The organism is Sorangium sp. So ce394, from assembly GCF_051474665.1.
Taxonomy (GTDB): domain Bacteria; phylum Myxococcota_A; class Polyangia; order Polyangiales; family Polyangiaceae; genus Sorangium; species Sorangium cellulosum_D.
The window spans coordinates 2133848-2249190 of sequence record NZ_CP150339.1 but is presented as its reverse complement, the minus strand read 5'-3'; the positions used below and the strand labels follow the sequence as shown (position 1 = coordinate 2249190).

Annotated in this window: 87 protein-coding genes, 1 tRNA gene and 2 pseudogenes (2 of these 90 running past the window's edge); 40 read left to right on the top strand and 50 right to left on the bottom strand. The window is 71.4% G+C overall.

Annotation, left to right across the window (positions count from 1 at the left end; translation table 11 throughout):
• The 3 genes from WMF33_RS08260 to WMF33_RS08250 form a co-directional block, all read right to left on the bottom strand.
• A protein-coding gene (locus WMF33_RS08260; protein WP_437336628.1) for a DUF1552 domain-containing protein crosses the window boundary here: on the bottom strand, window positions 1-530 show its 5' portion. Its footprint begins 1048 nt before the window's first position; 530 of the gene's 1578 nt are visible here — the first part of the coding sequence; its start codon is at window positions 528-530; its stop codon lies beyond the left edge, outside the window.
• Between the two features lie 52 nt (window positions 531-582).
• Complete coding sequence (locus WMF33_RS08255) at window positions 583-2205, bottom strand: DUF1592 domain-containing protein (protein ID WP_437336627.1); 1623 nt, start codon at window positions 2203-2205, stop codon at window positions 583-585.
• Between the two features lie 117 nt (window positions 2206-2322).
• A complete protein-coding gene (locus WMF33_RS08250; protein WP_437336626.1) occupies window positions 2323-3078 on the bottom strand; it encodes an RNA polymerase sigma factor in 756 nt (251 codons plus the stop codon).
• Window positions 3079-3730: 652 nt separating this feature from the next.
• On the opposite strand from WMF33_RS08250, the gene WMF33_RS08245 reads away from it, so the two are divergent.
• The 5 genes and pseudogenes from WMF33_RS08245 (at window position 3731) to WMF33_RS08225 (ending at window position 8570) form a co-directional block, all read left to right on the top strand.
• Window positions 3731-4795: an aldose epimerase family protein gene (locus WMF33_RS08245; protein ID WP_437336625.1), complete on the top strand. Its 1065-nt coding sequence runs from the start codon at window positions 3731-3733 to the stop codon at window positions 4793-4795.
• Between the two features lie 96 nt (window positions 4796-4891).
• Window positions 4892-6109 (top strand): alpha/beta hydrolase, encoded by a 1218-nt coding sequence (locus WMF33_RS08240; protein ID WP_437336624.1) that lies wholly within the window; start codon window positions 4892-4894, stop codon window positions 6107-6109.
• A 184-nt stretch (window positions 6110-6293) separates the two neighbouring features.
• A pseudogene (locus WMF33_RS08235) lies at window positions 6294-6785 on the top strand (SDR family oxidoreductase); the annotation flags it as partial.
• Between the two features lie 120 nt (window positions 6786-6905).
• On the top strand, window positions 6906-7751 hold the full coding sequence (locus WMF33_RS08230; protein ID WP_437336623.1) for a helix-turn-helix domain-containing protein: 846 nt from the start codon (window positions 6906-6908) through the stop codon (window positions 7749-7751).
• A 177-nt stretch (window positions 7752-7928) separates the two neighbouring features.
• A complete protein-coding gene (locus WMF33_RS08225; protein WP_437336622.1) occupies window positions 7929-8570 on the top strand; it encodes a glutathione S-transferase family protein in 642 nt (213 codons plus the stop codon).
• A gap of 36 nt (window positions 8571-8606) precedes the next feature.
• Here WMF33_RS08225 and WMF33_RS08220 read toward each other — a convergent pair whose 3' ends face one another.
• Window positions 8607-10085, bottom strand: a complete 1479-nt coding sequence (locus WMF33_RS08220) for an RCC1 domain-containing protein (protein ID WP_437336621.1) — start codon at window positions 10083-10085, stop codon at window positions 8607-8609.
• Window positions 10086-10339: 254 nt separating this feature from the next.
• Here WMF33_RS08220 and WMF33_RS08215 point away from each other — a divergent pair, with 254 nt between their 5' ends.
• The gene (locus tag WMF33_RS08215; RefSeq protein ID WP_437336620.1) at window positions 10340-11644 is read left to right on the top strand and encodes an RICIN domain-containing protein; all 1305 of its coding nucleotides are present in this window, start codon (window positions 10340-10342) and stop codon (window positions 11642-11644) included.
• Window positions 11645-11745: 101 nt separating this feature from the next.
• Here WMF33_RS08215 and WMF33_RS08210 read toward each other — a convergent pair whose 3' ends face one another.
• Genes WMF33_RS08210 through WMF33_RS08200 form a run of 3 tightly spaced genes read right to left on the bottom strand, consistent with a single transcriptional unit; the run spans window position 11746 to window position 14739 of the window.
• On the bottom strand, window positions 11746-12804 hold the full coding sequence (locus tag WMF33_RS08210; protein WP_437336619.1) for a hypothetical protein: 1059 nt from the start codon (window positions 12802-12804) through the stop codon (window positions 11746-11748).
• Window positions 12801-14120, bottom strand: a complete 1320-nt coding sequence (locus tag WMF33_RS08205; protein WP_437336618.1) for a FecR domain-containing protein — start codon at window positions 14118-14120, stop codon at window positions 12801-12803. Before WMF33_RS08205 ends, WMF33_RS08210 begins: the two co-directional genes overlap by 4 nt.
• A complete protein-coding gene (locus tag WMF33_RS08200) occupies window positions 14110-14739 on the bottom strand; it encodes an RNA polymerase sigma factor (RefSeq protein ID WP_437336617.1) in 630 nt (209 codons plus the stop codon). Before WMF33_RS08200 ends, WMF33_RS08205 begins: the two co-directional genes overlap by 11 nt.
• A 721-nt stretch (window positions 14740-15460) precedes the next feature.
• Between WMF33_RS08200 and WMF33_RS08195 the strand changes: the two genes are divergently transcribed.
• From WMF33_RS08195 to WMF33_RS08170, 6 genes are all read left to right on the top strand, one after another.
• The gene (locus WMF33_RS08195) at window positions 15461-17185 is read left to right on the top strand and encodes a DUF1592 domain-containing protein (protein ID WP_437336616.1); all 1725 of its coding nucleotides are present in this window, start codon (window positions 15461-15463) and stop codon (window positions 17183-17185) included.
• A 35-nt stretch (window positions 17186-17220) separates the two neighbouring features.
• The gene (locus WMF33_RS08190) at window positions 17221-18567 is read left to right on the top strand and encodes a DUF1552 domain-containing protein (protein WP_437339455.1); all 1347 of its coding nucleotides are present in this window, start codon (window positions 17221-17223) and stop codon (window positions 18565-18567) included.
• A 42-nt stretch (window positions 18568-18609) separates the two neighbouring features.
• Window positions 18610-19404, top strand: coding sequence for a hypothetical protein (locus WMF33_RS08185; protein ID WP_437336615.1), 795 nt, complete (start codon window positions 18610-18612; stop codon window positions 19402-19404).
• Window positions 19405-19615: 211 nt separating this feature from the next.
• Window positions 19616-20827 (top strand): IS701 family transposase, encoded by a 1212-nt coding sequence (locus WMF33_RS08180; protein WP_437332797.1) that lies wholly within the window; start codon window positions 19616-19618, stop codon window positions 20825-20827.
• A gap of 537 nt (window positions 20828-21364) precedes the next feature.
• A complete protein-coding gene (locus tag WMF33_RS08175; RefSeq protein ID WP_437336614.1) occupies window positions 21365-22015 on the top strand; it encodes a glutathione S-transferase family protein in 651 nt (216 codons plus the stop codon).
• 212 nt (window positions 22016-22227) lie between these two features.
• Window positions 22228-23145 carry a LysR family transcriptional regulator gene (locus WMF33_RS08170; protein ID WP_437336613.1) on the top strand — a complete coding sequence of 306 codons (918 nt, stop codon included), beginning with the start codon at window positions 22228-22230 and terminating at the stop codon, window positions 23143-23145.
• Between the two features lie 12 nt (window positions 23146-23157).
• Here the strand turns inward: WMF33_RS08170 and WMF33_RS08165 are convergent, their stop codons facing one another.
• The 17 genes from WMF33_RS08165 to WMF33_RS08085 form a co-directional block, all read right to left on the bottom strand.
• Window positions 23158-24225 carry an alcohol dehydrogenase catalytic domain-containing protein gene (locus WMF33_RS08165; RefSeq protein ID WP_437336612.1) on the bottom strand — a complete coding sequence of 356 codons (1068 nt, stop codon included), beginning with the start codon at window positions 24223-24225 and terminating at the stop codon, window positions 23158-23160.
• Window positions 24226-24566: 341 nt separating this feature from the next.
• Window positions 24567-25472, bottom strand: coding sequence for a hypothetical protein (locus WMF33_RS08160; protein WP_437336611.1), 906 nt, complete (start codon window positions 25470-25472; stop codon window positions 24567-24569).
• Window positions 25473-25541: 69 nt separating this feature from the next.
• Window positions 25542-26021: an SRPBCC family protein gene (locus WMF33_RS08155; protein ID WP_437336610.1), complete on the bottom strand. Its 480-nt coding sequence runs from the start codon at window positions 26019-26021 to the stop codon at window positions 25542-25544.
• Between the two features lie 140 nt (window positions 26022-26161).
• Window positions 26162-26695, bottom strand: a complete 534-nt coding sequence (locus tag WMF33_RS08150) for a GNAT family N-acetyltransferase (protein WP_437336609.1) — start codon at window positions 26693-26695, stop codon at window positions 26162-26164.
• Window positions 26696-26698: 3 nt separating this feature from the next.
• Window positions 26699-27070 carry a hypothetical protein gene (locus WMF33_RS08145; protein WP_437336608.1) on the bottom strand — a complete coding sequence of 124 codons (372 nt, stop codon included), beginning with the start codon at window positions 27068-27070 and terminating at the stop codon, window positions 26699-26701.
• Between the two features lie 104 nt (window positions 27071-27174).
• Window positions 27175-28026 (bottom strand): hypothetical protein, encoded by an 852-nt coding sequence (locus WMF33_RS08140; RefSeq protein WP_437336607.1) that lies wholly within the window; start codon window positions 28024-28026, stop codon window positions 27175-27177.
• A 366-nt stretch (window positions 28027-28392) separates the two neighbouring features.
• A complete protein-coding gene (locus tag WMF33_RS08135; RefSeq protein WP_437336606.1) occupies window positions 28393-29400 on the bottom strand; it encodes a virulence RhuM family protein in 1008 nt (335 codons plus the stop codon).
• A gap of 80 nt (window positions 29401-29480) precedes the next feature.
• Complete coding sequence (locus WMF33_RS08130) at window positions 29481-33590, bottom strand: NACHT domain-containing protein (protein ID WP_437336605.1); 4110 nt, start codon at window positions 33588-33590, stop codon at window positions 29481-29483.
• Window positions 33591-33606: 16 nt separating this feature from the next.
• Entirely contained in the window at window positions 33607-34017 is a 411-nt protein-coding gene (locus WMF33_RS08125; RefSeq protein WP_437336604.1) for a DUF6375 family protein, read from the bottom strand.
• The gene (locus tag WMF33_RS08120) at window positions 34014-35009 is read right to left on the bottom strand and encodes a radical SAM protein (protein ID WP_437336603.1); all 996 of its coding nucleotides are present in this window, start codon (window positions 35007-35009) and stop codon (window positions 34014-34016) included. The genes WMF33_RS08125 and WMF33_RS08120 overlap by 4 nt, the downstream gene beginning before the upstream one ends.
• Complete coding sequence (locus tag WMF33_RS08115) at window positions 35006-35956, bottom strand: hypothetical protein (protein ID WP_437336602.1); 951 nt, start codon at window positions 35954-35956, stop codon at window positions 35006-35008. Before WMF33_RS08115 ends, WMF33_RS08120 begins: the two co-directional genes overlap by 4 nt.
• Window positions 35953-37527: an AAA family ATPase gene (locus WMF33_RS08110; protein ID WP_437336601.1), complete on the bottom strand. Its 1575-nt coding sequence runs from the start codon at window positions 37525-37527 to the stop codon at window positions 35953-35955. The genes WMF33_RS08115 and WMF33_RS08110 overlap by 4 nt, the downstream gene beginning before the upstream one ends.
• Window positions 37527-38423, bottom strand: coding sequence for a hypothetical protein (locus WMF33_RS08105; RefSeq protein ID WP_437336600.1), 897 nt, complete (start codon window positions 38421-38423; stop codon window positions 37527-37529). Before WMF33_RS08105 ends, WMF33_RS08110 begins: the two co-directional genes overlap by 1 nt.
• Entirely contained in the window at window positions 38420-39643 is a 1224-nt protein-coding gene (locus WMF33_RS08100) for a restriction endonuclease subunit S (RefSeq protein WP_437336599.1), read from the bottom strand. Before WMF33_RS08100 ends, WMF33_RS08105 begins: the two co-directional genes overlap by 4 nt.
• A complete protein-coding gene (locus WMF33_RS08095; RefSeq protein WP_437336598.1) occupies window positions 39640-41148 on the bottom strand; it encodes a type I restriction-modification system subunit M in 1509 nt (502 codons plus the stop codon). Before WMF33_RS08095 ends, WMF33_RS08100 begins: the two co-directional genes overlap by 4 nt.
• A complete protein-coding gene (locus tag WMF33_RS08090; protein WP_437336597.1) occupies window positions 41145-44594 on the bottom strand; it encodes a DEAD/DEAH box helicase family protein in 3450 nt (1149 codons plus the stop codon). Before WMF33_RS08090 ends, WMF33_RS08095 begins: the two co-directional genes overlap by 4 nt.
• A gap of 40 nt (window positions 44595-44634) precedes the next feature.
• Window positions 44635-46290 (bottom strand): sigma-54 interaction domain-containing protein, encoded by a 1656-nt coding sequence (locus WMF33_RS08085; RefSeq protein ID WP_437336596.1) that lies wholly within the window; start codon window positions 46288-46290, stop codon window positions 44635-44637.
• Here WMF33_RS08085 and WMF33_RS08080 point away from each other — a divergent pair.
• On the top strand, window positions 46280-47968 hold the full coding sequence (locus WMF33_RS08080) for a hypothetical protein (protein ID WP_437336595.1): 1689 nt from the start codon (window positions 46280-46282) through the stop codon (window positions 47966-47968). The two genes, WMF33_RS08085 and WMF33_RS08080, sit on opposite strands and share 11 nt — an antisense overlap.
• A gap of 435 nt (window positions 47969-48403) precedes the next feature.
• On the opposite strand, the gene WMF33_RS08075 is transcribed toward WMF33_RS08080, so the two are convergent.
• Complete coding sequence (locus WMF33_RS08075) at window positions 48404-48838, bottom strand: YciI family protein (protein ID WP_437336594.1); 435 nt, start codon at window positions 48836-48838, stop codon at window positions 48404-48406.
• Window positions 48839-49213: 375 nt separating this feature from the next.
• On the opposite strand from WMF33_RS08075, the pseudogene WMF33_RS08070 reads away from it, so the two are divergent.
• Window positions 49214-49408: pseudogene (locus WMF33_RS08070) on the top strand (hypothetical protein); the annotation flags it as partial.
• 43 nt (window positions 49409-49451) lie between these two features.
• On the opposite strand, the gene WMF33_RS08065 reads toward WMF33_RS08070, so the two are convergent.
• The 4 genes from WMF33_RS08065 to WMF33_RS08050 form a co-directional block, all read right to left on the bottom strand.
• Entirely contained in the window at window positions 49452-50138 is a 687-nt protein-coding gene (locus tag WMF33_RS08065; RefSeq protein ID WP_437336593.1) for an ABC transporter ATP-binding protein, read from the bottom strand.
• Entirely contained in the window at window positions 50131-51351 is a 1221-nt protein-coding gene (locus WMF33_RS08060; RefSeq protein ID WP_437336592.1) for an ABC transporter permease, read from the bottom strand. Before WMF33_RS08060 ends, WMF33_RS08065 begins: the two co-directional genes overlap by 8 nt.
• Window position 51352: 1 nt before the next feature.
• Complete coding sequence (locus WMF33_RS08055; RefSeq protein WP_437336591.1) at window positions 51353-52561, bottom strand: efflux RND transporter periplasmic adaptor subunit; 1209 nt, start codon at window positions 52559-52561, stop codon at window positions 51353-51355.
• Window positions 52562-52711: 150 nt separating this feature from the next.
• Window positions 52712-52787 (bottom strand) — tRNA-Asn (locus WMF33_RS08050).
• Window positions 52788-52979: 192 nt separating this feature from the next.
• Here WMF33_RS08050 and WMF33_RS08045 point away from each other — a divergent pair.
• From WMF33_RS08045 to WMF33_RS08030, 4 genes are all read left to right on the top strand, one after another.
• On the top strand, window positions 52980-54611 hold the full coding sequence (locus WMF33_RS08045) for a lipopolysaccharide biosynthesis protein (protein WP_437336590.1): 1632 nt from the start codon (window positions 52980-52982) through the stop codon (window positions 54609-54611).
• Window positions 54612-54814: 203 nt separating this feature from the next.
• Complete coding sequence (ettA, locus tag WMF33_RS08040; protein WP_437336589.1) at window positions 54815-56488, top strand: energy-dependent translational throttle protein EttA; 1674 nt, start codon at window positions 54815-54817, stop codon at window positions 56486-56488.
• Window positions 56489-56582: 94 nt separating this feature from the next.
• Window positions 56583-57767 carry an endonuclease/exonuclease/phosphatase family protein gene (locus WMF33_RS08035; RefSeq protein WP_437336588.1) on the top strand — a complete coding sequence of 395 codons (1185 nt, stop codon included), beginning with the start codon at window positions 56583-56585 and terminating at the stop codon, window positions 57765-57767.
• Window positions 57768-57801: 34 nt separating this feature from the next.
• Window positions 57802-62295 carry a translocation/assembly module TamB domain-containing protein gene (locus WMF33_RS08030; RefSeq protein WP_437336587.1) on the top strand — a complete coding sequence of 1498 codons (4494 nt, stop codon included), beginning with the start codon at window positions 57802-57804 and terminating at the stop codon, window positions 62293-62295.
• Between the two features lie 17 nt (window positions 62296-62312).
• Here WMF33_RS08030 and WMF33_RS08025 read toward each other — a convergent pair whose 3' ends face one another.
• Window positions 62313-63125 carry a phosphate/phosphite/phosphonate ABC transporter substrate-binding protein gene (locus WMF33_RS08025; protein ID WP_437336586.1) on the bottom strand — a complete coding sequence of 271 codons (813 nt, stop codon included), beginning with the start codon at window positions 63123-63125 and terminating at the stop codon, window positions 62313-62315.
• Window positions 63126-63454: 329 nt separating this feature from the next.
• Here WMF33_RS08025 and WMF33_RS08020 point away from each other — a divergent pair, with 329 nt between their 5' ends.
• Window positions 63455-67066 carry a POTRA domain-containing protein gene (locus WMF33_RS08020; RefSeq protein ID WP_437336585.1) on the top strand — a complete coding sequence of 1204 codons (3612 nt, stop codon included), beginning with the start codon at window positions 63455-63457 and terminating at the stop codon, window positions 67064-67066.
• Window positions 67067-67115: 49 nt separating this feature from the next.
• Here WMF33_RS08020 and WMF33_RS08015 read toward each other — a convergent pair whose 3' ends face one another.
• The 6 genes from WMF33_RS08015 to WMF33_RS07990 form a co-directional block, all read right to left on the bottom strand.
• Window positions 67116-67523 carry a hypothetical protein gene (locus WMF33_RS08015; protein ID WP_437336584.1) on the bottom strand — a complete coding sequence of 136 codons (408 nt, stop codon included), beginning with the start codon at window positions 67521-67523 and terminating at the stop codon, window positions 67116-67118.
• A 158-nt stretch (window positions 67524-67681) separates the two neighbouring features.
• Complete coding sequence (gene trpA / locus WMF33_RS08010) at window positions 67682-68506, bottom strand: tryptophan synthase subunit alpha (RefSeq protein WP_437336583.1); 825 nt, start codon at window positions 68504-68506, stop codon at window positions 67682-67684.
• Window positions 68503-69696, bottom strand: coding sequence for a tryptophan synthase subunit beta (gene trpB / locus WMF33_RS08005; RefSeq protein WP_437336582.1), 1194 nt, complete (start codon window positions 69694-69696; stop codon window positions 68503-68505). The genes trpA and trpB overlap by 4 nt, the downstream gene beginning before the upstream one ends.
• Before the next feature lie 51 nt (window positions 69697-69747).
• A complete protein-coding gene (trpCF, locus tag WMF33_RS08000; protein WP_437336581.1) occupies window positions 69748-71253 on the bottom strand; it encodes a bifunctional indole-3-glycerol-phosphate synthase TrpC/phosphoribosylanthranilate isomerase TrpF in 1506 nt (501 codons plus the stop codon).
• Window positions 71246-72289, bottom strand: coding sequence for an anthranilate phosphoribosyltransferase (gene trpD, locus WMF33_RS07995; protein ID WP_437339454.1), 1044 nt, complete (start codon window positions 72287-72289; stop codon window positions 71246-71248). The genes trpCF and trpD overlap by 8 nt, the downstream gene beginning before the upstream one ends.
• A gap of 167 nt (window positions 72290-72456) precedes the next feature.
• Window positions 72457-72612, bottom strand: a complete 156-nt coding sequence (locus WMF33_RS07990) for a hypothetical protein (protein ID WP_437336580.1) — start codon at window positions 72610-72612, stop codon at window positions 72457-72459.
• 606 nt (window positions 72613-73218) lie between these two features.
• Between WMF33_RS07990 and tsaA the strand changes: the two genes are divergently transcribed.
• Both tsaA and WMF33_RS07980 read left to right on the top strand, forming a co-directional pair.
• The gene (gene tsaA / locus WMF33_RS07985) at window positions 73219-73641 is read left to right on the top strand and encodes a tRNA (N6-threonylcarbamoyladenosine(37)-N6)-methyltransferase TrmO (protein ID WP_437336579.1); all 423 of its coding nucleotides are present in this window, start codon (window positions 73219-73221) and stop codon (window positions 73639-73641) included.
• Between the two features lie 287 nt (window positions 73642-73928).
• Window positions 73929-74402 (top strand): response regulator, encoded by a 474-nt coding sequence (locus tag WMF33_RS07980; RefSeq protein ID WP_437336578.1) that lies wholly within the window; start codon window positions 73929-73931, stop codon window positions 74400-74402.
• A 285-nt stretch (window positions 74403-74687) separates the two neighbouring features.
• Here WMF33_RS07980 and WMF33_RS07975 read toward each other — a convergent pair whose 3' ends face one another.
• Entirely contained in the window at window positions 74688-75275 is a 588-nt protein-coding gene (locus tag WMF33_RS07975) for a Uma2 family endonuclease (RefSeq protein WP_437336577.1), read from the bottom strand.
• A 218-nt stretch (window positions 75276-75493) separates the two neighbouring features.
• Between WMF33_RS07975 and WMF33_RS07970 the strand changes: the two genes are divergently transcribed.
• From WMF33_RS07970 to WMF33_RS07955, 4 genes are all read left to right on the top strand, one after another.
• The gene (locus WMF33_RS07970; RefSeq protein WP_437336576.1) at window positions 75494-77920 is read left to right on the top strand and encodes a sulfatase; all 2427 of its coding nucleotides are present in this window, start codon (window positions 75494-75496) and stop codon (window positions 77918-77920) included.
• Window positions 77921-77935: 15 nt separating this feature from the next.
• The gene (locus WMF33_RS07965) at window positions 77936-79027 is read left to right on the top strand and encodes a formylglycine-generating enzyme family protein (protein WP_437336575.1); all 1092 of its coding nucleotides are present in this window, start codon (window positions 77936-77938) and stop codon (window positions 79025-79027) included.
• A gap of 90 nt (window positions 79028-79117) precedes the next feature.
• Window positions 79118-79729: an SH3 domain-containing protein gene (locus WMF33_RS07960; protein WP_437336574.1), complete on the top strand. Its 612-nt coding sequence runs from the start codon at window positions 79118-79120 to the stop codon at window positions 79727-79729.
• Complete coding sequence (locus WMF33_RS07955; RefSeq protein ID WP_437336573.1) at window positions 79726-81030, top strand: guanine deaminase; 1305 nt, start codon at window positions 79726-79728, stop codon at window positions 81028-81030. The genes WMF33_RS07960 and WMF33_RS07955 overlap by 4 nt, the downstream gene beginning before the upstream one ends.
• Here the strand turns inward: WMF33_RS07955 and WMF33_RS07950 are convergent.
• The 4 genes from WMF33_RS07950 to WMF33_RS07935 form a co-directional block, all read right to left on the bottom strand.
• Window positions 81018-81257, bottom strand: coding sequence for a hypothetical protein (locus WMF33_RS07950; protein ID WP_437336572.1), 240 nt, complete (start codon window positions 81255-81257; stop codon window positions 81018-81020). The two genes, WMF33_RS07955 and WMF33_RS07950, sit on opposite strands and share 13 nt — an antisense overlap.
• Window positions 81258-81409: 152 nt before the next feature.
• Complete coding sequence (locus WMF33_RS07945; RefSeq protein WP_437336571.1) at window positions 81410-82729, bottom strand: hypothetical protein; 1320 nt, start codon at window positions 82727-82729, stop codon at window positions 81410-81412.
• 379 nt (window positions 82730-83108) lie between these two features.
• Entirely contained in the window at window positions 83109-84494 is a 1386-nt protein-coding gene (locus WMF33_RS07940; RefSeq protein WP_061629587.1) for a CCA tRNA nucleotidyltransferase, read from the bottom strand.
• A gap of 52 nt (window positions 84495-84546) precedes the next feature.
• Complete coding sequence (locus WMF33_RS07935; RefSeq protein ID WP_437336570.1) at window positions 84547-86457, bottom strand: protein kinase domain-containing protein; 1911 nt, start codon at window positions 86455-86457, stop codon at window positions 84547-84549.
• Window positions 86458-86687: 230 nt separating this feature from the next.
• Between WMF33_RS07935 and WMF33_RS07930 the strand changes: the two genes are divergently transcribed.
• Window positions 86688-88421 (top strand): ABC transporter permease, encoded by a 1734-nt coding sequence (locus WMF33_RS07930; protein ID WP_437336569.1) that lies wholly within the window; start codon window positions 86688-86690, stop codon window positions 88419-88421.
• Window positions 88422-88486: 65 nt separating this feature from the next.
• On the opposite strand, the gene WMF33_RS07925 is transcribed toward WMF33_RS07930, so the two are convergent.
• The 5 genes from WMF33_RS07925 to WMF33_RS07905 all read right to left on the bottom strand — a co-directional run bounded on the left by WMF33_RS07925 (window position 88487) and on the right by WMF33_RS07905 (window position 95591).
• Window positions 88487-89638, bottom strand: coding sequence for a hypothetical protein (locus tag WMF33_RS07925; RefSeq protein WP_437336568.1), 1152 nt, complete (start codon window positions 89636-89638; stop codon window positions 88487-88489).
• 52 nt (window positions 89639-89690) lie between these two features.
• Window positions 89691-91598 carry a 4Fe-4S binding protein gene (locus tag WMF33_RS07920; protein ID WP_437336567.1) on the bottom strand — a complete coding sequence of 636 codons (1908 nt, stop codon included), beginning with the start codon at window positions 91596-91598 and terminating at the stop codon, window positions 89691-89693.
• A 4-nt stretch (window positions 91599-91602) separates the two neighbouring features.
• Window positions 91603-92595 (bottom strand): DUF362 domain-containing protein, encoded by a 993-nt coding sequence (locus tag WMF33_RS07915; protein WP_437336566.1) that lies wholly within the window; start codon window positions 92593-92595, stop codon window positions 91603-91605.
• Between the two features lie 102 nt (window positions 92596-92697).
• Window positions 92698-94500, bottom strand: a complete 1803-nt coding sequence (locus tag WMF33_RS07910; RefSeq protein ID WP_437336565.1) for a protein kinase domain-containing protein — start codon at window positions 94498-94500, stop codon at window positions 92698-92700.
• 212 nt (window positions 94501-94712) lie between these two features.
• Window positions 94713-95591: a hypothetical protein gene (locus tag WMF33_RS07905; RefSeq protein WP_437336564.1), complete on the bottom strand. Its 879-nt coding sequence runs from the start codon at window positions 95589-95591 to the stop codon at window positions 94713-94715.
• Between the two features lie 815 nt (window positions 95592-96406).
• Between WMF33_RS07905 and WMF33_RS07900 the strand changes: the two genes are divergently transcribed.
• The 10 genes from WMF33_RS07900 (at window position 96407) to WMF33_RS07855 (ending at window position 103862) form a co-directional block, all read left to right on the top strand.
• Window positions 96407-96763, top strand: coding sequence for a DUF4398 domain-containing protein (locus WMF33_RS07900; RefSeq protein WP_437336563.1), 357 nt, complete (start codon window positions 96407-96409; stop codon window positions 96761-96763).
• Window positions 96764-96771: 8 nt separating this feature from the next.
• Window positions 96772-97248: a hypothetical protein gene (locus tag WMF33_RS07895; RefSeq protein WP_437336562.1), complete on the top strand. Its 477-nt coding sequence runs from the start codon at window positions 96772-96774 to the stop codon at window positions 97246-97248.
• Window positions 97249-97461: 213 nt separating this feature from the next.
• Entirely contained in the window at window positions 97462-97896 is a 435-nt protein-coding gene (locus WMF33_RS07890) for a universal stress protein (RefSeq protein WP_437336561.1), read from the top strand.
• A gap of 135 nt (window positions 97897-98031) precedes the next feature.
• Window positions 98032-98607, top strand: a complete 576-nt coding sequence (locus WMF33_RS07885) for a CDP-alcohol phosphatidyltransferase family protein (protein WP_437336560.1) — start codon at window positions 98032-98034, stop codon at window positions 98605-98607.
• 153 nt (window positions 98608-98760) lie between these two features.
• The gene (locus WMF33_RS07880; RefSeq protein ID WP_437336559.1) at window positions 98761-99717 is read left to right on the top strand and encodes a DUF4349 domain-containing protein; all 957 of its coding nucleotides are present in this window, start codon (window positions 98761-98763) and stop codon (window positions 99715-99717) included.
• Between the two features lie 14 nt (window positions 99718-99731).
• Complete coding sequence (locus WMF33_RS07875; protein ID WP_437336558.1) at window positions 99732-100214, top strand: serine/threonine protein kinase; 483 nt, start codon at window positions 99732-99734, stop codon at window positions 100212-100214.
• An 89-nt stretch (window positions 100215-100303) separates the two neighbouring features.
• Entirely contained in the window at window positions 100304-101089 is a 786-nt protein-coding gene (locus tag WMF33_RS07870) for a hypothetical protein (protein WP_437336557.1), read from the top strand.
• The gene (locus WMF33_RS07865; RefSeq protein WP_437336556.1) at window positions 101086-102459 is read left to right on the top strand and encodes a hypothetical protein; all 1374 of its coding nucleotides are present in this window, start codon (window positions 101086-101088) and stop codon (window positions 102457-102459) included. Before WMF33_RS07870 ends, WMF33_RS07865 begins: the two co-directional genes overlap by 4 nt.
• 98 nt (window positions 102460-102557) lie before the next feature.
• Window positions 102558-103394, top strand: coding sequence for a hypothetical protein (locus tag WMF33_RS07860; RefSeq protein WP_437336555.1), 837 nt, complete (start codon window positions 102558-102560; stop codon window positions 103392-103394).
• Between the two features lie 201 nt (window positions 103395-103595).
• Window positions 103596-103862 (top strand): NifU family protein, encoded by a 267-nt coding sequence (locus tag WMF33_RS07855; protein WP_020733528.1) that lies wholly within the window; start codon window positions 103596-103598, stop codon window positions 103860-103862.
• 239 nt (window positions 103863-104101) lie between these two features.
• On the opposite strand, the gene WMF33_RS07850 is transcribed toward WMF33_RS07855, so the two are convergent.
• Window positions 104102-104953, bottom strand: coding sequence for a hypothetical protein (locus WMF33_RS07850; RefSeq protein WP_437336554.1), 852 nt, complete (start codon window positions 104951-104953; stop codon window positions 104102-104104).
• A gap of 376 nt (window positions 104954-105329) precedes the next feature.
• Here WMF33_RS07850 and WMF33_RS07845 point away from each other — a divergent pair, with 376 nt between their 5' ends.
• From WMF33_RS07845 to WMF33_RS07835, 3 genes are all read left to right on the top strand, one after another.
• Window positions 105330-105923 carry a hypothetical protein gene (locus WMF33_RS07845; protein ID WP_061624555.1) on the top strand — a complete coding sequence of 198 codons (594 nt, stop codon included), beginning with the start codon at window positions 105330-105332 and terminating at the stop codon, window positions 105921-105923.
• Window positions 105920-106738: a type I methionyl aminopeptidase gene (gene map, locus WMF33_RS07840; RefSeq protein WP_061624554.1), complete on the top strand. Its 819-nt coding sequence runs from the start codon at window positions 105920-105922 to the stop codon at window positions 106736-106738. Before WMF33_RS07845 ends, map begins: the two co-directional genes overlap by 4 nt.
• Before the next feature lie 206 nt (window positions 106739-106944).
• Entirely contained in the window at window positions 106945-108435 is a 1491-nt protein-coding gene (locus WMF33_RS07835; protein WP_437336553.1) for an FAD-dependent thymidylate synthase, read from the top strand.
• Between the two features lie 160 nt (window positions 108436-108595).
• Here the strand turns inward: WMF33_RS07835 and recN are convergent, their stop codons facing one another.
• From recN to WMF33_RS07820, 3 genes are all read right to left on the bottom strand, one after another.
• Window positions 108596-110293, bottom strand: coding sequence for a DNA repair protein RecN (gene recN / locus WMF33_RS07830; protein WP_437336552.1), 1698 nt, complete (start codon window positions 110291-110293; stop codon window positions 108596-108598).
• A 34-nt stretch (window positions 110294-110327) separates the two neighbouring features.
• Window positions 110328-112970: a hypothetical protein gene (locus WMF33_RS07825; protein WP_437336551.1), complete on the bottom strand. Its 2643-nt coding sequence runs from the start codon at window positions 112968-112970 to the stop codon at window positions 110328-110330.
• 230 nt (window positions 112971-113200) lie between these two features.
• Window positions 113201-114013 (bottom strand): hypothetical protein, encoded by an 813-nt coding sequence (locus tag WMF33_RS07820; RefSeq protein WP_437336550.1) that lies wholly within the window; start codon window positions 114011-114013, stop codon window positions 113201-113203.
• A 195-nt stretch (window positions 114014-114208) separates the two neighbouring features.
• Here WMF33_RS07820 and WMF33_RS07815 point away from each other — a divergent pair, with 195 nt between their 5' ends.
• On the top strand, window positions 114209-115343 hold the 5' portion of the coding sequence (locus WMF33_RS07815) for a DUF3829 domain-containing protein (RefSeq protein ID WP_437336549.1). It continues 80 nt past the right edge of the window; 1135 of the gene's 1215 nt are visible here — the first part of the coding sequence; its start codon is at window positions 114209-114211; its stop codon lies off the right edge, out of view.

The following is a 115343-nucleotide window of genomic DNA, read 5'->3' as shown; positions in this document are numbered from 1 at the left end:
CGCTGGTCGAAGAAGCCGGGCTTGACCCCGAGCCCCGTCTGCAGCGACGGGATGCGGGTCGCCTGCTCCGGGCCTGCCTTCTGGACGATGAGCTGGTCGACCGAGACGCCGTTGCCCACCCACTCGCCGAGGTCCTGGCGCGCCTCCCTCCCCAGCTGATCGGCGTCCACGCAGGTCGAGAGCGCCGCGCCGAGGCGCGAGTGGGAAGGCTCGATGTAGGGGTGCTGCTCCGTGCTCCACGTGTAGTTGCCGAGGCGGCTTATCATGAGCATCTTCGACTTCACCGGCGCGAAGTGCTCGAGCACCCTCGGCAGCTTGAAGTCGGCGCCCTTCAACGTCTTTCCGAACGCCGGGGCCGTCTCCCACCAGTGATGGGGCGCCCCGTTCGGGAACGTGCAGAGCAGGAAGCGCTTCGGGGTGCCGGGCTCCCCCGCGCGCGCCCCGCGCGGCGCGAGGCTCTCGAGCCACGGCAGCGCCAGACAGACGCCCGCGCCGCGCAACAGGTTCCTGCGTGTCATCAAGCGTTTCATGTGCGCATCGCTCCTTCGTGCCTCGCCTCGTGCAGAAACAACGCGCGCGGCCTCACCGCGCCTTGCCCTTCCCTCGAAGGCGGAACGCATCGCTGGTCACCACCTGCTTCACCAGATCCGCGACCGTCCCCCCGCCCCAGCGCTCCGCGATCTCCTTGAGCCTGGTCCTGTCGTCGCCGCTCGGGCGCCGGCGCAGGGCATAGCTGAAGAGCTGCTCCGAGGGGCACGCCCCCGACCGGGCGCCCTCGACGAGCGCCGGCACGAGGCCGGCGATGTCCTCGAACGCCACGCCCTCGTACACCCCCGTCGCGTCGACCGGGTCGCCGTTCGGGTACGCGGTCCGGTAGGCGCCGATCGGATCGAAGTTCTCCAGGCTCAGCCCGATCGGGTCGAGCACGTCGTGGCAGCTCGCGCAGTCGGGCGACGCGCGGTGCTTCTCGAGCGCCTGGCGTACATTTTCGACGGGGCCCTCGTCCCCGCCCGCGTCGCCGAGCTCCGGGATGTCCACGTTGGCGGGCGGCACCAGGGGCACGCAGAAGAACTGCTCCAGGATCGTCTTCGCGCGGGACGTGGGAGAGGTCCTGTCGGCGCGGGACGACAGCGTCAGGAACGCCGGGAGCGTGAGGAACCCCCGGCGCACGCCCTCGGGGTCGTTCGCGGTGAGCGGCTCGACGAGCCGGCTCTCCGGGTGGGGCGCCGTGAGGAACTCGGACCAGGGCCGCCCGCCGGTCGTGAATTCGGCGAAGTAGGCGTTGGCCTGGTCGAGCATCGCGCCCTTCACCTCGTCGTTCCAGAGCGGGAACCGGGTCGCGTCGGCGTTGTGGCTGGGGAGCGTGCGCGTGCCGAGCCACTGCCCGAAGAAGTTCTGGAAGAAGGCGGCGCTCTTCGGGTCGGCCAGCATGCGGTCCACCTGCTCTTGGAGCTCGTCCTCGGTGGCCAGCCGATCGGCCTCCGCCGCGTCGAAGAGCTCATCGTCCGGGAGCGAGCTCCAGAGCAGGTACGAGAGGCGCGACGCGACCTCGTAGCCGTTGAGGGCGCCCGCCGATCTCGCCGAGTCGGGGCCCAGCTCGATCCGGAGGAGGAAATTCGGCGACGTCAGCAAGGTCCGGACGACGTGCTGCACCGCCTGGACGGGGGACATCTCGAGGGCGGTCCGCGCGTGGGCGTACTGCGCCGCGTACCGCTCGACCTCCGCCGCCTCGAGCGGGCGCCGGAACGCGCGCAGCCCGAAGCGCTCGATGATCTCGCGCGCGCACCCGTCGCCCGCGCCTTGCGCCGGGTCGCACACGAGGATCTTGGCGCGCTGCGCCTCGTTCGAGAACGCGTCCTCGGCGAGGGTCCTGGCGGCGTCGTAATACCCCTGGACCAGGACCTGCGAGAGGTTCGAGAGCGCGCTCACGTTCGCGTCGTAGCCCTTCGCGCCGAAGGCCGGGAAGCCGTCCGCCGGCCTCAGGCGCGTTCCCAGGAGGTGGGCGACCGTCGAATTGTACTCCGAGGCTGTCATATGGTGCAGAGGCATCCCGTCGACAGCGAGGGCGACGTCCTGCTCCGGATCGCCGTCGCCCTGCCCCGGAGCGCCATCGCTCCCGAGGCTGCCAGTGCACGAGATGCTCAGGAGGCATCCCCCGGCGGCGAGCCAGGGACGCGCGAACACTCGCTCCAATCTGAACGTCATCATTGGCTCCCGCGTATGGAATCGGCTATTCCCCCTAGTGACCGGTGCGCGCGGATTTCGTGATCAAATCGACGTCGCGGCCGCGCGAAGATCAGGCCGTGCCCTGTGCACAGAAGTCTACGGTGATGGTGTTGCTCCTCGGGCTGCCCGGGTGTGGGGCGGACGTGGAGGGCCTCCTCGGAGCCTGGCGTGGTGGCGGTGCACCGCGTCGGAGAACGCCTGTCGAGCGGCCCTCAGCCGCGCATACACGGTGTTGATGTTCACCCCGATCTCCTGCGCGATCTCCGCCGCCGGCATCTCTTCCAGATCGGCGAGGAGGAGCACCACGCGCTTCTCCTCGTCGAGGGACGCCAGGAGGTCGTGCGCCACGCGCGCGGTCTCCGCCCTCGTCATGGCCTCGTCGGGGCTGAGGTCGCTCGGCCCTGCGAGCTGCTCGGGATCCACGATCTCCCCTGTCCCGCGGTGGGCCGGGCTCTGGCGGCGCAGCGACCGCCGGTGCGCCTGCACGACGTTGGCCACGATCCCGAAGACCCACGTCTTCAGCGAGGAGCGGCCCCGGAACTCGGGGAGCCGTCGGTGCACGACGACGAACACCTCCTGGCACACGTCCTCGTGCGACGAGGCGTCCACGCCGAGGCGGCGCACGGTCCGACCGACGAGGGGAAAGAGCTTGCGGTACACCTTGACGAAGTCGAGCGGCGCGGCGTCGTCGGGGACGGCGGAGACCGCGTCGGCGGGCGGAGCCGTCGACGGAGCGACCGCCGCGCGGGCGGTCACGGGCTGGGCAGCCTTCGCACGCACCATCGGTACGAACACAACCCTCTCGGGGTAGGAGCCGAGCTCGATCCCGATGGCGAAGGTGCCGGTATGCATCACGACCCCCTCAGGGCAAAGTCGAAGCAGGAATCCCAGTATTGTGAACGCTCACATTTTTTATGTCAACGAGGATCTGTCCATCCGCGGCCACGCTCGACGTCGCGTCGCTGGCGCTGGCGAGACTCCCCCGGAGCGGCGCGTCAACACGACGGGCGCAGGGCCACGGTATTGTTCGATGTGGATTCCAATTTCGGGATCGAGGCTCCCTCGCGCCGATTCATTTGAGTTGACATGGTCTATGTGAACGCTCACAATTCTGCCTCGGGGCGTCCTTCCGCTTTGTCCCGGGTAGCCGTCGTGCGCACCGGACTCTTGGTCCTTGGTACCGGGCTCAAGATCTGCGCTGACCCCGCTCGGGTGTCGTAGACGCAAGCCATGGCGAGCTCGCGGGGGCTCGCCCGCGCTGGGCTCGCTGAGGCGGAGCCGATCCAAGTGAGCCCATCCTGACGGAGGGAGCAGAATGGCGATAGGTCGGACGAGATCGTGGTTCGGATTGACGATGACGGCGTGCATCGCCGGCGCGTGCGGCGGCGCGCAGACCGCCGACACGCCCCCTGCGGCAGCGCCGCCCGCGCCGGCGGCGGCCCACGCGACGGGCGCCCCTCCAGCGGCCCCGGCCGCCACATCCGCGACATCTGGGGGTGAAGCCGTGAACGCAAAGCCCGCTTCCGTCTCCAAGGCGCCCTTCGGCAACGCCGATGGCAAAGAGGTGCTCCTCTACACGCTCACGAACGCGAACGGCCTGGTCGCGAAGGTGATGACCTACGGCGCGACGGTGACCGAGCTCCACGTCCCCGACAGGACAGGGAAGATGGGCGACGTCGTCCTCGGCCACGACAACCTCGACGGGTACCTGAAGAGCAGCCCGTACTTCGGGGCGACGGTCGGCCGCGTGGCCAATCGCATCAAGAACGCGCAGTTCCAGCTCGATGGCAAGACCTACAAGCTCTCCGCGAACAACGGCGCCCACACGCTGCACGGCGGCAAGAAAGGCTGGGACAAGGTCGTCTGGGACGCGGAAGCGACCGAGACGCCGCGCGGCCCGTCCATCAAGCTCACGTACGTATCGAAGGAGGGGGAAGAAGGATACCCCGGCACGGTCAGCGCAACCGCGACCTACACGCTCACCAACGAGAACGAGCTCACGGTCGAGATGTCGGCCACGACCGACAAGACCACGATCGTCAACATGGCCCACCACAGCTACTGGAACCTGGGAGGGCACGCCTCGGGCTCCGTCGCCGACCAGGAGCTGACGCTGCACGCCGACAGCTACACCCCGCCGGACGCCACCGACATCCCCTCGGGCCAGATCAAGCCGGTGAAGGGGACGCCGCTCGATTTCACCGCCGCGAAGCCGATCGGCAGGGACCTGAAAGCCGTGGGCGGCAAGCCGGTCGGATACGACCACAACTTCGTCGTCAACGGCGACCCGCACAAGCTCCGCCAGGCGGCGCGGGTCAAGGATCCGAAGACCGGTCGGGTGCTGACGGTCGAGGCCGACCAGCCGGGGATCCAGTTCTATACCGGCAACTACCTCGACGGGTCGATCAAGGGCAAGGGCGGCGCGGTCTACGACCAGTACAGCGGCTTCTGCCTCGAGCCGCAGAAGTTCCCGAACTCGATCAACGTCCCGGCCTGGAAGAACGAGGTCATCCTCAAGCCCGGCCAGCGCTACGCGCAGACGGTCGTCTTCCGGTTCACCACCGAGTAGCTCGTCGATGGTCGCCCGCGCTGCCCGGCGGCGCCTGCGCGCTCACGCGAACGTCGCGATCGGCGTCACGTCCGCCGACCGGCCCAAGGAGAATTCATGCCCCGCTCGAGCTCATGCAGTATCTCGCTCCTCGTCGCGCTTTCAATCGCTGCCTGCGGGTCCGACGACGGCGCCGCCGGCGGCGGCGGCTCGGGCGGCAGCGGAGGAAAAGGAAGCAGCAGCTCTTCGAGCAGCAGCAGCAGCAGCTCTTCGAGCACCAGCACCAGCAGCAGCAGCTCTTCGAGCACCAGCGGCAGCACCTCGGGCGCGGGCGGCACGGACGACCCGAACCCGAACGGCGGGGGAGGACAGGGCGGGACGGTCGATCCGGTCGGCACCGAAGGCGACGGCGATTTCGAGATCGGGCCGCGCTACCAGGACGCCCCGGAGATCAAGAGGATCGACGGCGTTCCCCAGGGGCGGACGTTCACGTTTACCCTGTCCTCCCGGGAGAGCGAGATCTTCACCGGCCACGACCCGACCTTGAACGACAATGCCAAGGGGGATTTCAACCGCCGCGTGGAGGTCGCGATCCCCGCGACGTACGTCGACGGCGCGGAGGCGCCGTTCATGGTCGTGCAGGACGCGCGCGACAGGAACGAGATCATCAACACGATCAACAACCTCGTCGCGGACCCGGACGACCATTTCCCGAGCGTCATCGCCATCTTCGCCGCGAGCGGAGGGGGCGACTCGTACGGCAGCGAGCGGGGGCTCGAATACGATACCATGTCGGACGCCTATCAGAGGTTCGTCGATACGGAGCTCCTCGAGGCGGTCAAGAACGATCGAGCCGTCCGCGCCGCGTACCCCAACCTGAAGTTCACGAGCAACCCGGATGGCCGCGCCACGTATGGATGCAGCTCGGGCGGGGCGGCGGCGCTGACCATGGGCTGGTTCGGGCACGACACCTACCGCAAGATCGTCACCTACTCCGGCACGTTCGTCGACCAGCAGAACCCCCGCGCGCCCACCGAGGCCGAGTATCCCGACGGCGCCTGGGAGTACACGGAGGGGCTCATCCGGGAGAGCCCGCGCAAGCCGCTGCGCATCTTCCTGCAGGTCGGCGAGAACGACCTCGGCAGCACCAGGGATGAGGCCAGCCACCACAACTGGGTGATGGCGAACCAGCGCGTGGCGGCGATCCTCAAGGAGAAAGGGTATCATTACCGCTTCGTCTACGCGAAGGGCGCCGGCCACTGCGAAGGGAGCGTGATCAGGCAGACGCTCCCCGACACGCTGCGCTGGATGTGGCGGGGCTATCCGGTCGATTGAAGGACGGTGGTCCAGCACTGCTGGGCCCCGCAGGGGCGGACAGCCTTTGGCGCGGACGCAGGCATGCCGCGAGGATAGCAAATCCCTCCGGGCGGCGCCTGGTGCGACATGGTGCCCGCCCTGCCCGCGGCCGGAGGGCGGTCGCCGGCACGCGCGGCGCACGCCGGGCGCCTCACCCGCCGGCATCATCAACAAGCTCGTGATCGACATGTCGCTGGACGACTGGAACTCGATCATGAACGTGAACGTCACCGGGGTGTTCCTGCATTCGCGCGAGGCGCTGCGGGCGATGATCCCGAACCGGCGCGGGGCGATCGTCAACATCGGCTCCTACGCCTGCTTCTTCGGGTTCCCGCAGATCGCCGCCTATGCGGCGTCGAAGGGCGCGCTGGCGCAGCTGACGCGGGTCCTGGCCCTGGAGGCCATCGACCATGGCGTCCGCGTCAACGCCGTCGGGTCGGGCGACGTGGTCACGAACCTGCTCAACGACATCCGGCCCGACGGCCGCGAGTTCTTGCGCGATCACGGCAAAGGCGCCCCCATCCGTCGCGCGGCCGCGCCCGAGGAGATCGCCGAGGTGGTCGCGTTCCTGGCGTCCGACAAGGCGAGCTTCATGGTCGGCTCCATCGTGATGGCCGACGGCGGATACTCCGTCGCCATCCAGCCGGGGGAGTGAGCGCCGGGCCCCGGCGGGCCAGCGAGCACGCCCCCTGCCCGGCGCGATGCCGGGGAGCGACACGCGCTCACGACGCGGTCGAGGCGCGCGACGGGAGGCATGTGCTACCGTCCAGCGCCGATGACGCGGTCACGGGCGCGATCGACGGACGCGAACGCCAAAGGACGGCTCGCACGGCCGCGCGTGGCCGAGGCGAGGGTCGCCCACGGGTTGCCGCTGCGGGTGAGGCAGACGGAGACCGATCTGCTCTTCGCGGACGTCGAGTGGGGCTCTCCGGCGCTCGTGCGCGTCCTGCAGGGCCAGAAGCAGCTCCGCCGCGCGGACGAGTCCCTCGCGGCGCGGCCGGGCGAGCTGCTCTATTTGCCCGCGGGCACCCGGGTCGACGTGCGCAATGTGCCGGCGCAGGGGGCCTACGAGGCGGAGGGCGTCATTCTGTCGTTCGAGCTCGCGCGCTACCTGCCGCCTGGCGCGGAGGCGCGCGAGCGCCAGCAGGTCTGCAAGCTCCGCGTGGCCGAGCACGAGGAGCTCGACGCGGCGCTCAGCCGTTGCCTGGAGGCGTTCGAGCGAGGCCTCCCCGCGGCCGTCCAGCGCTCGCGCCTCCTCGAGCTCGTCGCGTGGCTCGGCGAGGCAGGCATCGACCCCTTCGTCGCGGCGTCCGACCTTCGTGTCCGGCTGAAGCGAATGCTCGGCGAGCGCCCTGCCCACCCGTGGCGATTGCCGGAGGTCGCCCGGCAACTGGGGATGAGCGACGACACGCTGCAGCGTCACTTGCGCCGCGAGGGCACGGGGTTCCAGCAGCTGCTGCTCGAGATCCGGATGGATCACGCCCTCATGCTCCTGTGGACGACCGAGCGACCGCTCGCCGTCGTCGCCGAGCAATCCGGCTACGACTCGCCATCTCGGTTCGCGGAGCGCTTTCGGGATCGATTTGGCGTGCTGCCCTCGGAGCTGCGCCGCCGCCGCTAGCGCCCCTTCGCCCAGGGGCGTCGCGCGGCGGATTGCGGCGTCCGAGCGCGCGGTTGCGGTTCCGAGGCGACCCGGGGGCGCTACTGTTCTGGGGCATGAACGTGGTTCATGCGATCACCTGCTGCGCCGTCGTCGCGACCGCGACGGCGCCGGGGTGCAGCACGCAAGGAGGGATCCATGCTGAAGATCCATCACCTCGGTCACTCCCAATCGGAGCGCATCCTCTGGCTTTGTGAAGAGCTCGGCGTTCCCTACGATCTCGAGAAATACACGCGCGATCCCGTCACGCGCCTGTCGCCGCCGGAGCTGAAGGCGCTGCATCCGCTCGGCGCGGCCCCGCTCATCGAGGTCGACGGGATGCTGCTGGCCGAGTCGGCCGCGATCGTCGAATTCATCCTCGTCCGGTACGGTCGCGGCCGTCTGCGCCATGGGCCGGACCACCCCGATTTCGCTGCCTATCTCTACTGGTTCCATTTCTCCAACGGCAACCTGCAGCCGGCGATGCTCCGCTCGATGATCGTGGGACGGTGCGGGCTGGCGCCGGATCATCCGGTTCAGGCGTCGGTGCAGGGGAGGCTCGACCAAGTGCTCGCGCTGATCGAAGCGCGACTGGGGCAGACCGACTATCTCGCGGGGAGCGAGCTCACCGCAGCCGACGTCATGAGCGTCTTCTCGCTCACCACGATGCGGCTGTTCCATCCGGTGGATCTCGCGCCCTACCCCAGCATACGCGCCTATCTCCAGCGCATCGGCGCGCGGCCCGCCTACCGGCGGGCGATGGCCAAAGGCGACCCGGACCTGACTCCCGTGCTCACCTGAGCCCAGGTCGACGCCCGCTCACCACGGATCCTCGCCTCAGGGCGCCTTCACCTCGACGGGGACCGCGGAGCTCGTCCCGGCGCCGTCGCCGAGCTGACCCAGGGTGCCCTTGCCCCAGCACAGGACCTGGCCGGGGCCCGTGGGGCCGCACGCCCCCTCGACGATCGCGCACGCGTGGAAGAAGCCGGCGCTCACCGCGACGACCTTGGCGAGCGCGGTGCCGTCGCCGAGCACGACGGGCTCCAGTCGCGCATTGTCGCCCATCATCGGCGTGCTGCGACCGAGCTGCCCTTGGTCGTTGCTGCCACGGCAGCGGAGCTGCCTTTGGTCGTCGACCGCGCAAACGAAGACGTAGCCGGTGGACATCGGCCCCCAGACCCCCGGGATCGCAGCCGCCGTCCCGGGCGGGGGAGCCTCGGCGCCATGCTGACCCGAGCTGTTGTTCGCCCCCCAGCAGAACAGGCCTCCCACGTCGTCGCGCGCGCAGCCGAAGTTCGTGCCGTAGGAGATCTCGGAGAGGGGCAGCGTCGCTCCCGCCTCCATGAGCGGCATGTGCGCGCTGTAGTTCACGCCGCCCTCGGAGCTGGAGGGGGTGTTCGTGAGGATATAACCGCCGCCCATGGCGCCCCAGCAACGAAGCCCGTCCTCCGCGACCCCCGTCGAGAGGCAGCTGCCTATCGAGCCGATGCCCCGCGCGAGGACGGCCTTCGGACCGGCCGTCGCGGTGAAGTTGAACGCCTTCACCGGGACGAGGCTCTCCTCGCCGCGCGCGTCCGGCCCGAGGCTCGAGAACAGGTTGGCCCCCCAGCAGTAAATGTTGCTGGTCGAGGTGAGCGCGCACGCCGAGTACCACGCTGGCGCGATCTTGCGCACGAGCAACGGGGCCGCACCCTCCTCGACGATCGCCGGGGTGTCATGGGCCATCGCGTCCTTGGAGCCGTTGGCGAGGAGCCCGGTCTCGTTGTTTCCCCAGGCCCAGAGTCGGAGCTGGCTGTCGATCGCGAAGGTCGTCCGCTCGGTCAACGCGATCTGCGTGATCGTCGCCGCGCCGAGCGACGCGGGGAAGAGCACCCTCACCGGCGTGCTCGAGGAGACGGCCATCGCCTGCGGGACACCCAGCTGGCCGAACGAGTTGTCCCCCCAGCAGTAGAGAGAGCCGTCATGCCGGATCGCGCACGTATGGCTGTCGCCCGCGGCCACCATGATGGCGTCGGCGAGCGTGGGGCTGTCTGGCGGGATCTGGCATCCAGGATCCCCACCGCCCCCACCGCCGGACGCGCCCTCGCCGCCTCCGCCGTCGCCCCCGCCGCCTCCGCCCGACGCGCCGTCGCCTCCGCCGGACGCGCCGTCGCCTCCGCCGCCCTGCGCATCCATCGGACCGCCGCCGGTTCCGCCACCCGCGCCGCTGTCCGTGAAATGCCGGTCGGGAGCGGAGCATCCCGCCCCCGCAGCGAGGGTGGCGGCGATGACGAGAACGGAGCAGAAGTTCGGTCGCGTCTGGGTGTTCCTCTTCATCTCGAGCATCCGGCTACACCCCCAACGTCCCTTACGCAGCCTTACCGGACGGAGCACAAGAAGTCCAGTCGGGCTCGATCGCCGATGTCCCCGCGTTTCCGGAGGGCCTCAGGGGCGCTGCGGCGCACGCCTACCGAGCGTATGCCGTCCCCGTTGCCGACGGCGCCACGCGGCGCCTCCGCGCTCCCCCTGTCGAGCCCGACAGGCGGGCTTTACGCTCTGTCCTGTCGCCTGCTATGCGTGACGATCTGATGATGACGCGCTCGAACACGCGGTACCCGCGCCGGGGTCCGGCCGCGACGCCGGGCTCCGCGGCGGCGCCTCATATCCGCGCGGCGCGCCGCTGGGTGGCCGCGGTCGCGTCGCTCGGGCTCGCGGCCTGCGAGAAGGCGCCGCTCGACGCCGTGGCGCCGGCGACGACGACGACGTTGACGCAGGACCTCGTGGCGTACTGGCCGTTCGACGAGGGCGAAGGGACGGTCGTGGCCGACCGGTCCGGCAACCGGCGCCACGGCGAGCTCACCGGCGGCACGTGGGTGAAGGACGGCCGGTTCGGGCACGCGCTGCACTTCGACGAGGGCGAGTTCATGACGGTGGGCGATTTCCCGAACGCCACCTCGAGCTGGACCGTCTCGGCGTGGGTCCGCGTGCTGACCGACCAGCCCCCCGCCGGCGACACGCTGAGGGCCGTGATCAGCGCGGAGGACACCGGCGGATGGGAGCTCAGCATCGACTACGACGGCGAGGCGCCAGGCATGCGCTTCGGGTTCTGGAAGGGGCCCGAGATCACCGACGACCAAGCCATCGTATGTTCCTGCCTGGAGCTCCAGCGGTGGACGCACGCCGTCGGGGTCGTCGACGGCGAGGCGCTCACCATGAGCCTCTACGTCGACGGGCGGCTCCACAGCACCGTGCCCATCGAGGAGACGATCTCGCCCGGCCCCACCAGCCTCTACGTCGGCCGATGGCCGCAGGAGGGCCGGCTCCTCGTCGGGGACGTCGACGACATCGCGATTTACAGCCGAGCGCTCGCCCCGGCGGAGGTTGCCGAGCTCTTCGAGCACGCCGTCCCGGCGGAGGTCGAGGCGGACATCTCGACGGGCACCACCTACACCCTGATCGGCGTCCAGAGCGGGCTCTGCGTGGACGTCGACGCCGCCGTCCTCACGGCCGACGATGTCGTCCTGCAGCTCTGGGATTGCAACGGCGGCATGAACCAGCAGTTCCGCTTCGAGGCGATGGACGGCGGGTATTACCGCATCCGCAACGTCCAAAGCGACAAGTGCCTCGACGTCCGCAGCGCGTCGACCGCCGACGGCGCCGCCATCGTCCAGTACACCTGCCACGAGAACCCCAACCAGCAATGGTCCGTCACCGAGGCCGGCGGCGGCGCCGTCCGCATCACGTCGCGCCTCAGCGGCAAGGTCATCGACGCTTACGGCTCCCCGCCCGCCAACGGCACCGCCCTCGTCCAGAGGGCCTCCAACGGCGGCGCCAGCCAGCAGTTCAAGCTGACCCCGCTCGAAGGTGGCACCGGCACCGGCGGCGCGGGCCCGTGACGCCCGGCGCCTCTCCGCGGGCGAGCGGCCGGCTCAGCGACATCGACCGCCGATGAACGTCGACCGCCAGGCGCGCGGGGCGGCGCCGCTCGTCCTCCGGATCACAGCCACCCCACGAGGCTGAGGCTGCCGAGCAGCGCCGGGCGCGCGACGCGCGCCGCCTCGGTCTCGACGAAGCGGACCACCGGGTACGGGTGCGCGACCAGCGCGTGCGCCTCGACGACGACGTCGAGCCGCGGCACGATCCCGAGCTCGACGCCGGCGCCGGCGTCCGCGGCGAACGCCCATCGCGCGCTGTGCACCCCCCGGTACGGCCACGACGCCTCGCCGTCCACGGCCACGTGGAGCGCCCCGAGGCCGGCCGAGAACCTCGGGCGCAAGCGGAGCTCGGGCCAGGGGAGCGCCGCGAGCTCGACGAGCCCGAACCGCTGCTGCACGGTCGCGCTGCCCTGCGGCCCGGCGACGCGCGGCGCCGTTCCGAGCCCGGCGAGCGAGAGGCGCGCCTCGATCGGCGCGAGCGGCGCGACGCGCAGGCGCGCCACCCCGAGCAGCGCCGGGCCGATGCCGCCCGGGCTCGCGAGCAGCCCGCCCCCCAGCTCGACGCCCCACATCGTCCGGCGCGGCGGGTCGAGCGGCGGCTCTGCCCGTCGAGGCGCCTGCCGGCTCGCCTCGCTCGGGGGCGGCGCGGCGGCGGGCGCCGCGGAGCGCCGCGAGGACATCCGGAGCTCGAGCAGGCTCGCGCGGAGCAGCTCGACGGCGCGCACCGCGAGCACCTCGGCGATGTGCTCCGGCGCCTCGCCGCGCGTGTCGATCCGGCGCACGAGCGTCTTGTCCGTCCGCGGGTCGACCACCCAGAGCTCGGCGGCCTGACCGTCCGGCGCCAGGAACAGCCCGATCAGGGCCGCGGAGCCGGCCAGCTGCTCGGCGTCGTCCATCGCCGGCCGCGGGGCGGAGGCCGACTGCGAGCCGAGGAGCTCCACGTCGAAGCCATCGGCGACGAGCTCCCCGTGGATGCGGATCAGCGCCTCGGAGATCGACGGGTCGGCGGCGCTGGGCCGCACGAGGACCACGCGCGCAGGCTCCGCCGACGCCGCGGGGCTCGCGGCGCAGAGGAGGAGCGCGAGGGCCCCGGAGAGCGCCTTCGCCCGCGCGAACCTCACGGCGTCCGAGCGAGGGTCCGCGCTGCCTGGGCGTAGGTTCCGCCGGGGAACCGGCGCAGGTACTCCCGGGCGACGATCTCGGCTTGCGCATCCCCGTGGAGCCGTCGCACGATCTCCATCTTGCGCCCGAGCGCCTCGGAGGCATAGGCCCCTTGCGGCGCTTCCTTGAGGTACGTCTCGAACCACGGGAGCGCCGCGGCGCCGCCCTCCTGGGTCTCGGCGAGGCGGCCGAGCAGGAAGGCCGCCTCCCGGGCGCGCTGGGTCGCGGGGAAGCGCCGGCGCTGCGCGAGCAGCGCCCGCCGCGCGACGTCGCCCCGCCGCGTGTAGCGCGCCGCGTCCGCGAGCGCCGAGAGCTCCGCGCTGCTGGACTCCGCGAGGGTCTGGTCGAGCCCGCGGCGCTGCGCCTCGCCGACGATGGCGTCGAGCTGCCCGGCCGCGAGCTGCCCGGCCCAGTCGCGCTTCGGCGCGGCCGCCGCCTCCGCGCGCGGGGCCGCGGGCGGCTCGGCCTCCGGCGGCGCGCCGGGGAGCGCGGCGCCGGCCGAGGGCGGCTCGGCCTCCGGCGGCGCGCCGGGGAGCTCGGCGCCGGCCGAGGGCGGCGGGGCGGAGCCCGGCGCCGCCTCCGCGCCCTTCTGCGCGCCGAGGTCGCGCAGGAGCACCTCGCCGGTGCGCAGCCGCACGGTGAGCCACTGCCCGGCGCGCATGGCGATCGGCTCGCCGGACGGCGGCCCGCTGACGGTGACGGCGCCGTTCTCGAGCCGCAGATCGAGGCGCTCGTCCTCCGGCGCCCAGGCGAGCGCGAAGGCCGTCCCGGTCACGGTCACCACGAACGGCCCCGCGTCGAACAGCCACTGCGCCTCCGAGCGGTGGACCACGTGCGCGCGGACCTCGCCCCGGTCGAGCGCGACCCGGGCGCCCTGCCCGGTCACCGACGCGACATGCGCGCGCGCGCCCTCGGCGAGCTCCACCTCGGTGCCGTCGGAGAACCGGAGCTTCGGCCGGCTCGCCGCGTCGGCCTGGAGCGAGCCGTCCTGCGAGGCGGCGCCCCCCTCCACCTCGTAGGACAGGAGCTCGGCGGGCGCCCCGCGCTGCCACCGCTCGAAGGCGACGAAGCCCGCGGCCGCCACGGCGATCGAGAGCGCGACCGCCGGGAAGGGCGAGCGCCGGAGCGTCCGGCGCGACGCCGTCCGCTCCGCGACGCGGAGCAGCCCTCGCGTCCGCTGCTGGTGGGACATCTCGCCGAGCGACCGGCGCGCGAGCCCGACGAGGAGCGCCGCGTTCGCGCTCAGCTCCGGCTCTCTCCCCTCGTCACGGTTCATCTCGCGCCGTCCCTTTCTTGCAGTAGCCGGCGAGGGACGCGTCGTGCTCCACGCGCGACGACACGAGCTCCGTGGCCCGGCTGAGCCGTCGCTTCACCGTGGCCAGCGACACGCCGGCCGCCTCCGCGATCTCCGGCAGGCTCATGCCCTCCATGTGCCGGAGCACGAACACGGTCCGGTCGTCCGCGTTCAGCGTGTCGAGGATCGCGTAGAGGCGCCCGAGCGCCTCGCGCGCCTCGCTGTCCACCGGCTCCACCGCCTGCTCCGGGAGCTCCGCGCCCTCCGAGAGGTGGAGGATCCGCCGCACGCGCCGTCGCCGGAGCTCCCACTTGAGCAACCGGAGGGTGACCGACACGATGAAGCTCCCGAGCGCGTCCGGATCCCTCAGCTCGGGCACCTTGGAGAAGACGCTCGCGAACACGTCCTGGGTGAGGTCCTCGGCGTCGGCGCCCGGCCCGAGCACCCGCGCCACGATCCGGAACACCTTCGGCGCGTGCCGGTTCCACACCGCCGCCGCCGCCCACGGCTCCCCCGCCACGAGCGCGCGCACCAGCGCGCCGTCGTCGAGGCCGCCGCGCTCGGCTTCCGGAGGAGCGATGGCAACGCTGGCTCTGCGCACGACGGCATCGCTCCGGGGGCTCATGATCCCCGCACGGCGGCCGCGCGGGGGAGCCACGGTATCGAGCCCATGTCTCCGTTGCAAGGAGCTCGTCGCACACGGCCAGAGGCCATCGCAGCGGTGTTCCCCGGTGAGGATTGCATGGCTGCCAGCCGCGGCGAAACCACCCCACGCCGGCAAGACCCCACGGGGTACGGTCGGCTCCCCGGCCGGGGTGGCGAAGCGCATGTCAGGCAGTAGCGCGGCGACGCCGAAACGGCTCACCGCGCGCGGGCAGGTGGATGAGCCGGCGGATTACGGTGAGCTCGCCCACGGGCGCGACGCGCAGGCGCACGCTTCGACAGGAAAACTTCACCTTGGCGATATTCGCTCACGTGGTGAGCCGGTCCGAGGGCGTTCCGCTACTGCATGGCGGGCGCTTCACTTACGCTTCCTGATCGCTTCGTCCTCCCGGTCGGTCCGCCGCCACGGGCGGGACGCCCGAGCCCGGCGGCGGCAGGTCGGCGAGGGTGCGCCCGCCGGCTGGCGGCACGTCCCGAGATTCGATTCCTCATTTCCATCGATGGAACGCGGATCCGCCAGAGCGATCCCGGTCGTCCCTGCTTCGCCGTAAGCCCCGCTGGTGGGGCCTGCGCGATGATCCTCTGATCCTCTTGTGAAGAAAGCCTGTTGTTCGATGAGAGAACTTCAGCATGCCCGGAGCGGGCGAGGAGCGACAACGATGTCCAGGTCCTCACATCACGAGCAGGCGCGCCCTTTCCGAGGCTCTCGGTCGGCGATCCTGGCCGCGCTGCTCCTGGCGAGCGGCTGCATCGGAAACGTGGGTGGTGCTGGTTCCGGCGACGAGCCCGGCACCGATCCTGACGACGTCAAGGATCCCACCACCGGGGCCCCGCTCGCGTGCAAGGACGGCGTGGTGTACCCCGGGCGAGCGCCGCTGCGGCGGCTCACGCGCGTCGAGTACAACAACACCGTCCGCGATCTCCTGGGCGACACGACCAACCCCGCCTTTTCGCTGCCCAGCGAGGACGTCGGGAACGGCTTCGGCAACGACGCGGACACGCTGTCGGTCTCGAGCCTGCTGGCCGAGCAGCTGAGCACCGTCGCGGAGGGCGTCGCCCAGCGCGCGACCGCCACCCCGGAGGCGCTCGCGAAGCTCGCCCCTTGCGCGCGCAACGTGGCGGCGGCGGACGAGGAGGCGTGCGCGAGCACGATCATCGAGCGGTTCGCCCCGGTCGCGTACCGCAGGCCCCTCGCCGACGGCGAGGCGAACGAGCTACTCGCGCTGTACCGAGTCGGCAGGACCGACGCGACGTTCGCCACCGGCGTCGCGACGGTGATCGAGGCGCTGCTGCAATCGCCGGACTTCCTCTACCGCATCGAGCGCGGCATGCCCGACCCGGAGCGCCCGGAGCTCCGCCGGCCCACGGGCGACGAGATGGCGACGCGGCTCTCGTACATGCTCTGGGGCACGACGCCCGACGAGCAGCTGCGCACGGCCGCGCAGGCGGGTGAGCTCTCGACGAAGGAAGGCGTGCGCAAGCACGCCGAGCGCATGCTCGAAGACCCTCGGTCCCGGCCCACCATCCGGTTCTTCTTCGACAACCTGCTCCCCATCAGCAGCCTCGCGGATCTCGAGCGGAACGCGGAGGCGTTCCCGACCTTCTCGCGCACCATCGGCTCGCTGATGCGCGAGGAGACACAGCGGCTCATCGAGCACGAGGTCTTCGAGGGGGGCGGGACATGGCCGTCCATCTTGACGGCCCCGTACTCGTTCATGAACGAGCAGCTCGCGGCGTTCTACGGCGTCTCCGGCGTGACGGGCGACGAGTTCCAGAAGGTGGAGCTCGACACGACCCAGCGCCTCGGGATCCTCACCCAGGCGGGCATGATGGCCGGGACGACGCACTCGAACAACACGAACCCCGTGACCCGCGGCTCGTTCGTGCTGCAGAAGCTCATGTGCATCATCATCCCGCTCCCCACCGGCGACATCCTGGAGCAGGTGAAGCCGCCGGATCCGTACTCCGGCAAGACGGCGCGGGAGCGCTTCAGCCAGCACAGCCAGGACAAGGCGTGCGCGGGGTGCCACCAGTTCATGGATCCGGTCGGCTTCGCGTTCGAGAACTACGACGCGGTCGGGCTGTACCGCACCACCGAGAACGACGTCGTGATCGACCCGAGCGGCACGGTCCCGGGGACGCTGGGGGACGTGAGCGGGCCGATCGAGCTGGTGCAGAAGCTCGCCGCGTCGGAAGAGGTGCAGGACTGCTTCGCCAAGCGCTGGAGCGAGTTCGCCTACGGCCTCACCCTGCGCAAAGAGGACAAGTGCACCGAAGAGGCTGTCACGACCGCCTTCAAGGCGTCCGGGTACAACGTGAAACAGCTCCTGATCGATCTCACGCAGACGGACGCTTTCCACTATTTGGCTTCTGGACAGGAGTGAAGGTCATGTCGAAATTTCGTTTGAGCCGACGTGCCATGCTGCGGGGCGCCGGCGCCATCGCGGTCTCGCTCCCCTGGCTGGAGATCATGGGCACCGAGCGCCCGGCGCACGCGGCCCCCGCCCCCGCCAAGCGTTTCCTGGCCGTTTACACGCCCGGCGGGACCGTGCTGAACCGCTGGAGGCCGACCGGCTCGGAGACGAGCTTCACCCTGAGCCCCATCCTGGCGCCGCTCGCGCCGGTGCAGAACCGGCTGATCGTCGTCGACGGCCTCGACATGAAGAGCGCGCGCGGCGAGCAGCACCAGGCCGGGATCATCGCCTGGCTCACGGGCACGTCGCAGGAGGGCTCCAACAACGGCGGCTACGGGCAGGGGCCGTCCATCGATCAGGTGATCGCCGCCCGGATCTCCGCCGGTCAGAAGGCGAAGGCCAGCATCCAGATCGCGTTGCGCTGGGCCACGGGCAAGTCTCATGGCCTGCTGTCGCCGATGAACGCCGCGAATTTCGAGAACGACGCGCCGCACAAGCCGATCCCGCCGCGCCTCGATCCGGTGGAGATCTTCACCGAGCTCTTCGGCACGCTGAACCCGAACGACAGCAACGACGCTGCCCGTCGCCTCGCGCGGAAGCGATCGATCCTCGACTTCCTCGACCGGCGCTACGCCACCCTGTCCGGGCAGCTCGGCGCCGCCGACAAGCAGAAGATCGACCAGCACCTCACGAAGATCCGCGAGATCGAGCAGAGCCTCAGCAACATCCCGGTCGAGACGAGCGCGTGCAAGGTGCCGACGAGGGTCGACACGTCCGACTACAACCCGCGCACGGGGCTCAACGCGGACAACGACGGCAAGGTCAAGGACACCTCGACCGACGCGGCGATCCCCAAGGTCGGCAAGCTGTTGACGGACATGATGGTGATGGCGTTCGCCTGCGACATCACCGGGGTCGGCACCCTGCAGTGGAGCGACACCGAGGCGAAGCACACCTTCCCCTGGCTCAACCTGACCGAGCACCACCATTTCTACCAGCACGACGGCGGCTTCAGGCCGAACGAGTGCGAGGCCATCTGCACGTGGTACTCGAAGCAGCACCTCTATCTCCTGCAGGAGATGGAGAAGATCGACATGGGCGGGCACTCGCTGCTCGACGAGAGCGTCGTCTTCTTCGGCTCGGAGCTCTCGGATCCGCCGTCGCACAAGAAGAACGACATGCCGTTCCTGCTGGCCGGCGGCGGCGGCGGCCTGCGCACCGGGCGCTGGCTCCGGTACCCGAACCTCCCGCACAACAACCTGCTCGTCTCGATCTTGAACCTGTTCGGCGACACCCGGACCACGTTCGGCGACCCGCGGGACTGCACCGGGCCGCTCACCAACCTGACCTAGCCATTCGAACGAGACGCGGCGCACTCGCCGGACTGGTGTGAAATGAGAATCTCTCTGCTCGTGATCCCTGTGACGATGGTCCTCCTTGCCTGCGGCTCCGAGGCCGACCCGCCCGCGAACGACCCGGCGACTTCCAGCGCGACGGGCGCTGGGGGCTCGGGCGGGGGAGCCGCGACGGGCGCCAGCACGAGCGCCTCCAGCAGCGCGGGCTCCGGCGGGGCCGGCGGCAGCGGCGGGGCCGGCGGCAGCGGCGGAGCCGGCGGCAGCGGCGGGGCCGGCGGCAGCGGCGGGGCCGGCGGCAGCGGCGGCGAGGACCCGCGCGCCGCGGCCGCCAGCATCGACGGCTTTCGCTGGGAGCTGCCGTGCGACCAGGACCCAGGCAACCGTGACGAGTGCTCGACGTCCGCGCGGGTCGACGAGACCAGGACGTTCGGCGGCTCGCCCGACACGACCTACCAGATGACTGTCCGGCTGCGCGGCGTCGTCGAGCCGATGACGTACCAGGGCGGCACATCCGACGGCATGCACTTCCGCGTCGGCGGTTCGCCCAGCAACCCGACGTACAACATCTACAGCTTCGCTGTCTCCGATCCGCCCGAGGTCTACTATCTCAACGATAACCCCACCGTGGGTCACGACACGTTCATCATCGACCACACGAAGACCATCCCGATTCGGGGCGGAGCCACCGTGACGTTCGTCGGCGACGGTCAAAACGCCGTCGAGATCGCCAACTTCAAGCACCTCGTCGTGGACGGCATCCCCCCGGCACCCGAGCCATTCATCGGTCAGTTCATCCAGCTCGACGTGCTGTCGGTCGAGGCGGCGCAGCCCTGACCGTGCGCCGCGCGGGAGGAGCGCCTCGTAGCGGCCGTCTCACCGTACAACCACGCTGCACGCGCGGGTTGACCTAGCACCACTGTGTCGCGACCGGGCGGGATGAGCCGATGCTACCCCCAGGAATCTCCCGGAAGGCTGGAGCCTTTCTGCGGACCGGAGCTTGCCGCGCCGTGGGCGCGACGCAGCCTGCTGTGCCGTGGAGTACACGATGGACGCCGCTGCCCAGCAGCGGCTGGACGCCTACTTCTCGGGCATCGGGGACATCCTTGCCCATCCGCTGCGGCGCGAGTCGTTCGCGATCTATGCGATGGGGCTGCTCGGCGAGGCGGAACGCAAGAGCATCGAGCCGCTCGCTGCGCGAGCCTGCCCCGACCCGGCGCGCGTGCAGGCGGCGCACCAGAGCCTGCAGCATTTCATCTCGAACGCGCACTGGGACGACCACGCCGTGCGCCGGTACGCGGCCCGCTACGCCATCGCGGCGATGGCCGAGCACGCTCCGATCTCGGCGTGGATCATCGACGATACCGGCTTCTTGAAGAAGGGCGAGCACTCGGTGGGGGTTCAACGGCAGTACACCGGCTCCGCCGGCAAGATCACCAACTGCCAGATCGGCATCAGCCTCAGCGTGGCGACGCGCTACCACCACGTGCCCATCGACTTCGAGCTGTACCTGCCTCGGAGCTGGGCCGACGATCCGGCGCGACGGCGCGAAGCCCGCATTCCTGCCTCCGTGCAGTACAAGAGCAGGATCGACTTGGCGCTCGGCATGATCGAGCGCGCCGTGCGCGAGGGGATACCCGGCGACATCGTGCTCGCCGATCCCTTCTACGGCAACGCCCATGACTTCCGGGAGACCGTGCGCCTGCTGGGGCTCGACTACGCCGTCGGGATCGAAGCCCCTACCAAAGTCCTGTTGCTCAGCGGAAGCGACCCCGAGCGGTGCACCCCGGTGAGTGTGGGCGAACTGGGGCGACGCCTCGGCCGCCGCGCCTTTCGGCGGATTGCCTGGCGCGAAGGGACCGGGCGCACGTTGTCGTCGCGCTTCGCGCTGCGGCGCGTGCGCGTTGCGAACCGGGATGGCATTCCGATCGCGCACCACGAGCCGGTCTGGCTCCTGATCGAGTGGCTCGACGGCGAGCGTCAGCCGACGAAGTTCGCCCTCACGACGCTGCCGGCCCGTATGTCCCGGAAGGAGATCGTGCGCATCTACAAGGAGCGCTACCGTACCGAGAAGGTCTACGAGGAGTTGAAGGGCGAGCTCGGCCTGGATCACTTCGAAGGCCGGCGCTTTCCCGGCTGGCACCACCATGTGACCGTCGCCCTCAGCTGCTACGCGTTCGTTGTCGCCGAACGCGCGCGGCATTTTCCCCCCTCGGCCGAACGGACGCGTTTCCCCGAGCCGTTCCCGCTCGCGGCCTGAGCGTCATTTTAGCGACTCCTTCGCCACCTGTCGTCTCGCCATCGCCCGCGTGCTGACCCGCTGGCTGCCCCGGTGCCCCAGCTGCCACCGTCGACACGCCGAGGTCCCCAGGCTCCAGTCCCTCCGGCTGTGACACAGTGGTGCTAGAACACCTCACGCGCTCCACCTCCCCTCCTGGAAAAGTAGCTGAGCCGCGCCGTCGCCCTCGGGGACGAGGTGGCGGCGCGGGTCGTTCGCGAGGCAATCGGTCGGCTGCTCGGGCTGCCGGTGGCACCGGAGCGGCGAGCAAGCTTGGACCGAACGTCGAGCTCGCCGCTCGCGTGGACTCGCTGCCGGGGCCTTGCCGCTGCTGTCCGACGACATGGAGCGTCCTCAGGCCGTAGGCTGAACCGGCATTTGACATGAGGCACAAAAGGTGCGATCCACCGACCCGCCTACAAAAACCGACAGACCCAACGAGCTCACTGGCTGTGTAATATTGGCCACGCCCCGCTGAGAATTGTTCCCAGCCGACGAACACAGGAAAGGCTTGCTGCAATGAGCAAACTGACCATCTGGACCTACGACTGGGTGCCTGGAATGCCTCGTGGTTTTGTGCGCGATCTAAGGCTGAGGTGGGCGTGTGAGGAGGCCGGTCTCCTCTACGAAGTCCAAACGATCCCGTTCGATGATCGCGAGACCAACCATCTCGAGCGCCAGCCATTTGGCCAGGTTCCGTTCCTGAGCGACGGAGAGCTGGAGATCTTCGAGAGCGGCGCGGGGCTGCTGCATCTGGCCCGGAAGAGCGACAAGCTGATGCCGCGCGATCCGGCGGGAGAAGCGGAGACGCTTCAATGGACGATCGCCGCGCTCAACTCGATTGAGATGGTCAGCGTACCGTGGTGGTTCCTGAAGATGTGCGGCGATGCGCAGAACAAACTTACCGGATGGATGGGCAAGCGCCTCGACCAGCTCGAAAAGGTACTGAGCGAGCGAGAGTGGCTCGCGGCCGACCGCTTCACCGTCGCAGACCTGCTGATGGCGGATGTGCTACGGATCCCGGACGTCCGCTCGTTCGGGGATCGGCCGGCGACCGAGGCCTATGTGACCCGTGTCACCGGTCGCCCCGCATTCAAGAAGGCCCAGGCCGACCAGATCGCTCTTTTCAAGGCGGCCGACGAGAAGAGGACAGAAAAAGGGTCGGGCTGACGAGCGTCCTGGCCTCTATCATTCCGGCTTCCGGCGTCGGCGCTCTGATTGGACCAGCATCTTCGATGTTTGGCGCAGCCTCATCGTCGATGCATGGATAAGCTGCTGATACAGCGTCCATTTTCCAGGAGCGATGCGGATCGCGTAAGGTTCTCCAGGTCAACCGCCCCCACCGCCGTTGCGCGCGGAGGCGGCCGGGGTACGATGTCCATGTGTCCGTGGAGCTCGATCTCGATCCCGCCGAGCTTCGGCGCTTCATCGCCGTGGCCGAGGAGCGGAGCTTCCGTCGCGCCGCCGAGCGCCTGGGCATGGCCCAGCCTCCGCTCTCGCGGGCGATCGCGCAGCTCGAGGGCAAGCTGCGGACGCGGCTCCTGAACCGGACGACGCGCCAGGTGTCGCTCACCCCGGCGGGCGTCGTCCTGCTCGATCAAGCGCGCCACGTCCTCGACGCTATGGCGGCCGCGGCGCGCCGCACGGCGCGCGCGGGGCAGCCTCGCGCCCACCTGACCGTCGCGCTCAAGCCAGGGAACGGCGGGCGCCTGCTGCGCCGGCTCGTCGATCATCACGAGCGCTCAGGGTCGCAGGTGCGCCTCGAGGTGCTCGTCAGCGGCTGGGGAGAGCAGGCCGCCATGCTCGCGGACGGCCGCGCCGATGTCGCGTTCTTGCGAGGCCCCATCACCGCGCCAGGCATCGACGCCGAGCCCTTGTTCACGGAGCCTCGCTGCGTCGCGCTCGCCGCGGCTCACCCGCTCGCGGGCAGGCGCGTGCTCCACCGCGAGGATCTGGCGCGGGATCCCGTGCCGGTGTGGCCCGCGGCCAGCGCGGAGCTCGCCGCCTACCGCGCCGCGGCCGACAGGGCCGACGACGCGCCTCGCGGCCCGGTCGTCCACGACGCGAGCCAGCTCCTCGAGGCCGTGGCGCTGGGCCAGGGCATCGCGTTCGTCCCCGCCTCCAGCGCCTCGCTCTACGCGCGCCGCGACGTGAAGTACGTGAGGATGGCCGGCATCTCGGCGAGCACGCTGTACGTGGCGTGGCCGGACACCTGTCGTTCGAAGGAGGTCGCGCGCTTCGTGCGGCTCGCCGTGGAGGTCGCGTCGAGCCTCGGCGGCGATGCCGCGGAGCTCGCGTGAGACGGCATCAGGTCACGGGCGGAGCACGGTCATCCTGAAGGGACCGGCGTTGGCGGCGGCGTGCGCGACCGCCTCGTTCGCGCGATCCAGGCTGAACTCCGTGAAGTCGAACGGGTCGAGCGTCAGGACACCGGACCGGATGAGCCCGACCAGGCGGCCGGCGGCCTCGCGTGGGAACATCCACTGGCCGCGCAGCGTGATGCAGTTGCGCATGAGGTGCCGATAAGGCAGCTCCAGCCCGGCCGCGACGCCTCCCATCAGCACGATGGTCCCGTGCGGCCGCACCGTCAGCGCGGCGGCGCGCACCGCGGCCGCGGGCGCCGAGGGCGGCAGCAGGTCGAGCACGCGGTCGATCGGGCCCGGCGCCGCCCTCAGCATGCGGCTCCGGTCGTCCTCCTCGCTGCCGAGGAGCTTCACGGTGCGGACGCGCGGACCGAAGCGGCGGGCCAGCGTCGCCAGCGCCGCTTCGTTCCGGCCGGGCGCGATGACGCAGCCCGCCCCCATCGCCAGGGCGACCGCGACGCCGGCGCTGCCGAAGCTCCCGGTGGCGCCGCTGATCAGGACGGTCTCCCCCGCCTGCAGGTTCGCCGCGAGGAGCCCGCCATACGGCACGAGCAGCACGTTCAGCGCGCACCATCGCGCGGCGTCCGCCGCGTCGATCGCGCCGATGCGGAGGGCGTTCTCGGTCGGGATCCTGATCTGCTCGGCGAACGATCCATGGCGGAAGTGCGCTTGCAGCCGCAGGCCACCTTCGCCCGCCGCGGTCCATCCTTGCAGCAGGATGTCGGGAGACACGGCGTCGTCGCGCGAACGCACGGTCGGGTCGCAGAAAACCCAGTCGCCGGGGGCGAGGCGCGTCGCGTCCGGTCCGACGGCGCGCACCCGGCCGACCGCGCCGATTCCCGGCGCCAGCGGCAGATCCAGCAGGTAGTTCCGCGCGCCGCTGAAGGCCTCGTTCGCGTACGAGACCACCGGGGCGGCCACGACATCGACGATGACCTCCCCCGTGCCCAGGATCGGGTCCGGCAAGGTCTCGATGGCGAGGGGGGAGCCAAACGCCTTCAATACGGCAGCTTTCATGGATGCATCCTTTGCTGGCATGGGGCCGCTCTCGCGGGCCGCTGGTTCGCGGGACGTGCTCGAGCCTCGGCGTGGGCGGAGGGGCGCCGCGCGGGCAGCGCCGCGCAGGCGTGCTCGCCGCGGGGTGCTCGCCGGGCGGGCGGTGCGGTGCCTTGAGCCTCGAACGACGGTGGCGTCGTATGAACCGGTCGGCGCACGCGCGCCAATACGCGGTGCGCGCTGATTGATACCGGCGGCGCATCAATGAACGGCGCGCCGGTGCGCCCGCGCGCGGGGCGCTGGAGCGAGCGTGGAGCGAGCGCCTCAGCCCGCAGGCTGCCTGCGGAGGAGGGATGACGCTCTCACCGGAACGGCCACGGCTCGCCGACGCTCCGCGAGGCGATGCGGTAGTCGCCGGGCGCGCCCCACACCGCGACATCCCGGTCGGGCGCATTGGGCCCCATCGCGAACGTGAACGACAGGACAGGCCGCTGCCCCGCGCGCGGCCGCCGCTGGGGCCCCGACCAGCGCACCTCCAGGTTCGTGGAGAGCGCCGCCTCCAGGGCGGCGACGGCCTCGTCGGCGTCGGTGGTCGTGACCCGGGTGCCGACGAAGAAGCCCGGGGTGTTCTGCTCCACGATGTGGAGGTGCTCGCGCAGCCATGTGGCCGCGTGCGCGCCCGAGGCCGGGGCGAACGGCGGCGCGTAGAAGACCTCGGCGACCGCGGCGCCGACCAGGCCGGCAACGCTGATGTGGTGCCACTGCAGGCGCTCCGGCTCGGGCGGCCAGGGCTCCGTCTCCAGCTCGATGGCGAGCGCCTCGAGGTACTGCGCCGGCCCGTCGAACGCCGGCGCCACGCCCGCGGCCTCGGTGTCGACCAGGTACACCGTGCCGCCCTCGCTGATCCAGAGTGAGGGGTACCCCTTCGCCACGAGCGGCAGCAGCACCTTGCCTCCCGCGCGCGGCAGCTTCTCCGGCCCGAGCGGCCGCCCGCCTTCGAGCGCCTTCAGCGAGGCGAACACGCCCAGGCGCTTGTCGGGCGGGAGCGGCGTGCCCCCGGCGAGGCTTTCGAGCTCGAGCGCGGCCTCGTGGGCGGGCAGCCCGCGCGCTTCCAGCAGGGCCCGCAGCGCGTCGGGCGACGTGGTGTGCTCGGAGTCGCGGCGGAGGTCGAGCTCCTGGAAGACCAGGGCCGCATGCCGGCTCAGCCGCCTGCGCGCGCTGTCGGCGAGCCGGGTCGGACGGTCACTGTGCGGGCGTGCGTCGCTCATCTGCGTCGCTCCCGGCGGCCCGAGCGTCCGCGTCACAGCGGCCCGGTCGCTCCGCGCGAAAGGCAGGCGTCACCCCAGGTAGCGCGCGAGATTCTCCAGGGACGATCGAAGGCCAGCGTCGTGGTCGGCCTGGCTGATGCCAGGCGGGACGTTCTCCGCGGTGATGGTGATACGGGTCCCTGCGGGCAGCGGTTCGAACGACCACGTCATCACCATCTCGCCCGCGAACGAAGCGTCCGACGACTCGAACTCGACTGACTGGACGATGCGCTTGCCCGGCTCCAGCGAGAGGAAGCGCCCGGTGCTGACGTCGGTCCGCCCTGTGGTCTTGCCCCCGCCGGAGGGCGCTGCCTCCTCGTAGGTCAGCTCGATGCGGTAGCGACCGCCCTCGCGGAAGTCGTAGTCGAGGACGCGACCGGTCATGCCCTCGGGCGGGAGCCACGCCATCAGCGCGTCGGGATCGGCGAAGGCACGGTAGACCGCGTCGGGTCGGGCTGCGGCGACGAGCGACGCGGTATCCGTTCGACCTCTGGCGGCTGGATTTTGCACCCACACAGGCTATCGCGCCACCGGTCCTCTGGCCAGAGCGAAGAGGCGGATGGCAGCCTCACCGGTTCTGTCGGCGGCATCGACCTCGGCCGGATCAGCGCCGCTGCTGGTGACTCCTGCTCGACAGCGGTGGATGCCCCTCAGCGCGAGGTTCGGATGGTCAACAGCGATCTCAGATCGAGCACCATGCGACAGGGAAACTCATCCCCCAGCCGGACGAGACCGAACCGCTCATAGAAGCGTGCGGCGCGTGCGTCGATGGCGTCGGTCACGAACAGGCGGAACGCCACCGGCCCCGTGTGCGCGAGCTGGAGCGTCAGGCCGAGCGCCTCCTCGAAGAGATATCGGCCGAGCCCCTGCCCCTGAACACGGGCGTCGACCGCGAGCCGCGCCAGGAGCACCCCGGGAACCGGGAAGCGTGGGAGCCTATCCAGCTCCGGCAGCGCCGTGACGGTGGCGCGCTCCACGCTCACGACCGAGAGGCTGAAGTAGCCTCCGAGGCGCGTTTCACCCGAGACCTCATCGATGGCCAGGTACGTCCGCGCGAGCATGTCCTTCTCGGCATGCCGGAGCGCGAACCGCTTGAGGTACTCGACGAGCGACGCATGCTGGTTCTGGAAATCGGCGATCAGAGCACGATGCGAACGGCTGAGCGCCTCGATGCGGAGCGCCATGATTCAGACTGCCGGCTTCTTCCAGCGAAGCTTCGGCGGACGACGCTTCGGGTTCGCCAGGTTCGCCAGCGTCTCGCGGAGCGCGGGAGGCGGCTCGAAGCCTTGATCGAGAACGCTGGCCAGGCGGATCGTCTCGGCGTCGCTCAGCCTGAGCCGCTCGCCCATTGGCTTCTGCCGTCTGGCGCGGAGGCGCTCGATCGCCGGATGAACGAGCGGCTCCACCTCCTCGCCACGCCGCGCCTCGATGGCTCGCCCCTGCTCGGCCTGCCGCACGACCCATCCGGCGAGCGCGGCGACCTCACGCAGGAGGTCGGCTTTCTGGTTGGGCTCGAGCCCGAGCCGCTCCCGCAGCATCTCCAGCTCGGCGTCGAGCACGCTGTTGGTCAGGGCCTGGAAGCGGGACATGACGACCTCCTGGTGAGTAAAGTATTACTCACAGGGGCCAGGGGCACAAGGAGATCCTGCAGCCGGAGTCGAGACTAGGGGGTCGTGGGCGCGGGAGCCGCAGCCGGCTTGCCGTTGGCCTCCGCCGGCTTGCCGTTGGCCTGTCCGGCCTCGGTGGCCTTGCGGGCCTTGTCGCGCCGCGCCGCCGCGCGCCGGCGCCGCTCGTAGGCGCTCGTCACCTCGCGGGCGATCTCGGGGTGGCGCCGGAACACGTGGGCCGCGGTCTTCCGGATGGCGCCCACCCGCTCGACCATGAGGTGCAGCAGCTGGTTGCGGATCGTGGTCGCGGCCGCCGAGGCGCCGGCTTCGGGGGCCGCCTCCAGCGCTCGCCGTTGCAGGTCCTCCGCGAGCTTCCTGGCCTCGGCGATCACGCGCACATCGAACGCCTCGTCCGCCTCGACCAGACGGTCCTTGAGCGACTCCGCGAGCCCCGCGTAGTCGCGGAGCGCCTGCGAGAGGGCGCTCGAGCGCTGGCCGTCCTGCGCGTGGAACTCCTTGATGCGCGCGAGCTGCGCGTCGGCGGGCTCGTCGACGTCGTCGTCGAGCAGGAACTCGAGCGCCGACTCGAGCTCATCCACGACGAACCGGGCGCGCTCGCCGAGATCGGCCACGGCCGGATCGACGATGAGCAGCAGCCGCGTCTGCGCCTCCTGCACGGCGTGCACGATGGAGAGCAGCTCCTCGCTGCTCGAGGCGGGCAGGCGGCTCTTGACCCGCTTGAGGCCCGGGCGATCGCCTTCGGGCTCCCAGTACTTCTTCACGAACGCCGCGGCGACGACCGCCTCGCGCACGGCGATGTCGTACGGGATGTTCAGCGGGTTGTCGGTCCGGTCCGACTTGGCGGCGACCTTGACCCAGCGATCGAAGTCCGTTGCTTGCTTTGCCATGATGACGTTGACCCCTCCTCCTGCGACCCGCGCCCGTCGGGGCACGACGCAGAGCGGCAAGGATGAGCTCGGTCGGAGCGGCGTCCAGCACGGAGCAGGGTCTGGACGGGGGTGGGGGGAGCCGGGAGGTGAGGCGGCGGGGTGGGATGTCCGGGTGGGCGGGGGGGTGTCCAGATGAGGCCGCACCCTGTCCAGATGAGCGGGCAGGGTGTCCAGATGACCCCGCCCCCTGTCCAGATGAGCGGGCAGGGTGTCCAGATGACCCCGCCCCCTGTCCAGATGAGCGGCGGGATGTCCGGGCGTCCTTGACGCCACGCAGCCTCGAGCGGTACTCGCCAGTGAGCTCGGTGAGGGCGGCAGGCTTTGTCACGGCCCACCCTTCTTCGATCCGCGAGGTCTACGCGGCTTCGGCGCGGGTTTGGCGACGCCGCCCTCGAGTAGCTTCGCGGTCGTCGTGAGGTCATCGAGGTACCGCGCCGAGGCCTCCGTCTCCGCTGCGACGCGGCGCCGCTCGGCGAAGGCGTCGTACTGTGCGCCGGCCCATTCGAAGGCATCGTCGTGCGAGACGCTTCCAGCACCGACCAGCACGGGCAGCTCCGTGTCGGCGAGGAACTTGTCGAGGTCCGCCTCCCAGTCGGACATCCTGATGTCGCGCCGACGTTGCGCGCGAAACTCCGCACGGTCCAGGAACATCACGACGATCCGATTCAGCGTGTCGATCTCCTTGGCGTCGAGGTAGTTCTTCGCCGTGCCGACGTCGCGCTTGAGGACGCGACCGCCGCTCCAGCTCGTCAGCCCCATGTTGGGCTTCTCGGCGTCTGCGCGGCGACGAACGATCTCGGCCGCCGTGAGGCCGGTCGCGGCGTAGTGCATCTTGTTCTGCATGAACGCGAAGAAACGCAGCGTGGCCTGGTCGCTCTCATCGTAGTCCGACGCGAGCGCGAAAATCTCGCGGATGCGCTGGTAGATCCGCGCCTCGCTCGCGCGGATCTCGCGGATCCGCGCGAGCAACTCGTCGAAGTAGTCGGCGGCGCGGTCGGTGCGCTTGAGTCGGTCGTCGTCGAGTACGAAACCCTTGACGATGTACTCTTTGAGCCTCTCGGCCGCCCACTGCCGGAAGCGGACGGCCGCCGCGCTCCGGACCCGGAAACCGAGGGCAATGACGACGTCGAGGTTGTAGTGCTCGACGTCGCGTGCGACCTCACGGCCCCCCTCGAGTTGAACTGTTCGGTACGACCGAACAGTTGCCCCCGGGTCGAGCTCGCCGTCCTCGAAGATGTGCTTGATGTGCTCGCTGATGGTTCCCTTCGCTTTGCCGAACAGGTCCGTGAGCTGGCGCTGGTTGACCCAGACGGTCTCGTTCTCGAGGCGCACGTCGAGCTTCGTGCGACCGTCCTCGCTGCGGTAGAGCAGGATCTTCCCGGCGAAAACTTCTCCCCTCGGTCCAGCGCGCGTCACGACTTCCTCCGGGCGGCTGGCTTCTTCATTGATGCGTCGGTTGCGACTTTCCTGTTTGTCGCCTTCTTCCTGGTGTCAGCCTGATTCCTCGTCACCTTCTTCTTGGTCCTCGCCTTCTTCCGCCGCGGTTCGAGATCCGCCTCGGTTATGACCACACGCCATGCGTTGGACTGCTGCCGCTGGGCACCCATGAGCCACTCGGGTGGTGACCGGGGATAGGGACGAAGTTCTCGTTCGCCGAACGCGAACCACACGATAGTGCGGTCGCTCACGTACTGTCGAAGCAGGTCTTCTCTAATGTAGAGGATGTCTCCCTCAAGTCCGTCGACGCCGCGGAGCGTGATGGTGGCTCTCGTCCCGTCAGGCAAGAACTGGTCGAACCCCTGCGGAGCGCTTCGCAGGTCGAACCGCGAAGAGAAGCAGCGCGACGGTACACGCGCGCTGCCGGCATGGTTCATCTCGCTGTGGTAGCTCTCCCAGGCATACCGGTGTGCGAGGGCCTCCACCTCGACGTCGCTCGTGCTGACACGAACGCTCTCGCGATAGACACGCTCGAAATCGGATTCGGCCAACGCTTCGGCAGCGAAACTCGGATGCCACGGGATCTCGCCGGCGAACGTGTAGTGGTCGCTCGGAGCGTCACGGGCCACCCATGGCCGCTCCCCGGCGTTCAGGGCGGCCACCAGGGCCGACACACCCTGCTTGCGCGTCACCAGCGCCGACAGGAACGCCCATGCCTCGCGCCCGAGCACCCTGTCGGAAGCTTTCACGAAGCCGTGGACGGCGACCCACGGTCCCTGATGCTCGCCGATCTTCTCTCGAACGACGAGCCGCGGAGGCACTTCGGTGCTCCTTCCGCAGGCCCAACGCTCATGGCTCTCGACACTCGGCTTGAGCCATGCCTGCGAAGCCGTCGGCTCCCCATCCACTGGTGGCGGCTCGGGGAACGAAGGATCGATGTCGACGTCGGAGAGCCGTCTGCCATCATCTGGCAGGAGCCCCTGAGCCTCGAGCACGCCTGCGTAGGTGAAGAAGCCGATCCAGCCGTACTTCTTGCCGTAGCGCTCGGCGCGAGGACGATGCCCACGTCCTTCGGCCCGAAAGGCGTCATCTGCGATAGCGCGGTCCAATGGATCGAACGCCGCGGCTCTCCACCCGAGCGACCACACAACGCCGCAAATATGGGCCGCGGCCGCCTGGTGCCCCTGGTGATCCATATCGTAGTTGCCACGATCGTCGAAGAGGCGTCCGAGCGTATAGTTCTCGAAGTCCATGTGGAGCGTGCGCCCCACCTCTTCCGCGCGCGCGTCGCCTGTGGAGATCGGCGGGACTGGCGACGGCGCCGCGAACGACCAGCGGCCACGCAGGCTGTCGGGAACCACCGCGTCGTAGAACTTCGTGGCAAACGCGACAATGCCTCGCACATAAAGGCGCGCGAGGTAGTGAGTCGTCGGCGCCGTCGCCGTGGGGCCCACCAGCGCTCGCATGAGTTGGTTGAGGAACGGCTTCAGGCATACCCCGAGATCGGCGTCTGCCCGCTGGTGGCTCATCACGACGCCATACGAGGCCGCGAGCATGCGCTCGCTGACATAGGCATCGTTCACTGTGAGCGAGTCGATGGTCAGCTCGAAGAGTCCTTCTGGATCGGTTCGACCAAGCCAGTAGAGCGCCCGTGTGGCCTGGTCGCGCAGGCGCCTGACTGTGCTCGTGAGCGTCCACATGATCCAGCGAGCACGAAGCCGGTCGCCTATGCGCGCTCCACCTCCTCGCCAACGCTGCTCCAAACGTTCGAGATCGCTGAGCGGCTTCTCCTGGTGCCTTCGAAGCCATTCCGTCCAACTCAAGTCGCGGTCCGCGACGTCCAACGGCCGCAAGACCCGATCCAACGCCTCGGCGTTGAGCGGATGACTTACCGCCCCGCGCACTTGACGGAGCTTCTGGAGGAGTTCTGAATCCCCCTGGCGAACCAGATCGAGCAGCGCCTCGACGGTAGCTGCGTCCAAGTAGGCGGCCTCGAGCCCAGCAGCGAATCGCAAGGCCCGAGCGCGGAGCGGTTCCTCGACCAATTGCCAGAGCTGCTTGGCATGGAGGCGCCGAGGAAGCTGACCGACGAGCGAGTACACGACATCGTCGGCGAGAGGGTGCCGCTGGTCGAAATCTCCGCCTAGCAGGGTCGTCGTAGATGCGTCTCGGATCCAGGACTCGAGGCCAGCCTGTCCGTGACGCGAGAGAAGAGCGCTCGCGATGATGTGACCGCCAAGCGGGTCGTACGCAGGAGCATAGGCGCCGGTGCCGTCGGAGGGCATGCGCAACAGGACCCCCTCGTGCTCGAGCGCGCGCACGATGCTCTGATCCCAAGGGCGTCCTTCGTCACCAAGCGCCCGGCGCAGTTCGTCGATCTCAAGAAAGCGGGTCCGGTTGTCCCAGAGGGTGCTGGCAACGAGCCCCAGCGCCGCGCGGACATCCTGCGCGTAGTATCGCTGTGTTCGAGGGGCCAACTCGGCAATCCGGTTGCCCACTTGATCGAGGTAACGGTCGAACAACGCGGTCAGCGATCCCGGCATTGCATCGACCCCGACCACCTTCACTCGCGTCGGGTTCGTCACTTCGCAGAACAGTCGCAAGGTCAGTGGATGCTTGAGGAGTTCCAGCGGGATCGGCGCATCGGTCGCCTCGATCTTGTAGAAGCGAAAGTGCGCCCGGATCGCCTCAATGGTTTCAGCTCCGTAGCCCTCAATCTCGACGTACCGAGTGTTCGGTGGAAGGGCCTCCGCGGCGAACTCTGGCCGCAACGTGCACACCAAGAGGACGTAGGGGTACTTCGCCAGCGTGCTCTCCACCTCAGCGAGCAGCGGCTTCCATTCTCGTGGGTCCTCGGACTCGTTGAGCCCATCGATGACCACAGGCAAACGATGCCGTGCTCGTTGCCCCGCCGCGTCTACTGCCGCGAGCAGGGACTCCATGCTCGGGACAGGGTGAGCCGCGATCGATACCCGTCGCGCCAAGTTATCAAGCGTGTGGTTCGCGTGAAGGTCGCGACCGTGAAGCAGCACGCCGTGAGGGCGCGCGTCGGTACCTGCGGTAAGCTGCGCTGCGAGCTGGGTCTTGCCACAGCCGGCCGGGGCAAGGACCGCGACGACACGCGAGGAGAAAGCAGCTTCGGCATCGGCGAGCAGTCGCAGCGCCTCACGGCAACCGCCGACAGCGTTCGTCACGTACAAACTGGCCAGGTGATTGCCCGAACGCAGCCGTCGAGGTGCCGTCGTGACGTCCGGACATAGCGTGCGCGGTCGCGACGAGATCTCGTCGCGAAGCATGTCGAGATCGCCATCGCAAATACCGCCAGCGACTCGATCGAGCGCATCAGAAGACTGCCTCCCCATCTCGACGACACTCGCCACCACAGGAGCAAGAGGGACGGGCACCGCCGGCGCACTCTCTATAGCTTGCATCTGCGAGCGCAGCTCCGCAGCCTGCGCGCGGAGCGCATCCCAAGAATCGGACTCTCCGAGCATGCGGCGCAGCGCGCGTTCTGCGTCGAGAACGTGATGGACGTCAGCCTGCCACCTCGCTCGGATCCGGGCGACCGACTGCTCATGCCGTTCGCGTAGGATTTCCGGCGTCAGCACCAGCTCGCCAAAGTAGGTGCCACGGAGAGCAATGGCCTGGCCGACGAGGAGGTTGTCGATCTCGTCTCCGGTCCAGAGGTGCAGCGTCATCTTCGACGCGATGCTCTTCAACCACTTCTGGTCCGCGCTGGTCAGCGTGCGGCGCGTCCACAGAACCCAGTCCGTGACTCCGGGGACATGGGCCTCCGTCCTGCGGATCCCCTCCTCGATCTTGGTCCTTCTGCTCGACCCGAGTTCGCCACTGGCTGGAAGCTCGTACCACTTGCACTGCCACCCCCACCAGCGCCCTGGATCTCCAAGGGCATCACAGCGTCGTTCTACCTTCAGATGAAACTCGACGCCCGGCTGATTCGCGAGGGCCCGAAGCACACCGTAACTTCCGAAGTTCTGGCGAACGACGCCCCGGCAGAGCAGCTCGAAATTCTTCTCGGCGCTCCCCGGCAGCGTGGCGAAGGCGTCCCAGTTCAGTGCGGGCATGGCGACTCCGACACGGTCACCGCCCTCGACCGTGACCGGTACCGGGATGGTCGTGCGCGGAATAGACCTCGACGCGTGCCCCCTTGAGAACCATCACCTTCAGGAACGCCGAGACATCAAACTCCTCAGTTGTGAGAATGACGTCGCGTCCATCGACCTCCACGCTGAACTCGTAGGCGAACTGCTCGAGCTCCTGCGGCCCGATCGACCCGATGTTCAGGCGCACCAAGAGGTTGAGCATCTCCTCGCCGAAGCGCTCGGATGGACTGCCGACGACGAGCGTCCCCTTCTCCTGGTCTTCCGCCACCTGCTTCATGAGCGCATCGATAATCTCCTTCGCCTTGGTGGCCTCGCTCGCGTCCTCGAAGTGGCCGATCATCACCAGGTTCATGGAATGCTCGGAGCCGTGCTGGTACCAGATCTTCATGCATCGTTCTCCGCGATCACGTGAGCGAGATGGTCGAGCGCCAGGAGTACCCCGCCTTCACCGATCGGCACTCCTGCCGCATGGTAGGAGGTCGCCTTGAGCACGCCTGCCGCGTCGATGTGCGCGTAGGCACGAAGGCCGCGTTCCTCCAACAACGGATCGCAGGTCGGGAAGCCGTCGGCGCTCGTCTCGTTGATGCAGAGTCTCAGGGGGCCCCGGTACGTTTCGACCCAGCATCGCAGCTCCTGCAACGTGTGCGCACCGATTCCTGGCTGGCCGCGCGCTGGCACCTGCGGCAAGAGCAGGAGCTCGCACGCGCCGGAATCGGCAGCGATAGCGGCGGCCGCGTCGAGGTCCGGCAGCGTGCGCTCGTTCACGACGACGTTGATGCCGAAGCGAGAAATAGTGCGGACCAGCGTCAGGCGGCCTTGCAGTTCGCGGAATGAGCGCCGTCGGATCGCCTCGTAGGCCGCCCCGACTCCATCCATGCTCACTCGGATGAAGTGGACGCTGCCCGTGAGCTCCTCGGCGAGCGCTTCATCGATGTGATGCCCGTGCGTCGTGAACGACACCGAGAGTCGTGTCTCGCGCGCCGCGAACCCGCACAGCTCCACGAAGTCGGGGTAGAGCGTTGGCTCACCTCCGCCGAAGCCCACTCCGAGCGCGCCGCTTGCATCGAGCTCCGAGAGCCAGCGTGTAACGTTCTGGTATCGAAGCTCGTCGCGAGACTTGGGGGCGTAGCAATGCGCACACACGAGATCGCACCGGTTCGTGAGTGCAATCGAAACTTGGCGTGGCGCTCGCGAGTAGAGCGAGGCTGGAACGGGAACCTCGTCGAGCAGGACGTTCAGGCCGGTGGTGCGGTCGAAAAGGTGCACGCCTGACGGAGAACATCGCTGCTTCCACTGGCGTCGGGGAACTGATGCATTCTCCTGACTGGGTGCTTCCGTCGCGACCAACGGCTTCGGCTCGTCGGAGGGCGTGATCGTCATCTGTGCCCCCCTGCGGCTGCCCGTACCCGCGAGCCGATGACGGTCGTGGGGCGATCGACGCAGTCAAAGGCCCCGTTTTCCTCGACGTACTGCGCCCAGCGCAGCTCGTGCTGGGCACGAGTGAGAAGGTTCAGGTCATCAGTTTGGTTCGCGCCCGCTCCATCGTCGTCGTCCAGGCCATCTCCCAACTTGACGCCACCAATGTCGGTGAGCACGTACCGGTTGTGGAGACGCTGGCCGCCAGCCTTCTGTCGCCAGCGTACGAACTCGATCGAGACACCGCTTGGGAGGCGTGCTGCCATCTTGGCGGCCTCCCGCTCGAAGAATGCGAGCTTCGACTTCTCGGCGCAGTGCACGCGCACGAGGTCCAGCGTGAGGCCGCCATCGCCGAGGACATTCATCAGCGCTTCGAGCACCCTGCGGTGGCGTGCGTTCTCAGGGCCGAAGTGCGGGTCGACGAGGTGAAGCTGTCGACAGTTGGTCACCATCGCCGACAGCGCCAGAGTCAGACCTTCGGGTGTGCGCGAGGGCGACGCTCCGACCTCGCACGCCCAGCGAGCGCTCCCAGAGCTCAGCTGCTCGGTCACCAGCACGGCGGCGTGATCGCGTGGGTTCTGCCTTGCGAGGATTCCTGCGAAGGGCCTGCGAGCGTACTCGCGCTCCGCGTTCTCGAGCCACGTCAGCAGGCCATCGTAGACGGCGTCGGCGCGGCGGTACTTGTGCTCACTGAAGAGCCGGAAGAGCTCCTCGATGCGCTTCATGTCCTCCTGCGAGAGGGCAAGCTCGGTAGCGGCGTTGTAGACCGCCTTCTTCCACTTGCTGAACGCGGGTAGCTCGAGGAGCACCCGCGGCGTACCAAGACCGAACTTGTCATGGATGAAGCGGAACTCCTCGCGCCGCCCCCACGTGGCCACGAGCCGCGGCTCGATCGCGAACGCATGAATCACAGGAGCTCCTCCATGCGTTCCGCGAAGAAGCCCTTCGGCCATCGATCGACGAACTCGCCCTGCTCGTCGACGCGAAGGCGGCGCACACGAACACCCTCCGGCGTCGCCTCGACGTAGAGCACGCTCAGCTTGTCCTCGCAGAACGCTGGCGCGTCCTCGGCGAGTTCCTTCTCGGTGGTCTCACGGATGCGGCGCAATAGGCGCAGGATGAGGTGCTCGCTATGCGTCTCGACGAGCAGAGTGCGCCTGCTTCCTTCGCGGTTGATCGCTTCGATCAGCAAGTCTCCGAGCCCGACCTGCACGGCGGGGTGCACGTGAATCTCGGGCTGCTCGACGAGCGTGAGGTTACCGCGCCCCTCGATGGCCGCGACGACGACGGGGATGAGCTGCGAGATGCCGGCCCCCACCTCCGAGGGCAGCACAAAGGAGCGCCCGCCCGTGTCGAGGAGGAGCCGGCGGACGGTCTTGTCGACGTGGCCGTCGGAAAGCTCCTCCGCGTCGGCGCTCCCGTCAAAGAGCTGCTGCACGACCACCTGGCACCCCGCTCCAAGCCGTCGGAGCCACACGTTCGTCCGCTCGACGAGCGTGAGCCTATCTGCGAGGAGCAGGTCCCATGCGGCAAGGCCATCGGCCCAGCTCGTGATGCGGCCGGCGCGTTCGTAGAGGAAGCCGCGCGGTGGGATCGTTCGCAGCGGACCGATGTACTGTGCGTCCCGAAGGAAGCTGGCGAGCTGCGCCGTGGTGCCGAGAAGGACCATCTCGAGGAAAGTGCGAACCTGCTGCGCGGTGGCTGCCTTCTCGGGCGCGTCCTCACCAAGCGGGATCACCCGCAGCGGCTCGCTTGGGGGCGGCAAAGCAGAGAGTCGTGAGCGAGAAAGCGCGACGAGCGGTAATGCCCGACCATCGGTGAAGCCGAGCAGGTCGTCGAGCCCGATGACAGCGCCTCGCTCGGGGAAGCCGGGATCAACCCCTCGATGCCACTCGGGCTCTGGCACGCTGATGGAGAGCCATGACTCCGCAACGTTTGCAGCTGCGTCCGCAACGAGCGGATGGCCAAGATTGATGCGTGCATAGAGCGGGTCTCCTTCGCGAAGGGAGCCCGGCGTCTCGAGCCACACCAGGGGTTCGAGCTCACCGTTTACGCCGATGGCGGCACGCTCGACCATCGCCCCGTGAAAGGCCGCGGCAGTGCGATGCTGAATGGTCAGCTCGAGCCATGCGCTCTCGACCTCATCGTCGAGGTCGGGGAACGGGAACTCCGTGAGATCGCGCCCGAAGCGCTCGAGCCCGCCCGGCGTCGCGAACTCGGCTCGCAGCACGATGGCGCGCTGGCGATCGTGCCGATGGACGAGCCGCGCGAACCCGCCAAGCTCCAGGACGCTGCCGCCCAGTTCGGTGCGATCGACGTCGGCCGAGCCGCGCTCGATGAGCTCGTGCAAGTACAGGAGCACCTGGAGGATGGTGCTCTTGCCGGCGCTATTGGCGCCGAAGAGCAGCGTCAGCGGCGCGAAGTCGATGCGCTGCCGGGCCGCAATGCCCTTGAAGTTCTCGATCTCGAGGGAGGTCAGCATCAGCCCGCCTTCTTCGGTTCGTCCGTCCACCGAGGAGCGAGACGCAGGAGCGCGGCCGTCATCGCGATCGCGAGCTCGGCGTCCTCGCGTGTGTAGAGCTCCTCAGGAGCGTTGGCATGATGTGTCGGGGACAAAAGCAGCTGAAGCGCGAGCTGCAGCGCAGAGAGGCGCTCGGCCTGCGGCATCGTGCCGGCCTTCTCCTGAAGGAACCGCGCAACCTCGGCCGGGGCCTTGCCTCCGAACCCTGCGTTCTTCAGCTCGTCTAGGGCGATGCGGCAGCGGCGCATCGCTTCGGCATAGCTCCCCTCGTTCCGGGCATTGACCGCTTGCACGAGGCGCTGCCTGCCCTGCGCGGTGGCGTCGGAGCCTGAAGACGGTAGCCGGAGCTCGGTGACGAGCGTGTCGCAATAGCCGACGCTCTTGAGAAGCGCGAGCCACTGCTCCCTCGGCACCTTGAAGGCGTAGGTGTCGCAGGTCGGTCGGATGTCCAGACCCGGCGCGTATCCCTGGTGCCGCGCGATGAGGAACGGATGCGCGACGAGCGTCATGGCAAGCTCGAGCGAGCCACCATCGCGCGCAGCCTCGAGCGCTACGAGTGCCGGCGTTGTGAGCTGCAAAGTGAATCGAAGGGTGCCGGTCGACGAATGGCTCGGGGGCAGGAGCACATTCGCCGGAGTCGGGAGCGCGAAGCCAAGCCGAAGCTCGCCTCGAGCAGTACGCGCGGTCACCTCGCTCGGCTGCGGCACCAGCGAGACGGGACCCCTCTCCTGCCATGGCCACTCGACCAGACGAAGCGAGACGTCGATGTGAACGTGAGCGCCAGCAGCGACGCTGATCCCACTCACCGTGGCCCCCGTCGGCTCAGCGACGATGCGTTGTCCGCACTGCCAGCTCATGAGGCAAGTCCTCCCGAGAACGCGTTCGAGACGAGAGAGTTGAAGAGTCGATCGGCCGTGCGCTGGGCAGTTTCATAACTAGTCTTGGCGTTCAGCGATCTCCATACTAAGTTCGAGAACCGCTGCTGAAGCTCAAATGGCGGAGAGGGCCCACGCAGCGCACGGAGCTTGTCCATCGACACATTGAGCATTGAGCCACTTGTCCCGGTCGCAGACTTTGTCAGCTCCGATCGAAATCGGCTATGCCCAAGCAGAAATCGAAGATAGGGCGCCGTCGTGACGCCATTCCGAGGTACGACTCGCCAGAGCTTATCAGACAGAAAGAGCCGGGGCTCATCTCTCTCGACAAGACAGGTAGCCGCCACGAGTTCGCGTGTATTCGCGCGACTGAAGAGGAGGTCGCCAGCGCGAGGGGTGACGAGTTCTCGGTCGATTGCACTCGCTGGAACCGCCTTGTGTTCCTCTGGTCGAAAGACTCCAGAGGTCACAGCGCTAACCTTGAGCACGCCGTACTCTTCATCGTTGCGAAGGCGAGCGTCACCATTTGCGCTCCAGCCCGCATCAAGTCGTTCGCACACCTCGCCCAGCGGCTTCACCGGCCACCCCTTCGGATTCGTCACCGGGTCGCCGAACATCTCCAGGAATGCCGAGTGCAGCAGCTCCTCGGTGAGGGCGATGGCCTCCTTACGCTTGCGGCGGATGGCGTCGACCTTGTCGAGGAGGTCGGCGATGCGGCGCTGCTCTACAAGGGGCGGAAGCGGCAAGGGCGCAGAACGAATGTCGTCCTGCGTGACGTTGGTCATTGAGCCGCTCGTGCCACCGGCTCGACTCTCAAAGTGCTTCCTCGCAGCCGCTGACCGGAGTGCTCGTGCGAGATAGCGTCGGTCGACGCGAGCATCGTCTACGATAAGCCGCAGAATCTTGTCAGACAGGAGGAGGTGCGGGTGGTCTCCCTCCACAAGAACGGGCGCGCCGACGAGATCGCGAGTGTTCGCCCTCGAGATGAGAAGATCGCCGTGCATGGGGCGAGGACAGTCACCCGGGTCGTAACCGTCGAGGACTGCTTTGTTCTCTTGCGGCCGAAACTCGCCCCATGTGACAGCGCTGACCTTGAGAATACCCAGTTCGCCCGGTTGCGCAGGGCGTTCCTTCGTTTTGACGCTCTTCCCGGCCTGGATGCCGATCAGTACATCTCCGACAACCGAGTGATCCCCCCTCACAGCAGCGCCTCCAGTTCGCTCAAGTCCTTCGCGATTTCCGCTTCAAGCGCGCGGAGCTTGGCGATAATATTCTTCGGCGGGTCATACTCGACCTCTTCGTGCTTCGCTTCCTTGTAGCGGTTGATCGAGAGGTCGAAGTCCTTCTCCTCGATCTCCTTCACCGGCACCATGAATTGCTTCGCCGTGCGATCGGTGTCCTTCTTGCGGTTCCGCTTCCGCCAGCGCTCGAGCGCATCCGGTAGGTCGTTCTCGCGAACCAAGTCGCGCTTGTCATCGAGCGAGAAGCCGTCGGCCTCGACGTCGTAGAAGAAGACGTGGTCGGTCTTCCCGCCCTTCGTGAACACCAGGATGGCCGTGGAGACGCCGGCGTACGGCTTGAACACGCCGCTCGGCAGCGAGACAACAGCCTCGAGCTGGTTGTCCTTCACCAGCATCGCGCGCAGCGCGGTGTGCGCCTTCGACGAGCCGAACAGTACGCCGTCCGGCACGATCGTGGCGCTGCGGCCCCCCTTCTTGAGCATCCGCAGGATCAGCGTCACGAAGAGCAGCTCGGTCTTCTTCGTCTTCACCGCCTGTGTCAGTGTCGGGTGAACGTCGCCTTCATCGAGGCTGCCCTTGAACGGCGGGTTGGCGAGGATGACGTCGAAGCCACCCATGGCCTGCTTCGCGAACTTCTCGGGGAACGAGTTCGACAGCGTGTCCTGGTAGTGGATGTCCGGGTTGTCCACACCGTGGAGCATCAGGTTCATCGACGCGATCCGGAGCATCGTCGCGTCGAAGTCGAAGCCGTGGAACATGCCGTTCTGGATGTGGTCGCGATACGGCTCGAGCAGATCGCCGGTGTAGATGGTCTCGCCGCTTTCGCCCGTGAGCTTGCCCTTCGGCGAGGTGTGCGTCTCGAGCAGGTACTGCATCACGCCCACGAGGAAGCCCGCGGTGCCGCAGGCCGGGTCGCCGATAGTCTCGGTCGGCTTCGGCTCGAGGAGCTCCACCATGAACCGGATGATGTGCCGGGGCGTGCGGAACTGGCCGTTGATGCCGGCCGTCGTCAGCTTGCTTAGCAGGTATTCGTAGAGGTCTCCCTTCGCATCGCCCTCGGTGATCGGCAGCTTGTCGATCCTGTTCACCGCCGAGACCAGGAGGTTCGGCTTCTGGATCATGAGCTGCGCGTCCTGCATGTACTCGGCGAAGGTCGTCCCGCCGTTCAGCTTGCGGAAGTGCGGCAAGACCTCGTCGCGGACGACGCGCAGCATCTCGGCCGCGTCCTTCTGCTTGAAGTTCTTCCAGCGCCGCGGATCGTTCGGCCCGCTGAAGCGCCCCTTGAAGGGCTTCTTCAGCCGCTCGGCCTTGCGCTCGCCGGTCGTCTCCATGACGTCGAGCAGGCGCGCGAACATCAGGAACGAGATCTGCTCAATCACGGTGAGCGGGTTGGTGATGCCCCCGGTCCAGAACTCGGTCCAGAGCTTGTCGATGTCGCTCTTCTGCTGCGTGGTCAGTGTGCTCATGATGCTTGGCTCGCGGGCGGCCGCTCGCTGGGAGCAGCCCTCTTGGGCTCGAAGACGCTGAGGATGTGCAGGAGCGCATCCACGTCCCCTGGGTCCTGGAAGATGCCGTCCATGCTCTCGGCATGGAGGGTGGTGAACGGAGGCTCGTACAGGCGCTCTAGCTCGATGCCCCCGTTCTGGGCGATGTAGTTCTGGAGCACTTGCAGGAAGCGGAGTTGCTGCGACGACAGGCGCGGGTGTTTGTGCACGAAGTCCGAAAAGGCCTGCTCGACCGCCGCAGCGTCGAGCCCGACGAGCCCGCGGAACACGGTGAGGAGCGACCGCCGCGTCTCGGGGTCGTGGCCGGCGAGGTGCCTCACGTTCGCCTTGTCGTCGACCTGGAGCACGAGGCGCGCGAGCTCGTCGAGTTCGTCTTCGCGCACGCTCTTGCCCGCGCGGATGCGCTGGAGCGTGGGGTTCTCGGCGAAGTATTCGCGCAGCACCGATTCGACGCGCCGCCTGTACTCGACGAGATCGAGCCCCTCGAGCTTCGGGATGTAAGCTTCCGCGGCGAACCCGTCGTCGGTGACGTCGAACACCTGCGGCGCCACACGCGCCGTGGGCGGGAGCTGCTGGTACTTCATGATGCCCCGCAGATCCCGGCGCAGCCCCTCGAGATGACGCACCTCCACGCTGGCCCAGAAGTCCTTGCTGCGAACCTGCTTGATCGCGTCGGCCTTCGCCTTGACGGGGTTCTGGTTCTTGGCGAGGAGCTCGACCGCCTCCTCCACACGCGCGCGCAGGTCCTGAACCTTGGGCGCCGTCGGGCCGCCCTTGACCACCTCGACCTCGAGGCGGGTCATGAGCAGGTCGAAGCGGTAGGCATCCTCGTCGCCGCGAATGCTGCGCAGGTGCTGCAGGGGGGCGACGATCGAAAGCAGGTCGGCCTTGGTGGCAGCGGCGAAGTGGTGCACGCGATCGCCGTCGGCGAGGAGCTCGAGCTCCTTCCAGCGGTCGCGTGCGTCGATGGCATTCGTGTCGCGCACCGCCCGGATGTCACCGAGGATGAGCGCGGCGGCCGCCTCGAAGGTGTCCTGGTCCATCTTGTCGAGCGCCACCTGCGCGAGCTCGACGCGCGCCTCGAAGAGGTGCTGCAAGAGCGACTTCTGCGGCGAGGGCTGGGTCTCCTTGTACTTCTCGTCGAAGAACCAGAAGTTCTGCCAGTGGTCGAAGATGAGGAACTCTGTCTTGTCGCGCCCCGGACCGAAGAGGCCCTTCCGCAAGCGCGTACCGCGCCCGATCATCTGCCAGAACTTCACGTACGACTTCACCGGCTTGGCGAAGACGAGGTTCACGACCTCGGGCACGTCGATGCCGGTGTCGAGCATGTCGACGGAGATCGCGATCGTCAGCTCGCAGTCTGGATTCTTGAAGTCGTCGATGAGCTGGTCGGCCTTGGGCTCCTGGTTGTCGATGACGCGACAGAAGGTCGAGCCGTACTGCGGGTAGAGCTCGCTGAAGACCTTGGCCAGATGCACCGCGTGCACGTGGCTGCGCGCGAACACGATGGTTTTGCCGACGTGGCTTCCGGTCGCCTCGCGGATGCCGCCGTCCATGAGCGAGCGCCAGATCGCCCGCGTCGTGTCGCGATTGAAGAAGTGCTTGTCGAGGTCCTCGCTGTCGTAGTCGACCTGCTGGGCCTGCGGGTCCTGGTCCTCGAGCTCGGCCTGCTGCTCGGGCGTCATGTCCGCGTAGCGGAAGCCGTCGCGGCTAAACTTCGTGCTCACCGCCACGACGCGGAAGGGCACGAGGAACGGCGGGTTGCTGTTGATCGCATCCTCGAAGCTGAAGTGCGAGGTGGGGTCGCGGTCTTCGCAGCCGAAGAGGTCGTACGTGTTGCGCTCGATGAAGCGAACGGGCGTGGCCGTAAGCCCCACCTCGAGCGCGTCGAAATACTGAAAGAGCGAGCGGAACTTCTTGTAGATGCTGCGATGGGATTCGTCGGCGATGATGAGGTCGAAGAAGCCGACGTCGAAGTCCTCGAAGCACTTCATCATCGCCGGGTACGTCGCGAGGTAGATGCGCTTGTCGCGGTCGTTCGCGGTGCTGGCATCGACGATCACGCGCGGCTCGCCCGGCATGAACTCCTTGAAGACGCGGTCGGCTTGCTTGCGCAGCTCGCGGCGGTCGCAGAGAAAGAGGATGCGCTTGACCCAGCCCGCGCGCATCAGCACGTCGCACAGCGAAATGGCCACGCGCGTCTTGCCGGTGCCCGTGGCCTGCACCACGAGGGCCTTCCGGAAGTTGCCAGTGAAGCGCTCGCACACCCGCTTCACCGCCTCGAGCTGGTACATGCGATTCGCGATGGCGAGGTTCGGCTCGACGGTCGCGAGCGGCTTCTTGTTCGCGCGCTGGTGGACGAGGTACTCGAGGCTGTCCTTCGAGTAGAAGCCGTAGACCGTCCGGTACGGGTAGCCCTGCACGTCGTCCCAGAGGAAGACGTCGACGCCATTGGTGAAGAAGATGACGGGCCGCACGCCGGTCTCCTTCTCCAGGCAGGAGGCATACATCCGGGCCTGCTCGGCCCCTTCACGCGCGTCCTTCGCCGTCTTCTTGGCCTCGATCACGGCCAGCGGCTTGCCATCGTCGCCGTAGAGCACGTAGTCCGCGATGCCGTTGCCGCTCGGGGTGGGCATGCCGGTCAGCTTCACCTCCTGCCGCACCTGCTCGGTGTTCGCACCACTCGCGCCGACGTTCCAGCCGGCCGCGAGCAACGCTTGATCGATGAGCCGACGCCGCGTCGTCTCCTCGTTGAAATGGAGGAACGACGCAACCCTCTGCCCCTCTTCCTTCAGCTTCTCGAGCTCGGTGGCGTGCTCGGTAGCGGTGCGCTCGGCCTCGAGGCGCTTCTTCGTCTCGGCTTCGAGCGCCGCGAGCACCGACTCGTACTTGGCCTCGGCAAGGCGAAGCTTCTCGAGGGCGTCCTTTGTCTTCGCGGCGCTCGCCGGCTCGGGCGGTGGCGCCACGTACGTCGGCGCCGCGTCGAGCTTGCCGCCGTCGATCTGCACGTGAAACCAGCGCGCGATGTCGAAGAGCTGCGAAAGGCACTCGAGTGAGAGCTGGCTTGTGATCGGCCGGCGGGGATGCGCGGCGTGGTTGCCTGCCTTGCGCACCGCGTGGAGCTTGTTCTGCACGACCTCGGGGACCGCCTGTCGGAAGGAGGTCTCGTTCATCAGGTCGTTGAGGTTGTCGGACAGCGGCGGGCGCAGGCGATAGCGCTCGTAGATCGCCACCACGGCGTGTTCGACGAAGCTGCGCTGCTTGATGAGCGAGCTCGCGGGGTCGTCGTGCGCGTAGCGCTCCGCGAAGCCCGCGAGGTCGGCCAGCACCGCGCGACGAGCCCGCAGGAACTCGAAGTTCTGTGACTTCATGTGCGGGATGTCCTCCCTGGCGACGCTGGCGACCATGCCGGCGCTCTCTTCAACGTCCCTATCAACATCCGTGCCATCAGCTCTGCACCTTGTACTTCGCGAGCCAGTTCGTCAGCGTCTGGTAGCTGGGCAAGCCCACCAGCTCCGCGGCCTTGGTCTTGTTGCCGTGCGCCTCGTCCATCGCGCGCCCGAGGTAGTGGCGCGCGACATCTCTCATGAGATCCGGCAGATTGAGGCCGCCTCCAAGGGGGCGCCCGAGCACGTCTTGCTTCGCCGCGGGAGCCGTGGGTAGGAGCGCCTCGCGCACATCTTCGGAGGAGATCACGGCGGCGTCGCTCCAGATTGCGGCGCGGCGAAGGGTGTTCAGGAGCTCCCGGACGTTGCCGGGCCAGGGGTGCGACAGAAGAAGATTCCTTGCGCCTGTAGAAATCTTCTTCTCCTTGAAGCCTGGCTCGGTCGCCGCCTCCTGGTTCACCTGCGCGAGCAGGCGGTCGATGAGGACACCGAGGTCGCCCGAGCGCTCGCGCAGCGGAGGGATGTTCAGAACGGCAACGGCGAGTCGGTAGAAGAGATCCTCGCGAAAGCGGCCGGAAGCGATCTCGTCGGTCAGCGTGCGGTTGGTGGCAGCGACGATGCGCACGTCGACCTTCGTCGCCTTGCTGGCGCCCAGGCGGACCACCTCTCCTTCCTGGATGGCGCGCAGCAGCTTCACCTGCGCGGGACCGGGCAGCTCGCCCAGCTCGTCGAGGAAGAGCGTGCCGCCGTCGGCCGCCTCGAAGTGCCCCTTGCGCTGCTGCGTGGCCCCAGTGAACGCCCCCTTCTCGTGACCGAACAGCTCGGACTCCACGAGCTCGGCGGGGATCGCTCCGCAGTTCACCGCGATGAAGGGCCGGTCTCGGCGCGGGCTCGCGCGATGGATCGCACGTGCGAGCATCTCCTTGCCTGTGCCGGATTCGCCCTCGATGAGCACGGGGACGTTCCGGATGGCGACGCGTCGGGCGCGCTGGATGAGCCGGTCCATGACGCGGCTCTTGTGGATAATGTCGGCGAATTCCGGGGCTTCCGGAGGCTCCCCCCCGCTCGTCTGGCGCAGGCGCTCGTCGGGCTCGCGCAAGAGGTCGGGCAGGAACTCTGCCGAAAGGTCGAAGGGAACCGAGGCGGTGCGGACGCCGTGCTCTCGCGACGACTCGATCAGCTCGGCGGGGAAGCGCGTCTTCCCAAGGATGATCCATACCGCCGCCATCGCGGGCGTGCCCGGACTCAGGTGGAGCGCGAGCGCCGTCTCGCGTCGGCGATCACCGAGCGCGCGCTCGATGCCGCGCACGGCGGCCTGGTAGATCTCGCCGAACTGCGTCGGACCGGAGAGCTTCTCGTAGAGCACCTCGACGCGCGACGAGGACCGCTTGCGCAGCCACTTCACGTAGGGCTGGATGACCTCGTCGTCGTAGTCGGAGAGCAGGAAGGCTTCGTCGAAGGCTCGTCCGTCGAGGGCCTGCGCGATCGGTCCCAGGCCCACCAGCTGGCTTTCGGTGGGGGCCCGTAGGTCGGTCTTTCCGATCCATGCCACGAGGACCTTGCGCACAGCGGGACGATACAAGACATCTTGCGCTGGCACAAGGAGCCTTGTTCGCGCAGTCTCCGAAGTGGCGGGATTTCCCTGCTCCTGCCTGGCCTGAACGAGCGGGCGGGCGTTGGCACGATGGCCGCAATGGTGGGCCGGCATGACGAACATGATTGGCACCCAGCCCCTCTCGGTCTGCGTCGTCTTCGCCACCGACGAGGTGGCCCTCGATCTGCGCGACCGCCGTCCCGACAGCCTCGCGCTCTTCGGGGAGCTCGACGAGGCAAGCCGCGACCAGCTCGCCCACGACGCATGGGCCATCGGCCTGCGCGCTCTCGCGAACGCCCACGCGGCGGCGCAGGAGTCGAAGCTGAAGGACGTCGGCGCGGCGCTCGTCGGCGACATCGACCGGCAGCTTCGCCTCTACGTCGAACAGCAGCAGCAGACGATCGGCGCCGTCCTGACCCGCTACTTCGATCCGAAGGACGGTCAGGTGACGCAGCGGCTCTCGGCATTCGTCGATGACCACGGCGTGCTCGCGCGGCTCCTCGAAAAGTACCTCGGACCGCAGAACAGCGTGCTCGCCGAAGCGCTGGCGAAGCAGGTCGGCGAGACCAGCCCGCTCTTCAGGAAGCTGAGCCCCACCGACAGTACGGGCCTCGTGAAGGTGCTCGAGGCCCAGCTCCGCGCCGTCATGAGCGAAGGGCACGCCGAGCTGGTCCGCGCCCTCGACCCGCTCGCAGAGGATGGTGCGGTCTCGCGGTTCCTCAAGAGCCTCCGCGAGGAGCTGAAGGGCGCCGACGAGGATCGCCAGATGCAGCTCTCCACTGCCCTCGCCGCCCTCGATGCGAACGACGAGCAGTCGCTCTTGAGCCGCTTGGTTCGTGAGACGCATCGTGCGCGTCAGGACGTGCTCGCGGCCGTGAACCCTGACGCGCCGTCGTCGCCGATGGCGCTCTTGAAGGCGAGCCTGACGAAGCTGCTAGAGGAGCAATCGACGGCACAGCTGGCTCTTGCCAAGCGCCAGGAGGAGCGGCAGGTGCAGTTCGAGAAGGAGGTCCGAGAGGCGCTGGTGCGCATCGAGCTCAAGCGCTCGCAGGACCAGAAGAGCACGCGCGGCGGGCTCGTGTTCGAGGACGCGGTCCTCTCGTTCGTGCGCGCGGCGACCCAGGGGGCGCCGTGTGTCTTCGAAGCCACCGGAGCGACCGCGGGCGTGGGTCGGAGCAAGAAGGGCGACGCGGTCGTGCGGTTCACCGAGGAGAGCGCGTTCGCCGGTGCCGGCGTCGTGTTCGAGGCCAAGCGCGACGCGGGGTACGCGGTGCAAAAGGCGCTCGACGAGCTCGATGCGGCTCGCAAAAACCGTGACGCGGCCGCGGGCGTGTTCGTGATGGCGCGGTCGCACGCGAGCGATGTGTTCCCGCGCTTCGCGCGCTACGGGAACAACGTGCTCGTCGTCTGGGATGACCAGGACCCGACCACCGACGCGTACCTGCACGCGGCCATCTTGCTGGGTATCGGCCTCGTCACGCGCACCAAGACCGCGGGTGATGCCGGCGACATCACCGCCCTGCGCGACATCGAGGCGCGCATCGAGGACGAGCTATCGCGGCTCGAGAAGATGGAGAAGCACAGCGACACGATCCGCAAGAACGTCGAGGGCATCAGCGACGAGATCCGCAAGGCGCACAAGGCGCTCGACCTGCTCCTGCGAAAGGCGCAGAGCACGCTGCGGGCGCTAAACGTCGAGGTGCTCGATGAAGCGACTGAAGCGGCGAGCCCGCTAAGCCTTCCGAAGGGATCGCTCGCAGCCGCCGTGTTGGCGCTTCCCGGTTGCGGCGGGGCGGCGTGAAGCGGTGCCGGCAGCCGGCCCCCGCCAGCAGCCGCGCTTTCAACCCCTCCCACCGGCACCGTTGCTGCTGCCAGTCGACCCGGCGTCGGCACAGTCTCAACGGCGACGCCACTCGGGCGGGGAGCAGCGCCCTGCGCCGCTGGGGCGGGGGTAGGATCGGCGGATCGGAGATGAGAAGGCTTCGGCACGGGTCAGGTCCATTCTTCGCCCTCTCACACAGATTTCCAGGGGGGGAGCCTGTCTCACCCGACGTTGGCACAGAGGGAGTTCACGACGGTGCTCCCGAACCTCTACATCAGCCGGAAGTCGCGCCCGTCAGAGCCGTACTTCACGGTTCAGTGGCCGTGCTTCGCGCTCACGGCGGGGGCGGTGTCAATGCGCCACGGGGCATCGACAGCCTTTCGCGTGCGTGCTCGGCTCGCGCGCGGCCGTGACCTACGCCTTCTGCTGCCGCTCGATCTCCGCGCGGAGGCGCTCCTCCCGAGCACGGAGCTCCGGGGTGAACTCCTTGCCGAAGTCGTCCGCCTCGAAGATCGGGCGAATCTCGAGCTCGGCCTCCTCACCCGGCATCGGATCGGGGCAACGACGCGCCCACTCGACGGCCTCCTCCATCGACCGGACCTGCCAGATCCAGAAGCCGGCAATGAGCTCCTTCGTCTCGGAGAACGGACCGTCGACGACGGTGCGCTGGCTCCCGGCGAACCTGATGCGCTTGCCCTTCGCGCTCGGGTGGAGGCCGTCGCCAGCAAGCATGAGGCCGGCGTTGACGAGCTCCTCGTTGTACTTGCCCATCTCGGTCAGGAGCTTCTCGCTCGGCATGATGCCTGCTTCGCTGTTCTTCGTCGCCTTCACGATCACCATGACCTTCATCGTCGTGTCCTTTCGCTGCGACGCCCTGGGCGCCGGCGGGGTTGCTCGTACAGGCGACGAACGACGCTGGGCGAGATCGACATGGCCGAGCACATTTTTCTCAGCCGGCAGCGCGACGCCTAAAATAGCACGTGAAACCAATAGGTTACATAGGTCGATCGTCCGACACGCCATGGGCGACGGCGGCCGCCAGGGCCCCTGAGGATCGTGACCACCCTCACCCAGGTGCGCCCCCGAGCTTCCGCGTCGCGGCAGCCCGGTCGCGTACAAGCCCTCGGTGGATAGCGACGCTCAGCCAACCAGCCTCTTGAGCATCGCCATCCCGCGCTCGGCCTCGGCGCGCGTCACGTCGGCCAGATCGAGGTGCCAAAAGACCCCGTGATGATCGAGCGCGTAATCGCTGACATCGACGGGATCGTGCGGCTCGTCCGCTTCCCTGGCTGGCAGAACACGGCAGCTGGCGGGCGCGAGGTGAAGAAGGCTCTCCGGAAGAGCCTGCTCAAGTACCAGCTCCACCAGGATGCGGAGATCTTCAAGCGCGCCTACGGCTACATCCGCCAGTACTACTGAGCGAGGCGCCGGGCTGCGTCGCGGTGCGACGCCTGGATGCCCCTCACGCGCGGTCGTTGGCGATGCGCCCGTCGACGATCTCGATCACGCGGTCGCACTTCTCCGCGATGCGCGGATCATGCGTGACGACGAGGAACGTCGTTCCGAGCTCGCGGTTGAATCGGCGCATCAACGCGAAGACCTCCGCCGACGACTCGCTGTCGAGGTTCCCCGTCGGCTCGTCGGCGAGGACGAGCGGCGGTCGGCGCGACAGCGCGCGCGCGATGGCCACGCGTTGCTGCTGGCCGCCCGACAGCGCGGTCGCCCTGAAGTTCATCCGGTCGGCGAGCCCCACCGCTCGGAGCAGCTCGGCCGCGCGCTCCTTCATGGCCGACGATGGGAATCCTTCGTCGCCCCAGGCGGGCAGCATCACATTCTCGAGCGCGGTGAACATCGGCAAGAGGTGGTGGAACTGGAACACGAAGCCGAGCGTCCGCGCGCGAAGCCTGGTGAGGCTCGCCTCGTCGAGCCCCGTCGTGTCCTTGCCGTCGACGACCACGCGCCCGCGCGTCGGCCGATCGAGCAGGCCGATGATGTTGAGCAGGGTGCTCTTGCCGGAGCCGGACGGACCGATCAGCGCGGCGAACTCGCCCTTCTCGAGCCGGAGATCGACTCCATCGAGCGCGCGCGTGACGACGGCCTCGCCGTATTCCTTCACCGCGCCTTCGACGACGAGCAGCGCATCAGCCATTGCGGATCGCCGACGCCGGATCGAGCCTTGATGCGCTCCGCGCGGGGAGCACGGCCGCGAGGAGCCCCACGCCGATAGCGAGGGCGGTCGCGAGCACGAAGAGCTCGAGATCGAGCTGCACGGGAAACTTCGGGGCGCCGTCGGGCCCGCGCACGAGGCCCTCGAAGAGCTTCGACAGGAGCGCCCCGAGCGCCGATCCGACCAACGACCCGAGGAGCCCGAGGACCGCGCCCTGGATCAGGAAGATGCGCAGGACGCGGCCCCGCGACGTGCCGACCGCGCGGAGGATGCCAATCTCCCGCGACTTCTGGACGACAGACACGATGAGCACGCTCGCGATTCCGAGCGCGACCGCGAGGACGACGAAGAACTGGATCATGCTCTTCGAGCTGCTCTGCGCCGAGAGGCCGGTGAGCAGCTCGGCGTTGATCTTCATCCAGCTGTCCGCCTTCAGCCCCGTCCTCCCGCGCAGCTCGCCGGCGACGGCCTCGGCGGCGAACACGTCGGCAACCTTGAGCTCGATCGAGGTCGCCCCGCCGGGGAGCGCGTAGAGCGTTTGCGCCCTCCGGAGCGACGTAATCACCCAGGTCTTGTCGACCGCCTCGTTGCCGAGCGAGAAGACGCCCGTGATCGCGACGACATCGTCGATCCCTTCGGTGGTCGTGATCCGGATCTTGTCGCCGACGCCGACGCCGAGCTCGTTCGCGAGCACGGCGCCGATGACCGCGTCGCCCCCGGCGACGTCGAACCGGCCCGCGCGCATGCGCTTCCGGACGTCGATGATCGCGAGGAAGCGCTCGGGATCGACGCCGCGCACGACGATGGCGTTCTTCGCCTCGGCGCGGACGGCGAAGCCGGCGCCCACGATCGCCGGCGACGCGGCGATGACGCCGGCGGTGCGCTCCGCGTCGGCCATGACGAGCGGCCACTGGTCGATGGAGCGAAGGCGCTGCGGCGCGGGCTGCACGGAGCGCGCGACGGCGCGATCGTGCGAGGGATCGACGAGCGGACGCGGCGCTTCGCGCGGCACCTGCAACGTGATGTGCGGCTGCGAGCCGAGCGTCTTGTCGATGAGCGATGTCTGGAGGCCGTTGATGAGCGCGGAGAGGAAGACAATCACGCTCACGCCCACCGACACCGCCGCGAGGATCAGCGCGGTCTGCCCCTTCGCGTCGCGCAGGTAACGGAGCGCCACGAACCACTCGAACGGCATCTCAATCGAGCTCCGCGCGCACGCGCTGGCCCGGCGCATGGACCCGTCCGTCGGGCAACACGACGACGCTCCCCTCGGCGAGGCCCTCGACGACCTCGACGGCGCCCTCTCCGCGGATGCCCAGCTTCACGTCCTTGCGCACGAGGCGATCGCCCTCGACCGCGAACAGCCAGGGCGCCGGCGTCGCCGCGTCGCGCACGGCGTCGCTCGGAACGACGAGCGCATTCTCCCGCCGGGCGACCAGGAGATCGACGGAGACGGTCATGTCGGGCAAGAGAAAGGGCGGCGCGCTCGGCACCGCGAGGCGCACCTCGACACTGCCCCTCTGCGGATCGATGGAAGGCGCGATGTAGCTCACCTCGGCGTCGAACACCTGTTGCGGATAGGCGTCCGCGGACGCGCGCGCCTTCTGCCCCAGCGCGATCCACGCGAGGTTCCGCTCATCGGGCTGGAAGACGAGCTGCGGGCTCCCGTCCGCGGCGAGCACCATCAACGTTCGCGCCGGCTGCACCACGTCGCCGGGCTCCACGGAGCGCGTGAGCACGACGCCGTCCTGGCGCGCCACGATCCGCGTCTGCTCGAGGCGAACGGTCGCGCCGACGTGCTGCGCCTGCGCCTGGAGGAGCGCGGTCAGCGCGACGCGGGAGTCCGCGCCCATCGGGGTGGACGCGATGCGTTGCGCCTCCGCCGCGACCTTTTGCGCGCGCGCGAGCTCGACGCTCTGTCGGGCGTTGTCGAGATCGGCTTGAGCGACCGCCCCCGACGCCGAGAGCTCTCGCACCCGCGCGAGCTCGACCTCGGCACGCTCGAGGTTCGTCTCCGCCTGACGAAGCGCCTCCGTCGCGACGATCGCGCCGACGCGGCGGAGCTGCTCGACGCGCGCGCTCGCCTGGTCGACGGCGGCCTTCGCCTGCGACACCGCCGCGCGCGCCTCGGCATCGTCGATCTGCACGAGGAGATCGCCCGCCTTCACGCGCTGCCCCTCGATGGCGCCGACCGCGACGACGAGGCCCGGGACCTGCGCCGCGACCTGAACGCGCGTCGGCACCCTCACCCGCCCGCTCGCGACGACGCGCTGCTCGAGCGCCTTTCGGGCGGCCACGGCGACCTTCACCTTGGGTCCACGCGCGCGCACCGCCATCACGATCGTGGAGGCCGCGAGCAACGCGATCAGGATCCAGAGCCCAGGGCGCCGGAAGAGCGTCCGCATCGGCCGGACGGTCTACCACCGAACCGGCGCGGCCTGCGAGACCCGTCACGCGGAACGTGGGCGCGGGAGAAAAGACGAAGCCCCCGAGGCATGTACCTGGTGCGCTCCGTGAACCGCGCGTCGCTGCGAAGTTCGCAAGGAGATGAAGAGTGGCTCCAGCTGCTGGACTCGAACCAGCGACCCGGCGGTTAACAGCCGCCTGCTCTACCAACTGAGCTAAGCTGGAATGCGTCGGAGACGGGCGCGAGAATAGTCGGCCAGCCCTTCCCGTCAAGCGAATCCGCACCGCGCTTCACTTTGGTGACACGCGCGTGAGCTCGCCCGCTCCCTCCCCTCCTCATCCTGTCCGCGCTTCGCCTTCCCCCTCGCCCGCTCCCGCGAGATTGCCCGTCTGGCGTGCTTCTGCGAGAACCGCGCCGTGTCGCGCGCCGCCGAGCCCCTCCCGCCGCCCGAAGCCCCCGCCCCCTCGCAGGCCCCCCCGGACCCCGCGCAGGCCGCCCCGTCCCCCGCCGCGCCCTCTCCCGCCCCCTCCACCGCCCGCTCCGCCGGCCGCGGCGGCCTCGCCATCGCTGGCGCCAAGGTCTCCTTCATCGTCTTCGGCTTCGTCCAGCAGCTCATCCTCCCCCGCCTGCTCGGCACCGACGGCTACGGCGCCGTCTCCGTCGTCTTCGCCGGCGTCGGCGTCGTCAACAACGTCATCGTCGCGACCGGCATCCAGGGCGTCTCCCGCGCTGTCTCCAGCGTCGCCGACCGCGACGCCGCCGAGGCCTTCCGCCGCACCCTCGCCCTCCACGCCGTCCTCGCCATCGCCGTCTCCTCGGCCTTCGCGCTCCTCGCCGGCTCCATCGCCGACTTCTCCGAGGCCCCGCACGTCGCCGGCCCGCTCCGCCTGGCCGCCGCCATCGTCCTCCTCTACGGCCTCTACGCCCCGCTCGTCGGCGCCCTCAATGGCCAGCGCCGCTTCCTCACCCAGGCCGGCTTCGACATCGGCTACGGCGCCCTCCGCACCGCCAGCGTCGCCGCCGGCGCCCTCCTCTTCCTTCGCGCCGGCCAGAGCGGCGTCCTCGGCGCCATCGCCGGCTTCGTCACCGCCGCCGCCATCATCGTCCCCCTCGCGGCCCTCAAGACCGGCTTCGGACGCCCCGGCAGCGCCGGCCCCTCGATCCGCGAGCACCTCGTCTTCCTCCTGCCCCTCGCCGTCTCGCAGACCTTCCTCAACTTCCTGCTCCAGACCGACTTCTTCCTCCTCCGCCGCTTCCTCGGCCAGGCCACGAACGGCCTCGCCCTCGGCGCCAGGGCCGCCGACGACCTCATCGGCGTCTACCGCGGCGCGCAGCTGTTCGCGTTCCTCCCCTACCAGCTGCTCCTCTCCGTCACCTTCATCCTCTTCCCCATGCTCGCCCGCGCCCACGCCGAGAACGATCGCGCCGCGGTCCGCCGCTACGCCATGACCGGCGTCCGCCTCTCGTTCCTGCTCACCGGCCTCCTCGTCGCCCCCATCTCGGGCCTCGCGCCGCACGTGCTGCGCTTCGCCTTCCCCGTCGAGATCTGGAGCCGCGGCGGCGACACGCTCCGCGTCCTCTCCCTCGGCATGGGCGCCTTCGCCATCCTCGGCGTCGCCTCGGCCGCGCTCACCAGCCTCCACCGCGAGCGCGTCGCCGCCGCGCTCACCGCCGCCACGGTCCTCCTCGTCGCCGTCGGCTGCTCCGTCGCCGTGCCCCGCGCCGCCTTCGGCCCCGACATGCTCGTGAGCTCCGCGACCGCCACCTCGCTCGCCCTCGCCACCGCCGCGGTCGTCGCCGGCGCCCTGCTCCACCGCGCCGCCGGCGGCTTCGTCCCCGCGGCGACGGCGCTCCGCGTGGGCGTCGCGCTCGCCGCCGCGATCGCCGTCGGCGCGCGGCTGCCGTGGCTCGGCAAGATCGCCGTGCTCGGCGAGGCGATCGCCGTCGCCCTCGTCTACGTCGCCCTCCTCGTCGCCACGCGCGAGGTCGGCCGGAACGACCTCGCCGTCCTGCGGCAAGCGTTCGGCCGCAGAGGCCGCCCGGTGTGAGCCGAGCGGCGATCGCCGCCCCGCCAGCGCCGCCCCCGCCGCCCGCCCTCGACCCCTCTTGACCGACAGCCGGCAATCTCGCATACGCGGGTCTCCCCGATCCCGAACGCGGCCGGAGCCCGCTCGGTCGACGCGCGGTCGACCCAGCGCCCGCCCATCCCCGCTCCCCTCTGCCCGCCGGGCTCGCACACGCAGGAGATACCGTGGCGCCTCAATTCATCTTCACGATGCAGGATGTCCGGAAGGTGCACCCCCCGAACAAGGAGGTGCTCAAGGGCCTGTGGCTCTCCTTCTACCCGGGCGCGAAGATCGGCGTCCTCGGCGCGAACGGCGCCGGCAAGAGCACCCTGCTCCGCATCATGGCGGGCGTCGACAAGGAGTACCTCGGCGAGGCCAAGCCCGCCGACGGCATCCGCATCGGCTACCTCCCCCAGGAGCCGCAGCTCGAGGCCGGCAAGACCGTCCAAGAGCACGTCGAGATGGCCGTCCACGACGTCCGCTCCCTCGTCCAGCGCTTCGAGGAAATCGGCGCCAAGCTCGGCGAGTCGCCCCCCGACATGGAGGCGCTCCTCGAGGAGTACGCCGCCCTCCAGGACAAGATCGAGGCCGCCAACGGCTGGGAGATCGACCGCGTCGTCGAGCGCGCCATGGACGCCCTCCGGCTGCCCCCGCCCGACGCCGACGTCACAAAGCTCTCCGGCGGCGAGCGCCGGCGCGTCGCCCTCTGCAGGCTCCTCCTCGAGAAGCCGGACATCCTGCTCCTCGACGAGCCGACCAACCACCTCGACGCCGAGAGCGTCGCCTGGCTCGAGCGCTTCCTCCACGAGTACCCCGGCACCGTCGTCGCCGTCACCCACGACCGGTACTTCCTCGACAACGTCGCCGGCTGGATCCTCGAGCTCGACCGCGGCGCCGGCATCCCGTACGAGGGCAACTACACCGGCTGGCTCGAGCAGAAGAAGAAGCGCCTCGAGCTCGAGCAGAAGCAGGAGAGCGCGCGCAAGCGCACCCTCGAGCGCGAGCTCGAGTGGGTGCGCATGGCCCCGCGCGCCCGCCAGGCCAAGAGCAAGGCCCGCCTCGCCGCCTACGAGTCGCTCCTCGCCGAGGACAAGTCGAAGAAGGTCGAGGAGAACGAGATCGCCATCCCCGCCGGCAAGCGCCTCGGGAACGTGGTCGTCGAGGCCGACCACCTCCGCAAGGGCTTCGGCGATCGCGTCCTCATCGACGACCTCACCTTCTCGCTCCCGCGCGGCGGCATCGTCGGCGTCATCGGCCCGAACGGCGCCGGCAAGACCACGCTCTTCCGCATGATCATGGGCCAGGAGCAGCCCGACGGCGGCGCGCTCCGGATCGGCGAGACCGTGGAGCTCGCGTACGTCGACCAGTCGCGCGACGCCCTCAACCCGAACAACAGCGTCTGGCAGGAGATCTCCGGCGGCGAGGACCGCCTGCTCGTCGGCAAGCGCGAGGTCAACTCGCGCGCCTACGTCGCGAGCTTCAACTTCGCCGGCAGCGACCAGCAGAAGAAGGTCCGCGACCTGTCCGGCGGCGAGCGCAACCGCCTCCACCTCGCCAAGCTCCTCCGCCGCGGCGGCAACGTCCTCCTGCTCGACGAGCCCACGAACGACCTCGACGTCGACACGCTCCGCTCGCTCGAGGAGGCGCTGCTCAACTTCGCCGGCTGCGCCGTGGTCATCAGCCACGATCGCTGGTTCCTCGACCGGATCGCGACCCACATCCTCGCCTTCGAGGGCGACAGCAAGGTCGTCTGGTTCGAGGGCAACTACGCCGACTACGAGGCCGACCTGAAGCGCCGCCTCGGCGCCGACGCCGCCGAGCCCCGCAAGATCCGCTACCGCAAGCTCACCGCGAGCTGACGTGGCGCAGCGCACGGCCGCCCGCGGCGCACCCCCCTCGGAGCACGGTTCCGAGCTGGCGTGACGCGGGCGCCCGCACTAGCTCTTTCCCCCCATGGTCCGGAGCCCCCTTGGCGCGTGGTGCGCATGGCTCGGCGTGGCCGCCGCGGTCGCGACGACGGCCGTGGCCGGCTGCCGGGACGCCGCCGAGACCCGCTCGCCGTTCACGGCGTCCCCGTCACACGCGGGCGGCGGCGGGGCCGCGGGGGAGGGCGGCGCGGGTGGCGCCGGCAGCGCGGGCGTCGGTGGCTCGGACGGCCACGGCGCCGGCGGCTCGGGCGGCCGGGCCGAGGGCGCGGGCGGCCGGGCCGAGGGCGCGGGCGGCCGGGCCGAGGGCGGCTCCGGGGGCGCCGGCGGCCACGGCGCGGGCGGCTCGGACGGCGGCGGCGGGCCGGTCGACCCGCCGCCGGACGCGCCGCTCTCGATCGTCACGTGGAACACCAAGGATTTCTTCAACGACAAGGACGACACCGAGGGCGACGCCGAGATCGTGCTCAGCCCCGCGGAGTACCGCGAGAAACGCGAGGCGATCGCGGCGGTGCTCGAGGAGCTCGATCCCGACGTGGCGGTGCTCCAGGAGGTCGAGCACCTCAGCGTCCTCAAAGACCTGAACCGCATCGAGCTCGGCGGGGCGTACCCCCACGCCGCGCTGGTCGAGGCGTACGATCCGCGCGGGATCGACGTCGGCGCGCTGTCGAAGATCCCCTTCGACAAGGTCGTGTCGCACCGGGACGACCGCTTCACGCTGCGCGGAACATCGGGGCCCGTCTACACGTTCACCCGCGACTGCATCGAGCTCCACCTCTCCCGGGGCGGCCGCAAGGTCATCCTGCTGGGGGTCCACTTCAAGGCCAAGGCGGCGCCCGACGACCCCGACCGGCGCCTCGCCGAGGCGCAGCGCGCCCGCGCCATCGCCGACGCGCTCGCCGCGGAGCACCCCACCGCCGCGATCGCCGTGCTCGGCGACTTCAACGACGTCCCCGGCTCCCCCCCGGTCGAGGCCGTCGCCGGCGCCGGCCCGGGCGCGTTCGAGGACGCCGCGGCCGCGGCGCCGCCCGCGGACCAGTGGACGTATGACTTCCGCGGACAGCTAGAGCTCATCGACCACCAGATGGTCAACCCGCTGCTCTGGCGGATGCTCGACCCGCGCTCGATCCGGATCCCCCACGGGCCGTCGATCGAGGGCGCGAGCGACCACGCGCCAATCTTTTCCGGATACAGGATCACCCCGCCCACGTAAGCGTTCGACCGCGCATCAGCTAAGCTGCGCCCCGATGCACGGCACGAGGAGAAAGGGCTCCCCGCCGAGAGCCCGCAGGGACTGGGGGCGCCTCGCCGTGCGCGTGCTGTGCGTCGTGTTCGCGGCGATCGGGGCGATCCCGCTCGCGGTCGGCTTCCTCGTGCGGACCGAGACGGTGCGGGCCTGGGCGGCCTTCGAGACGGCCGCGCTGCTGGAGAACAAGCTCGGCATCACGGCCCGCTACGACGTGCGCGTCCAGGCCTGGCCGCTGATGGTCGGCCTGAACCGCCTCGTCGTCGACTCCTCGGACGGCGGCGCGCCGTTCCTCGAGCTGGAGCGCGTGGCGATCCGCCCGCGCCTGTTCTCGCTGCTCGCGGGGCGCATCGACGCGGGCGACGTCGAGATCATCGGGCCGCGCGTCCGCGCGGTCGTGAAGGACGGGGAGCTCCGCAACTTCAAGCTCCCCGACACCGGCAAGAGCAGCGGCGGCGGCGGGCTCGACCGCGCGCCGCTCTCGTCGGTGGCCATCACCGACGCGCGGGTCGACCTGACGATCGACAACGTCCGCGTCCAGGCCCGCGAGGTCGACGTCGACGTCTCCGCCGAGCCGTCCAGCGTGTTCGAGATCGCGATGCGCTCCGGCTTCGTCTCGGTCGTGCACACGCACCCCGCGCCCGGCCGCGAGGCCGAGGAGGACAGCGTCGACGAGGACGTGATCTGCCGCTTCGACACGCGCATCAGCGTCGAGCCGGACCGCGCGCTCGTCCGCCGGCTCATCCTGGAGGGCGCCGCCGACTTCGATCCGGATCCCGGCACCGCGCCGCCGTGCGGGCTCCAGGGCAGCGACTGGCGGCGGGTGGAGCTCGAGCTCGGCGCCCTCCGCGCCGTCGGCCTCGGCGGGGGCATGCCCCACCGGATCGAGGGCCGCGTGCGGGCGCGCCTGCCGGTGCCGATCGTGCACCGCTTCGTCAACCTGCCGCCCGCCTCGGGCTCGGTCGCGATCGACGTGGACGCCGAGTACGACGCGGCGGCCGCGCCGCTCGGCCTCGCGCTGCCGCGCGTGAAGGGGACGCTCGCGCTCGACCAGCCGGGCCTCGACGGCAGGGTCTTCGTGACGCGCCTGTCGGGCAAGCTCTCGACGACCCCCGACGCCGTGCAGCTCTCCGACGCCGACGTCGCCTGGGCCGACGGCACGCTGAAGATCTCCAGCGCCGAGGTCAAGCCGTTCGAGAAGGGCGTGCCGCTCCACGCGGGGCCGATCGACCTCGCCAACATCGAGCTGCCCGGCCTCCTGCGCGACCTCGGCGTGCACCCGCAGGCGCACGTCGCCTGGACGCTGCGCGAGGGCCGGTTCGACCGCTTCGGCGGCACGCTGGTCCCGCTCTCCCTCGAGGGCCCGCTCGCCGTGCAGACGCGCGGCTTCGACATCTTCGATCGCCCGACCAAGGACCCGGCCCGCCAGCGCCTGATGGGCGTGAAGGAGGGCTCGGTCCGCGGCTCGTTCCAGGTGCGGCCGAACGCCGTCGTGCTCTCCGGCTTCTCGATCGACACGCCGAGCTCGCACCTCCGGACCACCGTCTCGCTCGGCTTCAACGACCAGCTCGGGGTCGAGGTCCACCCGGGCTCGCGCGTGGATCTCGCCGAGGTCTCGCCGCTCGCCGACCTCGAGCTCGCCGGCGTCGCGTCGATGAGCGCCTCGATGCACGGCTCCTACGCGCACCCGAAGCTCAAGGGCGAGGTCGGCATCGAGAAGTTCGTGTTCGCCGGGTTCCCCATCGGCGACCTCGAGCCGTCGCCGGTCGCGTTCGAGCCGCTCGCCCTGACGCTCGAGAACGCGCGGGTGCGGCACGGGGCGAGCCGCATGCGGGTCCCCTCGCTCAAGGTCGACTTCGACCCGGCGGGCAACCTGCCGAAGGGCCGCCCGCTCGACAGCTCGTCGGGGGTCGTGGTCGTGGACGCGTCCGTGGACACGCGCGAGGCGCCGCACCTCGCCGCGCGCGACCTGCTCGAGATGCTCCGCCTCGAGAAGGATCCGCGGTACGTCGCCTACAAGGCGACCGCGAGCGGGACGGCGCGGGCCCACTTCGCGCTCGGCGGCCCCGAGGACCGCTGCGGCGGCGGCTACCTCGCCGTGAGCGCCGGGATGCGGCTCAGCGGCATCGAGCTCCTCGAGGAGCGCTTCGACGAGGGCGAGGTCGACGTCAACCTGATCTGGGACGATCAGGCCGCCGGCGGCGACGGGATGCGGCTCGACGTCCGCTCGGCGTCGCTGCGCAAGGGCACGGGCTCGGTGCTGGCGAGCGTGTCCATCGCGCACGGCGGCGCGCTGAAGGGGAGCGTCATCGCGAGCGGCCTCCCGCTCACGCGCATCGACGCGCTCGGGCCGGCGGGCTCGCTGTTCGACGGCTCGGTGTCGCTCGTGGCGAGCCTGGGCGGCACCGTGAGCAGGATGGCCGGCTTCGCGGACGTCCACGTCTCGCGCATCGGCATCCGGCGCTCGCACGCGAGCCTGCCCCCGTCGCGCGTCGAGCTCACGATCGTGCCCCAGGACAAGCCGCCCAAGGTCCTCGGCAGGACGCCGATCTGCGGCAACCCGATCGGCGCGCCGTTCGACCCGGCGGAGTTCGACCGCGACCTGCCCGACGGCTCCTTCGTCGCGAACGGCTCGCTCTTCGGCGGGCAGGTCGCGCTGGAAGGGGTCCGCGTCACGCGCCAGCAGCGCAAGATCGTGGACGGCAAGGTGCGCATGGAGGCGCTCGACCTCGGCACCCTCGCGAACCTGATCCCGGGCGTCGCGTTCTCGGCGGCGACGCCGAAGGGGACGCTGACGGCGTCGCTCGACATCGAGCGGCTCCCGCTCGCGGATCCGAAGCAGGCGGCGCTCACGCTGACCGTGGGCGCGCTGAAGCTCGAGCGGGAGGGCCAGGGGGTCCACCTCACGGCCCCGAGCGGGCCGATCCGCCTCGCGGGCAACGCGCTCACGGTGCCGGAGCTCCACATGGAGGCGCACACGGCCTCGCGCCTGTCGGCCGCGTTCACCGCGTCCGGCGAGGTGAAGCGGGTGTTCACCGCGCCGGACCTCGACGTCGGGATCCGGGTCAGCCCGACGAAGCTGGCGAGGCTCAGCGCCGACATCCCGCAGATCCGGCACGCGCGGGGGACGGTGCAGGCCGACGTCCGGATCACGGGTCCCCTCCAGGGGCTGCGCTACGCGGGCTCGGCGACGCTCAAGGAGGGGGAGCTCGACGTCGTGGGGCTGCCGGTGTCGCTCGACGACATCGACGTGGAGATCGCGATCGACGACGACCTGGTGCGGCTCACGCGGGCGACCGCGCGGGTCGGCACGGGCACGGTGAGCGCGGTCGGGAACATGCCGGTGCGGGGCCTGAACCTCGGCATGGCGACGGCCTCGATCGTGGCGACCGGCGTGAAGCTGCCGGTCGCGGACGGGGTGAACCTCACCGCGAACGCGAACCTCACGGCGCGCTTCCAGCCCGGCGTCGAGGACGACGGGTCGGGCGAGAAGAACCTCCCGCACGTCGAGGGCAGGATCACGCTCACGTCGTTCAACTACACGCGCCCGATCCTGATGAGCATGGACCTCGGCGACCTCACGGGCCGCCAGCGGACGACGGTGCAGACCTACGACCCCGCCGCCGACGCGGTCCGGTTCAACGTGGTCGTGCTCTCGCCGAACCCGCTCCACTTCTCGAACGATCTCGCCGACATGCGGCTCGAGGTCTCGCCCACGGGGCTCGAGCTCTCGGGCACGAACCAGCGCTTCGGCGCGCGCGGGTCGCTGCGCATCCTGCCCGACTCGAAGCTCATGCTGCGGAGCACCGAGTTCAACGTGCGGGAGGGCTACGTCCGCTTCGACGACCCGTTCCGCATCGCCCCGAAGGTCGACGTGCGCGCCGAGAGCGAGTACCGCCGCTACACGGCGATGAGCAGCGCCGCGGCGGACCCGGCCGCCGGCGCGGAGGCGCCGGCGGCCGCGAGCGCGGGCATCGGCGCCGGCGCGAACGCCAGCGGGCACTGGCGCATCAAGCTGCACGCGCAGGGCGACGCCGACAACCTGCAGCTCAACCTGACGAGCGATCCGCCGCTCAGCCAGGAGGACATCGTCCTGCTCCTGACGCTCGGGATGACGCGCGCCGAGCTCAACCAGGGGGTGGTGTCGTCGCTCGGCGAGACCGTGGGCCTCGAGGCGCTCTCGTCGCTGACCGGCGCGGACAAGGCGGTGAAGACCATCGTCCCGATCATCGACGAGTTCCGGTTCGGCACGGGCTACTCGTCGAAGAACGGCGCGCCGGAGCCGACGGTGACCCTGGGCAAGCGCATCACGGACGCGGTGCGGGCCAACGTCACGACGGGGCTCTCGCAGGGCAGCCAGGTGCGCGCGGGCGTCGAGGTGAAGCTCAGCGACCGCATGAGCGTGCAGGGGTCGTACGACAACGCGAACGACGCCTCGAGCTCGCCGGTCGGCAACCTGGGCGCCGACCTGCGGTGGCGGCTCGAGTTCGAGTGACGCCCGGGCGGCGGCCGTCAGGTGGCCGCGGCGAGCGCCGCGGTGGCCGCGTCGAGCGCGCCGTACCGGTCGTCGCGGCCGGACACCCACTGCTTGTGGCCCATGAGCTCGAAGATGCGCCGGTGCTTCGGGTTCTTCCAGGTCATGCTGAGCAGCGCGCGCTGGAACGCCTCGGCCTTGGCCTCGGGCAGCGCCGGCAGCGCGTCGAACATGGCGAAGTCGTAGGCCGGCGTCGTCCAGAGGACGTCGACCCGGCGGAGGTCGATGTGGCCGTTCGCCTGCTCGGCCAGCCACACCGCGTCGCCGACCGCGGCCGCCTGCGCCTTGCCCTCGTGCAGCGCCGCGAGCGCCTGGACCTCGCTCGTCGCGGTGTCCCCGTGCTTGCCGAGGTCCACCTCGAACGGCATGAGCTGGATCTTGTCGACGGCCACCCCCGCCTGCCGGAGGAAGTGGAGCGGCAGGATGCGCGCGTGCGCGGAGTCGGCGCTCCCCACCGCGAGCACCTTGCCCTCGAGGTCGCTGAGCGCGCCGACCGCGGCGTCGCGGCGGACGAGGAGCTTGCTGTGGAAGTCGCGGTCGACCTCGCGCATGGCGAGCGAGCGGGAGCGGCCCTCGGTCTGCCGCTTGACCCGCACGTGCGACATGGCGCTGTTCCAGGCGACGTCGATGTGCCCGCGGATCAGCGACTCTACCTGGCGCTCGTAGGTAGAGAAGAGCGCGAAATCAATCAGGATTCCATGTTCACGGAAGTGCTCGCGCAGGCTCTCCCACAGCGTCACCACCTTGAGGTCGTGCGCCACGGCGCCGACAAGCATCGCCAGGTCCTTCATCCGGTGCCTCGCACGGGCGGCGACGCTAGCACGAGGTCCGCCCGCCGAGAGCCCCGCGTCTCGCACATCGGCGCCTCGAGGCGTGGATCGGGTGGGGCCTGGGCCTGCGGGGGGCTGGAGCTCGCGCGTCCCGTGTTGGGGCGCGAACGGGGCGCGGCGAGCGGCGGAGGGGGACGGGCGCGCGTCGACGTCGCCGGGGCGGGGCGCGCCGGCGACGTCGACGCGCGGGCGGCCTCTTGCCAAAACGCGGCCCAACCGGGCTACGCTGCGCTCCTCGTGCACGCCGGCGCCGGTTCATTTCGTTTTCGTCCCCCGGCGCTCCGCGCCTGATGGCTCGCTTTCGCTCCGTCCTCATTCCCCTGGCGTTCGGCCTTTTGCCGCTCGGTGTGCTCGCCGTCCCCGCGCGCGCCGAGCAGGCGCCCGTGCGCGTGGCCCAGGTGGACGACGAGGACGCCGGCGGCTCGAACCAGGTTCCGGTCAACCCGGGTCGGGCCAACCCCAACCCCAACCCGGGTCGGGTCAGCAATCCCAACCCCGGTCAGGTCGGCCCGGCCCAGCCGAACCCCAACCCCGGTCAGGTCGGCCCGGCCCAGCCGAACCCCAACCCCGGTCAGCTCAACCCCGGTCAGGTCGACCCGGCCCAGCCGAACCCCAACCCGGGTCAGGTCAACCCGGGTCAGCCCAGCCCCGCGGAACCCGCCGGGCCCCCGGGCAACGCCGGCACCGACCCCATCGACGTGCCGTCGCTCCAGCAGCCGCTCGCCCTCGGAGAGCTCGTCGGCAAGCCGATCGTCCGCATCGACGTCGCCGCGCTGGGCGACCGCTGGGTCATCGTCTCGCCGGTCACCAGCGTCGAGCTCGGTGAGCCGCTCAGCCCCGACGCCGCGCGCCGCGCCATGCGCGAGCTGCTCGCCTCCGGCAACTTCGCCCGCGCGTCGGCCGAGGCCTACCTCCTGCCGGACGGCGCCGCGCTCCGGATCCTCGTCGTTCCGCGCCGGCTCATCGCCACCATCCAGATCGCCGGCGGCGCGCTCGATCGGCAGAACACCCTCGAGGCCGCCGGCATCGCCGAGAACGGCGAGATCACCGCCGCGGCGCTCGCCGAGATCGGCCCCCGCGTCCGCGCGTTCTACGCGGAGCACGGCTACCCCGCCGCCGCGGTCACGGTCCGCGCGGTCGACACCGACGATCGGTCGCAGATCCTCCTCGCCCTCGACATCGAGGCCGGCGCCCCGCGCGTCGTCTCCCAGCGCGTCTTCGTCGCCGACCCGCGCGCGCACCGGGAGCTCGGCTCGCTCAAGGAGCGCTACGGCCTCGGCGTCGGCGCCCGCGTCGACGAGCCCGCCCTCGCCGAGGCCGACCGCGAGATGACCGAGCTCCTCCGCCGGAGCGGCTTTCACGACGCCGAGGTCTCCCACCGCGTCCTCGCGGTCGGCCCGAACAACTACCTCTACGTCTACCTCAACCCGGGCGCGCGCATCGTCCCCGCCTTCGACGGCAACCGCGCCTTCGATAACGACGCCCTCGAGGACGCGCTCGGCCTCGGCGAGACCACCGAGACGAAGCCGGACGATCTCGCCGACCGGCTCACCGCGTTCTACGTCGCCCGCGGCTTCCTCGACGCCAAGGTCACCCCGTCGCTCGGCGGCAAGCCGGACGATCCGGTCCGCTACCTGACCTTCACCATCCGCGAGCACGAGCAGGTGCGCGTCACGAAGCGCGTCTTTCCCTGCCTCACCGGCGACCTCAGTCCGGACGACCTCGGCCGCGAGATCGAGAGCTTCCTCGAGGAGGACCTGCCCGGCGCCGACGCCTTCTCGATGCCCGACCCGCGCGGCATCTCGGACCTGTTCGGCCCGACCCGCGGCGCCGGCGGCCGGGCCAAGCCGGTCGAGCTCATCCCGGCGATGACGTACGCGCAGGAGACCTACGAGCGCGCCCTCAAGCACCTGCGCGACCTCTACTTCAGCAAGGGCTACCTGAACGCCGTCGTCGGTCCGGTCTCGGTGCTCCGCGCCACCTGCTCGCGCAGATCGAAGCCGGGCGCCTGCATCCCCGAGCCGGTCGCCGAGCGCGTCACGGCCCAGTGCCGCACCGACGCGCTGGGCCTCCCCCTCCCCGAGCCGCCCGTCCCCGCCGCCCTCACCTGCCGGCCCGACCCGGCGCGGCACATCGCGTGCGCCCCCGAGGTGACCCTCCGCATCCCGGTCCACCCCGGTCCGCAGACGCGGCTCTACGATCTCGCCTTCGAGGGGAACAAGGGCTTCTGCGGCCAGCCCGGCCTGAGCGAGCGGGATCGGGATTTCTGCGCCGACGAGCGGCCGTTCAGCGAGCGCTGGCTCAGCGAGGTCGCGGACCTGAAGGTCGGCCAGCCGCTCTCGACGCTCGACCTCGACGCCGCGCGGCTGCGCATCCTCGATGCCTACCGCGACCTCGGGTACGCGTTCGCCGAGGTCCGCACGGCCATCGAGCCCTCGCCCGACCGCACGCGCGCCCGCGCGCGGTTCATCGTGTCGGAGCGGGATCGGGTGATGGTCACCGGCATCGTCGTCAAGGGCGCCGTGCGGACCGACGAGCAGCTGATCCTCCGCCGCGTGCTGCTCCGCGAGGGCGCGCCGTTCCGGCAGTCGCAGGCCCGCCTGAGCGAGGAGCGCATCGCCACGCTCGGCCCCTTCTCCAGCGTGTCCATCTCGCTGGAGGACCCGGAGGTCCCGCAGAAGAACAAGCGCGTCGTCATCCACGTGGTCGAGCAGCTGCCGCAGTACCTGAACCCGCAGATCGGGTTCTCGACCGGCGAGGGCGTGCGCTTCGCCTTCGAGTACGGACACCGCAACATCGGAGGCCTCGCCATCGGCCTCACGATGCGCGTCCAGCTCAGCTACCTGTTCGAGTTCATGGTCGTCGACCCGGCGGCGCGCCGCCACTACCACGAGCTCGACGACGACGATCAGCTGGAGCGCCGCAACACGATCGCGGTCACGCTCCCGGACATCGGCCTCGGCCCGCTCGTCAGCCTGTCCCTGTCGGGCATCGACGTGCGCGACAACCAGCTCGACTTCGGCTTCACGAAGCAGGCGCTCATCCCCGCGCTCACCTACCGCCCGCGGCGCGCCGTGACGACGCAGCTCGCCGTCTCGACCGAGCTGAACGACGTCGGCTTCTTCCAGGGCGCCGTCGGCACCGAGAAGCGGGACATCCTCAATCAGCTGCGCATGCCCGAGGGCCGCACCATCGCCCTGGCGCAGCGGATCGACGCGTCCTGGGACACCCGCGACACCCCCTTCGCCGCGACCCGGGGATTCCTGCTCTCCGGCGGGGTCGAGCACGTCGACGCGTTCGACGTGTTCGCCTCGGGCGAGTCCCAGTCGGACTTCCCCGAGAGCCACTTCCTGCGGTTCACGGGCCGCGTGTCGGGCTACATCCCGCTCGCGCGTCGGGGGCCCGTCCTCGCGCTGAGCCTGTCGGGCGGCTACATCCACCCGCTCGTGGCCAACAGCGGCACGTATCCCGACCGCCTGTTCTTCATGGGCGGCGTCGACTCGCTCCGCTCGCACCTCGCCGAGTCGCTGTACCCCGAGGACGGGCTGGAGGAGGCGAGAGACGCGCTGTCGAAGAATCAGGACCCCGAGGACGACGACGTCCAGATCTCGACGGACGACATCCCCCGCGGCGGAACGGTGATGGTGAATCCGCGCGCCGAGCTGCGCATTCCGCTGACCGATCTGCTCCAGCTCGGGATCTTCCTCGACGCGGGCAACCTCTGGATCCGCGCGAAGAACGTGAACCTCGACCCGCGGCTGCTCCGCTACGGGCTCGGCGCCGGCCTGCGGGTGAACACCCCCATCGGCCCCCTGGCCTTCGACTACGGCTTCAATCTGGCCCCGCGCGAAGAGCTCGACGAGATCGACGGCGCCCTCCACTTCTCCGTGGGGCTCTTCTGACAGGCGGCGCCGCGCGCGACGTGCGGCGCGGCGCCGCGCGCCCGCCAGGTCAGCTCGCCGCCTGCCACGAGAGCCACGCGCGGACGCGCCCGCTGGCGAGCGCCTCGACGAGGCGGATCGGCGCGCGGTCGCCGCTGCGCGCCGGCGCGGCGTAGCTCACGCGGTGGACGGCGCGCAGGCCGAGGGCCGGGATCGCCACGCCGATGGCCAGGTGGGCGCGAGCCGGCGTGCCCGCCGGCCACCCGTCGCGATGGCCGCCCAGCGCGGCCGCGTGGAGCGCGATCGACACGGGGCCGGTCGTGAGGTGAAAGGACGCGGTCGCGGGGGCTCGGTCGACGTCCGGCGCGTCCGGCGCGTCCGGCGCTGCCAGCAGGGCGATGGCGGCCTCGAGGTGCGCAGCGGCGGCGCCGATGGCCGCAGCGGCGAGGAAGGCGGTCGTGTTCGCGGTGAGCCGCATGGCGATCTCCTGGGCGCGACGGCCATCCTGGAGCTGGCCGCCCTGGTGCGGAAGCGACGTGCAGCGAACCGCGCGGCCGCTGCAGGGAGCGGGGCGGGCGGCGCGGCGAGCCGCGCGGCGGGCCTCGACCCGACCACCCGGCTCGACCCCACCGAGGGTCAGCGCGCCGTGGCCGCCTTCATCTCGCGGACGAAGCTCGCGACGGCGCGCGCGGCCGCCTCCGGATCGCCGAGGTTCGCCGCGACCCGCTGCACGACCGCGGACCCGCTGACCACGCCGAACGCCCCGGCGGCGAGGGCGTCGCGCACGTGCTCGGGCTTCGAGATGCCGAACCCGAGGATCGCGGGCGGCGCGCCGAACCGACGCAGCGTCTCGAAGAGCGACCCATGGCTGAGGCGCAGCTGCTCGTCCGCCCCCGTCACGCCCTTGCGCGTGACGCAGTAGGTGTACGCGGCGCACCGCTCCGCGAGCAGCTCCAGCGTCGACTCCGAGGCGTTGAGCGGCGCGATCAGCACCGGCGCCACGCCCGCCGCGCGCGCCGCCGCGACGTACGGCTCCGACTCCCTCACCGGCACGTCGGCGACGAGCACGCTGTCGACCCCGGCCGCGGCCACCGACGCATAGAAGCCCTTGAGGTCGCGGTGCTTCACCAGGTTCGCGTACGTCAGGATGCCGACCGGCACCTCCGGCGCCTCCGCCCGGAACCGCGAGAGCAGCTCGATGCAGTCGGGCGGCCGCACCCCGGCCGCGAGCGCCCGCACGGCGGCGGCCTGGACCGTCGGGCCGTCCGCGATCGGATCCGAGAACGGGATCCCGACCTCGATCGCGTCCGCGCCGCCCTCCACCGCCGCGCGGAGCAGCCGCGCGCTGGTCGCGAGGTCGGGATCCCCGAGCATCAGGAAGGGGACGAACGCCCCCTCGCCCCGCTGCCGCAGCCGCTCGAATGCGCCATCGTAGCGCGTCTTCACCGCCACCCGACTCATGCCGACCTCCCGGGATCGAGCAGCTTCTGGGCCTGCTCCATGTCCTTGTCTCCGCGGCCCGACAGGTTCACGACGAGCACCGTCTCTCGCCCTGCCTGCGCCGCCTCCGCCGCCATCTTCAGCGCGTGCGCGATCGCGTGCGCCGACTCGAACGCCGGGATGATCCCCTCGCTGCGCGCGAGCCGCTGGAACGCGTCGAGCGCCTCGTCGTCGGTCGCCGCGACGTAGGTCGCCCGGCCCGACGTCATGAGGTGCGCGTGCTCCGGCCCGACGCCGGGATAATCGAGGCCCGCCGACACGGAGTGCGTCTCGGCGACCTGCCCGTGCTCGTCCTGGAGGATGTAGGTCTCCGACCCGTGCAGCACGCCCGGCCGGCCCTTGAGCAGCGTCGCGCCGTGCTTGTCGGTCGACAGGCCGTGTCCGGCGGGCTCGACGCCCACGAGCGCCACGCCCTTGTCCGGGATGAACTCCGAGAAGATCCCCATCGCGTTGCTGCCGCCGCCCACGCACGCGACCACCGCGTCGGGCAAGCGCCCCTCGACCTCCAGGATCTGGGCGCGGGCCTCTCGGCCGATCACCCACTGGAAGTCGCGCACGATGGTGGGGAACGGGTGAGGCCCGGCGACCGTCCCGATCAGGTAGTGCGTGTCCTCGTAGCTCTCGGTCCAGTAGCGCAGCGCCTCGTTGAGGGCGTCCTTCAGCGTCTGGGTGCCCGAGCTCACCGGCACCACCTCCGCCCCCATGAGGCGCATCCGGAAGACGTTGAGCCGCTGCCGCTCGACGTCCTTCGCGCCCATGTAGATGCGCGTGGGCATCCCGAGCAGGGCGCCGATCATCGCGGTCGCGACGCCGTGCTGGCCGGCCCCGGTCTCGGCGATCAGCCGCCGCTTGCCCATGCGCCGCGCGAGCAGCCCCTGGCCGAGCGCCTGGTTCGTCTTGTGCGCGCCGCCGTGGAGCAGGTCCTCGCGCTTGAGGTACACCTTCACCCGCGGGTCGCCGGTCAGGTTGCGGCACAGGGTCAGCGGCGTCGGGCGCCCGGCGTAGGTCGTCAGCAAGGCGTTGAACTCCGCCGCGAACGACGGATCGCCGCGCGCCTCCAGGTACGCGCGCTCGAGCTGCTCGAGCGCGGGCACGAGGATCTCCGGGACATAGGCGCCGCCGAAGGCGCCAAAGCGGCCGCTTTGCTGCATGGTGATTGCCTCGATCGTCGATGGTGCGTGGTGCGTTGTAAAAGATGCGGTTCAGGGGGACGCGCGGTCCGCCGGGGCCGCGGGGCCAGGGTCGTGGCGCGAGGGGCCGCGCGCGGCATCGAACAGCCGCGCGAGCAGCTCGGCGCACTTCTCGCCGGGCGCGCGCTCGACGCCCGAGCTCACGTCGAGCGCCCAGGTCCCCACCCGGCGCGCCGCGGCGATGTTGTCCGGCGTGAGCCCGCCCGCGAGCAGGCTCCGGCCCCGCGCCGGGTGGCCCTCGAGCGCGCTCCACGCGAACGTCCGCCCGGTGCCGCCGCGCGCCTCGGCCGTGCGCGTGTCGAAGACGAGCCGATCGGCGCGGCGCTCGACCTCGGCGCCCGCGCCGGCGGCGCCCGGCTGACCGGCCGCGCCCTCGCCCGCGGCGCCGGGCCCGCCGGCCGCGCCCGCGGCGCCGGCCGGCGCCATCGGGACCGACTTCCAGACCTCGCACCCCTCCGGGAGCGCGCGCCGCAGCCCCTCGACGTACGCGGCGTCCTCGTCGCCGTGCAGCTGCACGGCGCGGAGCCCGAGCGCGCGCGCCGTATCGGCGACGAAGTCCGCGGGTTGATTCAGGAAAACGCCGACGAACGGCAGCCCCGCGGCGGTGGCGATCGCGATCTCGGCCTGCTCGCGCGTCACCCGACGCGGCGAGGCCTCGGCGAAGACGAGGCCGCCGAAGCGGGCCCCGAGCCGCTCCACCTCGCGCGCGTCCCCGGGCCGGGTCAGGCCGCAGACCTTCACCCGGCCGTTCACCAGCGCGCGCGCGGCGTCGGCGATGTCGGGGCTGCGCATGAGCGAGGTGCCGACGAGGAATCCATCGACCGAGGGCGCGAGCCGCTCCACGTGGGCGCGCGACTCGACGCCCGACTCGGCGATGACGATCCGGTCGCGCGGCACGCGCGGGGCGAGCCGCTCCGAGACGGCGAGATCGACCTTGAGCGTCTTGAGATCGCGGTTGTTGACCCCGATCACGGGCGCGGGCAGCGCGAGCGCGCGGTCGAGCTCCGCCTCGTCGTGGACCTCGACGAGGCAGTCCATGCCGAGCGCCTCGGCGGCGCCCAGGCAGAGCAGCGCGGTCGCGTCGTCGAGCACCGACATCATGAGCAGGATGGCGTCCGCGCCGTTCGCCCGCGCCTCGACCACCTGGTAGGGGCTCACGACGAAGTCCTTGCAGAGGATCGGGACGTCCAGGACCGCGCGCACGGCCTGGAGGATCTCGAAGCTGCCCTGGAAGAAGGGCTCGTCGGTCAGCACGCTCACCGCGTCCGCGACGCCGTAGTAGGCCGCGGCGACGGCGTGCGGATCGAAGTCCGGCCGGATCACGCCCTCGGACGGGGATGCCTTCTTGCACTCCAGGATGAACCGCGCCCCCGGCGCGGAGAGCGCGCGCCTGAGGCTCCGCGAGGTGGGCGGGGCGTTCGCCCTGAGGCTGGCGAGCGGGGTGCGCCGCTCGCGCTCTGCCACGTCCGCCCGCTTCCGCTCCACGATGCGCCCGAGCACATTGCCTTGCTCAGCCATGATTCGCCTCCTTGCGCGCTTCTTGAGACGCCTCCCGGCTCAGCGCCACGAAGCGCGCGAGCCGCTCGGCCGCGCGGCCCGAGCCCAGCGCCTCGAGCGCGGAGGCCGTCCCTTCGCGCAGGCTGTCGGCGCGCCCGCCGATCCAGAGCAGCGCCCCCGCGTTGATGGCGACGGCCTCGCGGTGGGCCCGCTCGCCGCGGCCGGCGAGGAGGTCGCGGAGCCACGCCGCGTTCTCGGCCGGGCCGGCGCCCCGGAGCGCCTCGGGCGGCGCGGGCGAGACGCCGGCGTCCGACGGGTCGATCGTGAGCTCCTCGACGACCCCGTCGCGGAGGCGCGCCGCGCGCGTCGGCGCGTGCAGGGCGATCTCGTCGAGGCCTCCGCCGTGCACGACGAGCGCGGCCTGACACCCGAGCATCCCGAGCGTGCGGGCGGCGTGGCCGACGAGCGCGGGGTCGTAGATGCCCATCACCTGGATCGGCGGCGCGCTCGGGTTCACGAGGGGGCCGAGCAGGTTCATGATGGTGCGCACCTTGAGGGCGCGGCGCACCGGCATCGCGTGGCGCATGCCCGCGTGGTACTGCGGCGCGAAGAGGAAGCAGAAGCCGACCTCGTCGAGCGCGCGGCGCGAGACCTCGGCCGCCGGGTCGAGCCGGGCGCCGAGCGCCTCGAGGACATCGGCCGAGCCGCACTGGGACGAGACCGAGCGGTTGCCGTGCTTGGCCACCGGCAGCCCCGCTTCGGCGGCCACGAACGCCACGGCGGTCGACACGTTGACGGTGCACTGCCCATCTCCGCCGGTGCCGCAGCAGTCGGCGTACGCGTAGGCCGGCCGCGCGAACGGCGCCGCGGCCCCCCGGAGCGCGCGCGCGGCGCCCGCGACCTCGACCGGTGTCTCGCCCTTCGCCTTGAGCGCGACCAGCAGCGCGGAGAGCTCGATCTCGCTCAGCGCTCCCGCGAACGCGTCGCGAAACAGCGCCTCCGCCTGCTCGGCGGAGAGGTCCACCCCCGCGCAGAGCGCGTCGATCACTGCATGCATCATGGTTCGCTCCTCATGTTCACGGTCGTTCCGGCAGACACTGCTCCTCGGGATTCAAGCGTCGGACCGCGGCGCCCTGCATAGCGGACAAAAACGAAAAGGCCCACCGTTGTTCGGCGGGCCCTCTTTCTTCTTTCTTCAGGTCGGCCTCCCCGGAGGGGGGCGCGTTACCCGTCGCTGGGGCCCGCCTTGGTAGAGCACCAGCGCCACCAGCGCAGCCCGGCCACGCGCGAGCTCACCCGGGCGGCCGCGTGCGACGCGACGCCGAGGACGAAGGCCTCGGAGCCGGAGCGAGCGGAGGACGCGGTGAACGCGCTGGGCATGCGGGGAACATAGCTTGCGGTCACGCGGGGGGTCAAGCGGGTTCGCGGCGGTTTCCGCTTCGCTGGTTCTGCCGGTCTTGTCAGTCGACCTGCCCGTCTCCCGCCGGGCTGCGCCTTCCCGCGCGCGCTGTTTCTGTTACCCAGCGGCACCCAGCGGCGCCCCAGCGGCGCGACGAAGGTCCGTGGGGTCCGGCGCGGGCGCGCGAGACAGCTCCCGTCGGGGACGTGGTGGATGCGCATGTTTCACGGCGCCGCGGTGGCCACAACGCTCGTCGGGCTCAATCGAACATAAACCAGCGGACAACCGAGGCGACCAAAACACTCTCGGCCTGCTCAGAGCGATGATGCATATCGATGGTCGACACTGTCCAAGTTGGCCGATTCGGACTCAGGTGTTGCACACGTCGACATGAGCCCCGCCTGACCTGCGGCCACGTCCTCCCCGGCGCGCGGCAAACCTCCCTCGCGGCCGTCCGTGCGGCCGTCCACGAAGGATGGCCGCGCCGCCGCGACGCGGCCTCGTCCGAGCGCTCCTCGATCGCCCGTGGAGGTGCAACGCGCTTCTCCGTTGACATCCTCGAGCCGCCTCGCTTCCCTCCCTGGGACATGAGCAGCGTGGCGATGGAGGCGGCGTCGGTCGGAGCTCACCTGCGTCCGATCGGCGTGATCCGGTCCGCGCTCAAGGGCCTCGGCGAGGCGCCCAGGCAGGGCTCGGAGGGCGCGCCCGATGCCTGGGTCGAGGTGCACCCGTGGGCGGCGGAGGCGCTGAAAGGCCTCGTCGCTGGCGACGAGATCCTCCTCATCACGTGGCTTCACGAGGCGCGCCGCGACGTCCTCCAGGTCCACCCGCGCTCTGACACGAGCAACCCGCTCACGGGCGTCTTCGCGACGCGATCGCCGGACCGACCGAATCCGCTCGGCCTCCACCCCGTCGTCGTGCGCGCCATCGAAGGCGAACGCCTCCGCGTCGGGCCCCTCGAGGCCATCGACGGAACGCCGGTCGTCGACATCAAGCCCGTCCTGAAGTGAGGGACCGCACGTCGAACGCACCTCGTGCCCGATCGACCTTCAGCCGGGCGCGAGCGTCGAGATCCGCGAGCTTGCCGGCGCGCGCCCGCGATCGATCGGCGCCGTCGGCTCCGTTGCATCGACGGTGACGGCCGGTCCACGCAGGGCGTCCCGAACCTCCCCGGGTGGGGCAAAACTCCCCTGCTCGCGCCGGCTCCTGGGCCCTGGCGGCACGAGGCATACGACGTGCAAAGCGCGTGTGCTCGCCGGCCTCGTCGGCACGGGATGGCTGGCGGAAGGAGCTGTGCATGAGCCTCATCGACCCGTGGGTCGGCGATCCGCCGCCCCCTCCGCCCGCCGACCGGTACGGCGCGGGCTGCCGGGTGCTCGTGGCCGAGGATGACGACGAGATGCGGGCGCTGCTGGCGTCCACGTTGAAGTGTGACGGCTTCGAGGTCGTCGAGGCGAAGAACGGCCTGGAGCTCCTCGATTACCTCCTGCCCTGGTTCGCCGGCCGGGAGCCGCCTGCGCACGTGGACGCGATCGTCAGCGACATCCAGATGCCGTGCTTCACGGGCATGGAGGTGCTCGCGGGCCTGTCCGCGGTGCGGCGCCGGCCGCCCATCGTCCTGATCACCGCCTTCGGCGAGAGCTCCACCCACGCGCTGGCGCGCTCCCTCGGCGCCGCCGCGGTGCTCGACAAGCCGTTCGACCTCGACGCGCTGCGAGGGGTGATGAGCCGGGTGATCGCGGCGCGGCCGGCGCCGGAGGACCCGGGTTGAGCTCCCCGACCGGGGTTGCGCTCCCGACCGGGGTTGCGCTCCCGACCGGGGTTGAGCTCTCCGACCCAGGTTGGAGCTTCCCGACCCGGGTTGAGCTCCCGACCGAGGTTGAGCTCCCGACCCAGGTTGAGCTCCCGACCCAGGTTGAGCTCCCGACCCAGGTTGAGCTCCCGACCCAGGTTGAGCTCCCGACCCAGGTTGAGCTCCCCGACCGAGGTTGAGCTCCCCGACCCAGGTTGAGCTCCCCGCTCCCTGCCTCGTCGAGCTGCCGACCCGACGGCCGACCTACTCCTCGTCCGGGTCGTCCCCGAAGAGCACGCCGACGGGCCACGCGATCGCGTCGAACGGCTCTGCCCTGACCCGCTCGCCCCGCTCCGCCGTGAGCACGTTCAGATACCCGCCCTCCGTCCAGCGAAGCACGGTGAGCACCTCGTTCATGGGATCCACGATCCAGTAATGGGGCACCTGGCATCGGTGGTACGTGCGCTGCTTCTTCACGACATCGTTGCGCGCGTTCGATGCGCTCAGCACCTCGCAGACCCAGTCCGGACGCACGAGGATCGGCGTCTTCTCGGGCAGCTCGGGGAGGCGCTCGCGCCGCCAGCCCGCCACGTCCGGACGGTAGACTTCGTGCTCCTCGAGCTCCACCTCGACCTCGGTGGCGAACCACCACCCCCCGGGCCAGCGCCCTCCCGGCCGACGGTTGTAGGGTCGGAACACGATCCCGGCGAGCGACGCCTGGGCCCCGCCGTGCTTCGGCGAGGGCATCGCCTTCGGGACCAGCTCGCCGTCGATGATCTCGTGAAAGCGCCGCGCCTCGGGGATGGCCAGCAGGTCCGCGATCGTGGCGAGCTTGCGCGCAGGGAGCGGCACGGCTCCGCCATGGTGCCGCAGCTGCCCGCAGCCCGCCAGCGCGCGACGCTCGACCCCGAGCGCCCCCTTCCCCGCCGCCCCCAGCCCATCCGCTCCCGCAGGATACTTTCCGGTTCCGTGCGCCGATGGTAGGCCCCCGTTCTGCAGGGCGCACGACCTCGCGGCCAGGCGCGACAGGCCCTCGCGAGGCGCCCGCGCGGCCCTCCCCCAGTGTGCCCATGATCACCGCCGAACCAGGTCCCCCGCCGCCGAGCGCCGCCGGCGCCCATGACAGCGTCCCGCCGCGATCCCCGAGCGGTCCGCCCCCCCGCCCGAGCGCGCCGCCGGCGCGGTCCGTCCCCCCGCCGGCGCGGTCCGCCCCCCCGCCGCCGCGCCGCAGCGCCTGGACCACCCGCCTCGGCGAGGCCTGCGTCCTCGGCCTCGGCGTCGCGTCGCTCTCCGCGGTCCCGACCGCGCTGCGCACCGCCCGCGCCGGCGCGTCGTTCCTCGACGGGCTCCTCGTCGGCACCGCGGTCCTGCTCCCGCTCGTCACGCTCGCGATCATCCTCTCGCGCGCCGCCGGCCGCGGCTTCCGCGGCATCGTCGGCGCGGGCGGCGAGCGCCTCGCGGTCCTCCGCGTCGCGCTCTGGATCGGCGTCGCCGTGCCCGTGCTCGCCGCGCTCGCCGCCCTCCTCAAGGCGACGACCCACCACCGCGGCCTCGCCGGCGCGACCTTCGGCGTCCTCGGCCTCGCCGGCGTCGCCGCCGCGGCGCTCCTCACCCAGCGCCTCGTCGCGCTCGGCGACCGCCTCGCCGCCCGCGGCGTCAAGCCGTGGATCCTCGCCGTCGCCGGCGCCGCCATCGGCGCCCTGCCCCTCGTCGCCGCCTTCGCGCCGCTCGCCGCCTTCGCGGGCAGCACCGCCGGCGACGCCGGCGCCGCCGTGCGCGCCGCCATCGTCGACGGCGCCATCGCGCTCGTGGCCACCGCGCTCGTCTCCAGCGTCGACCTCAGCGCCGCGGTCGGCCGCGTCGCCAGCCTCGCGGGCGTCCCGCTCGCCGCCCTGGTCCTCATGACCGCGACCGCCCGGGTCGAGTCGTTCCCCGCGCTCGGCCAGGCCGTCCGCGCCGGCGGCGGCCTCGCGGCCACCCTCTTCGGCGCGCTCGAGCGGTGGACCGACCGCGACGGCGACGGGATGGGCGCGCACTTCGGCGGCCTCGACTGCGACGAGGGCGACCCCACCCGGTACCACGGCGCGCCGGACATCCCGGGCGACGGCATCGACCAGGGTTGCGGCGCTGCGGCCCAGGGCGACGCCTCCCGGCCCCCCCGGGCGCTCGCGGCCCTCCCTGCCCCTGCCAGCGCCCCGCCGGCCGTTCCCGCCGCGCCGGCGCGCGCCGCCGCCGCGCCCGCGGCGCGCGACGATCGCGGCGCGGTCGTCCCGGCCGTCCTGACCAGGACCACCACCCCCGCCGCCGCCGTGGTGGCCGCCACCGCCGCGGCCCCCGCCACCGCCGCCGCGGCCCCCGCCACCGCCGCCGCAGCCCCCGCCGCTGCCGCGACGTCCGCGCCGGCGCGCCCCGACATCCTCCTCGTCACCCTCGACACGGTGCGCGCCGACCACACGTCGGCCTACGGCTACGGCCGCGACACGAGCCCGCGGCTCGCCCAGCTCGCGGCCCGCGGCGTGCTGTTCGAGCGCGCCTATGCCGCCTCGAGCGAGACGCAGCGGGCCATCGCGCCCCTCGTCACCGGCCGCCGCCTCAACCGGGCGGCGCGCGACCGCCGCGCGTGGCCGACGCTGCTGCCCGAGAACGACACCCTCGCCGAGCGCATGAAGCGCGCCGGCTACCTCACCGCCGCGGTCAGCTCGTTCACGTGGATCAGCCAGGAGCGCGGCTTCGACCAGGGGTTCGACCGCTTCGAGACCGTCTACGGCGAGGCCCACCCCGAGCGCGAGGCGACCGGCCACCTCGCCGTCAAGAAGGCCATCGAGCTCCTCGACGGCTACGCCCAGCGCGCCCAGCCGGTCTTCCTCTGGCTCCACCTCTTCGACGCCCACGAGCGCTACGTCAGCCACCCCGGCATCCGCTTCGGCGCCGGCAGGACGGCCGCCTACGACGGCGAGATCGCCTACGTCGACCGGCAGCTCGGCGCCCTGCTCGACGCCGTGGCCAGCGGCCCCCGCGCCGACCGCACCGCGATCATCGTCCACGGCGCGCAGGGCGAGGGCCTCGGCGAGCACGCCTCCGTCGGCCACGGGGTCGAGCTCTACGAGGAGGCGATCCGCGTCCCCCTCGTCGTCGCCCTCCCCGGCGCCGCGCCCGGCCGCTACCCGCACCCGGTGAGCACGATCGACATCGCGCCCACCGTCCTCGATCTCGGCGGCGCGGACGCCGCGGCCGTCGAGGGCGGCTCCCTCGCCGCCATCGCCGCCGGCGCGGACCGCGCGCCCCGCGGACCGGTGTTCGCCCGCACCGCCCGCCGCGCGGCGGTCGTCGACGGTCACCTCAAGCTCCTCGTCCTCAAGCGCAAGAAGCGCGACCGGATGCTCCTGTTCGATCTCGCGAGCGATCCCCGGGAGACCCGCGACCTGTCCGACGAACGCGAGGGCGACGTGGCGCGGCTCCGCGAAAAGTTGTCTGCCTTCGAGTCCCCCGCGCAGTAATCTACGCGAGGGAGCATGCACAGGTACGCCCACTCGCCGCGGAAGCCCGCGCCCCCCCGCGCGAGGGCGCTGCGCGCTGCCGTCGCCGCCGGCTTCGCGCTGGGCGTCGCCGGCCTCGCGTTGCTCGTGCTGCGGCTCGCCGAGGCGCCGGCCGTGCCGCCGACGCTCGCCACGGCCGCCATCACGGGCGCGCTGCCGCGCCGGCTCCGGTTCGAGTGGCGCCTCGTGCGCGACCGCCACTGGCAGATCGCGTCGTCCCCCGCCGAGCCGCGCGAGGCCACCGACCAGATCGAGGGCAACCGCGGCGTCTGTCCGACGGGCATGGTCGAGGTCTCCGGCCCCATGAAGCTCGACCCCACGCCGAGGGCCCAGGGCGACCTGCGCTCCATCGACGAGATGCAGCGGACGACCTGCAAGCACTGGATCAGCAGGGATTACCCGGAGCGATGCGCGGAGTTCGATCGCGAAAAGTGGCTCGCGATGTCGAGCGATCTCGACACGAAGCCGATGCATTTCTGCATCGATCGCTACGAGTACCCCAACCAGAAGGGCGTCTATCCGGTCATCCTCGTCTCGTTCTACGAGGCGGGCGAGCTCTGCGCCGAGGAGGGCAAGCGCCTCTGCGACGAGGCCGAGTGGACCTTCGCCTGCGAGGGTGAGGAGGCGCGCCCCTACCCATACGGTTACGTCCGCGACCCGGAAGCGTGCGTCGTCGACCAGCCGTGGCGCCCGTACATCGAGACCGCGCTGCGCCCGCGGGGCGGCCCTGCCGCCATGGCCGAGATGGATCGGCTCTGGCAGGGGATGCCGTCCGGCGTCCAGCCCCGCTGCCGGAGCCCCTTCGGCGTCTACGACATGACCGGCAACATCGATGAGTGGACCCGTTCCGTCCGCGAAGGCGAGCGCCCATCCATCCTGAAGGGCGGCTACTGGGGCCCGGTCCGCACGCGCTGCCGCCCCTCGACCCGCTCGCACGACGAGAACCACATGTTTTACCAGCAGGGCTTCCGCTGCTGCGCGGACCCGGGCGCAGCGGGCGCCGCGCCGGCGGACCGCGCCGCCTCCGGCGACCCTGCCGTCGCCCCGCTGCCGCGCGAGCTCCGCTGACGCGCTCGCCGGCCGGCGGATCCGCGGCCGCGCCGCCGCGCGCCGCCGCGCAGTCGACCGCGCTGGCCGCAGCGCGTATCCTCTGCGCTGATGGACGATTCCCCCGCCGGACAGGGTGCCTCGCGCGGCTCCCGCGACGTGCGCGCCGCGCACGCCGGCACGCACCTCGCTGCCCGGGCGGAGCCGCCGCCGGGCGCCGCGCCCGCGCCGCCGCGCGCGCGCCGGCTCGATCGGCTGACCGGGCTCGCGCTCTTCGCCGCCACCGCCGTCGCGGCGCTCCCGACGGCGCCGCTCGTGCTGCGCGCGATCGCCGACGATCGCTCGCCGGTGCAGAGCGCCGGCCGGTTCGCGCACCTCCTGGAGGGGCGTTCCCCGGGGGCGGGCCGCGCGCAGGCCCGCGCCCGCTTCCCCTTTGACGACGATCCTGGCGCCGACGAGCCGCGGTCGCCGCACGACGACGGCCCTGCCGGAAGCGAGGAGGACGATCCGGACGCGCCCGGGCGCCTCCAGGCGGGCATCGCCTCGCGCAGCATCACGCTGCTCGAGGAGCCGCGGGCCGACGGCGCCCGGATCGGCGCCGTCGCCGCGGGGGAGCTCGTGATGGTCATGCGCGAGTCGGGCGCGTGGGCGCTCGTCATGAAGCACGACGGGGGCAACATGGTGATGGGCTGGGCGCGCCGGAGCGAGATCGCCATCCGATGAGCGCGCGGCCGCCGGAGTCGCCGCGCGCCTACCGCGGTCGCCTGCTCACCCCGCTCGCCGCGGTGACGAACGGCGCTCCGGTCCGCTACCTGGACGACGCGCTGCTCGTGGTCGGCAGCGACGGTCGGATCGTGGAGGCAGCGCCGTTCGCCCCGGGCGCCTTCCGCGGGCCGGTGCTGGACTTGCGGCCATCGGTGTTGATGCCGGGCTTCATCGACGCGCACGTCCATTTCCCGCAGACGCGCATCATCGGCAGCGCCAGCGGCTCGCTGCTCGACTGGCTGGAGCGGTCGGTCTTCCCCGAGGAGGCGCGCTTCCGCGACGACGGCTATGCCGCGATCGTCGCGGGCGAGTTCACGGCGCGCCTCGCCGCGTCGGGCACGACGACGTGCGTGGTCTTCTCCAGCTCGTGCGCCGGCGCGACCGACCAGCTCTTCGACGCCCTCTCGCGCGCCGGCTTGCGCGGCATCGCTGGCCTCACGCTCATGGACCAGAACTGCCCCGAGGCGCTCTGCGTCCCTCGGGACGACGCGATCGCGATGGCCCGGGATCTCGTGCAGCGCTGGCACGGCGCGGGCGGCGGGCTGCTCGAGTTCGCGATCACCCCTCGCTTCGCGCTGTCGTGCTCGCGCGGGCTGATGGAGGCGGCCGCGCTCCTCGCTCACGACCACGGCCTCCTCGTGCAGACGCACGTCGCCGAGACGCCCGCCGAGGGCGAGGCCACGCTGCGCGAGCACCCGTGGGCGCGCGATTACATCGACGTCTACGACCGCGTCGGCCTGCTCACCGGGCGCGCCTTGCTCGCGCACGGCATCCACCTCACGCCGCGCGAGTGGGATCGCCTCGCCGAGACCCGCTCGTCGGTCGTCCACTGCCCCGACTCGAACTTCTTCCTGGGCAGCGGCCGCATGCGCCTCGCCGACGCGCGCGCCCGCGCGGTCTCGGTCGGGCTGGGCAGCGACGTCGGCGCCGGGCGCAGCTTCGACATGCGCCGCACCATGTCGAGCGCCTTCGACAATGCCCTCTGTCTGGGCGACCGCCTCCTCCCGTCCGCGCTCTTCGTCATGGCCACGCAGGGCACGGCCGACGCCATCGGGCTCGGCCGGGTCATCGGCAGCCTCGAGGCCGGCAAGGAGGCCGACTTCATCGCCGTCCGTTTCCCCGAGCATCTCCTCGGCGAGGCGGAGCTCCTGAATCACCTCGTCTTCGCCCCCGAGACCGCCGCGGTCCACCGCGCCTTCGTCCGCGGCCGTCCCGTCCACCTCCGCCGCCTCGGAGCGCACCCCCATCATTCGCCGTAGGTATCCGTGGATGCCTCGTAGACCTCGAGCTCCCACACGAGGATCTCGAAATCGCGCCGCAGGATGTACCGTGCCCCGTCGTCCCCGCGCACCTTGAAGTAGAGGTGATCGCCCCCTGGCCACCGGTCGAGGATCTCGGTCACCCGCACGCGGCGCTCCCCCAGGGTGAACGCCACGGGCTCGTCGCTTCCGCCGTGGCCGGCACGGCACGCCACATCGACCCGCATCTGCGTTCGCAGGGTAGCAGGCCCCGGCGCCCTGCTCCCGCGGTCCGCGCGCCTGTCCGACCGCCGACGCGCCGACGCGCCGACGCTCCCCCGCCGGGCGGCGCCTCGGGCCGGCGCTCCCGGCGCGATGCGCTCGGGAGCGCCTCCTCGCTTCAGTTGGGGTTGACCGAGCAGCCGTAGAGCAGGTTCATGCCCGCCGTGTTGTCCTGGACCGCCATGGCGCACGTGTCCGGGCACAGCCGGATGATCCCCTCGTCGATGTAGAAGGACATCGGCTTGCACTCCTCGGGGGTCTTCACCTGAGAGAAGGTCTGCTTCTGCCCGCCGTTGCTCGGCGTGAACTCGATCTGCACCGTGTCCAGATCGATCGAGTGCCCGCCTGGCGCCTTGGGCACCTCGATCTCGCACGACAGCTTCGCGCCCGAGATCACGCTGTCGGCGATCGCCTGGAACACGGCGTCGTAGGTGTCGTCCTGGTTGATCGGATACCGCAGCCCTCCGGTCATCACGCTGAGCGTCTGGTACGTCGTCCCGGGGTCGACCGAGCCGGGCCGGCACTGCTCCCAGGTGACGGGCTCCTCCGGCGGCCAGGGCGCGGTCGGCGGCGTGTTCTCCACGATGCCCACGAAGCTGAAGAACATGTAGTTGCGCGCGCTCGGCGTGCCGAAGTATTCAGGCGCGACCGCCATCAGGGCCGCGTCGAAGGTCTCCGCCGACTTGGTGCCTCCGGCCAGGGTCTCCATGTCATCGTCGTCGACATCTTTGAGCGCGATGTCGCCCTCGTCGGTCTTCGCGGGGTCCGCGCCGAGCGAGATCGACGAGCAGTCGACGCCGTCGTCGGTGATCTCGACGAACACCTTGAGCGAGTCCGGCCGCAGCCACTGCGACCACCCGGGCGAGGTGGTCTCGCCCTTGGGCGGGATCGCTCCCTTCAGGGTGTCGATGGCGAGACAGAGCGAGTTGAGGCTGCTGACCTCCAGGCTGTACTGGTAGAAGTGCGGCGGGTTGGTGTTCGGGGTCGTCGGGACCGGCGAACAGCTCCCGCTGCCGAGCGGCGCCTCGATGCAGACCGACTGCTCCAGATCCGAGCTGCCGTGCTTCGAGATCATGATGACGCGGTAATCGATGCCGCTCCGCTCGATGATCGAGGCGAAGTTCTGGTTGATGTTCCGCTGGACGCTGTTGATCTCGTCCGTCATGCTCTCGGAGTTGTCGATGAGGAAGATGATGTCGGCCGGCCGCTGCTCGTAATCGGCCTGCAGCTTCGTCGCGACACACGCGGTGTCCTCGTTGAGGGACGCGTCCTCGGTCCCTCCATCGAACTGGAACCCGCCGCCGTCCCCGATCCCGCTCCCGGTCGTATCGTCGCCCCCGCCGCCGCTGCCGCTGCCAGAGCCGTTGTTGCCGGAGCTCGCCTCACCACCCCCGCCGGAGCATCCACCGATGGATGCCGCCGCCGCAAGCAAACCCAAACCAATCAGCCCAACAAGCGTCTTCGTCGAGAGCTTCAAAATGGACCTCCCAATGGGGGGCGCGACAGTGCGCAGCAACGGATGTTACACGAGACACGTCCGGATGGATGCGATCGGCATGAAATAATCGAGGCTGACGGCAGGTAGACAACCGACCACCGTTGTCGGCTCATGTACCTTGTCTGCGACCGATGGACTCGCGATCTGGGACAGGCTCCCCTAAGGAGCGAGGAGATGGCCGAGCGCGGGTGAACGGGCGCGACGCGCGACAAGGAGGGTCCGCGCGTCCCGCCGATACCACCCTCGTGCACACGCGGAGCGCGCCGAGCAGGCCAGCGCAGGGCCGGGCAGCCTCGTCGACAGCTTCCCCCTTACAACCCTACGCGCCGGCCGTCTTCGCGGCGACGAGCTCCCGCGCCGCCGCGAGCAGCCGCTCGGGCGTGTTCGCCTCGGGCTCCTCGGTCACGACCTCGACGAGCCGCTCCAGGATCTCTCCCACGAGCCTGCTCGGCGGGATGCCGAGCTCTCTCATCAGCACGCTGCCGTTCACCGCGAGATCCTTGGCCGACAGCGCCGCGCCCGCGGCGAGCATCGCCTCCACCCGCGCCCGGAGCCGCCCGATCGTCGCGATGTCCTCGGTCACCTCGCGCCCCTTGCCGAGCGCGTCGGCGACGCCGATCTCATAGAGATCCGGCGCGAGCGCCGGCGTCACCCGCCGCAGCCACCGCCGCACCGCGGCGTCGGTCCACGAGTCGTCGTAGCAGATCAGGTGGTGACGGATGAGCGCCACGATCCGCGCCCGCTCGTCGTTGGAGAAGCGCAGCCGCGACAGGATCGGCTCGGCCATCTCGGCGCCGACCCGCTCGTGCTCGTAGAACGTGTAGTCGCGGGTCTTGTCCGAGAACTCGCGCGTCCTCGGCTTGCCGATGTCGTGCATCAGCGCCGCCACGCGGAGGATCGGCTCCGGCTTGCACGCGTCGAGGCAGGCCATCGCGTGGCCCCACACGTCGTACGCGTGCCAGCGGTTCTGCTCGCACCCGACCGACTCCATCATCTCCGGGCAGGTGATCCCGAGCAGCTCCGTGCGCCGCATGATCTCGAACGCCACGCTCGGGCGGCGCGCGCGCATCGCCTTGAGCCACTCGTCGCGCACCCGCTCCGCGCTCACGCAGCGGAACGTCTGGTGCGACCGCGCGGTGCCCATGGCGCGCTCGGTCTCGGGGTCGAGCGCCCCCTCCAGGGTCGCCGCGAACCGCGCCGCGCGCAGCACCCGCAGCCCGTCCTCGGCGAAGCGCTCGCCCGGGTCCCCCACCGCGCGGATGACCTTCGCCTCGAGATCCCGCTGCCCGCCGAACGGATCGATGAGGTGCCCGTCGACCGGATCGAGCGCGATGGCGTTCATGGTGAAGTCCCGCCGCGCGAGATCGGCCGTGATGTCGTCCACGAACTCGACCCGGTCCGGCCGCCGCCCGTCGCTGTAGGTCCCGTCCCCCCGCAGCGTCGTGACCTCGTACGGCACGCCGCGCACCATCACGGTCACGGTCCCGTGCTGGATCCCGGTCGGGATCACCTTCCGGAACGCGGCCATGACCTCCTCCGGCCGCGCGTCGGTCGCGACGTCCCAGTCCTTGGCGGGCTCGCCCCGGAGCAGGTCGCGCACGCAGCCGCCGACGATCCAGCCGCGCTTGCCGCGCTCGCGGAGGCGGCGACAGATGCCGAGCACGTCCTCGGGGACGAGGTCGATGAGGTGAGCTATCTGGGTCACCCCCGCGGCTTATCACGGCGCCCGGAGAGCGGGGCCCGCGCCGCGCGGCCGCTCACTTCTTCTGGTTCTGGTTCGCCCAGGGGTCCCGGACGTCCGAGCCCTTGGGCGGCTTGGCCGTCGTCTGCGGCGGCGGGCGCGGCGTCCCACCGGGCCTCACCTTCGGCACGCCCTTCTCGTCGACCTCGACGAGCTTCACGAGCTTGCTCTGCTCCGTCCCATCGAGCACGACCGTGCTGGGGTGGTACCCCTCGGCGCGGATGTCGATCGTGACCGTCTGCCCCTGCTCCACGTCGATGCTCGCGGGCAGCCTCAGCTCCACGCCGTTGCGGTAGCCGACCGCCGTCTCCGGCACGGCGGCCAGCGCGACCACCGTCTTCTGGACGGCGGGCGGCGGCGCGGGGGCCGGCCTGACCGCCGGCGCCTCGACCGGCGGCTTCTGCGCCTTCGGGGCGGTGTCCCGCGCGGACCCGCTCGCGCCGATGACGAAGATGGCGGTCACGATCCCCACCGCGGCCGCCGCGCCGGCGACCCACACGTAGCGCGGCCACGGCGAGCGCGGCGGCGACGGCGGCGTCGCCGGGACGATCACCTTCGACGTCTTGAAGTAGTCGTGCGGCACGTTGAAGCCGCCCGAGCGCGCCATCATCTCCGCGACCGCGCCGGGCACGCCCCCGCTCCGCACGCGCTCCAGGTCGTCGTGGAGATCGCTCATCGACTGGTAGCGCGACTCCGGCTTCTTGGAGAGGCACTTCAGGATCACCGCCTCGAGCCCAGGCGGGCAGTCCGGGCCGCCGACGAGCGCGCGGATGGGGACCGGCGCCTTGTACATGTGCTGCGTCAGGATCCCCATGAAGTTGTCGGCGTTGAACGGCAGCTGCCGGCTCACGAGCTCGTAGAGCATCACGCCGAGCGAGTAGATGTCGGTCCGGTGATCGATCGGCGCGCCGGCGGCCTGCTCGGGCGACATGTAGTGCGGCGTCCCGAACACCGCCCCGGCGCGCGTCAGCTTGGTCGTCGTGCTCGTCGACACCTTCGCGATCCCGAAGTCGAGGATCTTCACGAAGTTCGGATCGCTGCCGCGCGGCACCACGAACACGTTGTCCGGCTTGAGATCGCGGTGGATGATGCCCGCGTCGTGCGCGGCGGCGAGGCCCGCGGACAGCTGCAGCGCGATGTGGCAGATGCGGTCCATCGGCAGCTCGTTCGGCGAGTCGATGAGCTGCGCCAGGCTCACGCCCTCCAGGTACTCCATGACGAAATACGTGGAGCCGTCCGGCAGGTCGCCGAAGTCGGAGATGTCGACGATGTGCGGGTTGCCGATGCTCGACGCGGCGCGGGCCTCCTGCACGAAGCGCTCGAAGATCTCGCGGTCCCGCGCGAGCTCGGCGCGGAGCACCTTCACGGCGACGCGCTTGTCGATGACCTTGTGGCGGGCGAGGTACACGAACCCCATCCCGCCCTCGCCGAGCAGCCGCTCGATCTTGTACCGGTGATCGAAGGTCGTCCCGATGTACGGATCCTTCGCGCCGGGCGGCCGCCGCTCGCGCGGCTCGACCTCGTCCGGCGGCGGGATCTCCAGGGAGGGCTCCGCCTCGCTGATCGGGGCCGCGCTCGTCCTGCCGCTCATCTCGTCCGCGTCCGGCTCGCTCTGCCGTCCGAGCCGCGGGGTCTTCTGGCGCAGCGGCGGCGGCGCGCGGAAGCTCGGCGGCATCTCGCTGTCCGGCCCCTCGACCCAGCCCGACCTGGAGGGCCTCGACGAGGGCCGGAGCTCGACGTCCACGGGCACGTCGTCGCCCGCGCCCTCGGGCTCCACGGCGGGCGCGAACGCGGTGCCGACCCCGGACGAGCGAGCGCCGCCAGCCGCGCCGGTGGGGCGCGACGCCGGTGCCTCATCGAGCGCGCCTGCCTCTTCCTCGAAGACTCTGCTGCGCGCGGTGTGGTGCTCGTTTTTGGTGGCGCTCATGAAAGGCTCGCGGGCAGAGGTGCACGCCACATGCCGGCATCAGCGGCAGGGTCGGATCCTAGCAGGTGTTCGGTCCGGGAAGCGAGGCCCAGCGGACGTCGCCCGCGAAAGCCGGCGCGGCCGATGACGCCGGGGCGCGGCCGCCGCGTCGGGGCACAGCGCCGCTCTGCCCTCTGCGGCGCAGCGGGCACCGTGCCGCGCGCGCCGCGTTCTGCTAGGAGGGCTGCGCGATGAGCTACCCCCTCAAGGTCGCGCTCTACTCGGCCTGGATTGCCCTTAATGTCGTCGTTCTTCTGGTTCTCGCCGCGCTGATCTACGATATCGCGACGCAGCGCTACACCATCCGGGTCGCGCTGCAGTACCTCGGCTCCAAGAAGCGGGCGTTCGTTTCGGTCGGCACCACGTTCGCGATCCTCGGGGTCGCGCTCGGTGTCGCGGCGCTCGCGACCGTGATCAGCGTGACCGGCGGCTTCCGGACGGAGTTCCGCGACAAGGTCCTCGGGGTCAACGCTCACGTCCTGGTGATCAAGTATTCCACGGATTTTCGGGAATACAGATCGGTCATGGATCAGGTCGCCAAGGTGCCGGGCGTCATCGGCGCGGCGCCCTTCAGCATCAACCCCATGATGCTGACGCACGGCGACGCGACCGCGACCAACGTGCTCGTGAAGGGGGTTGACCCGGCCAGGAGCCTGGGTGTGGGCGCCGACGGCGCCGCCGCGCCCGTGCTCGATCTGCCTCGGTACGTCCTCCCGGGCGGCGATCTCAGCGGGTTGCGGCGCCCCGGGGCGAAGCCCGCCGAGCGCGCGCCGCCGCCGTCGCCGTCCTTGCCCGACGTTCCTCTCCTGGACAAGGGCGCCCGCGGCGCGCTCGAGCCCGACGCGGGCGAGTTCGATCTGCTGAAGGCGTACGAGGAGCGCATCCTGGAGGACGAGCGCAAGGCGGCCGCGCGGGACGCCGGCGCCGAGCCTGCGCCCCCGCCGGCCGAGCTCGACGCCCCCGAGGGTGCTGGCGCCGAGGAGGCCGAGCTCGCGATCGCCGAGGGGGCCCCCCAGGGGGCGATCGAGCCGGAGGGCGGGTACGGCAGCAAGCTGCCCGAGGACGACGAGCTGCCGCCCGAGGTCGATCCGGATCCCTGCGCGGACAAGGAGAAGGTCGCCAAGCTGCCGGGCATCGTCATCGGCGCCGGGCTGGCGAAGAACCTGTCCCTCGAGATCGGCGAGTGCGTCACCGTCACCTCGCCGACCATCGGCTTCTCGTTCTCGGACGGCGCCATCAAGCCGCCGGTCGCCAAGCAGTTCCGGGTCATCGCGCTCTTCGAGGCGGGCTTCGAGCAGTACGACACCAAGCTCGCGTACGCCGATCTCTACGAGACGCAGGCGTTTTACGATCACGGCGACACGGTGACCGGCGTCGAGATGAAGGTCGATGACATCGACAACGCCAGCAACATCGCGCGCGAGATCACGAACCTCCTCAGCAACGGGCTTTACTACACGATGGACTGGGAGGAGCTGAACCACGGGCTCTTCACCGCGCTGGTCGTCCAGCAGCTGCTCATGAGCGTCGTGCTGGGGCTCATCATCGTGGTCGCCGCGTTCACGGTGATCGCGACGCTGATCATGGTCGTGCTCGACAAGAAGAAGGAGATCGCGGTCCTCAAGGCGATGGGCTCGACGGACTCCGAGATCCTCCGCATCTTCCTCTACCAGGGCGGGATCATCGGCCTCGCCGGCACCACGCTGGGGCTCCTGCTCGGCGTGGCGGTGTGCAAGGGGCTCCTGGTCTACGGCTTTCCGCTCGACCCGAAGGTCTACTTCATCTCCCGCCTCCCCGTGCACGCGACCCCGCAGGCGTTCGCCATCACGGGCGACGTCGCCATCCTCATCTGCCTCCTGGCCACCGTCGCGCCGAGCCTGTACGCCGGGCGCCTGCGCCCCGCCGAGGGCTTCCGCGCGCAGTGATCTCCCCCGCCTGACCCGGGCTCCCCGGCCCTCTCCCGAGGGCCGGGCACCTCGCCGAGGCCTCCTTACCGCCGCGAGGCCGCGTAGAGCCGCTGCCGCCGGTCGACCATGTCCAGGTCGGACGCGACGTAGAGCGTGCACTCATCGGGCGAGAGCGACGGCGTCATGACGGCGATCTCCGGCTTGAGGCTCGCCAGCAGCATCTTGGCCTTCTCCCCGGGCACGGGCAGCCCGTCGGCCCCGAGCCTCACATAGAAGCTCCGCAGCACCGACGCCTGCGCGCAGTCGCCCCGCGCGCTGTACGGGGCCTGGAAGAAGAGCAAGCTCCCGTCGGGCGTGGCCCACGGCGCGAGGTCGTCGCCCTGCGCCGGGCAGTCGCCGGGCAGGACGATGTGGAGCTCCCGCGCCTCCGCGTCGGTGGCGAGCATCGTGAGGAGCCGGCTCGTGATCTGCCCGCCCTCCTGGTGCTTGTTCATGAACCAGTACCGGTAGGGCCAGACGCCGTGGGCCACCGCCACCGAGTGGCTCCCCCCGTCCAGGTTGAGCGCCTCGAGCGTCGTCGCCTGGCTCGCCTCGAGCCGGTCCGCGACGAACACCAGCGGCAGGCTGCCCGGCCCCGCGAGGAGGCGATCGAAGAGCAGCGAGCCCTCGGGGAAGTCCGTGCTCGGCGAGCGCGCGTCGACCGGCAGGAGGAGCGGGCCCGACTCCGACTGCGGCGAGTTGACCGCGTCGCTCGCGACCACCTCGCCCGCCGTCCAGGGCCGCCCCGTCGCCGTGGCGATCTGCGCGTCGCTCGACCCGAACGTGGCCACGTAGACGAGCCGCTGCGTCGCCGCGCCATCGCCCTCGCCGGGCTCCTCGCGCACGCGCGGGAACGCGGGCTTCGCCCCGTCGACCTCGATCGCCGTCGGCGCGCCGAACGACAGCGCGCCGACGCGGTCGGCGCAGCGCACGCACGTGTCGCTGGCCGTGCAGAACTCCCCGGCCTTGCACGCCGCGCACCCGCCCTCGCCGCCTCCTCCCGCCGAGGAGGACGACGACGTCGCGGCCCCGCCCCCGCCCCCGTCGCCGCCGCCTCCGCCACCGCCGCCTCCGCCGCTCCCCGAGCTCGACGACGACGCGGCCGGCGCCTCGGCCGCCGTGAACGGCTCGCCGCAGCCGGGCGCGCCCCACAGCGCGGCCAGCGAGAAGATCCCGAACAAGCGAAGCGTGCGCACCCGAGCTGCCTCCTGCCGTGTTCCCGCCGCGCGGAGCAGGCGCGCGCCCGGGTCAAGATGCCTTGTTGTAATCCGTGTCCTCAAGGAGGATGACGTTCGTCTTCGACCGGGTCTCGCCGACGCTGGTGACGTAGACCGCGGGCTTGTCCTGCACCGGGCAGACCTTCTCGCACGCGCCGCAGCCGATGCAGAGCGACGGATCGACGTGCGGGCGCTGCACGTGGACCATCTTCATCGGCGGCTCCTTGCCGTGCTCCGCGGGCACGGGCTCGCGCTTCGGGATGTCGACCTCCTCGACCCAGATCGCCTTGGGCGACGTCGGGCAGAACTCCTCGCACACGATGCACGGCACGCTCATCGACCACGGCAGGCAGCGCCCCTGGTCGTAGAACGCCGTGCCGATCGAGATCGGCTTCTGGCCGATCCCCATCTTCTGCTCCTCGGTGATCTTCTGGATCGCGCCGGTCGGGCACACGTCGCCGCAGAGGACGCACGAGTGCTCGCAGTACCCGATGCGCGGGATGACGATCGGCGTCCAGATCCCCTCGATCCCCGCCTCGAAGAACGCGGGGTGGATCGCGTTGTTCGGGCAGACCTTCATGCACTCGGCGCACCGGATGCAGCGCTCCAGGAACTCGCGCTCCTCGACCGAGCCCGGCGGCCGGATGACGCGGTGGTCGTAGTTCGCGTCGAGCACGTCGGCGATGCGCGCCGTCGGGATGATCACCGCGCCGGCGGCGGCGGTGGCGAGGGCGGTGCGGCGGCCCGTGTCGGGCGTCACGAGGGCGCTCTTCCGGTTCGGCAGGAAGCGGAACTTGATGACGTCCTCGGGGCAGGCGTTCTCGCAGTTGAGGCACATGTGGCACTCGTCCTGCCGCCACTTCACCCCGCCCTGGGGCGAGTCGGCGCCCTGGCAGTGCACGAGGCACAGGTTGCAGTCGGTGCACTTCGCGTGATCCTTCTGCATCCCGAAGAGCGCGAAGCGGGCGAACACCCCGAGGAAGGCGCCGAGCGGGCAGAGCACGCGGCACCAGAAGCGCGGGATGAAGCGGTTCATGAACAGGATCGCGACGAACAGGATCCCGACGAACCACGCCTGGTGGAAGTAGAACTGCTTCGTCTGCCACACGCTCGCGGCCAGGAAGTCCTGCGCCTGGTCCGCGGCGACCTGCACCTGCCGGCTCCCGGTCGCGGCCGCGGAGCCGGTCACCACGGCGACGACGTACTGCGCCGCCGGGATGACCGCGAGGCCGATGGCCCGGACGGCCACGCAGATCGGATCGAACAGGCCGCCGATCACGCTGCCGGCCGCGCTCGCCGCGAGGAACGCGTACATCAGGTAGTACTTCACCCGCTGCCGCGTGTACGTCTTGTTCGCCTCGACGCGCTTGCCGCCCTTGCCGTAGCGCGACGGGAAGATCCACCCGAAGAAGTGGTGGAGCGTGCCGAACGGGCAGATCCAGCCGCAGAACACGCGCCCGAAGACGAGCGTCAGCGCGAGGATCCCGAGCGACCAGAGCAGGCCGCGGTAGACGGTGTGCGTCGAGAGCAGGGTCATCGCGCCGACGAACGGGTCGGCGAGGAGGAACCCCTCGACGGGCAGCGGCAGGCGGACGCGCGCCTCGGACGAGGCGAACGAGCCGCGGAAGCCGGTCTGGAACAGGAAGTAGAGGAACAGCCCGAGGCAGCCCGCCTGCACGGCGCGGCGCACCCAGACGAGCACCTGGATCGCCTTGCGCGCCGGCAGCCCCGAGCCGGGCCGCCGCTTCGCGCCCGGCCGGACGATCGCGCGCGCCTTGCGCAGCAGCGCGGTCCAGGGAGCGACGCGCGCGGGCGCACCGGGCACCGTCGCGCCTGGCGCCGTCGCGCCGTGGGGGATCGCCTTCGCGGGCGCCGCGGGCGCCGTGGCCGCCGAGGGACGGTGCGCCGGCCCGGCCGGCGTCGGATCGGAGTCTGCCATGATACTACACCTCGGCGAGCCGCAGGTTCTGCCAGTGCATCGTGCCCAGGCCGCGCTCGTGGCCCATCTTGAGGTACGGGATCTCCTCGGGCTTGCGGCCGATGAGCTGGCACCCGTACGCGTCGGCGGCGACCTGGTCGGTCGTCGCGATCACGGTGTGCATGTCCTTCGCGTCGGCGACGTTCCCGCCCTGCGGCCCGTTGCGCATGAGGACGCGGACGGCGTCCACGATCGTGAGCGTCGGCTGGATGAACGTCGCGAGGTCGGCGATCGACACGTCGATGTTCTGGTGGAGGCGGTTGCGCCGGCCGCCGAGCGCCCCGTACCAGTTCTTCATCGCCGCGGTGTACTTCGACAGGTTGTGGTGCTTCGCGATCGGGACGTTGATGACCTTGTCCGCGTTGACGAGCGGCGTGTAGACGGGCCAGTCGTCGAGCACCTCGCCCTTCAGGCGCATGCCGCGGAAGCGGTGCGCGGCGGGGATGACGACCTCGGCGCCGACGTCGTACGCGGCCTTCCAGATGCCGGAGCGCTGGAAGCAGCGGTTCGGCTCGTTGCACGAGGCGTCGGTCACGATGACGCTCTTGGCGCCGGCGTCGTAGGCGAGGCGCACCACCTCGGCCACGACCTTGGGGTTCGTGTTGGCGGCGTGGATGGGCGTGCGGTCCCACCCGATGTTGGGCTTCACGACCACGACGTCGCCGCGCGAGATGAAGCGGCGCATCCCGCCGAGCGCGTCGACCGCCTTGCGGACCAGGGCGGCGGGGTCCGGCGCGCCCGCGGCGAGCGCCTCGGCGCCGGCGCGGGCGACGACGAGCTGGGGCACCCCGTCGGGCGCGTCGCGGAGCCGGTAGTCCCGCGTCTGCTGGCGCTCGGCGGCGGCGACGGCGGTGCCGCCGCGGTCCCACCGGGCCGCCGCGACCCCTCCAGCGCCCCCGAGGACGAGGCCCGCCGCGCCCAGCCGACGCAGCATTTCACGTCGAGAGATGTCACCCATGGCCCTCGCCTTCCCTGGCCTTACGGATAGCCTCCCCGGGCGGCTGCCACAAGCAGAGGCGGCCTGGCGGCGACGACGTGGGCCGCCTTCCAGCGCCGGCGATCAGGGAGGAGCGGCGGTGGACGGCGGCGAGGCCGCCGGGGCCGCCGTCGCGCCCGCCGCGGGGGACGCGCCCCCCGCGGGGGACGCGCCCGCCGCGGGGGGCGCGCCCGCGCTCGCCGGCGGCGGCGGCAGCTGCGGCAGCGCGCCGCTCGCGGCGGGCGCGGCCGGCTTCCCCGGCGAGGGCGGCGCGTCGTAGGGATCGGCGGCCTCGGCCCTCAGGCGGTCGCGCTCGGCGGCGCAGCTCGCGCGCTCCGCGTCGCAGGCGGCGCGCAGCTGCGTCGCGGCGGCGAGCTCGGCGGCGCGCTGCTCGGCGAGCGCCTTGGCCTCGTCGCGCTCGGCGGTCATCGCCGCGCGCGCCTTCTCGGCCTCGGCGAGCCGCTCGCGGTCCGCCATGGCGGCCTTCTGCGCGGCGGCGGCGTCGTCCTCGCAGGCCTTGAGGCGCGCCGCCTGGGTCGCGTGCAGCGACTGGATCTGGCGGGCGTGCTCCGCCTCGGTCATCGAGCCGCTCTTCTGGAGGGTGGCGAGCGTCTCGTTGAACTCCGCGCGATCCTGCTCGCGGCCGGTGCGGCACGCGTTCTTCTCCGCCTCTGCGATCTGGTGGGAGGCGACGCAGGTGTCGAGCTTGTCGAACGACTCGGCGCCCTTCTGGCGGGCGTGCTCGAGCTCGTTGGCGAGCCGCAGGGTCTCGCGCTTCGAGAAGCCGAGCAGCACGACCGCGCAGCCGACGAGGGTCATCGCGCCGGCCGCGATGCGCACGCGCAGGTAGGAGGTCTTCTGCTTGATCCGCAGCCGCTCGGCCTCGCGCTCGGCCTCTCGCTCCGGCTCGAGCAGCACGTCGAGCTCCTCGGCGAGCTGGGTCATCGACGGGCGCTCGTTCGGGTCGATCGCGAGCCACCGCCGGAGCGCGTCCTGGAACATCTGGCGCGGGCGCCCGGTGAGGTCGGGCAGCGCGTTGTCGGCGAGCGGTTTGTCGGCGCGGACGTCGTGGGACGCGGCGAGCTCGGTGCGGGTCTGCGCGGACTCGCCCGGGAAGTCCCGCGGGTTGACGAGCGAGTAGAGGAGGGTCGTGGCGAGCCCGTACGTGTCCATCTTCTCGCTGAGCGGCACGACGCCGGGGAAGCCGTTCAGCGCGCGGATCTGCTCGGGCGAGGCGTAGAGCGCCGTGCCTGCGCAGAACGAGGCCTCGCGCTCCGCGGCCACGCCGAGGTCGAGCAGGATCGGGTGGACGCGGCCGGCGAACCTCGCGAGGAAGATGTTGTCGGGCTTCACGTCCTGGTGGCGGAGCCCTGCGGCGTGGAGCGCCTCGAGCCCGCGCGCGACGGCCAGGAAGATGTCGTGCGCCTCGCGCATGCCGAGCGGGCTGCGCTCGAGGCGCTGCGCGAGGGTCTCGCCCTCGTAGACGGGCATGGTGAGCCACACGTACTCGGCGTTCATGCCGTGGTCCTTCAGCTGGACGACGTGCGGGTGGCCGACGGTGGCGAGCATGACGAGCTCACGCTCCACGTTCCGCATCGCGTACAGCGAGCGGGGCATGAGCTTGAGGGCGACCTGGTGCTCGGGGACGTCGACGCGCTGGGCGACGTAGACCTTGCCGAACATGCCCTGCCCGAGGAGGCGCCCGAGGCGGTAGAGCCCGCCGACGATCTGGCCGACGTCGGGGAGGATCGAGGGGCCGCGGCTGCTGGTTCCGGGGTCGTCGGTGCCGCCGCGCGAGGTGGTGCGCACCAGGCTCGACGGGTCCGCCACCGTGACGGCGAACGCATGGACCATCGTGGTGCGGAGGCTCGGATCGGCGGGCGGCACGGCGGTTGCCAGGGTAGCGGAAGCGGCGAGCGCAGAGAAAAAAGCCGGCAGGCGGGAGACGGCGGGCGCCGGGAGTTTATTCGCGGAACCTGGCGAAAACGGAAGGCCGCGCGTCGCCTCGCGCCACCTTCGCTCGCAGCGCACTCATGGCGAGAGCGTACTACACGGCCCGCGCCGGCGCAGGGGCTCCGCCCGCGGGAAGCACTGGCGGCTCAGCCGTCGAGGGGCGCGGCCGGCGCCGCCGGCGAGGGCGCTGCGGGCGGAGGCGCCGCGGGCGCCGGGCCCGGCTGGGCCTTGGACCGCCGGGCCGCGGCGCGCTTGCGGCGCTCGTAGGCGCTCGTCACCTCGCGCACGATCTCGGGCTGGCTCCGGAACACGAACCGCGCCGCGGACCGCACGAGGCCCATGCGCTCGATCAGCAGCGCCGCGAGCTTGTTGCGGAGCAGCAGGGCCTCCTGCGCTTGCCGGGAGATCGCCTCCGCCTGCGCCGGCAGGCTCCGCAGCTCGGCCGCCACGGCGCGCGCCTCGTCCAGGTACTCCGCCTTGAAGCCGCCGAGCCCGTCGAGCGCGTCGCGGTGCTTCTCCCCGAGCGTCGCGTAGTCGTGGAGCGCGCTCGCCAGCGCGTCCGCCGTGTCGGGATCCCCCGCGTGCGCCGCGTCGATCCGGGCGAGCATCTCGTCCCGCTCGTCCTCGACGCCGTCGTCGAAATAGAAGCTCAGCGTCGCCCAGATCTCTCCGAGCAGGAACTTCCCCCGCTCGCGCGGGCTCTTGTTCTTCTCGACGGTCAGGAGATAGCGCGTCTGCGCCTCCTGCGTCGCGCGCTGGAGCGAGAGGATCTCCTCCGCCGTCTTCGGCCCGAGGCGCGCCCCGTCGCCCTTCTTGCTGTCCTTCGGGACCGCCGACTCGAGGCCCAGGCGGGTCACCCGCTTCTGGGCGTCGACCTGGGTCTTCCAGTACTTCTCGAAGAACTTCGCCACGTCCACCGCCTCCCCGAGGAGCACGTGCAAGGGCACCGTGTTCGCCGGAAGCTCGGCGGCGTTCATCTGCTGCACGACGTCGGACCACCGCTCGATATCGCTCTTCTTCGTCATGTCGACCTCCCCTGGGCTGCGGCGCCGGCCATCCCGTCCGGCCCCGCCATCCCGGGCATCCATTCCGGAGAGCCCTGGCCGGGCTCCCCTCTTCTCAAGGACCTGAATCAAGGACCCGATCGCGTAACTCTCGATCTTTCTCGCCCCGCAAGCAGCCCAGGATGGAGTTCGAAGCGCGCGGGACGCGGGAGCTGCGCGACAGGGCGACGGAGATTCAAGCGCCGTGCCCGGGGGGCGCCGCGCCAGGGACACGCGAAGACGCGCCGGGGTGTCCCTGGCGACGCACCTCCTGTCCCTGGCGACCGGCTCCGTGTCCCTGGCGGCTCACCGCATGTCCCTGGCGACTGGCTCCGTGTCCCTGGCGAGGACGCTGCCTGTCGCGCTCGGTTCGGGCACTTGTCCCTGGCGGCGCGCGTCCTGTCCCTGACCATCCAGATCGTGTCCCTGGCACCTCGCGACGAGCAGCGCGCCGCGGTCGTCACCGCTCCGCTCGGATTGCCCTCCTGGAAGTTTACGGCGAGAGCTGTCGATTCCGGAGCGCCGCTCGCTGCGGGAGGTGCGCGTGTTCGAGCGCGGGACCGAAGGCCATCGTCGTCCGATGCGCAAGTACGCAATCCCTTGCGCAAGTGGCGAGACGCGCGACCACGAGGGCCAGCAGCATGGTGCCGCCAGCGCCACGCAGCGGAACGCCCCCACCGCAACGAGCAGCTCGCGCGCAGGGCGCTTACTGGCCTGTTCGATGCACTGCCGTGTCCCGGACGCGCGCCGGGAGCAACGGTTGCACTCGAGCGCTGCAAGATCGGGAATCCACGCAAATGCTCGCCAGAATCGCGCTCGTGATGGTGTCTCTGGAGCTCGCCGGGTGCGCCGCCATCCGCCCGCCGGCGCCGCCGCCCGAGCTCGCCCGCGCCGAGGCGACGATCCGCGGGGCAACGCAGGAGGGCGCGGGCGCGGACCGGCGCGCGGCCATGCACCTCGCGCTGGCGCGGAGCGAGCTCGCCCAGGCGAGGCGGCGGCTGTCGGTGGGCGACCTGGAAGCCGCCCGCTGGCTACTGCGGCGGGCCGCGGTCGACGCGGAGCTCTCGACGCTCATCGTGAGGGAGGCGGGGCTGCGCGACGCCGCGGGCCGCACGCTGGACCAGGCGAGCACGCTCGCCGAGGGGGCGCGGTAGGAGGCCGCATGCGCGCCGGAGCTCCGCTCGCGATGGCCCTCTCGCTCGCCGGCTGCGCGCGGGGCGCGGCCGGGCCCCCCCCCGAGCTCGCCACCGCGCGAGCCGCGGTCGTGCAGGCGCAGGACAACCCGCTCTCGCCGCTCGCGGTCGCCGAGCTGAAGCAGGCGGAGCAGGCGCTCGCGATCGCCGAGCGAGAGGCGCGCGAGCGCCCGCGCTCCGCCGCGGCGCGCGACGCCGCCTACGTCGCGCGGCGGCGGGCGCAGTGCTCGCTGCTCGCGTCGCTCGTGCGCGCGAACCAGAGCGCGCTCGCGCGGGCGCGGCAGACGCGGAAGACGTGGGAGACCCTCGAAGAGCTCCGCGCGCGAGGCGCGACCGGCGCGCCTGAGCCCGCGGCGCGCGATCTTCCCCCCGCTCCTTCCGACGACGTCGACCTCGAGCCCGACGTCGACCGCGCGCGCGCACGGCCCCAGCAACCCGCCCGGTGATCGCGGCCGCGGTCCCGCGCGGCGTCGCGCGCGGCGTACCGCCCCGGGCGTCAGCTCCCCCTCGGCGGAGCAGTTTCTCCTGGGACTGACCGGTTTTTGGATCCAAGATGCGCGCGGCACGCCTCCGCCGGCGGCGAAAGCGTCCCGGGGGCGGGCAGCGGTCGAAGGTCCACGATCGAAGGGACGCTCGGTCCCGCGTGCGAGGAGAGCGCGATGAAGGAAGGCGCGAACGTGATACTGGTCCCCGTCGACTTCGAGGCGGCGTCGATGAAGGCCGTCGAGCTCGCGAAGGACCTCGGCCAGAGGCTGGGGCAGAAGGTCGTGCTGCTGCACGTCTACCAGCTCCCGGTCTACACGTACCCCGGGCTGGAGCCGGCGCTGATGCCCGGGTTCCACGCCGAGGTGAGCGCCGCCGCGTCGCGCGCGGTCCAGCAGCTCTCGGCGCAGACCGGCGGGCTCGATACGGCGCTGCGCGAGGGCGATCCCGCGACCGAGATCCTGGCCGCCGCCGAGGAGCAGCGGGCGGCGATGATCGTCATGGGGACCCACGGCCGCCGGGGGATCTCGCACCTGTTCCTCGGCAGCGTCGCCCAGCAGGTGATCCGGAAGAGCAGCGTCCCCGTGCTCACCGTGCGCGTGCCCAGCTGATCGCGCCGCGCGCGTGCGTCTCCTCTAGGGCGGCCGGCGCTGCCGCCGGCCAGGGCGCGGCGGGCTCGATCGCGCTCGACGTGAGCAAGGACCACCCCCTTACGCGGCGCACCTGCGCCGCATGGAGCTCCTCGCATGTCGACCCTGTCTGCACGCGATCTCGCGCTCCCGCCGAACCTCATGAGCCTGGCCCGGCTGCCGCTCGCGGCGCTGTTCCCGATCGTGGCCACGCGCCCCGCGCTCGCCCTCGCCGTCCTCTGCTGCGCGGGGCTCACCGACGTGCTCGACGGCTGGCTGGCCCGCCGCTCCGGCCAGGTGACCCGTACGGGGGCGATCGTCGATCCGATCGCGGACAAGGTGTTCGCGCTCGCCGTGGTCGCCACGCTGCTCCAGAGCGGCGCGCTCCCGCTCTGGGGCATCCCGGCGCTGCTCGCCCGCGAGCTCCTCGAGCTGCCGCTCGCGCTCTGGATCGCGGTGAGCCGCCGCTTCCGCGGCGCGCGCCTCTCGACCGCGAGCGCCAACATCCCCGGCAAGCTCGCCACGGCGGTGCAGTTCGGGGCGGTCTTCACCGCAATCGCGCTCCCCGGGGCGCTGCCGGCGGCGCTCGCGGCGGCGGCGGGCGCGGGCGCGGCGGCGGGCATCTCGTACTGGGCGCGCCAGCTCCGGCGCGCTCCCGGAGCGGCGAAGGGCCCGCCGGAGGCGGGCGGCTAGCTCGCCGCGCCCCTCCTCGGCTGCCGGAGGTTTTGCCGCGCTGCCCGGCCCCCGGCGAGCGCGCGCGCCGCGGCGCGGGCGCCTCGGCATGGTGTAAGGTCGGCCGGGGCGGCGCGTTCTGCGCCTGTCACCGGCTCCACGCTCCGAGGAACCATGCGAAGAACGCTGCCCGCCTGGGCTCTCCTTGCCGTGCTCGCAGGCCCCGTCGCCTGCGCATCCAGCAGCTCCAAGGCGGGCGACGCCGCGAGCGCGTCGATGTACCCCGGGAGCGCCCCGATGTACGCGGCGACGCAGGCGCCGGCCCCGCCGCCGTCGGATCCGACCACGGGGAGGGAGATCTCCGCCGTGAGGATCAGCGAGGAGTCGGCGATCGACGTCGACACGTCGACGAGCTCGGTCGCGCTCGCCAAGGCGGCGCCGGCGCCGGCCCCCGGGCGGGCGGCGCCCGGCCCCGCGCAGCCCGCGGCGACAAGCAGGCCGGCGCCGACGAGCCCTGCGCCGCAGCCCGGCGCGGCGCCGGCCGCCGCCGGGCCGCAGGGCGCCCAGCAGGGGGCCGCCGAGGCGAGCGCGGCGCCCGCGCCCCTCCTCGTCTACACGGCGCAGGTCGCGATGGCGGTGTTCGAGGTGGGCGCGTCGCTCGGCAAGGTCGAGGAGCTCGCGCGGGACCTCGGCGGCTTCCTCGCCCGCCGCGACGACCGGGCGATCACCATCCGCGTCCCCGCCGCCAGGTTCGACGAGGCGCTGAAGCGCCTGGAGGGCCTCGGCGACGTCCTCCAGCGCAACGTGGTCGCGGAGGACGTCACCGAGGAGTTCCTCGATCTCGGGGTCCGCATCCGCAACGCGCGGGTCGTGCGCGACCGCCTGGAGAAGCTCCTCGAGAAGGCCGCGAAGGTCGAGGAGTCGATCCAGCTGGAGCGCGAGCTCGCGCGCGTCACGAGCGAGCTCGAGCGCCTCGAGGGGCGCCTCAAGTTCCTGCGCGACCGGGTCGCGTTCTCGACGCTCACCGTCTCGTTCCAGCCGCGCTCGACGGAGACCATCACCCCGTCGGGCCCGCGGCTCCCGATCGACTGGCTCAACGAGCTCGGCCTCTCGCGGCTCCTCAACCTGTGACCGGGGCGCTTCCGATGATCCACTCCCTCCGCCACGCCTTCGTCCTCATCGCCTCGCTCGCCGGCGCCGCGGCGCCGCTCGGCTGCGGCCGGCCCTTCGTGCCCGCGACCCCGCCGGGCTTCGTCGACCTCGGGGATCGCTACGGCGACGACGAGTACCGCGCGACCACCGCCGAGGGGCTGGTGCTCGGGGTCCGCGCCTTCGACAACGATCCGGAGGGCGACCTCGCGTTCTGGTCCCGCGTGGTCGAGAAGCGGCTGCGCGAGGGCGGCGGCTACGCGCTGCTCGGCAAGGCCGACGTGAAGAGCCGGAGCGGCCTGCCGGGCATCCAGCTGCGCTTCGGGCACGACGAGGGCAAGGAGGCGCACCTTTATTACCTCACCGTCTTCGTCGACGACGATCACGTCTTCCTCCACGAGGCAGGCGGCAAGAAGGATCTGGTCGAGCGCCACCAGCAGCAGATCGACTGGTCCATCCGCAATTTCCTGCCCGATTGATCCGCGCGCTGCCCGCGGCCGCCGCGCGGCGTTCTCGGCCGGCGGCCGCCGCGCTTGCTCGCGGAAGCCCTGTTTGCTACCTGGCGGACGTGCGTTCCCGCCCCATGCTCTGCGACGCGCGGCGGCGCCGGTCGAGCCAAGCGCTGCTCCTCGCCCTCGCGGCCTCGCTGGGCAGCGGCGAGGCCCTGGCGCATGGCGAAGGAGAGAGGCCGCTCGCCACGGTGCCCGCGCCGCCGCCCGGCGACGGCGCCAGGGCGGCGCAGATCCTCCGCGAGATCGAGGGGAGCGTCGCGACGGCGCCCCCGCCCGCCGCCCGCGACGAGGCCGACGGCGGCGGCAAGGCCGACGGCGGCGGCAAGGCCGACGGCGGCGGCAAGGCCGATGGAGGGCCCGCGAGGAACGCCGCGAAGGTCGTGGCCGAGCCGGTGGCGCAAGCGAAGCGGGCGCTCCAGCGCGCTCACGGCGCGCGCGCGGCGGGCGACGCGACGAACGCGCGGCGGCTCGACGCGGTGGCCCTCGAGTGGGCCGAGGCGGCGAGGGCGGTGCTGCGCGCCGCCGCGGTGGAGGCAGCGGCGGCAGAGGCGGCGAAGCAGGCGCGCGAGGTCGAGACGAAGCTCGAGCGGGCGCGCGCGCTGCTCGAAGAGACGCAGGCGCGCCGGGGCCGCGCCGCGGCGGAGCTCGAGCGGATCGAGGCCGAGGCGCGCGAGGCGACCAGGGCGGCGACCAACGTGGAAGCGCAGCGGATCGAAGCCGGCAAGAAGGCAGGTACCAGGGGGGCCACGCCGCAGGCGGAGCGGGCGCAGGGCGCCGGGGCCAAGGGCAGCCGGGACGCCGGCAAGGCGGCGGCGCCGGCCGGCAAGGAGGGCTCGCCGTGAGCGCGCGCCGCCTCGCAACCGTCGCCGTCGCGGGGGTGTTCCTCGCCGCGTGCGCGCCGATCCCGCGGCCCGCGGTGCTCGACGAGCTCGATCACGTCCGCGCCGGGGCGGCCGCCGCCGAGTCGAAGCGGTACGCGCCGGGCGCGTTCGCCCGGGCGGAGAAGCTCCGCGGCGACGCGCTCGCCGCGCTCGACGAGAAGGATCGCGCCGGGGCGCAGATCCTCGGCGAGCAGGCGGTCGCCGCGCACGCGCACGCGCACGCGATCTCGCGGGTGGCCCGGGCCGAGGCGGCCGAGGCCGAGGCGAAGGCGCAGCGCTCCGCCGGCGAGGCGTCCCTCGCGGGCCTCGAGGCGGAGCAGGCGCGCGTCGCGGCCGAGGTCGACGCGCTCGACATGCGGATCAAGGTCGCCCGCGACGCGCAGCCCGTGGTCCCCTCGGGCAAGGCCGACGCGGATCGCGAGAAGGCGCGCCTCGCCGCGGCGCGCTCGCTCGCGCTCCAGGCCCGGCTGCTGTGCGGCGCAGCGCGCCTCCTGACCGCGCCGGCGCCGGCGGGGAATCCGCAGCCCGACGGTACGCAGCCCAGTTCCGCGCAACCCGGCGCCGCGCAGCCCAGCGCCGCGCAGCCCGGCGCCGCGCAGCCCAGCGCCGCGCAGCCCGGCGCCGCGCAGCCCAGCGCCGCGCAGCCCAGCGCCGCGCAGCCCAGCGCCGCGCAGCCCGGCGCCGCGCAGCCCGGCGCCGCGCAGCCCGGAAGCGCCAGCCTTGCGGCGCAGCTCGACGAGGCGACCGCCGCGATCAAGAAGCTCGACGCGGATCTCGCGGAGGCGGGCGTCGCCGGCCGCGCCATCCCGGCGCCCATCGACCAGGCCTCCCGCGCGCGGGCAGGCTGCCTCGCCGCGCTGACCGCCGCCCGCCGCGCCGCCACGCCGGTGACCCGCGCGCCCGGCGCCGGCGACGCGCTGCTCGCAGAGCTCTCGGCCGCAGGCACCTGGTCGCCCGTCCGCGACGATCGCGGCGTCGTGGTCACGCTCCGGGGCCTGTTCGCCGGCAACGCCCTCACGAAGACCGGCGAGGCGCGCCTCCGCGACCTCTCGCGGGTCGTCGCCGCGCACCCCGCGTTCCCCGTGGCCGTGGTCGTGCACACGGACCGGGAGATCAGCGCCAGGGAAGAGCCCGCCTGGGCCGCGCGGGCCGATGCCGTCGTCCGCGCCCTCGACCCGGCGCAGGGCGCGAGCGCCGCTGCGGCCCCTCAGGCCCCGCGCATCGCGCCGTTCCTCGCGGGCTCCGCGGCCCCGGTCGTCGACCCGGGCGGCAGCGAGCGCGGCCGCAACGCCCGGGTCGAGATCGTGTTTGTAACCCCGGAAACCCTTTGAGGAGCGATGGTCCCGGCCGACGGAACTCCGCTCCCCGTGGAGAGTCGTTCTCGATGATGCGCTCTTCAACCCTCGCCCGAAGCGAAAACAAGCCCGTCGTGCTCACGTGTGCGCTGGTCGCCGCCCTCGCGAGCGCGTGTCAGGAGGACGGCAAGACGTCGCAGAAGCAGGCCGCGGAGCTCTGCGCCAAGCTCGCGCCGGTCGTGGCGGAGGACGTCGGCCAGGTGCGGACGGGCCTCCCCGCGGGCTCGCAGAAGCTCGCGGCGCTGATCGACACCGACCCGGGCGCGAACCTGCTCGGGCTCCAGCGGGCGATCGCGGGCGCGCGCGCCTCGGTGAAGGAGCTCGAGTTCGCGAAGAGCACCTTCTTCTCGTTCGCCGATCCGAGCGGCACGGTGCTGCGCAGCGAGGCGGATCCGGACATGCTCGCCAACCGCTCCGTCCTGGCCTCGTTCCCCGATCTCAGGAAGGTGCTGGCGCCGGGCAGCGGGCTGGTCGAGGCGTTCGGGGAGATGCAGGAGATGCGCGGCGTCCGGAACGGCCCCGATCTCCAGTGGGTCGCGGTGCATCCGGTCAAGGCGAGCGACGGCGAGCTCAAGGGCCTCTTCGTCACGGGCTGGTCGTTCCGCGCCTACGCGTACCGGCTGCAGGAGGCGGCCAAGCGCGACATCGCCGAGATCGCCAAGCGCGACGGCCTGAAGTCGACGCCGCTGCTCTACGTCTTCGCGTGGAAGGGCGCGAAGGCCTACGGCGGGCCGGTGACGCCCGATGTCAACACCGAGGCGCTCGAGAAGCTCGACCTGCCGTCGAAGACCGCCTCGGGCCCGTGGAGCGGGACGGTCGAGATCGCCGGGCGCACCTTCGGCGCCGCGGCGCAGCGCACGCCGGAGCTCGCCGCCGACGCGGGCGTCGCCGCGCTCGTCTCGACGCTGTAAGGGCGAGCGCCGGGCAATCGGTGAGGGCGAGCGCCGGGCAGGCTGTGGGGCCGAGCGCCGGGCGCGGGCCCTCCGGGCCGCGTCCAGGGCGCCCGGTGTGCCGGGGCCGGGGCGCCCGGTGCGCCGGGGCCGGGGCGATCTCCCGCGATCGAGCGCTGCCGTGCTAGGCTCGTAGCTGGCTCGCGCTGCGAGCTCACCCCCATGCCGGCTTCCATCGATCAGCTTCTCAAGGTCTGCCGCGAGGTCATCGCGCCGCTCGTCCGAGCCGACGGCGGTGAGCTCTACATCGTGGCGGTCGAGCCCGACCACCTGACGCTCCACCTGGCCGGCGCATGCTCGGGCTGCCCCGGGGCGATGCTCACCGCGCGCGCGGTGATCGAGCCGGCGGTGCTCGCGGTCGCGCCGTCCGCGCGGGTCGTCGTGACCAACGGCATGCGCGTCCCCGACGGCGCCTCCCTCATCTCGTAGGGCGGGCGCCCGCTTCGGATACGGGCCCATCTCGACGTTTTCGGTGCTCGGCGTACAGGAGTACGCCTGCGCGCCGAAAACGCCGAGCTGGGCCCGTCTCCTGTGCGGGCGACCGCCGCAAGCGTGGCTCTGGAGATGGGAGGGGGCGGAAGGAGGAGCCCGCAAGCGTGGCTCTGGAGATGGGAGGGGGCGGAAGGAGGAGCCCGCGGGAGGGGCTCCGAGGGGAGGTACGGGGACGGTTACTTCTTCTTGCCGGCCTTGTCGGTCGGAGGGGGGGCCGGGGGGGGCTCGTCCTTGCGGACGGCGGAGGCGACGGCGGGGTCGATGGCGTTCGCGTCGACGGGCTTGTTGGGACGGAGCGAATCGAGGCTGCTCAGCGTCACCAGGTCCTCGTAGGCGAAGGCGATCTCGCTCTCGCTGCGCTCGATCGCGCGGAAATGCGTGGCCGCGTCCTTCCAGTCGACCTCGGTGACGTAGCGGCCCTTGTCCGGCTCGGGCGGGGTCACGCGGCCAGGCACCCCGAACGCCGTCGCGAGCTTGATGACCGCCGACTGGTAGTCCTTGCCGCGCGGGTTGCCCTCGCCCAGCGCATGCTCATCGATGATCTTCCAGAGCTTGTCCTGGATGAAGAAGAAGTAGCGCTTCCCGCCGTCGGCGCGGGCCAGCGTCATCATCGATTCCTTGTTGAGGTAGGTGTACTCGCCCTTGAGCGGCGTCGCGTCGATGCCCGTCGGCAGCTTGCCGAAGTCGATGCGGCTGCGGCGGAACGCGCTCTTCTCCTCGGCGAGCTCGGCGTCGAGCGCCTTCATCTTCACGCCGGGCGACGTCGCCTTGTACCGCGGCACGTACGCCTCATCGAGCATCTTGTCGATCAACGCCGCGACCTGCTTGGTGCTCATCCCCCACGCGAGCCCGGCAGGGGTCAGCGCGATCGTCTTCTTCGTCGCCGGCGGCTCGGCAGGCCGGGCAGGGGCCGCGGCCGGCGCCCCGCTCTTCCCCTTCGGCTGGGCAGCCGCCACGGTCGTGCTCGTGATCGCCGCAAGGCCCAGCCCAACGGCCAACGCTGCTCCCAGGAGCCTCTTCGCTTTCATGTTCTTCCTCCAGCCGGCGCAGGCCCTGTCCCTGCGCGCTCTGCAATCGCAAAAGTTAGGAACCCAGCCCGGCAAGCCCGGGAACGCTAGCACCTGCGGTAGGACAGGAGAATAGGATCGCCGCCGACCGGGGCCGCCCGCTGACGTTGGACGGCGGCTCCGCCCCGTCGATGGAAGCCGTGAAACCGGTGAAGGACGAACACAGGACGACGAGACGATTCAACGCTGGGCGCACGAAGCACCGCGCGGCGCGCCGCGCGCCGCGCGCGGTACAGGGAGAACGACGAGGGAAAAACGGCCTCAACAGCGCTTGTGGCCGATGTGTGCGGGGTCCTGACAGGGGCGAGCCGACGTGCTACGAGCTCCGGTCCCAAGGATGATTTCCGCCACCGGTGCTGCTCCGCTTCGCCTCGCGCTCGCCGCGCTGGCGACCGTTGGCCCCGCCGGCGGCTGCGTCGCCGACCAGGAGCGCGCCGCGACGTCCGCCGACGCGCTGGGCGGGGCGCCCGCGTGGGAGGGGCACGCGCGCGAGGTCTTCGACGACAACATCGAGCCCGCCGCCGTGGGCTTCTCCCTGGACGGCCCCTCCCCCAGGTCCGATCCGTTCCTCCGCGAGAGGGCGCAGACGGCCGACGTCGTCGCGCGGGTCCGCGTGAGCACGGTGACCGTCGACTCGATCGGAGACCAGAGCACCTATCACCTCGGGATCCAGGTCGGCTACCCTCCCCTGGCTACACCCCGGGTGCCGGATCGGACGTTCGAGCTCCACATCCGCCCGCAGAGCCGCGCGTTCGCCATCGCCAAGGCGATCGACGCGCGGCTCCGAGGGCTCATCTTCATCGCCTTCATCCGGCGCTTCGCCGGCGTGGACGGCGAGCCGGAGATCCACTGGCACCTTTCACCTGATACAGCGGAGGTCGCCGCGGCCGTCAAGGAGGCCGTCGTCCTCGGGGAGCTGTCTGCGCCGTGAGCAACGTGAGCATCAAGACGGTCAAGGAAGTCGACGCCCTGCGGGTGGCCTGCCAGATGGCGGCCGAGACGCTCCTCGGGGTGGGCGAGATGATCCGCGCCGGCATCACCACCGAGGACATCAACACCTTCGTCCACGAGGACACCCTCCGCCGCGGCGGCTACCCCGCGCCGCTCAACTACCACGGGTTCCCGAAGAGCGTCTGCACCTCGATCAACGAGGTGGTCTGCCACGGCATCCCGTGCGATCGCGTCCTCGAGCCGGGCGACATCATCAACGTGGACGTGACCACGATCTACAACGGCTTCTACGGGGACACCTCCGCGACCTTCTACATCGGCAAGCCGTCGCCGGAGGCGAAGCACGTGACCGAGGTCTCGCGGCGCAGCCTGCAGCTCGGCATCGCGCAGGTCCGGGACGGGGCGCGCCTCGGCGACATCGGGGCCGCCATCCAGGAGTTCGCCGAGGCCGAGGGCTGCTCGGTGGTGAGGGCCTTCGTCGGCCACGGCATCGGGCGGCGCTTCCACGAGGCGCCGCAGGTCTCGCACGTGGGCAAGTACGGCAGCGGCACCCGGCTCCGCGCCGGCATGTGCTTCACGATCGAGCCGATGATCAACCTCGGCACGTACGAGGTCGAGATCCAGGAGGACAAGTGGACCGCGCTGACGGCCGATCGCTCGCTGTCGGCGCAGTTCGAGCACACCATCGTGGTCACGAGGACCGGCTGCGAGGTGCTGACCCGGCGGAGCAGGCCGCTCGCGAACAGCGAGATCTTCCCGGATCCGTTCGCCGTCTCCGAGGCGCGGGCGCTCTGAGGCGCGCGCCGGCGCCGCGCCAAGGTGGGGCGCGCCGCGCCCCGCGAACGTAGGGAGCCGCGCGCCGGCCGGCCGCGGCCAGAGGGCCGAGGTGGACCGGCGCCGACGACTGGAAACCGAGTTTTCTCGACCGATCGGCCGAGGATTAGGGGTAGAAGCAGGGCATGGCCTTGGACGAAGCGTCGCGTGCCAGAATCGCGCCGTATGTGTCGAGCCTGACGGCTGACGTCTTCTCGCTGTCGGGTCTGCCGGAAGAAGTCATCGCCGTCCTGTTCGCGTACTACTCGCGCAGCCGCGACGATCTGCGCACCAACCTGGCGCGCCTGCTCGGCGACGAGGAGCTCGACGTGGCCCCCGGCGCCGGCGACCGGCCGCACCGGGGGCTCGCGTTCGCGTCGGACAAGGCGCGGAGCTTCCACGAGAAGTGGGTCGTCGGCTACGGCCACGCGTCGGTCGCAGAGCACGCCGTGGTGCACCTCGCGCTCGAGAACGTGAGCATCGTCGCCTCCAAGGTGATCGAGGACCTGCGGCTCGGCTCCTACACGGAGAAGAGCACGCGCTACGTCGTCTTCGATCAGCACTCGTTCGTCGACCTGCCGGAGCTCGATCCGGAGCACGGCGCGAGGTACCGGGCCGCGAGCGAGCGGCTCTTCGCGACCTACCTCGACCTGGTGCCGAAGGTGACCGAGCGGCTGAGCGCGCGCGAGCCGAAGCCCGAGAAGATGTCGGACGCGGCCTACCGCGGCGCGCTGCGCGCGCAGGCGTGCGATCTCCTGCGCGGGCTCCTGCCGGCGGGGACGCGGACGAACATCGGCCTCACCGCGAACGCGCGGGCGCTCGAGATCCTGCTCACGAAGATGCTGTCGCACCCGCTCGAGGAGGTGCGCAGGGTCGCCCGCGACATGCACGCGGCGGCGCTCGCCGTGACCCCGACGCTGGTGAAGTACGCCGCGCCGAACGAGCTCCGGAAGGGGCTGCAAGCCACCGTCGCGGAGGCGATGAAGCGCGTCTACACGCCGCCGGAGGAGGGCGTGAGCGCGACGATGGTGATCAACCAGCCCGTCCGGCTCGTGCGCTACGACAAGGACGCGCTGGAGCGCATCGCGCTGGCGCTCGCGTACGAGGGCAGCGACCCGGGCGTGCACGCCTACAACCTCGGCGACGCGCTCCGCCGGGCGACGCTGCCGGAGCTCATCGCCATCGCGCAGGCGGCGTGCGCGAAGCGCGGCCCCTACGACGCGCCGCCGCGCGCGTTCGAGGCGTCGACGATGACCTTCGAGCTGATGCTCGACTACGGCGCGTACCGCGACCTGCAGCGCCACCGGATGCTGACGCCCGCGACGCAGCGGCTCACCTGCCGGCTCGGCTTCGAGACCCCGCAGGCCCTGTCGGACCTCGGCCACGCCGAGGCCTACCAGGACGCGATGCTCGCCGCGCGCGACGCCTGGCACGCGATGGAGGAGCGCTACCCCCTGGAGGCGCAGTACGCGGTGCCGCTCGGCTTCCGCGTGCGGACCCTGTGGACGCTGAACCTGCGCGAGCTCTTCCACGTGATCGAGCTCCGCTCGGCGAAGCAGGGGCACACGAGCTACCGGCGCATCGCCCAGGGGCTGTACCGCACCGCGATCACGGTGCACCCGTGGCTCAAGGACATGATCCGCGTCGATCTGAACGACTACGCGCTCGCGCGGAGCTGATCCGCGCCACGGACCCGCCTTGGCGATGCCGTCGCAGAGCGGCGGTCACCCGCACAGGAGACGGGCCCAGATCGGCGTTTTCGGCGCGCAAGCGCACTCCGGTGCGCTGAGCACCGAAAACGTCGAGGTGGGCCCGTATCCGAAGCGGGTGCCCGCCGCTCTAGAGGCGCGCCGCTTCGATGAGCTCCGTCGCGGCCCTGAGCGACGCGCCGGTGACCTTCGCGCCCGACAGCATCCGCGCCACCTCGGCGATGCGATCCTTCTTGTCGACGCGCGTCACCGAGCTCTTCGCGATGCCGCCCGCGTTCTCCTTGGCGACCACGAAGTGCGCGCTGGCGAACGCCGCGATGGGCGCGAGGTGCGTGATGCAGAGCACCTGGTGGTGGCGCGCCACGTCGCCGATCGCCCGCCCGATCTTGTCGGCGACGGCGCCGCCGACGCCGCTGTCGACCTCGTCGAAGACGTAGAGCCCCGCCGGCCCGCACTCCGCGAGCACGCGCTTGAGCGCGAGCAGCGCGCGCGACAGCTCGCCGCCCGAGGCGATGCGGCGCAGCGGGCGAGGCTCGATCCCCTTGTTGGGCGAGATGAGGAACTCGACGCGGTCGATGCCGTCCTGGCCGAGGCGGGCGCCGTCGACCACGAGCTCGGCGCGGTCGCCGCCGTGCGGCTCGATGTCCACGACCACCCGCGCGCCGCCCATGCCGAGGTCGGCGAGCTCCGCCGAGATCGCGGCGCCGAGCTTCTCGCCGGCCTTCCGCCGCTTCGCCGAGAGCTTGCGGGCGCGCTCGGCGGCGACGGCGAGCAGCGCGTCGCGCCGCCGCTCGAGCTCCGCGACGTGGCTCTCGACCCCCGCGAGGTGCTCCAGCTCGGCCGCGAGGCGCGCCCGCGCGGCGAGCACGTCGTCGAGCGTCGGGCCGTGCTGCCGGAGCAGGCCCTCGAGGCGGTACATGCGGTCCTCGATCTCGGAGAGGCGATCCGGATCGGCCTCCGCGCGCTCGGCGTAGCGGGCGATCTGGCGGGCCGCCTCGCTGAGCTCCGTCCAGCAGCCGTCGACGGCGCGGGCGACGTCGTCGAGCGCGGGGTCGATCTCCGCGGCGGCCCGGAGCTCCGAGGCGAGGCGCGCGAGCTCGTCGCACATGGCGTCGTCCCCTTGATCGAGGCGGGACGCCGCGCGCCGCGTGATGTCGTGCAGGCGGCCCGCGTGGCGGAGCCGGTTGCGCTCGGCCGCGAGATCGGCGAGCTCGCCGGGGCGCGGCGAGAGCGCGTCGATGGCCTGGAGCTGGAACGAGAGGAACGCCTCGCGCTCGCCGCGGCCGCGCTCCAGCTCGCGGGCGGCCCGGAGCTGGGCGGAGAGCGCCTCGAGCTCGCCGACGTCCGCCGCGAGCTCGCTGCGCGCCGGCACCAGGCGGCCGAAGCGATCGAGGTAGCCGAGGTGCGTCGACGGGTCGGTGAGCGCGACGCTCTCGTGCTGCGAGGCGACGTCGGCGAGCTCCGGGGCGAACGCCTGGAGCTCGCCCGCGGTGCAGAGGCGGCCGTTCAGGTAGGCGCGCGAGCGGCCGGTCGCCTGGACGACGCGGCGGATCACGAGCTCGCCGTCGCTCGCGATGCCGGCGGCGTCGAGCATCGCCATCGCGCGATCCGAGCTGCGCACGTCGAAGAGCGCCTCGATCTCGGCCTCGTCGGCGCCGGGCCGGACCTGCTCCGCGCTCGCGCGGCCGCCGAGGACCAGCGAGAGCGCGCCCACGACGATCGACTTGCCCGCGCCCGTCTCGCCGGTGAGCACGTTGAACCCAGGTTCGAGCCGGAGCTCGAGGGCATCCATCAGAATGAAGTTCTTGACCCGAAGGGCGACCAGCACAGCGGCGGGAGGATAGGAAGCTTTCGGCCCGTCGTCAGCGGATCTTCACCTGCTTCATGACGGTGACCGGGATGCCCTCGAAGGGCGGCACCGTGGCGCCGCGGAACGCGGCGGCGATGCACGCGGCGGTGGCGGTCCCGACGAGGTCGCCCCCTTCCACGCGGGCCGACATGGTCTTGCCCGAGGGCGCGAAGGTGACGGCCACGCGCGCCGTGCCCGTGAGCCCCTCGCCGGTGCACCCGGCGGCGGCGGCGGCCGCGGACGCGAGCGCGCTCGTCGCCGCGCTCTGATCGAAGCGGGCCGGCTCGTCCTTCGCCGGCAGGAGCGCCGAGGTGGCCGGCGGCTGCTTGGCCGCCGGCTTCGCGCGCTCGGGCGCGCTCGGCGCCGCAGCCCGGGCCGGCCTCTCGGCCGCCTGAGACCCCTCGCCGGCCTGCGGGCCGGCGACCGCCGCCGGCGCAGCGGCCGTCGCCGGAGCAGCGGCCGTCGCCGGAGCAGCGGCCGCCGCGGGCGCGGCGCTCGGCAAAGGCGCCGGCCCGGGCGCAATGCCCGCCTGCGCCGGCTCGGACGGCGGCGGCGCGGCCGGCTCGCCCGTCGGGACGGCCGCGGCGGATGCGGCCGGCGCGTCGGCGGCGGCGCCGAGGGCGGCGGACGGCGAGTCCGCGACCGGCTCGTCGTCGAGGGACGGCTCCCGGTCGGCGGCCTGGTCGGCGGGGGCAGGCGCGGCGGGCGGCGGTGCCACCTCGGGCGGAGCCGCCGCCTCCGGCGGGGCCGCGGCGAGCGCGCCGCTGCTGCTCGCCGGCGCGGCGTGATCCGCCGCGGCGGTGGACGAGCGGCCGCGGGCCTGCGCCAGGTACAGCGCCGCGCCGAACACGACGAAGACCACGGTCACCCAGCCGGCGATCGCCAGGTACTGGCGCGCTGCCGGCGTCGAGAGGACGCGCAGGAGAGGGCCGGCGGTGCTCGAGGTGCGCGGCGGCGCCTCTTCCTCGGCGTCCTCGGCGGACGTGTGCCCCTCGACGGCGACGAGGTCGGGCTCGACGGGCTGCGCCGGGAACGACGGGGACGAGCTGCGCTCAGCGGCGGCCCCTTCGAACAGCCCGCCGCTGATGCTCAGGATCTCGTCGTCGGCCCGGTCCTCGTTGCGGCGCGCGCCGTCCTCCGCGCCGGGCGGCGGCGCCATGCTGCGGAGGTCGATCAGGCCCGAGTCCTCCTTGCGACCGGCGCGCCCACGCAGGTCGGTCTGGCTGATCCGGTCGCCCGCCGAGCGGGCGGTCGCCCTGGGGGCGCTGCTCGCGCGCGCCGGCGGCTCGCGCGAGGGGCGCTCGTCGCTTCCCTGCTCGCGCAGCCCTTCCGCGGCGCCCGGGGCCCCGGACGCCTTCGGCCTGCCGCGCTCTCGCCGCGACGCCTCGGCGGCATGCGCCGGGCCGGCGGCCGGCGGCGGGCTCGGGAACGGCGGCGGGCCCGCGGTCTGCCGGGAGCTCGGGAACGGCGGCGGGCCCCCGGTCGGCGGCAGGCTCGGAAACGGCGGCGGGCCCGCGGTCTGCCGGGAGCTCGGGAACGGCGGCGGGCCCGCGGTCGGCGATGGAGCGAGCGACCCCAGCAGGGCGAGATCCGCCGGAGAGTCGTCGGCGGGCGCCGCGGGGCCCGGGCCCGACCGGGCGCGGCGCGTGGACGGCAGGGGCTGCGGGGCGAGCGCCGCCATGGCCTGCACGTCCTGGAGGCGGAGCTCGGGCGACGAGCGGTGCGACGAGGGCCGGCCCTCGTCGATCGACAGCGGCGCGGGGGGCAGCTCGGACAGCGGGGCCGGCGGCATCTCGGACGGCGGCGCCACGGGCCGCGGGGAGGCGCCCGCGCGCGGGGCCGCGGCGGAACGCGGTCGCATCGCCGCCGGCGCCGCCGTGATGCGGTGCTCGCGCCGCGCCGGCGGGCGGACCGGGACCGGCGTCCGCGGGACGGCGCGCGGCCTCGGGGGCGCCTCGGGCGCTGGCGCGGGCTGGCTCGCGCGCTCGTCCTCGGCGGCGTCCGCCCCGAAGGAGAGCGAGGGCGGCTCGACCCCGGGAGAGAGCATCTGCGCGAGGTCCTGGATCGAGACGGGATCGGAGTCGGCAGGAGGGAGCGCGGACGGGCTCCGGCTGGCCGCCGGCGGCGCCGCGACGCTGCGGCGCGCGTCGTCCCAGGAGACGCCGGCGAACGTGCGAGGACGCATCTGGACCTCGCGCCGCCCCAGCCCGCCGTCCGGCGTCACCACCGCGTGCTCGAGCGAGGCCTCCGCCGCCGCGTCGAGCGCGTCGAGCGCGTGCGGCCTCGGGCTGGACTCCGGCGCGTCCTCCAGCTCCTGCTGCGCGATCCGCTCCGCGAGCGTGAGCCCTCGCCGCCGCGCGGGGGGCGCCGACGCCGCCGATGCCGCGCGCCGCTCCGGGTCGCGCGCCGGCGCCGCCCTGCGCTGGATGCCCGCGCCCGGGAGCGTCGTCTCGGCGTCCAGCAGGTCGCTGGACAGCGCGGGCTCCCGATCGAGCGCGCGCCCGGAGGACGGCTCGAGCGCGCGCCCGGAGGACGGCTTCGCCCGCTCCGGGTCGCTCGGCGGCTCGCGCCGGTCGCGCCCGCTCGCGGAGCTCGGAACGACCGAGGGGGACGACCGCGGCTCACCCCGCTCGGACGCCGACTGCTTGCTCTGCATGCGGCAGGATTTGCAGACAAACGGCAGCGACGGACGCATCTCGCGTCCTACCCCGATCTCCACGTAGGCCCTGCAGACAGAGCAGGCGAGTTGCACCTTGATGAAGAGAATCGCGCAGCTCGTCTGGGCGCGCAATCTTCTTGCGATTGACCTGGGCGGCCGCCCTCGGGCTCGCCCGCTCCGCTCCGCGGGGCTCCCCCTCCACCCGGACCTTCCGCGGGGCTCGGCCCTCAGCCGGAGGGTGTTCCGGCGCGCACGGGGAGCGGCGCGGGGGGGCGCACCCAGCGCTGCTCCAGCCACGCCAGCGAGACCGGCGCGCTCCGCAGGGCCGCATCGACGGCCCGGGCGACCGGATCGGGGGCGGGCGGCGACCCGGGAGCGCGCGTCGACAGGATCCAGTTCGACAGCTCGTAGTGGTGGAGGAGCGGGGCGAAGCGGTGCGCGTCGAAGCCGGAGAGGACCTCGGCCGCGCGGCTCAGGCGATCGCAGGGCAGGAGCGCGGTGGTCACGTCGAAGAGCAGGGCGCGGAGGTCCTCGAAGGCGCGCTCCGGATCCGCGGACACGCTCTCCAGGAGCGCCTCGAAGCCGTCGTCGGAGAGCCCGGCGGCCTCGGCCGCCTCGGCCATCGCCGGCACCTGCGTGGCCAGGAACTCGGCGTTCGGCGCGTGCCCAAGGAGGCGCCCGACGAGGTACAGATCGAAGGCGCTCGCGATGGCCTCGGCGAGCAGGAGCGCCTCCGCGCTGGGCGGAGCGCCGGCGCTCGCGGCCGTGAGGGCGCGGTGGGCGAGGTGGTGCCACGCGACGTGCGCGACCACGTCCGCGGCGAGGTGATCGCTGGCGATCAGGTCGCCCTGCTCGCTCTGGCTCCAGAACGTCAGGTTCAGGAAGACGACCCGGTCCCAGCTCGCCTCGCCCTCGGGCACGCGGAAGCGGTACCCGTCGCGCCGGAGCACCTGCTTCAGATCGTCGTACAGCGCGATGTGCCGGAAAGAGCGCTCGTCGTCGATGGTGAGCTCGTCCAGGGTCAGGCTTCGCAGCTTCACGCGGCGACCTTAGACCCGGATCGTTCCATCAGCCACAGCGGAGGCGAGGAAGAACCCGGAGAGCCCGCGTGTTTGGGGCCGGAGCCGGGTTTTTCCCGACCAGCGCCGCACGTTCCCGCCCATGGCCGGTGTTGCAAGCGCCGCCGGCTTAGGCATGATGCGCCCGTTCCTGCGCCAGCCGAGGAGGCACTTCGAATGATTTCCGTCAGGTCTCTCTGTTCCATCGCGCTCGTGCTCGTCGCCAGCGGGGTCGCCGGCTGCAAGGAGGACCCGCCTCCCCCCCAGCCGGAGCAGCCGGCAAGCTCCGCGGCGGCGAACAAGGGCAAGAACCTGCGGACGCCCGTGTCGCCGATCGCGAAGGTCGACCCGCAGTCGATGAAGGAGTACCGCGTCGACGTCTGCTACTTCGGGACGCTCTCGCTGAAACAGGCCCGCGACGCCTACCTCGCGAGCCTCGGCAAGGACGAGCCCAGCGAGAAGAAGATCCCGAAGTTCGGCACCGAGGACCAGGCGAAGGCCGGCGACGCCCCGAAGGGCTTGCTCCCCGCCAAGCCGCCCGTGCCCGGCGCGGCCGCGGCCGCGGCCGCGGCGTCCGGCAGCGCAGCCGCCGGCGCCGCCAAGGCCGGGCCGACGCCGCCCGGCAAGGACGACCGCCGGCCGTTCAACTTCAGCGCGCGCGCCCCGCACGAGCGCAACGCGCGGGCCTGCACCGTCGCCCTCAGCCTGAAGGAGCCGGCCATGCCGGACGTCGACGCGGCGCTCGCCGAGTACGCGCCGTTCGCGACCGAGCTCGCGAAGAACATCGCCACGGCGGCCAACTACTACCAGCGCGAGGAGTACAAGAAGGACAGCTTCGCGAAGGGCAAGGAGCTCCACGCGAAGCTCATCGCCGACTTCCAGAAGCTCGACGCGCACTCCGACAAGCTCGGCCTCGCGGTGTCGGCGTGGCACTCGTCGCACCTGCCCGACCTCTCGAAGGCGGAGGAGGGCCAGAAGGCGGCGATCACGGCCCTCGAGGACGCGCGCGCGCTCATGGTGATCCTCGCCAGCAAGAACGTCGACCCCGCGGCGGCGAAGACCGCGCTCCAGAAGGTGGAGACGTCGACGGCGGCGCTCAAGACCCACGGCACGAGCCATCAGACCGACCCGTGGGCCAAGATCATGACCCCGGCGCTCGAGGGCTTCGTCCGCGACGTGAAGGCGGCCGAGCCGAAGCTGACCGACCAGGGGATCTCCTCCCCCGCCCTGTTCCTGCCGGTCGTCACGAGCTTCGTGTCGGTGGTCGAGGGGAAGCACCGGGCGCTCTCGCGCTCGCTCATGGCGAAGGGCC

What these genes read in the sequence shown, in the direction of transcription:
- WMF33_RS07935 (WP_437336570.1), bottom strand. Translation starts at nt 86,457, where the DNA reads ATGAGCGCCACCAAAAACGAGCACCACACCGCGCGCAGCAGAGTCTTC.
- WMF33_RS07990 (WP_437336580.1), bottom strand. Translation starts at nt 72,612, where the DNA reads ATGCCCAGCGCGTTCACCGCGTCCTCCGCTCGCTCCGGCTCCGAGGCC.
- WMF33_RS08205 (WP_437336618.1), bottom strand. Translation starts at nt 14,120, where the DNA reads ATGAACCGTGACGAGGGGAGAGAGCCGGAGCTGAGCGCGAACGCGGCG.
- WMF33_RS08215 (WP_437336620.1), top strand. Translation starts at nt 10,340, where the DNA reads ATGACGCGCTCGAACACGCGGTACCCGCGCCGGGGTCCGGCCGCGACG.
- WMF33_RS08195 (WP_437336616.1), top strand. Translation starts at nt 15,461, where the DNA reads ATGTCCAGGTCCTCACATCACGAGCAGGCGCGCCCTTTCCGAGGCTCT.
- WMF33_RS08120 (WP_437336603.1), bottom strand. Translation starts at nt 35,009, where the DNA reads ATGACGATCACGCCCTCCGACGAGCCGAAGCCGTTGGTCGCGACGGAA.
- WMF33_RS08180 (WP_437332797.1), top strand. Translation starts at nt 19,616, where the DNA reads ATGGACGCCGCTGCCCAGCAGCGGCTGGACGCCTACTTCTCGGGCATC.
- WMF33_RS07915 (WP_437336566.1), bottom strand. Translation starts at nt 92,595, where the DNA reads ATGGGTGACATCTCTCGACGTGAAATGCTGCGTCGGCTGGGCGCGGCG.
- WMF33_RS07875 (WP_437336558.1), top strand. Translation starts at nt 99,732, where the DNA reads ATGATCCACTCCCTCCGCCACGCCTTCGTCCTCATCGCCTCGCTCGCC.
- WMF33_RS08080 (WP_437336595.1), top strand. Translation starts at nt 46,280, where the DNA reads ATGACGAACATGATTGGCACCCAGCCCCTCTCGGTCTGCGTCGTCTTC.
- WMF33_RS07930 (WP_437336569.1), top strand. Translation starts at nt 86,688, where the DNA reads ATGAGCTACCCCCTCAAGGTCGCGCTCTACTCGGCCTGGATTGCCCTT.
- WMF33_RS08110 (WP_437336601.1), bottom strand. Translation starts at nt 37,527, where the DNA reads ATGCTGACCTCCCTCGAGATCGAGAACTTCAAGGGCATTGCGGCCCGG.
- WMF33_RS08240 (WP_437336624.1), top strand. Translation starts at nt 4,892, where the DNA reads ATGCCCCGCTCGAGCTCATGCAGTATCTCGCTCCTCGTCGCGCTTTCA.
- WMF33_RS08255 (WP_437336627.1), bottom strand. Translation starts at nt 2,205, where the DNA reads ATGACGTTCAGATTGGAGCGAGTGTTCGCGCGTCCCTGGCTCGCCGCC.
- WMF33_RS07905 (WP_437336564.1), bottom strand. Translation starts at nt 95,591, where the DNA reads ATGACGAAGAAGAGCGATATCGAGCGGTGGTCCGACGTCGTGCAGCAG.
- WMF33_RS08065 (WP_437336593.1), bottom strand. Translation starts at nt 50,138, where the DNA reads ATGGCTGATGCGCTGCTCGTCGTCGAAGGCGCGGTGAAGGAATACGGC.
- trpA (WP_437336583.1), bottom strand. Translation starts at nt 68,506, where the DNA reads ATGAGTCGGGTGGCGGTGAAGACGCGCTACGATGGCGCATTCGAGCGG.
- WMF33_RS08140 (WP_437336607.1), bottom strand. Translation starts at nt 28,026, where the DNA reads ATGGCAAAGCAAGCAACGGACTTCGATCGCTGGGTCAAGGTCGCCGCC.
- WMF33_RS08105 (WP_437336600.1), bottom strand. Translation starts at nt 38,423, where the DNA reads ATGAGCTGGCAGTGCGGACAACGCATCGTCGCTGAGCCGACGGGGGCC.
- WMF33_RS08190 (WP_437339455.1), top strand. Translation starts at nt 17,221, where the DNA reads ATGCTGCGGGGCGCCGGCGCCATCGCGGTCTCGCTCCCCTGGCTGGAG.
- WMF33_RS08025 (WP_437336586.1), bottom strand. Translation starts at nt 63,125, where the DNA reads ATGAAGGACCTGGCGATGCTTGTCGGCGCCGTGGCGCACGACCTCAAG.
- WMF33_RS08185 (WP_437336615.1), top strand. Translation starts at nt 18,610, where the DNA reads ATGAGAATCTCTCTGCTCGTGATCCCTGTGACGATGGTCCTCCTTGCC.
- WMF33_RS07980 (WP_437336578.1), top strand. Translation starts at nt 73,929, where the DNA reads ATGAGCCTCATCGACCCGTGGGTCGGCGATCCGCCGCCCCCTCCGCCC.
- WMF33_RS07900 (WP_437336563.1), top strand. Translation starts at nt 96,407, where the DNA reads ATGCTCGCCAGAATCGCGCTCGTGATGGTGTCTCTGGAGCTCGCCGGG.
- WMF33_RS08075 (WP_437336594.1), bottom strand. Translation starts at nt 48,838, where the DNA reads ATGAAGGTCATGGTGATCGTGAAGGCGACGAAGAACAGCGAAGCAGGC.
- WMF33_RS08225 (WP_437336622.1), top strand. Translation starts at nt 7,929, where the DNA reads ATGCTGAAGATCCATCACCTCGGTCACTCCCAATCGGAGCGCATCCTC.
- WMF33_RS07880 (WP_437336559.1), top strand. Translation starts at nt 98,761, where the DNA reads ATGCGAAGAACGCTGCCCGCCTGGGCTCTCCTTGCCGTGCTCGCAGGC.
- WMF33_RS08230 (WP_437336623.1), top strand. Translation starts at nt 6,906, where the DNA reads ATGACGCGGTCACGGGCGCGATCGACGGACGCGAACGCCAAAGGACGG.
- WMF33_RS07965 (WP_437336575.1), top strand. Translation starts at nt 77,936, where the DNA reads ATGCACAGGTACGCCCACTCGCCGCGGAAGCCCGCGCCCCCCCGCGCG.
- WMF33_RS07960 (WP_437336574.1), top strand. Translation starts at nt 79,118, where the DNA reads ATGGACGATTCCCCCGCCGGACAGGGTGCCTCGCGCGGCTCCCGCGAC.
- WMF33_RS07950 (WP_437336572.1), bottom strand. Translation starts at nt 81,257, where the DNA reads ATGCGGGTCGATGTGGCGTGCCGTGCCGGCCACGGCGGAAGCGACGAG.
- WMF33_RS08130 (WP_437336605.1), bottom strand. Translation starts at nt 33,590, where the DNA reads ATGCCCGCACTGAACTGGGACGCCTTCGCCACGCTGCCGGGGAGCGCC.
- WMF33_RS08160 (WP_437336611.1), bottom strand. Translation starts at nt 25,472, where the DNA reads ATGAGCGACGCACGCCCGCACAGTGACCGTCCGACCCGGCTCGCCGAC.
- WMF33_RS08030 (WP_437336587.1), top strand. Translation starts at nt 57,802, where the DNA reads ATGCACGGCACGAGGAGAAAGGGCTCCCCGCCGAGAGCCCGCAGGGAC.
- WMF33_RS08015 (WP_437336584.1), bottom strand. Translation starts at nt 67,523, where the DNA reads ATGCGGCTCACCGCGAACACGACCGCCTTCCTCGCCGCTGCGGCCATC.
- WMF33_RS08125 (WP_437336604.1), bottom strand. Translation starts at nt 34,017, where the DNA reads ATGAAGATCTGGTACCAGCACGGCTCCGAGCATTCCATGAACCTGGTG.
- tsaA (WP_437336579.1), top strand. Translation starts at nt 73,219, where the DNA reads ATGAGCAGCGTGGCGATGGAGGCGGCGTCGGTCGGAGCTCACCTGCGT.
- WMF33_RS08220 (WP_437336621.1), bottom strand. Translation starts at nt 10,085, where the DNA reads ATGAAGAGGAACACCCAGACGCGACCGAACTTCTGCTCCGTTCTCGTC.
- WMF33_RS08250 (WP_437336626.1), bottom strand. Translation starts at nt 3,078, where the DNA reads ATGCATACCGGCACCTTCGCCATCGGGATCGAGCTCGGCTCCTACCCC.
- WMF33_RS07970 (WP_437336576.1), top strand. Translation starts at nt 75,494, where the DNA reads ATGATCACCGCCGAACCAGGTCCCCCGCCGCCGAGCGCCGCCGGCGCC.
- WMF33_RS07845 (WP_061624555.1), top strand. Translation starts at nt 105,330, where the DNA reads ATGATTTCCGCCACCGGTGCTGCTCCGCTTCGCCTCGCGCTCGCCGCG.
- WMF33_RS08060 (WP_437336592.1), bottom strand. Translation starts at nt 51,351, where the DNA reads ATGCCGTTCGAGTGGTTCGTGGCGCTCCGTTACCTGCGCGACGCGAAG.
- WMF33_RS08085 (WP_437336596.1), bottom strand. Translation starts at nt 46,290, where the DNA reads ATGTTCGTCATGCCGGCCCACCATTGCGGCCATCGTGCCAACGCCCGC.
- WMF33_RS07890 (WP_437336561.1), top strand. Translation starts at nt 97,462, where the DNA reads ATGAAGGAAGGCGCGAACGTGATACTGGTCCCCGTCGACTTCGAGGCG.
- WMF33_RS07855 (WP_020733528.1), top strand. Translation starts at nt 103,596, where the DNA reads ATGCCGGCTTCCATCGATCAGCTTCTCAAGGTCTGCCGCGAGGTCATC.
- WMF33_RS07885 (WP_437336560.1), top strand. Translation starts at nt 98,032, where the DNA reads ATGTCGACCCTGTCTGCACGCGATCTCGCGCTCCCGCCGAACCTCATG.
- WMF33_RS08095 (WP_437336598.1), bottom strand. Translation starts at nt 41,148, where the DNA reads ATGAGCACACTGACCACGCAGCAGAAGAGCGACATCGACAAGCTCTGG.
- WMF33_RS08020 (WP_437336585.1), top strand. Translation starts at nt 63,455, where the DNA reads ATGGCTCGCTTTCGCTCCGTCCTCATTCCCCTGGCGTTCGGCCTTTTG.
- trpCF (WP_437336581.1), bottom strand. Translation starts at nt 71,253, where the DNA reads ATGGCTGAGCAAGGCAATGTGCTCGGGCGCATCGTGGAGCGGAAGCGG.
- trpD (WP_437339454.1), bottom strand. Translation starts at nt 72,289, where the DNA reads ATGCATGCAGTGATCGACGCGCTCTGCGCGGGGGTGGACCTCTCCGCC.
- WMF33_RS07955 (WP_437336573.1), top strand. Translation starts at nt 79,726, where the DNA reads ATGAGCGCGCGGCCGCCGGAGTCGCCGCGCGCCTACCGCGGTCGCCTG.
- WMF33_RS07920 (WP_437336567.1), bottom strand. Translation starts at nt 91,598, where the DNA reads ATGGCAGACTCCGATCCGACGCCGGCCGGGCCGGCGCACCGTCCCTCG.
- WMF33_RS08165 (WP_437336612.1), bottom strand. Translation starts at nt 24,225, where the DNA reads ATGAAAGCTGCCGTATTGAAGGCGTTTGGCTCCCCCCTCGCCATCGAG.
- trpB (WP_437336582.1), bottom strand. Translation starts at nt 69,696, where the DNA reads ATGCAGCAAAGCGGCCGCTTTGGCGCCTTCGGCGGCGCCTATGTCCCG.
- WMF33_RS07825 (WP_437336551.1), bottom strand. Translation starts at nt 112,970, where the DNA reads ATGCAGAGCAAGCAGTCGGCGTCCGAGCGGGGTGAGCCGCGGTCGTCC.
- WMF33_RS08055 (WP_437336591.1), bottom strand. Translation starts at nt 52,561, where the DNA reads ATGCGGACGCTCTTCCGGCGCCCTGGGCTCTGGATCCTGATCGCGTTG.
- WMF33_RS08175 (WP_437336614.1), top strand. Translation starts at nt 21,365, where the DNA reads ATGAGCAAACTGACCATCTGGACCTACGACTGGGTGCCTGGAATGCCT.
- WMF33_RS07850 (WP_437336554.1), bottom strand. Translation starts at nt 104,953, where the DNA reads ATGAAAGCGAAGAGGCTCCTGGGAGCAGCGTTGGCCGTTGGGCTGGGC.
- WMF33_RS08035 (WP_437336588.1), top strand. Translation starts at nt 56,583, where the DNA reads ATGGTCCGGAGCCCCCTTGGCGCGTGGTGCGCATGGCTCGGCGTGGCC.
- WMF33_RS08090 (WP_437336597.1), bottom strand. Translation starts at nt 44,594, where the DNA reads ATGGTCGCCAGCGTCGCCAGGGAGGACATCCCGCACATGAAGTCACAG.
- WMF33_RS07895 (WP_437336562.1), top strand. Translation starts at nt 96,772, where the DNA reads ATGCGCGCCGGAGCTCCGCTCGCGATGGCCCTCTCGCTCGCCGGCTGC.
- WMF33_RS08150 (WP_437336609.1), bottom strand. Translation starts at nt 26,695, where the DNA reads ATGGCGCTCCGCATCGAGGCGCTCAGCCGTTCGCATCGTGCTCTGATC.